Below are 111,656 nucleotides of genomic sequence, written 5' to 3' on the forward strand. Positions count from 1 at the left end.
GCACCCCCACCCGGCCACCCATTCCAGGATACTGACGTGGGTGGCCGGGTGGGGGTGCGGGCCGGTGCCGGACCCGGAATGCGCCGCAAGGCGCATTCCCGCGCATGCGCTCAGCGGAGCGCCACGCCCTCGTAGCCGCGTTCGGCGATGCCGTTCGCCCAGCCGCGATAGGTCGGCGCGCTGCCGGTGTAGCGCGCCACGCGCCGCACCTGCCGCCCGGCGACGTTGATGTTCACGCCGGTCATCCAGGAATCGACCTCCATAGAGAGCAGGCCCTGCGCCACCTCCATGACGTGCTCCATCCAGGTCTCGACCGCTTCGGGCGTCGCCTCGGCCCGCTTCAGGCCGTGGGCCTGCATGTGGCGCAGCAGCGCGGTGACCCAGTCGACGTTGAACTCGATGGATCGTGGGATGTTGCCCAGCGCCGTGTGCGGCCCGAGCAGCATGAACATGTTGGGGAAGCCGTCCTGCAGCATACCGACCAGCGAGGTCGCGCCGTCCTTCCACAGCTCCTTCAGCGTGACGCCGTCCTTGCCGCGGAAGTCGATGCGGTCGAAGGCGCCGCGCAGGGCGTCGAAGCCGGTGGCGTAGATGATGATGTCGAAGGCGTACTCCGCATCGGAGGTCCTGATGCCCGTCGGCGTGATGCGCTCGATCGGCGTCGCCTTGCTGTCGACCAACAGCACGTTGGGCTGGTTGTAGACCTCGTAGTAGCGCGTCTCGAGCGGGACGCGGCGGGTGCCGAAGCCGTGGTTCTTCGGGATCAGCAGCTCGGCGACCTTCGGGTCCTTCACCCGCTGGCGGATCTTGTTGGCGACGAAGTCCGAGATGACGCGGTTCGCCTGCCGGTTCGTCAGCATGTCCTTGAAGTTGCCGACCCAGATGCCGAAGCCGCGCTCGCCGTAGAGCTTCTCGAGGAAGGCGTTGCGCTCCTCCTCGGTCACCTCGAAGGTGCCGCGCGGGTCGGGGGTGTGCAGGAAGCAGGAGAAGGTCTCGTTGCAGCGGGCGAAGATCTCGTCGTAGCGGGCGCGGATCGCCGCCATTTCCTCCGGCGTGATCTTCCCGTTGTGCAGCGGCGCGCACCAGTTCGGCGTGCGCTGGAAGACCGTGAGCTGCGCCGCGGTCTTCGCGACCTCCTGGATGGTCTGCACGCCCGAGGCGCCGGTCCCGATCACCGCGACGCGCTTGCCGGTGAAGTCGACCGGTTCCTTCGGCCACAGCCCGGTGTGGAAGGACTGGCCCTTGAAATCCTCGATCCCCGGGAAGGTCGGCATGGTCGGCGCAGAGAGCGCGCCGATCGCGGTGATGAGGAAGCGGGTGCGGTAGCGGTTGCCGTCCTCGGTGCCGACGGTCCAGGTCAGGCTCGCTTCGTCCCAATGGGCGAAGGTGACGCGCGCGCGGAAGCGGATGTCGCGGCGCAGGTCGTACTTGTCCGCGACGCGATTGAGATAGCGCTCGGTCTCGGGCTGGGGGGCGAAATGCTCGCTCCAGCTCCATTCCTGCAGCAGGTCCTTGTCGAAGGAGAAGCCGTAGGAATAGCTCTCGGAATCGAAGCGGCAGCCGGGATAGCGATTCCAGTACCAGGTGCCGCCGACGCCGGTGCCGGCTTCGAGCACCCGGGCGTTCAGGCCCAGTTCGCGCAGGCGGATGAGCTGGTAGAGGCCGGACATGCCGGCGCCGATCACGAGCGCGTCATAGGTCTGCGTCGGCGCGGACGCCTCGGTGGCGGTGGCAGACATGGCGTTCGACTGTTCCTCCGTGGACGGCGCCCCGGCAGCGTCCCTGATAGGCTGGCAGCGGCCCATGACGCTTGACCACGATCAAGCCGCCCAGAGAAGCAGGACGATGCCGCGCGTCGCGCGATACGTCCAGCGCCGCGGGGCAACGTGCCAGGGCGCTCGCGCATTGCTTCCGGCCGCCCGACGTTGACCATGTGTCACGGCCGCCCATACCCTGCCCGTCAATGCCGGCAGACGACCCCGACCAAGGGGGCGGACAGGTCGGCGCAAGGGAAGGGAACCAAGACGATGACGCTGCGCCTGACCCGCCGTGGTGCGCTGGCCTCGGGCCTCGCGGCCGCCGGCGGCACCCTCGCCGCACCGGCCTACGCGCAGACGCGCGAACGTGTCGCGCGCATCTGGGGCGAACCCGGCCCCTATATCGGCGTCTTCACCAACGGGATGAACGAGTGGGCGCAGCGCAACGCGCCGGGCCTGCGCTTCGAATCCGAGCAGATCGCCTGGGATGCGGTGTACACCAAGCTCGCGACGGACCTCGCGGCGCGGCGGCCGCCGGCGCTGATCAGCGTGGAAAGCCCGATCGCCTATCAGCTCGCGGCCGAAGGGCTGCTGGAGCCGATGCAGGATGTGAACACGGCGATCCGCGCGCGCGAACGCCTGGTCGACGGCTTCACCGTCGACGATTTCGGTACCTGGAAGGGCACGCAGTATGCGGTGCCGCTGCATCACCAGGGATGCCTCTTCGTCGTTCAGGACGATGTGCGTCAGGAAGCGGGGCTGTCCGACCCGACCAACTGGACCTGGAACGACCTGCTGAACGGCGCCAAGGCCATCCAGGCCAAGCGCCAGGGCAGCGCCGGCTTCACCATGGCGCTGGGGCGCAACCTTTGCGGCGACTACCACATCCAGCAGCTGATCTGGCAGGCGGGCGGGATGACCTGGGACCCGGGCCGCAGCTTCGAGACGACCTTCAACAGCCCCGCGACCATCGAGGCCTATGAGTTCATCAAGGAGCTCTACGGCACCATGCCGCGCTCCGCGGTGGAATTCAGCTTCCTGCAGGTGGTGGACCAGCACGTCACCGGCCGCACCGGCAGCAGCTTCTACTGGGGCCGCACCATGGGCCGCGCCTTCGACGAGGCGAAGCCGATCTACGAGAAGATGGAATACTACCTGAATCCGGCCCACCCGCGCACCGGGCAGCGCTGGTCCTGGACCGACATCAACGGCTTCATCATGCCGCGCCAGAACAACCCCTTCATCCGCGAAGCGAAGGAGGCGATGGCCCATGTGATGAACAGCACCGACTGGATGGTGCGCTACGCCAACAGCCTCTTCCCCAATGTCGGGCCGGTGTTCAAGGACCAGGCGACGGCGCCTGCGCTGGTGAACAACCCGATGTACCAGCAGAAGAAGCGCAGCGTGGACGTGATCTTCACCGGCTTCGTCCCCTATGCCTGCAACTCGGGCCACGAGATCAAGAAGGGCATCAACCCCCTGGCCGGCATCGGTCACGGGCGCAACGTCTGGTCGCAGGTCGCGCAGCGCATCCTGGTGAACAACGAGAATCCGCGCGCCGCGGTGGAATGGGGCCATCGCCAGTTCGAGGACATCCGCCGCGAGAACCGGCGCCTGCTGGGATGAGGTTTCGCCTCAGCGATCGCCAGGTAGGGGTGCTGTTCATGCTCCCCCTCATCCTGGCGGTCGGCATCTTCCTCGTCTGGCCCATCGCCGAGGCGGTGCGGCTGTCCTTCGTCCGCTACAACCCGTTGCGGCCGGACGACCAGCCCTTCGTCGGGCTGGACAACTACCTGTTCGTGCTGGAGGACCCGCTCTTCTGGGAAAGCTTCTGGCAGGCCATCGTCTGGACCGGCTGGTCGACCGTGCTGCAGGCGGTGATCGGCGTCGGGCTCGCGCTGCTGCTGCACCAGCCGCTGAAGGGGATGAACGCCTTCCGCGGCCTGCTGCTGTTCCCCTACATCGTGCCCACGGTGGTGATCGCGCTGAACTGGCGCTGGCTGTTCAATTCCGAGATCGGCATCGTCAATCACCTGTTGCTGTCGGTCGGCCTCATCGACGAGAAGATCGCCTGGCTGTCGACGCCGTCCATGGCGATGGCGAGCGCGATCATGCTGAACGTGTGGAAATACACGCCCTTCGTCGTGATCGTGGTGCTCGCGCGACTGCAGACCATCCCCACCGAATTGTATGACGCGGCGAAGGTGGACGGCGCCGGGGTGCTGCGGCGCTTCCGCGACATCACCCTGCCGCAACTGGCGGAAGTGCTGGCGGTTGTCATCGTCTTCCGCACCATCTGGACCTTCAACAAGTTCGAGGAGATCTACCTGCTGACGCGCGGCGGGCCCGGGACCTCCACCTACAATCTCGCGCTCTATGCCTTCGACCAGTCCATCGCGAACCTTCGCATGGGCGTCGGCGCCGCGGCGGGGGTGATCATGCTCGTGCTGCTGCTGGCGGGATCGATGCTCTACATCCGGGTCTCCGGCTTCGGGCGGGAGGACAAGGCCGCATGAGACCCTGGATCGCCGCCATTCTCTATGCCGTGCTCGGCGCCATCACCTTCGTGGTGTGCTTCCCGCTGCTCTGGGCGATCTCCACCAGCCTCAAGCCGAAGGACGAGATCTTCCGCTGGCCGCCGACGATCTGGCCGGAGAACGTCACCTTCGATGCGTACCGCGAATTGCTGTTCGGCGGATCGGTCGCCAGCGCGCCGGGGGCGGGGGTGCCGCCCTCGGCCTACTTCCTCACCTGGTTCGGCAACTCGATCATCGTCTCGATCGGGTCCACCATCATCTCGATCACGGTGGCGACGCTCGCGGCGTATTCGCTCACGCGGTTCCGCTTCTGGGGCCAGCGTTCGGTGCCCTATATCGCGATCCTCGGCTACATGGTGCCGAGCGTGATCTTCGTCTTCCCGATGTTCCTGACCATGGTGTCGCTGGAACTGACGGACACGCTGTTCTCGCTCATCCTCGGCTATGTCTGCATCACGCTGCCCTTCTGCCTGTGGCTGATGTGGGCCTTCTTCCGCGGCGTGCCGATCGAGATCGAGGAAGCGGCGCTGGTCGATGGCGCCACGCGCCTGCAGGTCTTCCGCCAGATCGTGCTGCCGGTGGCGCTGCCGGGGATCATCGCGGCGAGCATCTTCTCGCTCATCGTGTCCTGGAACGACTACCTGTTCGGGCGGGTCTTCATGAACTCGATGGAGAACCTGCCGCTGACCGTCGGCGTGATGCACTTCTTCGACGGCACGCATGTGGATTGGGCCCTGATGATGGCGTCGTCCGTGCTGATGACGCTGCCCATGGCGATCCTGTTCGGCTTCATGCAGCGCCACCTGGTGGCGGGCTTCGGCGCGGGGGCGGTGAAGGGATGACGGACCTCGTTGTTCAGGGGCTCTCGAAGTCCTTCGGATCGAACCAGGTGCTCAAGGCGCTCGACCTGACCGTGCCGTCGCGGCAGTTCGTCACGTTGCTGGGCCCCTCGGGCTGCGGCAAGACGACGCTGCTGCGGATGATCGCGGGGCTGGAGAAGGCCACCGCGGGGGAAATCCGCTTCGGCGACCGCCGCGTGGACATGCTGCCGCCGGGCGAGCGCAACATCGCCATGGTGTTCCAGTCCTACGCGCTCTACCCGACCATGGATGTCGCGCGGAACATCGGCTACGGGCTCGAGGTCCGCGGCACGCCGAAGCCCGAGCGGACCGAGAAGATCGGCGCTGTCGCCAAGGTGCTCGAGATCGCGCACCTGCTGCTCCGCAAGCCGAAGCAGCTGTCGGGCGGGCAACGGCAGCGTGTCGCGCTCGGGCGCGCCATGGCGCGGCGGCCGGACATCTTCCTGATGGACGAGCCGCTGTCGAACCTGGACGCCAAGCTGCGGGCGACGATGCGCGGCGAGCTGCGCCGCTTCCACCTCGATCTCGGCACCACCACCGTCTATGTCACGCACGACCAGCTCGAGGCCATGACCATGTCCGACCTGGTCGTGGTGATGAACGAGGGCGTGGTCCAGCAGATCGGCACGCCGGAGGAGGTCTACGGCAAGCCCGCCAACCTCTTCGTCGCGGGTTTCATCGGCACGCCGCCGATGAACCTGATTCCGGCCAAGGTGGTCGACGGCGTGGTGACCGTGGCTGGCGCGCCGCTGCCCGTGCCCCTGCCGCCCGGCGCGCCGGCGGAACTGATCCTGGGCGTGCGGCCCCAGGACGTCACCATGGCCGCCCCGGGCGACGCCGGCGCCGTTCCGGGCAAGGTCTGGATGGTCGAGCTCATCGGCAGCGAACGGCTGATCGAGGTCGAGATCGCCCCGAAGCTGCGCGTCACGGCCGAGGTGCGGGCGAGCCACCGCGCGGCGATGGACGACCTCGTCGCGATCCGTCCTGACCCCGCCCACATCCATCTGTTCGATCCGGCGACGGGGCTGGCGATCCGGGCCTGAGGGGCGCTCCGGATTGCCGGGGTGCCCTTGCCGTCGCTACGGTCACCGCGCCGCCCTCAGGGACACCGACGCCGATGAACGCTCCGCCTCGCCTGAAGCCCCATTCCTCGCATTGGGGGGTGTTCCGCGCCGGCTGGCAGGGCGACCGCCTGGTGGTCGAGCCGCATCCGAACGACCCGGACCCCAACGGCATCCTGCAGAACTTCCCCGAGGCGCTGCGCCATCGGGCCCGCGTCGCCCAGCCGATGGTCCGGCGCGGCTGGCTCGAGAAGGGCCCTGGCCCGAGCGACCGGCGGGGGCGCGACACATTCGTGCCGGTGTCCTGGGACAAGGCGCTCGACCTTCTCGCCGGCGAATTGGCCCGCGTGCGCGACGCGCATGGCCCCGGCGCGATCTTCGGCGGGTCCTATGGCTGGTCCAGCGCGGGGCGGTTCCACCATGCGCAGAGCCAGGTGCACCGCTTCCTGAACACCGCGCTCGGCGGCTACGTGAAGTCGGTGAATTCCTACAGCGCGGGTGCCTCGGCGGTGATCCTGCCGCATTTCCTCGGGCCCTTCGAGGCGGTGTCGCGGCGCAACGTTACCTGGGACCAGGTGGTGGCGCACAGCGAGATCGTCGTCGCCTTCGGCGGCATGGCGCTGAAGAATTCCATGGTCGCCTCGGGCGGCATCAGCGCGCATGTCGAGCGGCGGTCGATGGCCGCCGCGGCGGCGCGCGGCTGCGCCTTCGTCAATGTCTCCCCGGTACGGGACGACCTGCCGGAGGAGGCGCATGCCGAATGGCTCGCGCCGGTGCCGAACACCGACACGGCGATGATGCTCGGCATGGCGCATACGCTGCTGGCCGAGGGGCTGCACGACCGTGCCTTCATCGAACGCTACTGCTCCGGCTGGGCCGAATTCGAGGCCTACCTGACCGGCGCGTCCGACGGCGTAGCGAAGACGGCCGAATGGGCGGCGGCGATCTGCGGGCTGCCGGCAGAGACCATCGCGGGCCTCGCGCGGCGCATGGCGGGCAGGCGGTCGCTGATCGTCATGGCCCATTCGCTGCAGCGCGCGGAGCATGGCGAACAGCCGGTCTGGATGGCGGGCGTCCTGGCCGCGATGCTGGGCCAGATCGGCCTGCCGGGCGGCGGCTACAACTACGCGCTCGGCGCCATCGCGCACTACGGCAAGCGCCACAACGCCGTGCCGGCGGCGGCACTGCCGCAGGGGAGGAACGGCGTCGGCGCCTTCATCCCGGTCGCGCGCATCTCCGACATGCTGCTGAATCCAGGCGCGGCCTTCGACTATGACGGGCAGAAGCTCACCTATCCCGACATCCGCCTCGTCTACTGGGCGGGCGGCAATCCCTTCCATCACCACCAGGATCTCAACCGGATGCGCCGCGCCTTCGCGACGGTCGACACGCTGGTGGTGCACGAGATCGCCTGGACCGCCACCGCACGTCACGCCGACATCGTGCTGCCGACGACGATGACGCTGGAGCGCGAGGATATCGGCGCCGCGCCGACCGACCCGCTGATGGTCGCGATGCACCGTATCGCCGAGCCCTTCGGCCAGGCGCGCGACGACTACGCGATCTTCACGGACCTCGCCGAACGCCTGGGCAAGCGCGAGGCCTTCACCGAGGGTCGCGACGTGCAGGGCTGGCTGCGCCACCTCTATGAACCGACGCGCAAGGCATTGGCGGAGAAGGGTCTGCCCGCGCCCTCCTTCGAGGAATTCTGGGAGGCCGGGGAGATCACCCTGCCGCAGGATCCCGACGATGGCGGCATCCTGCGCGCCTTCCGCGAGGACCCCGAGGGCGCGCCGCTGCCGACGCGCACGGGGAAGATCCAGCTTTCGTCTCCGACGATCGCGTCCTTCGGCTACGACGACTGCCCTGGCCATCCGGCCTGGCTCGCGCCCTCGGACGCGCCGGCGGAGGGTCGTCCGCTCTGGCTGGTGGCGAACCAGCCGGCGACGCGGCTGCACAGCCAGTTCGACTTCGGCGGGCACAGCAGCGCCATGAAGCGGCGCGGCCGCGAGGTGATGCGCATCCATCCGCAGGACGCGGCGGTGCGTGGGATCGCCGAGGGCGACATCGTGCGATTGTTCAACGCGCGCGGTGCCTGCCTCGCCACCGCCGCGGTGACCGAGGAGGTGCGCGCCGGCGTCGTGCAGCTGCCGACGGGTGCGTGGTACGACCCGGAGGATCCGGAGGACGACATGGCGCTCTGCGTCCACGGCAACCCGAACGTGCTGACCCGCGACGTGGGAACGTCGCGCCTGGCGCAGGGCTGCACGGGGCAGCTGACGAGCGTCGAAGTCGAGCGCTTCACGGGCAACCTGCCGCCGGTGCGCGCCTTCGATCCACCGGCCTAGGCGCACGCCGTCACGGTCGTCAGCGCCTGTCCAGGGTCCAGAAGACCTGCAAGGGCGAGACGATCATCCCTTTGAGACAGGCCAACGGCTGTTCGACAGGCCCGACACCCAGCCCACGGCGGGGCCGGCGTGTTCGGCACCGACAGCAGCCAGCGCGATGGCGTCGCCGGGCAGAAGATCTGCGACGCGCGGGCCCTGGCCTGGGTCATCCGGCGCGTCCGACGCCGCCGGCGGTCAACCCGCGGCGCCAAGGCTGCGCACCAGGGTGTAGGCGGCGACCACCAGAATCAGCCCCGCGAAGACCTTGGTGAGCAGCCCGCGCCTCCGGGCCAGCGCCTGTCCGGCACGGGCACCGAGCAGGCTTCCGGCGACGCCGCCCGCCACGAAGGCGGCGGCGAGCCACCACTCCACGAGTCCGGCCAGGGCATAGCTGCCGGCGGTCGTCAGCCCGAATGCGGTCACGGCGACCAGCGAGGTGCCGATCGCCTGCAGCATCGGCATCCCTGTCGCGAGGATCAGCCCCGGGACGATCAGGAAGCCGCCGCCGATCCCGAAGAAACCGGACAGCCCGCCGACGGCGAGGCCCGCCGTCACCAGCGCCGGCGCGTTGGCGCGCGACAGCCGCACCTGCCGGTCCTCGCCCGGTTCGCGTCGGCGCAGCATCAGCACCGCGACGACGACCATCATCACGGCGAACGCCGCCAACAGCGCCTGCCCGTCCATCATCTTGCCGAGCTGCGAGCCCAGCAGCGCGCCCACGACGCCGCTGCCGGCGAAGACGCCGGCGCACGGCCAACGCACATGGCCGGCGCGTGCATGGTTCAGAAGGCTGGCCGCGGCGTTGGCGGCCACCGCGACGGCGCTGGTGCCGATCGCGACATGCGGCAGGGGAACTCCCACCAGGTAGACCAGCAGGGGCACGGCGAGGATGGAGCCGCCTCCGCCGACGAGACCGAGGGTGAAGCCGACGAGCACGCCGGATCCGCTGCCGAGCAGCATCTGCAGCGCGGAGAGGGACATCATGGCACAGCACCTACCGGCCGCCGCGGCGTGCGGCCGCGGCGGTGCGTTCTTCCTGTGAGGCTGGGTCGCCCGCCGCGCAGGGCGGGCGGCGGTTCAGGCGGCGATCGGCGTATGCGCCGCGGTCGGGCGGTTCCACGGCATCAGCCGCAACACGCGCGCCAAGCCGCAGGTGCCCGTCACGCCGGCGAAGACGAGCCCGGCGCCGACGAAGCCCGACAGCCCGTAGAACCAGGGCGAGACCGTCGCGCCGAGCAGCACGCCCAGCACCACCAACGATCCCGCGGCAATCTGCACCTGGCGCATCAGTTCGAGTGGCTGACGCCGGTCCTCGGCCACCGGCAGCCCCGCGCGCTTCCAGGCATCGAGGCCGCCATCGACGACATAGGCCTCGCACAGCCCCGCCTTGGCGGCGAGCCGATCGGCATTCCCCTGGGTGCGCGCACCGGAGCGGCAATGGAACAGCACCGGCCGGCCGGCCTGCACGGCGAGCTCCGCCTCCTCGAGGCGCGAGAGCGGCAGGTTCCGCGCGCCGGGGATGCGTTCGCGCGCATGCTCGTCGGCTTCGCGCACGTCGACGAGCGTCGCGCCTTCCTCGCGGAGCAGGCGGGCGGCTTCGGTGGCGGTAATGGTCTTCAGCATGGTCGGGGTCCTTCGTCGTTCCTGATCAGCGTTCGGGCGGGCAGTAGAGGTCGCGGAGCACTTCCAGCAGGCGCGCCGCCTTCGGGTCGGCGAGGCGGTAGAAGACCGCCTGCGCCGCCTTGCGGGTGGCGACGAGCCCGTCCTCGCGGAGCATCGCCAGGTGCTGCGACAGCGCCGGCTGGGACAGGCCGACGGCCTCCGCCAGCGCGCCGACCGTCATCTCGCCTTCCGCCACCAGGTGGCAGAGCAGGAGCAGCCGGTTGGTATTGGCGAGCAGGCGCAGGAGGCGCGCGGCCTCCGTCGCCTTGTCGTGCAGCAGCCCCAGGTCGCCGGGGGCGTCGATGGTGGTCGAGCTCATCCTCGTGCCGATTCAATAAGGTTGTTCTTATTAAGTAGTTTCTTATATGAATTGCAAGCACCACCCGCGATGTGAGGACAGCACCATGCAGGGCGCAGAAATCCGAGCCTTCTTCGACGAGCCGACCAACACCGTCAGCTACCTGGTCTGGGACCCGGCGACGCAGGACGGCGCCGTCATCGACCCCGTGCTGGACTGGGACAACCGCACCGGCACCGCCGACACCGCCTTTGCCGACCGCATCCTGGCCGCCGCCGCCACGGAGGGGGTGACGATCCGCCGGGTGCTCGAGACCCATGCCCATGCCGACCACCTGACGGCGGCGCCCTACATCAAGGCCAGGACCGGCGCGCCCATCGGCATCGGCGAGCATATCAAAGAGGTGCAGCGCATCTTCCGCCCGGTCTTCGATGCCCGGGACCTGAAGCCGGACGGCGGCGACTTCGACCACCTGTTCCGGGATGGCGAGCACTTCGCGATCGGCGGGCTCGACGTCGAGGTGATGCACCTGCCCGGCCACACGCCGGCGGACATCGCCTACCGCGTCGGCCAGGACGTCTTCGTGGGCGATACCATCTTCATGCCCGACTACGGCACGGCGCGGGCGGACTTCCCGGGCGGGGATGCGCGCCGGCTCTTCCGGTCGATCCGCCGGCTTCTGTCGCTGCCGCCGGACACGCGGCTGTGGATGTGCCACGACTACAAGGCGCCGGGCCGCGACACCTATGCCTGGCAAACCACCGTCGCGGAGCAGCGGGCGCGCAACCCGCATGTGAAGGACGGTGTCGGCGAGGACGACTTCGTCGCCTTCCGCACCGCGCGCGATAAGACGCTCGCGGCACCGCTGCTGCTGCTGCCCTCCATCCAGGTCAACATCCGCGCCGGCCGCTTCCCGGACGCGGAGGAGAACGGCGTCCGGTACCTCCGGATCCCGGTGCGGCGCAAAGCCGCGTGACGCGGCCTGCCCCCGGCGTTGCGGCCGGGGGCGACGGTCCTAGGCCATCGTGCCCACCGTGGAGCGGAACCGCGCCAGCGCGTAGCCGAACAGCACGGCGCCGATCCCGGCCAGCCACACGAATTGCGGCCAGACGCCCCACAGGTCGGCGCCGCGGTACAGGATGCCCTGGGCCAGCATGACGAAATGCGTGGTGGGCGCGGCCATCATCACCCATTGCACGGCCTCGGGCATGCTCTCCCGGGGCGTCGTGCCGCCCGAGAGCATCTGCAGCGGCAGCAGGATCAGGATCACCAGCAACCCGAATTGCGGCATCGATCGCGCCACGGTGCCGATGAAGATACCCATCGAGGTGGTCGCGAACACGTGCAGGGCCGCACCGGCAAGGAACAGCGCCAGCGACCCGTGGATCGGCACCCTCAGCACGCCCTGGACGACGAGCAGCATGGACATCGCCGTCGCCGCCAGCACCACCACGCCCATCGCCCAGACCTTGGCCGACATGATCTCGAACGGCGTCACGGGCATGACGAGGAGGTGTTCGATGGTGCCGTGCTCGCGCTCGCGGATGAGAGCCGCCCCGGCCAGCACGATCGACAGCAGGGTGACGTTGTTGATCACCTCCATGATGGCGCCGAACCAGGCCGGCTCGAACTGCGGGTTGAAGCGTGCGCGCAGCACCAGGTCGACGGGTGGGGTGTCGATCGCGCGGTAGCGCCGCGCGAAGTCCGTCACCTCGCCGCCCACGATGGACTGGATGTAGCCGGCGCCGGTGAAGGCCTGGCTCATGCGCGTCGCATCGACGTTGAGCTGGATGGTCGGTCCGCGGCCGGCGAGAAGGTCGCGCTGGAAGTTGGGCGGGATGTCGATGGCGAAGGTGTCGCGGCCCGCATCCATGCGCGCATCCATCTCGCCCTGGGTGATCGCGACCGGGGGCAGGAAGAAGGGCGGGTAGAAGGCGCCCGCGATGCGGTTCGCGACCGGGGACCGGTCCTCGTCCACGATGGCGATGGCCGCGCGGCTGAGCGTTTCGGGCATCGCGGTCGCGGCCGCATGGATCGCGACGGTGAAGGAATAGACGATCAGCAGCAGCAGGACCGGGTCGCGCAGCAGGCTCCGCAGTTCCTTGACGCCCAGATTGCCGATGTTCGCGACGCGCATGGTTCAGCGCTCCTGCTTGCGGAGGAACGCTGCGCTCAGCCCGATCAGGACGGGCCCGGCGAGCGCCAGCGACAGCATCTCCGGCCGCAGGTCAGGGAAGTGCAGCGCCTTGGAGAAGACGCCACGCGCGATCGTCACGTAGGGGGCGGTCGGATAGATGTGCCCGATCACGGCGCCGATGCCCTCCATCGAGGCCACGGGATCGATCACGCCCGAGAACTGCACGGCCGGCAGGATGGTCAGGATCGCCGTCGCGAAGATCGCCGCGATCTGGCTGCGCAGGAAGGTCGAGCACAGCAGGCCAAGCGCCGTCGCGGCGCCGAGATACAGCAGCGTCGCCAGCGTCAGCGCCGGCAAGCTGCCTTTCAGGGGCACCCCGAACAAGGTCAGCGCCAGGATCAGCAGCAGGACGAAGTTCAGCATCCCCAGCACCATGTAGGGCAGCTGCTTGCCGAGCAGGAACTCGAAGCGCGTCACCGGCGTGACATAGAAATTGACGATCGAGCCGAGCTCCTTCTCCCGCACCACGCTCAGCGCCGTGAGCATGGCGGGGATCAGCATCAGCAGGATGGGGATGACCGCGGGGACCATGGCCACCAGGCTGCGGACGTCCGGATTGTAGCGGTAGCGCGTCTCGATGGTGAACAGCGGCGTGCCGCGGCCCTGGACGGACTGCGCCGCGCGCTGCGCCAGCCATTGCGCATGCATGCCCTGCACATAGCCGCGAATGGTCTGCCCGCGGGACGGCATGGCCCCGTCGATCCAGGCCGCGACCTCGGCGGGGCGGCCGCGGGCGATGTCGCGGGCGAAGCCGGGCGGGATCTCGATGGCCAGCGTCACCTCGCCCGACTGCATGCGACGGTCGAGTTCCTCGTAATCGCTGATCGGCGGCCTTTCCGTGAAGTAGCGCGACCCCGCGATGTTCAGCGTGTAGTCCCGGCTGGTCGTGGTCTGGTCGCGGTCGAGCACCGCGAAGGTGAGGTCCTCGACATCCAGCGTGATGCCGTAGCCCATGATGACCATCAGGATCACGGTGCCGAGCAGCGCCAGCGTCGCACGGATCGGATCGCGGCGCAGCTCGAGCGCTTCCCGCCGCGCATAGCTGCCCATGCGCCGCGCGTCGAAGCGGCGGCGCGGCGGCGGCGGTGCGGTCGAGGTGGCGAGCGGGGGCGCCGCAGCGGCCTCCGTCGCGCCGGTCGCTTCGCGGAGGCAGGCGACGAAGGCATCCTCGAGCGTCGCCACGCCCCGCTTCGCCTTGAGGGCTGCCGGCGTGTCGCTGACCAGCACCTTGCCCGCATGCATGAAGGAGATGCGGTCGCAGCGCTCGGCTTCGTTCATGAAGTGCGTGGAGATGAAGATCGTCACGCCGTCGCGCCGCGACAGCTCGACCAGCATGCGCCAGAAATCGTCCCGCGCGACCGGATCGACGCCCGAGGTCGGCTCGTCGAGGATGAGCATCTCCGGCCCATGGATCATCGCCACGGCCAGGGAGAGCCGCTGGCGCTGGCCCAGCGGCAGCGCGTCGGGCAGCGCGTCCATGATGCCGCCGAGGCCGAAGCGACCGGCCATCTCCTCGATCCGCGCCGGGATCGCGTCGCGCGGCATGCCAAAGAGACGCGCATGGAGGTCGAGGTTCTGCCGCACCGTCAGCTCGCTGTAGAGCGAGAAGCCCTGCGACATGTAGCCGACGCGCCGGCGCGTCCCGAGGTCGCGCGCATCCACCTGCCGGCCGAACAGCCAGGCCTCGCCCTCCGTGGCGGGAAGCAGGCCGGTCAGCATCTTCATCGTGGTCGTCTTGCCGCAGCCGTTGGACCCGAGGAAGCCGAAGATCTCGCCGCGCCCGATCCGGAAGCTGACCCGGTCCACCGCGGTGAAGTCGCCGAATCGCATGGTGAGGCCGCGCGCCTCGATCGCGACCTCACCATCCAGCGTCGCGGGGCGCGGCGGGATGTCGATGCGGCTGTGCCCGGCCCGCCGGTCCTCGGGGAGCAGCGCGACGAAGGCGGCCTCGAGCGTCTCGGTGCCGCTGCGCGCCAGCAGGTCGCCTGGCGTGCCGGTGGCGAGCACCCGCCCACCATCCATCGCCGCCAGCCAGTCGAAGCGGGCCGCTTCCTCCATGTAGGCCGTCGCGACCAGCACGCTCATGCCCGGCCGCCCGGCGCGGATGCGGTCGATCAGGTCCCAGAACTGGCGGCGGGAGAGCGGGTCGACGCCCGTCGTCGGTTCGTCGAGGATCAGCAGGTCCGGATCGTGGATCAGCGAGCAGCAGAGGCTGAGCTTCTGCTTCATCCCGCCCGACAGCTTGCCCGCCGGCCGGTCCAGGAAGGGTGCGAGGCCCGTCGCCTCGGTCAGCGTGGCGATGCGGCGCTGGCGTTCGGCGCGGTCATGGCCGAAGAGGCGGCCGAAGAAGTCGATGTTCTCGGCCACCGACAGCGTCGGATAGAGGTTCCGGCCAAGGCCCTGCGGCATATAGGCGATGCGCGGGCCGACCTCCCCGCGGTGGCGGGCCGAGCGCATGTCGCCGCCGAGAACCTCGATCCGGCCGGACTGGATCGCCCGCGCCCCGGCCACCAGCGCGAGGAGACTCGACTTGCCGACGCCGTCCGGCCCGATCAGGCCGGCCATGCAGCCCGCCGGGATGTCGAGTCCGATGCCGTCGAGCGCGATGGTGCGGCCGTAGCGCAATCCGACCTCGCGCAGGCTCGCGACCGGCGCGGTCATGACGGGGGCAGCCGCACCTGCAGCCGCGCGGGCCATTCCACGCGCGGGTCGACGCGGACATAGGCGACGCCGGGCAGGCCGGTCTTGACCTGGCTGGCGTGCTCCCGGAGCAGGTCCGGGCTGATGCGCGCGCGGACGCGGAACATCAGCTTCAGCCGTTCCTCGGCGGTCTCGACCGTGCGCGGCGTGAACTGCGCGACGTCCGAGACGAGCGACACCTGCGCCGGGATCACGAACTGCGGCACGGCGTCGAGCACGAGGCGCACCTCGGTGCCGAGCGCGACACGCCCGGCATCGGTCGTGGGCAGGAAGAAGGTCATGTAGACGTCGGCCAGGTCGACCAGGTTCACCACGCGCCCACCGGCGGCGATGACCTCCCCGGCCTCGGCCACGCGGTACTGCACGCGTCCAGCGCGCGGGGCGCGCAGCGCGCTGTCGTCGATGTCGACCTGGATGCGCTGGATCGTGGCGCGGGCGGCCTCCGCCTCGGCGTCCGCGCCGACCACCAGGGCGCGGGCGGAACTGATCGCGGCCTCCGCCGCCGCGACCTGGGCGCGCGCCGCCCCCTGGGCCGCCCGCGCGCCTTCGAATGTGGCGCGGTCATCGTCCAGGGTCTGCTGCGGGGCATTGCCGCGGGCGGCGAGTTCCTCGGTGCGGGACAGCCGCCGCCGCGCGGCGTCGAGCAGCGCATCGCGCTGCGCGACCACGGCCTGGGCGGCGCCCCGTTCCGCCTCGCGCTGCACGACCATGGCATTAGCGGTCTCGATGCCGATCAGGGCGCGCTGCAGGCGTGCCTGCGCCTCGCGCAACTGTGCTTCGAGCGCGGCGGTGTCCATCCGGGCGACGACCTGGCCCGCGGCAACGAAGTCACCCTCATTGACCAGGACGGCGGCGATGCGGCCGGCGATCTTGGCGGCGACGTCGATCTCCACCGCCTCCAGCCTGCCATTGCCGCTGGCGATGCCCGGCGGCAGCGGGGCCGGGCGAAGCGTCTGCCAGCCGACATAGGCCGCAGCGGCCGCCGCCGCGACCAGGGCGATGATCGCAATCGTCTTCAGGAAGGGTCGTGGCTTCACGGCAAGCGTCCGGCGCATCTGGGTTTGGGGCCGCACATAGGCCCGGCGTGACAGGCCGGCCTTGCGTGACCGCAAGGACGGCGACGGATCAGCCAGCCCGGTCGGTCAACGCACCGCGCAGGAAGATCTCCACCGCTTCGCCGGCGAGGCGCTCGATCTCGGCTTCGGATGGTGGGCCGTTCAGGCCGAGCAGCAGGAACATGTGCGCCGCGCCGATCGCCGCGCCGAACAGCATCCGCGCCGCCTGGTGGGCATCCGCCAGGCGCAGCTGGCCGGAGTCGATCTCGGCGGCGAGGCGCCGCTCGATGGAGCTCGCGCCGCGACCGGGCCCCGCGCGATGGAAGGCGTCGGCCAGTTCCGGGGCGCGGCGCACCTCGGCGATGATCAGGCGAAAGATCGCGACCTGCTGCGGTTCGAACAGGTGCCGCGCGAGGGAGACGAGCATGGCCCGAAGCGCGGTGGCGAGGTCGGGTTCGGCCTCCGCCGCCGGGTCGATGCCGAGGGGGCAGAGGCTGTCCTGCATCACCGCCTCGAACAGCAGGGCCTTCGAAGCATAGTGCTGGTAGAGCGTCCGCTTGGACATGCCGGCGGCGTGGGCGACGTCATCCATCCGTGCGGCGGTGTAGCCGTCGCGCAGGAAGATGCCGTGCGCCGCCGCGCGCAGCAGGCGATCGCGATCCGCCTCGGACAGGCGGCGCCGCGGGGCGGCCTCCGCCACGTCGCTCATGATGCCCCGGATCCCGCCCGCGCCATGGTTCCGCTCCGCTCCTGCCAGCCCCCGCCGAGGGCACGATACAGCGAAACCCGGTTCTGCTGCCGCTGCAATTCGAGGGCGATGAGCTCCTGTTGCGCCTGGAAGAGTTGCCGCTGGGAGTCGAGCGAGGCCTGGTAGTTGTCGAGCCCGGTCCGGAAGCGCAGCAGGGAAAGCCGGTAGGCCTCCTGGTAGGCGCCGACCAGGGCGCGTTGCGCAGCGATCTGCCGGTCATAGGTGCCGCGGGCGGCGAGCGCGTCCGAGACCTCCTGGAACGCGGCCTGGACGGAGCGTTCATAGGTCGCGACCTGGATGTCGGTGCGGATGCGCGCGGCATCGAGGCTGCCCTGCAACTGCCCGGCTTTGAAGATCGGCAGGTTGATCTGCGGCGCGAAGGTCCAGGACCCGCTGCCGGCGCCGAACAGCTGGTTCAGCCCTGCGCTCGCCGTGCCGGCATTGGCCGTCAGGGTGATGCTGGGGAAGAAGGCCGCGCGGGCGGCGCCGATCTCGGCGTTCGCGGCGGTGAGGTTGCGCTCGGCCGCCAGCACGTCCGGTCGGCGCAGCAGCACGGCGGAGGAGACGCCGGCCGGCACCTCGGCCACCGCGCGGCCGACCGAGGAGAGCGAGGCGGGCAGGATCTCCTGCGGGACCGGCGTGCCGAGCAGCAGCGCGAGCGCGTTCACGTCCTGCGCCTTCAGCCGGGTGTAGCGCTCGAGCCCCGCGCGGGCGGTCTCGACCGAGGTCTGGGCCTGGCGCAGCGCGACCTCGGTCGCCGTGCCGCCCTGGAAGGCCGCGCGGGTGATGGCGAAGGCTTCCTCCTGGTTCGCCAGGGTGCGGCGGGTCAGGTCCAGCGCCTCCTCGTCCGCCGCGATGGCGAGCCAGGCATTGGCCACCTGCGCGACGAGGCTGATCTGCGCGGCGCGGCGTGTCTCGCCGTAGCTCAGGTAGCGTTCGAAGGCCGCGGCGCTCAGGCTGCGGACGCGGCCGAACAGATCGATCTCATAGGCGCTGAAGCCGATGCCGGCGCCGTAGATGCGTCGGGTGATGCCGGCGGCGGCGTCGATCGGCACCGAGGAGGAGGCGACGGGCAGCGGCGTGCGGCTGGCGTCGAAGGACCCCGTGGCGCCGAGATGGGGAAACAGGTCGGCGCGCTGGACGCGGTACTGCGCCTCGGCCAGTGCGACGTTCTGCACGGCGATGCGCAGGTCGCGGTTGTTGGCGATCGCCGTCTCGATCGCGCGCTGCAGGCGCGGGTCGGCGAAGGCGTCGCGCCAGCCGATGGCGTCGGCCTCGCGGTCCGGGTCGACGGCCGCGACGGCCGCGGTGCTGCGATAGGCCGGGCCCTCGGGCCAGGCGGCAGGCACGCCGGCGTTGGTGGCGGGGGTGTCCGGGATCAGGCTGCAGCCGGTGGTCAGCAGCAGCGCGAGGGACAGGACGGGCAGTCGGGTCATGGTCACTCTCCGGCCTGCAGCACCGGGGCCGGCGGGGATGCTTCGGGGGTGTGGCGCCGCCGCGTGCGGAACAGCCGCAGCACCACGAGGAAGAAGACCGGCACGAAGGCGATGGCGAGCAGCGTCCCCGCCGCGACACCGCCCAGCACGCCGATGCCGATGGCGTTCTGCCCGCCCGCGCCGGCGCCGGTCGCGATGGCGAGCGGCACCACGCCGAGCCCGAAGGCGAGCGACGTCATGATGATCGGCCGCAGGCGCTGCCGCGCGGCATCGACCGCCGCTTCCACCAGCCCCATGCCCTTGTCGAAGTTCTCCTTGGCGAATTCGACGATGAGGATGGCGTTCTTGGCCGACAGGCCGATCGTCGTCAGCAGGCCGACCTGGAAGTAGATGTCGTTGGACAGCCCGCGCGCGAGGGAGGCTGCGACCGCCCCCAGCACGCCGAGCGGCACGACCATCATCACCGCCGCCGGGATCGACCAGCTCTCGTACAGCGCCGCGAGGCAGAGGAAGACCACGAGCAGCGAGATGGCATAGAGCGCCGGCGCCTGGCCCGAGGATTGCCGTTCCTCATAGGACAGGCCCGACCAGGCATGGCCGAAGCCGGGTGGGAGCTGCTGCATCAGGCGCTGCATCTCGGCCATCGCCTCGCCGGTGGTGCGGCCCGGGGCGGGAGCGCCGGCGATCTCGCGCGAGGCGATGCCGTTGAAGCGCTCGAGCCGCGGCGAGCCATAGGCCCATTCGGTCCGGCCGAAGGCGGAGAACGGCACCATCTGCCCCGCCGCGTTGCGTACGAACCAGCGGTCGAGGTCGCCGGGCAGCATGCGCGCGCCGGCCTCGCCCTGCAGGTAGACGCGCTTCACGCGGCCGCGATCCATGAAGTCGTTGACGTAGGTGGCACCCCAGGCCGTCGCGAGGGTGGTGTTGATGTCGTTCACCGTCAGGCCGAGCGCGCTGGCGCGTTCCCAGTCGATGAGGAGGTGGAACTGTGCCTCGTCGTTCAGCCCGTTGGGACGCACGGCCATGAGCACGGGGCTTTGCGCAGCGAGGCCGAGCAGCTGGTTGCGCGCATCCATCAGCGCCGCGTGGCCGAGGCCCGACTGGTCGAGCAGCTGGAAGGTGAAGCCGGTCGCATTGCCGAGTTCGGTGATGGCGGGCGGGGCGAAGGCGAAGATCATCGCGTCGCGGTGGCCGCCGAAGCGGGCCATGATGCGCCCGTTCAGCGCCTGCACCCGCTGGGCCGCGCCGGGACGGTCCCCCCAGTCGCGCAGCCGCACGAAGGCCATGCCGGCATTCTGGCCGCGGCCGCTGAAGTTGAAGCCGTTCAGGGAGAAGACCGAGGCGACCGTGTCGCGTTCCTCCTCGAGCAGGTAGCGGGTGACCTGGTCGAGCGCGGCCTGGGTGCGGCCCGCCGTGGCGCCCGGCGGGGTGATCACCTGGACGAAGCTGATGCCCTGGTCCTCGTCCGGCAGGAAGCCGCCGGGCAGGCGCAGGAAGCCGAAGCCGAGCGCGCCGAGCAGCGCGCCGTAGATCACCAGCATCCGCAGCGGGCGGCGCAGGCTGGCGCCGACGAAGCGCGCGTAGCCGCCGGTGAGGCGTTCGAAGCCGCGATTGAACCGGCCAGCGAAGCCCTTCTGCGACCGGCCCGGCTTGTGCGGCTTCAGCAGCGTGGCGCAGAGCGCCGGGGTGAAGAAGATGGCGGTGAAGACCGACAGCGCCATCGCCGTCGCGATGGTGATGGAGAACTGGCGGTAGATCACGCCGGTCGATCCGCCGAAGAAGGCCATGGGCAGGAAGACGGCGGCGAGCACCAGGCCGATGCCGATCAGCGCGCCGGTGATCTGGTCCATCGACCTGCGCGTGGCCTCGAGGGGCGACAGATGCTCCTCGGCCATCACGCGCTCGACATTCTCGACCACCACGATGGCGTCGTCGACCAGCAGGCCGATGGCCAAGACCATGCCGAACATGGTCAGTGTGTTGATGGTGAAGCCCGCGGCCTGCAATACCGCGAAGGTGCCCAGCAGCACGACCGGGACGGCGATGGTCGGGATCAGCGTCGCGCGGATGTTCTGCAGGAACAGCAGCATCACCAGGAAGACGAGCACCACCGCCTCGAACAGCGTGTGGATCACGCTTTCGATCGACAGCTTCACGAAGGGGGTGGTGTCGTAGGGGTAGATGACCTCGAGCCCCTGGGGCAGCAGCGGCCGCAGGCTGTCGATCGTCGCGCGCACCGCCGCCGCGGTGTCGAGCGCATTGGCGCCGGAGGCGAGCTTGATGCCGATCCCCGCCGCGGGGCGGCCGTCATACAGGGCGCTGACGGCGTAGTTCTCGGCGCCGACCTCGACGCGCGCGACGTCGCGCAGGCGGACCTGGGCGCCGTCCGTCCGCACGCGCAGCAGGATGGAGCCGAAGGCCTCGGGCGAGGTGAGATAGGACGGACCGATGACGGTGGCGTTGAGCTGCTGGCCCTCGACCGCAGGCAGGGCGCCCATCTCGCCGCTCGCGACCTGGACGTTCTGCGCCCGGATGGCGGTCGCCACGTCGCCCGGCGTCAGCCCGTAGTTCACCAGCTTCGCGGGGTCGAGCCAGATGCGCATCGCATACTGCGCGCCGAAGACCTGGTAGTCGCCGACCCCCGGCGTGCGGCTGATCGGGTCCTGGATGCTGGTGACGACGAAATCGGAGATGTCGGAGTTGCTCATCCGCCCGTCGGCGGAGACGAAGCCCACGACCATCAGGAAGTTGCTGGTCGCCTTGGCGACGCGGATGCCCTGCTGCTGCACGGTCAGCGGCAGGCGCGGCACGGCGAGCTGCACCTTGTTCTGCACCTGCACCTGCGCGGTGTCGGGGTTGGTCCCCTGCGCGAAGGTGAGAGTGATCGTCGCACTGCCGTCCTTCGCCGCATTCGAGGCGAAGTAGAGCAGGTTGTCGATGCCGCTCAGCTGCTGCTCGATCACCTGCACGACGGTGGATTGCACCGTTTCGGCCGAGGCGCCGGGATAGCTGACCTGGATCGAGATCGCCGGCGGCGCGATGGACGGGTACTGCGCGACCGGCAGGGTGCGCAGGGACAGCAGGCCGGCGAGCATGATCGCGATCGCGATCACCCAGGCGAAGACCGGGCGGTCGATGAAGAAGCGGGCCATGGGGATGCCTCGGTCAGCCGCCGGCGCGGACGGGGGTGGCCTCGGCGGTGGCCGTGGCCTCGGTGGCGTTCACGCGGGCGCCCGGGCGGATGCGCAGCACGCCTTCCGTCACCACGCGGTCGCCTGGGTTGAGGCCGGCCGACACCAGCCAGTTCGTGCCGACGGCACGGCTCGCCTGCAGGATGCGCTGCTCGACCACGCCCTCGGCGTTCACGACATAGGCCATGGGCTCGCCGCGCGGGGTGCGCTGCACGGCCTGCTGCGGCACCAGCAGCGCTTGGTCGACGACGCCTTCCTCGACGCGGGCGCGCACGAACATCCCCGGCATCAGCAGGCCGTCCGGATTGGCGAAGACCGCACGCAGCGTGACCGAGCCGGTGCCCTGGTCGACGATCACCTCGGAGAACTGGATCTCGCCGCGATGGGCGTATTCCGTCCCGTCCTCGAGGATCAGCGCCGCGGAGGCGCGGTCGGCGGAATCGCGCCGCAGAACGCCCTCGGCGACGTCACGACGCTGGCGCAGCAGCGCGGCACTCGACTGGGTCAGGTCGACATGGATCGGGTCGAGCTGGGTGACGGTGACGAGGGCATTGGCCTGGCTCGCCGTCACCAGCGCGCCGACCGTCACCGAGGACCGACCGGTGCGCCCGGCGATCGGCGAGTTCACCACCGTGTAGCCGAGGTTGATCCGCGCGGTGTCCACCGCCGCCTGGGCCGAGGCGACATCCGCCTGCGCCTGGCGCAGCGCGGCCTCGGCGGTGTCGAAATCCTGCTGGCTGACGGCGCGCGCGCCGACCAGCGGGCGGTACCGGTTGACCGTGGTCTGCGCCTGGTCGGCGGAGGCCCTGGCGCGGGCGAGCGCGGCCTCCGCAGTCTCGAGCGCCGCCTGGAAGGGGGCGGGGTCGATGCGGAAGAGCGGCTGGCCGGCGGTGACCTCCTGCCCCTCGGTGAACAGGCGCTCGCGCAGCACGCCGCCGACCTGCGGGCGGACCTCGGCCACGCGGAAGGCGGTGGTGCGGCCCGGCAGGACGGTGGTCATCGGCGCCGCCTGGCGCTGCAGCGTCACCACCGTGACCGAGGGCGGCGGCGGCGGCGTGGGCGCCGCATTGGCAGCGCCGGCGCCGGGCCCTTCGTCACAGGCGGCGACGAGGAGCAGGCCGGCGAGCAGGGCGCCGCGACGGGCGGAATAGGTCCGGTGGGGCATGGGGCCTCGATGGAAACTCGTCGGTTTTCATTTTGGAAACTGGCGAGTTTCTTGTCGGCCGTCAATCCGGATTGCTGCGTTGCAACAAAACGATACCGATCGTCAGCCCTGGGCCCGCCGCACGATCTCGGCCCCGACCTCGGCCAGGCTGCCCGGCGAGAGCACATGGCGCGCGAGGGGCAGGATGTCGGATTCCTCGAAGGCGAGCAGGCGCCGCAGCGCCTCGGCGAAGCGCAGCACCGCGGCGCCGAAGCCTGCCGGCGGTGGATGGTGCGCGACGACGAGGCGCAGCCCGGCGAGCACCCCCTCCCGGTCGTCGCGGACCGCTTGCAGGAGGCGGTCGAGCCGGGCAAGCGCGCCGGTCCGGTCGGCCGGGACCAGGCGGGGATGGAGGCATTGCGCCTCGGCCGCGAGGTGGCGGGGCAGGTCCCCGGAGAGCCAGCCCGCCAGCGCCCGCGCCAGGGCAACGGTCCCCGCAGCCCCGGGCGCCCGCGCCACCCGTTCGAGGTGACGCAGCAGCGCCCGCTGGCGAGCGTGCTCCGCGCTCAGGAAGGCGAGCGGATCGGCGAGGAGCCTGGCATCCAGTGGCCCGAACTCCGCGCCGCGCCGGCGCATGGCCGCCCTACTGTACGAGCGCCCCGTCGGCCGCCGCGAAGTCGAAGCCTTCGATCCGCGCGCGGCCGGCGAGCACCGCGATGTACTGCCGCACGGCGGCGCGCCAGGCCTGGGCGCGCAGGTCGGCGGCGACGCGCTCGGCCACCGCCTCGTAGGGCATGCGCGTGGCCGGGGCGTGGGCGTGCAGTTGCACGACGTGCATCCCGTAGCGGGACGTCACCACGACGGGACTGACCTGGCCGGGCGAGAGGCTCGCGAGGCACGTCTCGAACTCCGGCACGGTGCTGCCGCGCGCGACCTGGCCGAGATGGCCGCCCTGGTCGCGCGAGGGGCAGGCGGAATGCAGCCGCGCCAGGGCGGGCAGGCTGTCAGGGTCGGCCTGGATCTGGGCGAGGATCTCTTCGGCCCGCGCGAGGGCCGTGGCGCGCTCGGCCTCGTCCTCGGGGTCGGCCGCGATGAGGATGTGGCTCGCCTCCCACAGGTCCGGGGCGCCGAAGCGTTCCGGATGGGCGGCGTGCCAGCGGCGCGCGGCGGCCTCGTCGAGCGCGGGGACGGTGATCTCGGCCGCGAGCAGCACGTCGAGCGCGGCATCGTCCTCGGGGTCGAGGCCGCGCGCGACGGCCGCGTCCTGCAGCAGGCGGCGGATGACCAGCGCCTGCGCCGCGGCGTTCCAGGCGGCCTCGGCGGTGTCGGCGGGGTGGTGCTGCATCTCGGCGGCGACCTCGCGCGCCGTGATGGGGGTGCCGTCGACCAGGATGTCCTGTTCGGGCAGGTCCGGGCCCTGCCGCGCGGGTTCGGCGGGGCGTTCGGGCGGGGCGTGGAAATGGACGGCCATGGCGCCTACTCCGCCGGGCCTGCTTGCGGCGCGGCGACGGGGCCGGGCCGCGCGGTGGCGCCGCCGCGGCGGCGGACGATCTGCCAGTTGCGCCCGAGGTACCAGACGGGTGCGGAGAAGATGTGCACCAGGCGCGAGAACGGCGTGAGCAGGAACAGCGTCATGCCCAAGACCATGTGCAACTGGAACACCCAATCCGCCCCACGCACATACTCGGCGGCACCGCCGCGGAAGGTGACGATGTGCTGCGCCCAGGCCGAGAGCTGCAGCATCATCCCGCCGTCGCGATGCCCGATCGAGAAGGGCAGCGTGATGAGGCCGAGGCAGAGCTGCACCCACAGCATCGCCAGGATGACGATGTCGATGGTGGTCGAGGTGCGGCGGATCCGCTCGTCGAACAGGCGCCGGTGCAGCAGCAGCGTCAGGCCGATGAAGCAGAAGAAGCCTGCGATGCCGCCCGCGGTGATGGCGAGCGCCTGCTTCTGCTGCACCGTGATGAAGTGCTCATAGACCGAATGCGGCGTCAGCAGGCCGACCAGATGGCCGAAGAAGATGAACAGGATGCCGAGGTGAAACAGGTTCGACCCGATGCGGAACTGCCGCGCGCGCAGCAACTGCGATGATCCCGAGCGCCAGGTGTACTGGTCGCGGTCGAAGCGGATCAGGCTGCCGATGAAGAAGACGCCGGCGCAGATGTAGGGGTAGATCCCGAAGAGGAAGGTGTGCAGGTAGTCGGTGAAGCCGTTCCAGAGGGCGGACATCGCGGCTCTCCTTCAATGCCTGGCGGCGGCCTGGCGCACGGAGCGCAGGCGCTGGATCATGGCGGCGACCTTGGCGCGGGCGCCTTGCTGGTCGGGGTCGGATTCGGGGCCGAAGACCACGGGTTGGTCCTCATAGGCGGCATCGATGGCGGCGAGGTCGTCCTCGTCCGCCTGGTCCTGCGCGTCGGTCGGCAGGGTGGTGGGGGCGAGCCGCACCTCCGACAGCACGGCGGCGAGCACCGCGGCATAGCCGCGGGACGACGGCAGCCCGCGCGAGAGCAGCTTCGCGTGGATCTGCTGCAGCAGCGGCCCGGCCTGGGAGAGCAGGTTCGCCGCCGTTTCCGCCGGCGCGACCGCGCAGAACTCGAGCACGAGCGGCAGGTAGTCCGGCAGCTCATGCCCCGTCATGGCGAAGCCGTTCGCGTCGTAGATCGCGACCAGTTCCACCATGGCCGGGCCGCGGTTCCGCGTGTCGCCGTGGACATGCTCGAAGAGATGCAGGCTCGTCGCGCGGCCCCGGTCGAAGAGCCGCACGAAATCCTCCTGCCGGTCGAGCGGGTCGCCGGCCGCGAGCCGGCGCGCGAGCCGTTCCAGCGCGCGGCGGTCGCGGTCGGCGAAGCCCGCCGTGGCGATCGAGGACAGCACGTCCGGCAGGTCGGCGCGCAGCACCTCGTCCGGATAGCGCAGCAGGGTCGAGAGGATGGCGAGGCGCGTGTTCACGATTGGCCCTCCTTCTGCGCCTCGGCGGCCTCGCGGATGCGCGGCGGCGCCATGCGCCCGGCGGAGGGGCCGGAGGCGCTGAACAGGTTGCCCACCGTGCGGCCGTCGTAGCAGCCCTGGCCGAAGGAGAAGCCGCAGGACGACTTCAGGTCGAAGGCGTTCTCGGCGTATTCGCGGTGGGTGGTCGGGATGACGTAGCGGTCCTCGTAATTCGCGATCGCCAGCGTCTGGTACATGTCGTTCACCTGGTCCTTGGTCAGGCCGACCTTCGCCAGGATCTCCATGTCGTCGCGGTTCTCGACGGTGCGGGCGCGCATGTGCATGCGCATCGCCATCATGCGCTGCAGCGCGAGCACGACCGGGGTTTCCGCGCCCGCCGTCAGCAGGTTGGCGAGGTACTTCACCGGGATGCGGAGCGAGGAGATGTCCGGCAGCCCATCCTGCCAGCCGACATGGCCGGCCTCGACCGCGGACTGCACGGGCGAGAGCGGCGGTACGTACCAGACCATCGGCAGGGTGCGGTATTCGGGGTGCAGCGGGAAGGCGATCTGCCAGTCGATGCACATCTTGTGCGCCGGGCTCTTGCGCGCCGCCTCCAGCCAGGCTTCCGGCACGCCGTCCTTGCGCGCCTGCTCGATCACCTTGGGATCATGTGGGTCGCAGAAGATGTCGAGCTGGCTGCGATAGAGCTGCTGGTCATTCTCGACCGACGCCGCTTCCTCGATGCGGTCGGCATCATAGAGCAGCACGCCGAGGTAGCGGATGCGGCCGACGCAGGTCTCGGAGCACACGGTCGGCTCGCCCGCCTCGATGCGCGGGTAGCAGAAGATGCACTTCTCGGCCTTACCGGACTGCCAGTTGTAGTAGATCTTCTTGTACGGGCAGGCGCTGACGCACATGCGCCAGCCGCGGCACTTCTCCTGGTCGATGAGGACGATGCCGTCCTCCTCGCGCTTGTAGATCGAGCCCGACGGGCAGGAGGCGACGCAGGCCGGGTTGAGGCAGTGCTCGCACAGGCGCGGCAGGTAGAACATGAAGGTGTTCTCGAACTGCCCGTAGATCTGCTTCTGGATGCCTTCGAAGTTGCGGTCGGCGGAGCGCTTGCGGAACTCCGTGCCCAGGATCTCCTCCCAGTTCGGGCCCCACTTGATCTCCATCCGCTCGCCGGTGATCAGCGAGACGGGCCGCGCGACCGGCATCGCTTCCGATTCAGGTGCCGTCTGCAGGTGCGTGTAGTCGAAGGTGAAGGGCTCGTAATAGTCGTCGATCTCGGGGAGGTTCGGGTTGGCGAAGATGTTCGCCAGGATCCGCCACTTGCCGCCGATCTTCGGCTGGATCTTGCCGTTGCGCTTGCGCGTCCAGCCGCCCTTCCACTTGTCCTGGTTCTCCCAGTCCTTCGGATAGCCGATGCCCGGCTTGGTCTCGACGTTGTTGAACCAGGCGTATTCGACGCCCTCGCGGCTCGTCCACACCTGCTTGCAGGTGACGGAGCAGGTGTGGCAGCCGATGCACTTGTCCAGGTTCAGGACCATCGCGATCTGAGCGCGGATCTTCATGGCCGTTACTCCGCCGCCTTGAGGTCAGCCGCCTGGGGTGTCACCCGCGGCCCGTCCAGCCATTCGACATTCGCCATCTTCCGCACGAGCACGAACTCGTCACGGTTGGTGCCGATGGTGCCGTAGTAGTTGAAGCCGTAGGCGAGCTGCGCGTAGCCGCCGATCATATGCGTCGGCTTGATCGTGCAGCGCGTGACGGAGTTGTGGATGCCGCCGCGGGCATGCGTGATCTCGCTGCCCGGAACGTTCACGATCTTCTCCTGCGCGTGGTACATCATGACCATCCCCTTGGGGACGCGCTGGGAGACGACCGCGCGGGCGCAGAGCGCGCCGTTGGTGTTGAAGGCCTCGATCCAGTCGTTGTCCTCGATGCCGGCGTCCGCCGCATCCACCTCGGACAGCCAGACGATCGGCCCGCCGCGCGAGAGGGTGAGCATCAGCAGGTTGTCCGTGTAGACGCTGTGGATGCCCCACTTCTGGTGCGGGGTGATGAAGTTGAGCGCGATCTCCTTGTTGCCGTTCGGCTTCACGCCGTGCATCGGCCCCGTGGCCCGCAGGTCGACCGGCGGGCGGTAGAGGCAGAGCGCCTCCCCGAATGCGAGCATCCAGGGATGGTCCTGGTAGAGCTGCTGTCGGCCCGTCAGGGTCCGCCAGGGGATCAGTTCATGCACGTTGGTGTAGCCAGCGTTGTAGCAGACCTCCTCGCTCTCCAGCCCCGACCAGATGGGCGAGGAGATGATCTTGCGCGGCTGCGCCTGCACGTCGCGGAAGCGGATCGCCTCGTGCTCCTTCGGCAGCGCGAGGTGCGTGTGGTCGCGCCCGGTGAACGTGCCGAGCGCCTCCCATGCCTTGACCGCAACGTGACCGTTGGTCTCCGGGGCGAGGTGCATCAGCGTCTCGCAGGCGTCGATGTCGGATTCCATCTTCGCCAGCTTGCCCTCGACACCGGGCACTTCGACCTCGCCGTTGAGGTGGCGGAGGAACTCGACCTCATGCCCGGTCTTCCAGGCCATGCCCTTGCCGTTGTTGCCGAGCTTGTCCATGAGCGGACCGAGCGAGGTGAAGCGGGCATGGGTGTTCGGGTAGTCGCGCTCGACCACCGTCACCGCCGGCATGGTCTTGCCGGGGATCGGCTCGACCTCGCCCTTCTTCCACTCGCGCACGTGGTGCGTCTGGCCGAGCTCGGCCGGACTGTCATGCATCAGCGGGGTGAGGACGGTGTCCTTCTCCTTGCCGAGATGGCCGTTGCAGAGCGCGGAGAAGCGCTTCGCGATGCCACGGAAGATCGCCCAGTCGGTGCGGCTCTCCCAAGCCGGATCCACCGCCGCCGAGAGCGGATGGATGAAGGGATGCATGTCCGAGGTATTGAGGTCGTGCTTCTCGTACCAGGTGGCCGTCGGCAGCACGATGTCGGAGTACATGCAGGTGGTGCTCATGCGGAAGTCGAGCGTCACCAGCAGGTCGAGCTTTCCCTTCGGTGCCTCGTCATGCCACGCGGCCTCCTCCGGCTTCGCTGCACCCTGTTCGCCGAGATCCTTGCCCTGCACGCCGTGCTGCGTGCCGAGCAGATGCTTGAGGAAGTACTCGTGCCCCTTGCCCGAAGAGCCGAGCAGGTTCGACCGCCACACGAACAGGTTGCGCGGCCAGTTGGTCGGATGGTCGGGATCCTCGCACGACATCTCCAGCGTGCCGGCCTTGAGCGACTGCGCGACGTATTGCGGCACGGGCACGCCGGCGGCCTCGGCTTCCGCCGCGATGGTCAGCGGATTGCGCGCGAGCTGCGGCGCGGAGGGCAGCCAGCCCATGCGCTCGGCGCGGATGTTGAAGTCGATCAGCGTGCCCGTGAGCTGTTTCGGCGCGGTGGGAGACAGGATGTCCTTCACCTGCACCGTCTCGTAGCGCCACTGGTCGGTGTGCGCGTACCAGAACGACGTCGAGTTCTGCTGCCGCGGCGGGCGGGCCCAGTCGGTCGCGAAGGCGACAGGGATCCAGCCGGATTGCGGGCGCAGCTTCTCCTGGCCCACGTAATGCGCCCAGCCGCCGCCCGACTGGCCGATGCAGCCGCACATCACCAGCAGGTTGATGATGCCGCGGTAGTTCATGTCCGAATGGTACCAGTGGTTCAGCGCCGCCCCGAGGATGACCATGGACTTGCCCTTGGTCTTCTCGGCGTTGTCGGCGAATTCCCGCGCCACGGTGACGATCTGCTGGCGCGGCACGCCGCAGACGGCCTCGGCCCAGGCGGGGGTGTAGGGCGCCATGGCGTCGTAGTTGGTACCGCCGTCGCGCGCCACGCCGTAGTTCGCGAGGAACAGGTCGTAGACGGTCGCGACCTTCGCGCTGCTGCCATCGGCCAGCCTGACCCACTGCACCGGCACGTCATGCGTGACGGTGTCGCCAAGCTGCGTCGGGTTGAAGAAGGCCGTCGCGCCGTCGCCGAAATAGGGAAAGGTCACCGCCGCCGTCTGGCCGCCCTGCAGCGACAGTCGCGGCGTCACCGCTTCCAGCGTCTTGGCGTCGCGGCCCTCGAGGTTCCACTTGCCCTGCTCGCCCCAGCGGAAGCCGATCGAGCCGGTCGGGACGTAGGGATTGCCGGTGGCATCGTCGATCGCAATGGTCTTCCAATCCGGGTTGTTCGCCTCGCCCGCGTTGCCGACTAGGTCGGAGGCGCGCAGCTGCCGGTCAGGCACCAGGCGCCCATCCTTCTCGGTCAGCATGACCAGCATCGGCATGTCGGAATACCGGCGACAGTAGTCGAGGAAATAGTCGCCGCGTCCCTTCGCGTGCCACTCGGACAGGATCACATGGCCCATCGCCAGCGCGAGCGCGGCGTCGGTGCCCTGCTTCGGGTGCAGCCAGAGATCGGCGAACTTCGACGCCTCGGAGTAGTCGGGCGTGACCGTCACCACCTTGGTGCCGCGATAACGGGCTTCCGCCATGAAATGCGCGTCCGGCGTGCGCGTCTGCGGCACGTTGGACCCCCACATCATGATGAAGCCGGCATTGTACCAATCTGCGGATTCAGGAACGTCCGTCTGCTCGCCCCAGGTCTGCGGGGAGGACGGGGGCAGGTCGCAATACCAGTCGTAGAAGGACATGCAGACGCCGCCGATCAGCGAGAGATACCGGCTGCCCGCGGCGTAGGAGACCATCGACATCGCCGGGATCGGCGAGAAGCCGATGATACGGTCCGGCCCGTGCTGCTTCGCGGTGTGCACGTTGGCGGCGGCGACGAGCTCCTCCGCTTCCTCCCAGGTCACGCGCACGAAGCCGCCGAGGCCGCGCGCCGACTGGTATTCCCTGCGCTTGTCCGGATCGTCCTGGATCGACTTCCACGCCGCAACGGGGTCGACGTACTGCGCCTTGGCTGCACGCCACAGCTTCACCAGGCGCTTGCGCATCATCGGGTACTTGATGCGGTTCGCGCTGTAGAGATACCAGGAGTAGGACGCGCCGCGGGAGCAGCCGCGCGGCTCATGGTTCGGCAGGCCGGGCCGCGTGCGTGGATAGTCCGTCTGCTGCGTCTCCCACGTCACGATCCCGCCCTTGACGTAGATCTTCCAGGAGCACGAGCCGGTGCAGTTCGCGCCGTGGGTAGACCGCACGATCTTGTCGTGCGCCCATCGCGATCGATAGGCGTCTTCCCAGGCGCGGCTTTCGGTCGTCACCTCGCCGTAGCCGTTCGAGAACGTGCCGGCGTACTTCTTGAAGTAGGTCAGACGATCCAGGAAATGGCTCATCGTCTCTGTTCCTTCCCGGTCAGGCGTTCACGGCGGGGCCGGGGGTCCGGCCGCGCTCGATGTCGTGCAGCAGGCCGCCGCGGCGCGTGTAGACGCCCCAGGTCACGGCGATGCACAGCAGGTAGAAGATGAAGAAGGCCCACAGCGCCGCGAGCGGGCTGCCGGTCATCGCGATCGAGGTGCCGTAGCTCTTCGGGATGAAGAAGGCGCCATAGGCGGCGATGGCGGAGGTGAAGCCGATGATGGCCGCACTTTCCTTCTCGGCCTGGGCGCGGCGCGCGGCCGCGTCGACCCCGGGCATCAGCCGTCCCATCTCCTTGCCCATGATCGCGGGGATCATCTGGAAGGTGGAGGCGTTGCCCACCCCGCTCGCGAAGAAGAGCAACATGAAGCAGCCGAAGAAGCCCCAGAACGCGCCGGGTTCGCCCTTGATGCCGAGGAAGTGGATGACCCCGTAGACACCGATCGCCATCAGCACGAACACCCAGAAGGTCACGCGCCCGCCGCCCCACTTGTCCGACACCCAGCCGGTCAGCGAGCGCGACAGCGCACCGACCAGCGGCCCCAGGAAGGCGTATTGCAGCGCGTCCACCTCGGGGAACTGGGTGCGGGCCAGCAGCGGGAAGCCCGCGGAGTAGCCGATGAAGGACCCGAAGGTGCCGGTGTAGAGGAAGCACATGATCCAGTTGTGCTTGCGCTGGAAGATCACCGCCTGGTCGGCGAAGGACGCCTTCATCGAGGCGAGGTCGTCCATCTTGAACCAGGCTGCGAAGGCCGCGGCCGCGATGAACGGCACCCAGATGAAGCCGGCATTCTGCAGCCACAGGCTGCCGCCGGTGCCCACGGCCTGCGGGTCGCCGCCGAGCCAGCCGAAGACGCCGGCGGTGATCGCCATCGGCACCACGAACTGCACCACGCTGACGCCGAGGTTGCCGAGGCCGGCATTGAGCGCGAGCGCGTTGCCTTTCTCCCGCTTCGGGAAGAAGAAGGAGATGTTGGCCATGGAGGAGGCGAAGTTGCCGCCGCCGAAGCCGCAGAGCAGCGCGAGGAGCAGGAACACCCAGTAGGGCGTGTTCGGGTTCTGCACCGCGAAGCCGATGCCGAGCGCGGGCAGGATCAGCGACCAGGTCGCGAGCGTGGTCCACAGCCGCCCGCCGAAGATGGGCGGCATGAAGGAATAGAAGATGCGCAGCGTCGCGCCCGACAGGCCGGGAAGTGCGGCAAGCCAGAACAGCTCGTCCGTGGTGAAGCGGAAGCCGACCTGCGGCAGCTTCGCCACCACCACCGACCAGACCATCCACACCGCGAAGGCGAGCAGCAGGCAGGGGATCGACACCCAGAGGTTCCGCCTGGCGATGGCGCGGCCCTTCTCCTCCCAGAAGGCGGGATCCTCGGGCCGCCAGTCCTGGATGGCGCCGCCGCGCAGCGCGCCTTCCTGCGCCGGGCCGTGGATGGGCTGCATCTCGGGCAGCGCCGGCAGCTTCTCGAGCACCGGGGCGGCCGCCTCGCGTTCCATCCGCAGGATGGCGAAGTGCATCCACACCAGCGCGACGGCGCTGATCGCGAACAGCAGCATGAAGCAGGACTGCCGGATGCCGGTCAGGTCGTTCAGCAGGCCGAAGGCCATTGGCAGCACGAAGCCACCGAGGCCGCCGATCAGGCCGACGATGCCGCCGACCGCGCCGACGCGGTTCGGGTAGTAGACCGGGATGTGCTTGTAGACCGCCGCCTTGCCCAGGCTCATGAAGAAGCCGAGGACGAAGACCAGCACGATGAAGGCGGTCACCCCGGTCTCGAGGTGGAAGCGCATCGGACCGCCGATGCCCTGCACGAGGTAATCGGTCGGCGGGTAGGACAGGATGAAGGTGACCACGACCGAGACGCCGAGCGTCCAGTACATCACCCGCCGCGCGCCGTAGCGGTCGGAGAGGTGCCCGCCATAGGCCCGGAACAGGCTCGCCGGGACCGAGTAGGCGGCGCCGATCATGCCCGCGGTCTTGATGTCGAAGCCGTAGGTTTCGATGATGTAGCGCGGCAGCCAGAGCGCCAGCGCCACGAAGGCACCGAAGACGAAGAAGTAGTAGAGGCTGAAGCGCCAGACCTGGACGTTCTTCAGCGGTTCCATCATCGCCGCGAAGGATTCCGGCTTGGTGCCGGAGGCCTTGCGCGCCGCGAGGTCGGGATCGTCCTTCGTGAACAGGAAGAAGACCACCGCCATGACCACCAGCGCGGCGGCCCAGATCAGCGCCACCGCCTTCCAGCCCATCGCCACCATGACGAAGGGGGCGAGGAACTTGGTCACCGCCGCGCCGACATTGCCGGCGCCGAAGATGCCGAGCGCGGTGCCCTGCTTCTCCTTCGGGAACCACTTCGAGACATAGGCGATGCCGACGGCGAAGGAGCCGCCGGCGATGCCCACGCCGAGCGCCGCGATCAGGAAGGTGGTGTAGTCGTAGGCGAGGCTGAGCAGCGCGGTGGCCGCCGCCGCCGAGAGCATCACCGCCGTGTACACGATCCGCCCGCCATACTGGTCGGTCCAGACGCCGAGGACGAGGCGGATCAGGCTGCCCGTCAGGATCGGCGTGCCGATCAGCAGGCCGAACTGGAACTCGGTCAGGCCGAGGTCCCGTTTGATCTGGATGCCGATGATGGAGAAGATCGTCCAGGCGGCGAAGCAGATCGTGAAGGCGATGGTCGACAACCAGAGGGCGCGCGATTGCGCTCCGGGGTCGGGTGGCGGGGCTGACTGGGACATGCCGTCCTCCGTGCTCATGCGGCGGCGCGGGCACAGGTGACGGGAGGGGGGCGGCGGACGCTTGAGCAGGATCAAGTCGAAACGCGCAAAGCCAGGAGAATCCGCGCGAATGCCAAATGCGACAATCCGGACCGTGACGTAGTCCGGAATCACGGTTGATCTGCATCAACGCACGGACCGGGCGTCCTCTTTCTCATATGCAAAGCCGGGGGGAACCGTCATGCCGCAGCCATCGCGCGCCACGGCGCTGATCGAACGATCGGTCTTCTTTCAGGCCGCCGGGCCGGCGGCGATGGCCGACCTCCTGCGCCCCAGCTTCACGCAGATCCTGCCGCGCAGCGCCGTGCTGTTCGAGGAAGGGGACGAGCCGGACTTCCTGCATGTGGTGCTCGAAGGCCGCGTCGGCCTGCAGGCGTGCGTCGCGGGCCGCGGCAGGACCATGGTCGAGCTGTTCGGCCCGGGCGAACTCTGCCTTGCCGCCGCCGTGGTGCTGCGCTTGCCCTATCTCGCCACCGCCATGGCGCTGACTGAGATCCGCGTTCTGATGATCCCGGCCGAGGTGTTCCGCGAGACCATCGCCCGCTCGCGCGAGCTCTGCCACGCGACGACCGAGCTGCTGGCGCGACACTGGCGACTGATGGTGGACCAGGTGGTCGACCTCAAGCTGCGCAGCGCGGAGGACCGGCTTGCCCGCTTCATCGCACGCCGCGTCGACGAGGAGACGGGCGCCGGCGTCGTGGAGCTGCCGGAACCCCGCGCCGCGATCGCCGCGCGGCTGGGCATGACGCCTGAGACGCTGTCGCGCGCCTTCGCCGAGCTGGAGCGCAAGGGCAAGCTGCGCCGCGGGCCGGACGGGGCGACCACGGTGCCCGACCGGGCCGCGCTGATCCCTTGACCCGGCGGGGGTGACTGTCGCGGCGCGAGGCACCTATGCTGGCGCATGCGCCTCGCCGTCATCGCCGACATCCACGGCAATTGCCTCGCCCTCGACGCCGTGCTCGCCGACATCGCGCGGCGCGGCGTGCGGGACATCGTCAACCTGGGCGACGTCGCGTCCGGGCCGATGCGACCGCGCGAGACGGTGGAACGCGTCATCGCCGCCGGCATCCCGACCGTGCGCGGCAACCACGATCGCTGGGTGGCGGAAGGGACGACCGGTGGTTCCGACGCCTTCGCGCGGGACCGGCTCGATGCGGCGCAGCGGGCCTGGCTCGGCGCATTGCCAGTGACGCTCGCGCCGGCGCCGGGCCTGCTCGCCTTCCATGCGCGGCCGGACGACGACAATGCCTACCTTCTCGAGGAGGTGGCGGATGGCCGCATGCGACCGTCGCCGGCCGCGGTGGTGGCCGCGCGGCTGCCGCCGTTGCAGGCAACGCTGCTGCTCTGCGGCCATAGCCACCTGCCTGGGCTGCTCACCCTGCCGAACGGGACGATGGTGCTGAACCCGGGCAGCGTCGGCTGCCCCGGCTACCTCGACGACACCGACCCGGCGCATGTCTGCGAGGCCGGGTCGCCCTTCGCCCGCTACGCGATCGCCGAGATCGCGGATGGCCGGCTGACGGGCTGCGAGATGCTGGCCATCCCCTACGACCACGAGGCCGCGGCGGCGGAAGCCGAGGCGGCGGGGCGGCCGAGTTGGGCACATGCCCTGCGCACGGGCCGGATGCCCGGTTGATTCAGTCGAGGCTCATCAGGCTCGCATTGCCGCCCGCCGCGGCGGTGTTGGTGCTGACGGAGCGTTCGGAGAGCAGGAATTCCAGCGGCGCGGCATGCGCCGCGTCGACGCGGAAGACCGGCCGCAGCGGGCCGGGCAGGGCGGCGATGACGGGGCAGGCCTCGGGGAGCGCCGCGCCTTCCACCAGCGCCACGGACCATGGACCAGGGCCGATCGCCGGCGCCGCCGTTACCTGCGCGCGCTGGGCGGGCAGCAGGGCGTCGCGTAGCGCGGCGGGCGCGACCAGCCGCACACGGTTCCCGGCCGCGAGCGCCGCCTCGACCTGGGCGCGCAGCCCGGCCTCGGTGGTGGCGACGCAGAGCACCTCCCCGCGCGGTTCCAGCCGGTATTCGTTGCGCTCACCCACCGGGCCGGGCAGCAGGGCGACAGGCGGCAACGGCGGCATCGCAGGCGCGCGCGCGAGTAGCCGCCGCAGGTAGAGCGGCCCGCCCGCCTTCGGCCCGGTGCCCGACAGCCCATGCCCGCCGAAGGGCTGCACGCCGACCACGGCGCCGATCAGGTTCCGGTTGACGTAGACATTTCCGGCCGGCGCCGCCGCGACCAGGTGGTCGATCGTCTCGTCGATGCGGGAATGCACGCCGAAGGTCAGGCCGTAGCCGGTGGCGGCGATGGCGGCGACCAGCGCCTCGGTCTCCTCGCGCCGGTAGCGCAGGACGTGCAGCACGGGGCCGAAGACCTCGCGCTCCAGTTCGGCGATGGCGCCGATCTCGACAAGGGTCGGCGCGACGAAGGTGCCATGCGCGCAGGCCTCGGGCAGCGGGAGGGCGTGGACCGCGTGGCCCTTGGCACGCATCGCCTCGACGTGGCGCAGGATGGTGTCGCGCGCCTCGGTCGTGATGACCGGGCCGACATCGACCGGGAGCCGGTCCGGCACGCCGATCATGAGTTCCGCCATCGCGCCCTTCAGCATCGCGACTACCCGACCCGCGATCTCCTCCTGCAGGCACAGGACACGCAGCGCCGAGCAGCGCTGCCCCGCGCTGTCGAAGGCGGAGGCGAGCACGTCGGCGACCACCTGCTCGGGCAGGGCGGAACTGTCGACCACCAACGCATTCTGCCCGCCGGTCTCGGCAATAAGCGGCACGGGGCTGCCGTCGCCGCGCAGCCTCCGTGCGAGCTCGGCGTTGATCAGCCGCGCCACTTCGGTCGACCCGGTGAACATCACGCCCTGGATGCGCGGATCGGCCACCAGCCGCGCCCCCACCGCGCTGTCGCCCGGCAGCAGCTGCACGACGGCGGGCGGCACGCCGGCCTCCCGCAGCAGCCCGACGGCGAGGCTGCCGATGATGGGCACTTCCTCGGCGGGCTTGGCGAGCACCGGATTGCCGGCCGCCAGCGCCGCCGCAACCTGGCCGGTGAAGATCGCGAGGGGGAAGTTCCAGGGCGAGATGCAGGCGATGGGGCCGAGCGGTTCCGCGCCGTCCAGCCCACGCGCGCCGGCGGCGTAGTAGCGCAGGAAGTCCACCGCCTCCCGCACCTCGGCGATGGCGTTGGGCAGGGACTTGCCGGCCTCGCGCACGATGGGTCCGATCAGCAGGTCCATGCGTGCTTCCATCAGCGCGGCGGCGCGGTCCAGCAGCGCGGCGCGCGCGACGGGCGGCGTCGCGGCCCAGCCGGGCGCGGCGGCCTCGGCCTGCGCGATGGCGCGGTCGACCGTCGCGGCATCGGCTTCGACCACATGGCCGACCAGGTCGCGATGGTCGGCGGGGTTGCGGAGCTCGCGCGCCGCGCCCGCCGCGGCGCCGTCGCCGAGCAGCGGCACCGCCCGCAGCGGCGTCGCCACGCCCGCCGCGAGTGTCGCCGCCAGCGCTGCCAGCCGGTCCTCGTTCGCCAGGTCGAGCCCCGCCGAATTGCGCCGTTCCGCCCCGAACAGCGCCGGCGGCGCGGCGATGCGGTCATGCGGACGGCCGACCGGGACCAGTGCCTCGGCCGCCGCGACGGGGTCTTCCAGCAGCGCGTCCACCGGCACGTCCGGATCATGGATGCGATGCACGAAGGAGGAATTCGCCCCGTTCTCCAGCAGCCGCCGCACGAGATAGGCGAGCAGCGTCTCATGCGTGCCGACGGGCGCGTAGATTCGGCAGGCGCGGTTCAGCTTCGCCGGGCCGACCACCTCCTCGTAGAGCGGTTCGCCCATGCCGTGCAGGCACTGGAACTCGTAGCGCGCATCTGGTCCCGCCATGGCGTGGATGGCGGCCAGCGTCTGCGCGTTGTGCGTCGCGAATTGCGGGAACACCGCATCCTGCGCCGCGAGCAGCCGCCGCGCGCAGGCGAGATACGACACATCCGTATGCACCTTGCGCGTGAAGACCGGGAAGTCGTCCAGCCCGTCCACCTGCGCGCGCTTGATCTCGCTGTCCCAATAGGCGCCCTTGACCAGGCGCACCATCATCCGACGCCCGGTGCGGCGGGCCATGTCGACCACCACGTCCACCACGAAGGGCGCGCGGCGCTGATAGGCCTGGATGACGAAGCCGACGCCGTCCCAGCCCGCCAGGGCCTCGTCGTGGCAAAGCGCTTCCAGAAGGTCGAGGGAGAGTTCGAGCCGCTCGCTCTCCTCCGCATCGATGTTGAGCCCGATGTCGTAGCGCTTCGCGAGCCGCGCGAGATGCGCGAGGCGCGGCAGCAATTCCCCCATCGCCCGCGCCCGCTGCGCGCGCGCATAGCGCGGATGCAGCGCCGAGAGCTTCACCGAGATGCCTGGCCCCTTCTCGATCCCGCGCCCGGCCGCGGCCGCGCCCATGGCGTGGACCGCCTGCTCATAGGCCGCGAGGTAGCGCGCGGCGTCCGCCGCCGTCATCGCCGCCTCGCCGAGCATGTCGTAGGAATAGCGGAAGCCCTTGGCCTCCATCGTGCGGGCGCGGGTGAGCGCCTCCTCGATCGTCTGGCCGGTGACGAACTGCTCGCCCATCATCCGCATGGCGAGGTCGACGCCGCGGCGGATCACGGGCTCGCCGGCGCGGGCGATCAGCCGGGTCAGCGCGGCGCCGAGGCCCGCCTCGTTGCCCGTCGCCGTCAGCCGCCCGGTGATGACCAGCCCCCAGGTCGCCGCGTTCACGAACATCGACGGCGAATGCCCCAGATGCGCCGCCCAATCCCCGCCGCCGATCTTGTCGCGGATCAGCGCGTCCCGCGTCGCCGTGTCGGGGATGCGCAGCAGCGCCTCGGCCAGGCACATGAGCGCGACGCCCTCCTGGCTCGAGAGGGAGAATTCCTGCACCAGCGCCTCGACCCCGCCCTTGCGCGGATGGGCGCGCAGCGCAGTGACCAGGCGGCGGGCGAGGACCGTGGCCTGGGCCTGCTCGGGTTCCGACAGCCGCGCTGCCGCGATCAGCGGCGGCAGGCAGTCGGGCTCGGGCCGGCGATGCGCAGCGGTGACGGCACGGCGCAGTGCGTCGCGCGGGACGTGATCGCGGACCAGGTCGGCAAACGGCGCAGGCGGGGCGGTCACGGCAGGCGGTCCTTCCTCGGGTGGCGGAACCAGCCTATGGCGCAGGACGCCGAATGGGCACGCGCCGTTTTGCCTGCAGTGCCGTACAATTGAAGCCAAATCGCCGCAGGTGCCGAAGGATCATCGCCCATGGACAAGACCGACCTGCGCATCCTGGACATCCTCCAGCGGGACGGCCGCATCACGAACCTGGACCTCGCCGAGCGCATCGGCCTGTCCCCCGCCGCCACCAGCGACCGCTTCCGCCGTCTGCTGAAGGACGGCTACGTCACCGGCTTCGGCGCGCGGCTGGATCACCGGACGCTGGGCTTCGGCCTGCTCGCCTTCGTCGAGGTGCTGCTCGACAAGACCACCCCCGACGTCTTCGCCCGCTTCGCCGAGGCAGCGAACCGCGCGCCGGAGGTCCTCGAATGCCACATGGTCGCCGGCGGCTTCGACTACCTGGTCAAGGCGCGGCTCAAGGACATGGGCGCCTATCGCCGCTTCCTGGGCGAGGTGCTGCTCAGCCTGCCCGGCGTGAAGGAAACCCGGACCTATGCGGTGATGGAGGAGGTCAAGAACGACGGTCCCCTGCCGCTGCTGTGATGACGGGCCGCCAGCCCAGCAGCCGCAGCGCGTTCAGCGTCACCAGCACCGTCGCGCCGGTGTCGGCCAGGATCGCCGGCCACAGCCCCGTGATGCCCGCCATGGTGGTGACGAGGAACAGCCCCTTCAGCCCCACCGCCACGGCGACGTTCTGCTTCACATTCGCCATGGTCGCACGCGACAGCGCGACGAGCTCGGCGACTCCCGTCACGCGGTCCTTGAGCACCGCGGCGTCCGCGGTCTCGAGCGCGACGTCGGTCCCGCCGCCCATCGCCACGCCGACATCGGCGGCGGCGAGCGCCGGCGCGTCGTTGATGCCGTCGCCGACCATGACGACGGGCCCGGCCTCCCGCAGCGTCGCGATCTCGCGCAGCTTGTCGGCGGGCAGCAGCTCCGCGCGGGCCTCCAGCCCCAGGGCGGCGGCGATCGCCGCCCCGGTGCGACGGTTGTCGCCGGTCAGCATCACGGGGGTCAGGCCGAGCGCGGTGAGCGCGGCGATGCCCTGGGCCGCATCGCCGCGTGGTTCGTCGCGCAGGGCGATGAGGCCCGCCGCCATCCCATCCACGACGACCGCCGCGACCGTGTTGCCGGCCTGCTCGAGCCGTGTGGCCTCCTGTTCCAGCGACCCGAAGCCGACCCCTTCCTCCCGCGCATGGCGCGGGCTGCCGACGCTGACGCGCCGCCCCGCGACCGTGCCCGTCGCCGCGCGTCCCGGGATCGCCGCCTGTGCCTCGGCGGCGGGCACGGGTACGCCACGCGCCTCGGCTTCCGTCAGGATCGCGCGCGCGAGGGGGTGGGAGGAGCCCTGTTCCACCGCCGCCGCGAGGGACAGCACCGCGGCCGCGTCGCCGCCCTCCGCTGCCAGCACCTCGGTCACCCGGGGTCGGCCCTCGGTGAGCGTGCCGGTCTTGTCGAAGGCGACGGTCCGCGCCGCGCCCATCGCCTCGAGCGCCGCGCCGCCCTTCACCAGCAGCCCGCGCCGCGCCCCCGCGGACAGCCCCGAGGCCATCGCCGCCGGCACCGAGATCACCAGCGCGCAGGGGCAGGCGATCAGCAGCACCGCCAGGCCGCGATAGAGGCTGGTCCACCAGTCCCAGTCCAGCAGGACGGGCGGCAGCAGGATTGCGAGCAGCGAGACCGCCATCGCCCCCGGCGTCCACCAGGCAGCGAAGCGCTCGATGAAGCGCTGCGTCGGCGCACGGGATGCGGTGGCGTCCTCCACCATGCGAATGATGCGCGCGATGGTGTTGTCGGCCGCGGCGCGCGTCACGCGGATGCGGATGGCGCCGTCCGCGTTGATGCTGCCGGCGACGACGGCATCGCCGGGCCCACGCGCCACCGGCACGCTCTCGCCCGTCACCGGGCTTTCATCCAGGGCGGACTGGCCCTCCGCGATCACGCCGTCGCACGGCACGCGGTCCCCGGGGCGGACCAGGACCAGGTCGCCGACGACGAGCGCCTCGGGCTTCACATCCTCGATCGTGCCGTCGGCGCGCAGGCGCAGCGCGGTGCGCGGCATCAGGTCGGCCAGGGCCCGGATCCCGTCCCGCGCGCGGCCGGCGGCGACGGTCTCGAGCAGCTCGCCCACGGCGAAGAGCAGGACCACGACCGCCGCTTCCTCGGCCGCGCCGATCACTGCGGCGCCGATCGCCGCGGTGCACATCAGCGTCTCGATGCTGAAGGGGCTGCCGGCGCGCGCCAGCGCGATGGCCCGGCGCCCGAAGGGCACCAGGGCGACCAGCGTCGCGACCAGGAAAATGGCGTCGGTCAGCCGCTGCGGTAGCGCGAGGGACAGCGCATAGGCGCCGAGCACCAGCGCCCCCAGCACCCAGACGAGCCGCGCCTTGCCGGTGCGCCACCAGGGCAGGCCGGCCTCGGCGGGGTCGTCATGGTCATGGCCGTGCCCGACAGGGCCGTGGTCATGATCATGATCATGGTCGTGGTCGTGGTCATGGTCGTGACAACGGTCGCCGCCACCGACCCTTTCGGCCTGGCGTGGACCGCGTCCCGCCTCGATCGGTGCGACGCTGTAACCGAGCGCGGTGACCTGCTGTTCCACCGCCTCCCGCGACGTCGTGCCCGGGGCGAGGGTGAGCGACAGCCGCTCGGCCATCAGATTCACCTCGACGGCCGACACACCGGGCAGGCGCCCGACCGCCTTGGTCACCTTCGCGACGCAGGCGGCACAATCCATGCCGCCCACCCGCCATTGCAGTCTCGGTTCCGTCGGCATGCCCGCCGCTCCTTCGCGCCGGAGATGCATATGGGATCTCCAGTCGCTGGAGGTTCAAGCCCCGAAACCGCGCCGGCGGGTCATACGATCTCGATCTCGCCGGTCATGCCGTGCTGGGCATGGCTGCGCCCATCGGCGCCGACAATGCCGCAGCGCAGGTCGGTGATGCGCCCCGTGGCGACCGGCACGAACCACCATTCGGCGGCATGGCCCGGATAGACCTCGATCTCGCGGATCGCGCCCTTGAACTCCGCCAGGGTGACGCGCCGCCCATCCGGCCCGGCCTGCGTGACCTGGACCTTGCGCGTGAAGACGCGCGCGGCGAACTCGTCCGAGGTGAAGTAGTGCGGGTCCCGGCTCACATTGCGCAGGACCAGCCGGTAGAGCCGCCCGGTCTCGAAACGCAGCCGGTTCGGATGGAAGGCGTGCGCCCCGTCCGGGCGACCGAGTTCGACGACCGTTTCCGTCGGCTCCTGCCGCGTCATGTCGCCGGCCGCGCGCGCCGCCCGCGGCAGCGCCGCGGCCGCCGCCACAGCCAGGACCAGGGAGCGCCGCGTCGCCGGTGCCCGGCATTCCTTCGCCACCATCGTTTCCTTCCTTGTCCCGGATCAGTCGCCGAGCAGTGCGTCGCCCAGCACCTTGAGGTTCAGCGCCACGATCAGCGCCGCCGAGGCCCAGCCGAGCACCAGCTGCCAGCGCGGCGCCGCCAGGGCGCCGAGCCGCCCCTTGTCCGAGGCGAACATCATCAGCGGGATCACCGCGAAGGGCAGCTGCATCGACAGGATGACCTGCGAGAGGATCAGCAACTGCGCGGTACCCGAGGCGCCGTAGTACCAGGTGACGATGACCGCCGGCACGATCGCGATCAGTCGCGTCACCAGCCGCCGCAACACCGGCGAGAGGCGGAAGCGCAGGAAGCCTTCCATCACCACCTGGCCGGACAGCGTCGCCGTCACCGTCGCGTTCACGCCGCACAGCAGCAGCGCGACGGCGAACAGCGTCGCCGCGAGCGTGCCGCCCAGCAGCGGCGTCATCAGCTGGTAGGCGTCCTGGATCTCCGCGACCTCGGTGTTGCCGGTGGTGTGGAAGATGGCCGCGGCGGTGATCAGGATCGCCGAGTTCACCAGCAGCGCCAGCGCCAGGGCCAGGGTGCTGTCGATGGTGGCGAAGCGGATCGCCTCCTTCTTCCCGGCCTCGTCGTCCTGCCAGGCGCGGGACTGCACCACCGCGGTATGCAGGTAGAGATTGTGGGGCATCACCGTCGCGCCGAGGATGCCCATGGCGATGTAGAGCTGCGTCTGGTCCGTCACGATCGAGGAGGACGGGACGTAGCCGCGCAGCACGTCGCCCCACACCGGGTCGGACAGCACGATCTGGACCGCGAAGCACCCGAAGATCAGCATGATGAAGCCGAAGATCAGGGCTTCCAGCCAGCGCACGCCCTTGTTCTGCAGCCACAGGATCAGGAAGGCGTCGAGCGCGGTCAGCAGCACGCCGAAGATCAGCGGGATGCCGAACAGCAGCTCGAGCGCGATGGCGGTGCCGATCAGCTCCGCCAGGTCGGTGGCGCAGATCGCGATCTCGGCCAGGAACCACAGCGGATAGGCGATCGGTTTCGGAAACCGCTCGCGACACAGCTGCGCGAGATCCCGGCCCGTCGCGATGCCGATGCGTGCGCAGAGTGCCTGCAGCAGGATCGCCATCAAGGAGGAGAGCAGCGCGACGGAGAGCAGCGTGTAGCCGAAGGCCGACCCGCCCGCGAGCGCGGTCGCCCAGTTGCCCGGGTCCATGTAGCCGACCGCGACCAGGTAGCCCGGCCCCATGAAGGCGAACAGCTTGCGCAGGAATCCCGCCGAATTCGGTACGGCGACGCTGCGATGCACCTCCGGCAGGCTGGGGGGGCTGGCGGCGACGGCCTCCGATGGCGGGTTCATGCAGGACCTCCGAAAGTTAGCCTAGGCTAAGAAGTGTGCAGGCGGCTATCAAGGGGTTCACGTCGGGACTCCTTCATTCCATGCGCAGAACCCTGGCCCCGCGCCCCCTGCCCCCCGCCGAGGACCAGGCGGCCCGCTTCGCCCGCCAGCGCGAGGCCGACCGGACCGCCACGGCCGAGGACTATGTCGAGCTCATCGCCGACCTGCTGCGGGCGGACGGGGAGGCGCGGGCGGTCGACATCGCGCGCCGCATGGGCGTGTCCCAGGCGACCGTCACCGCCACCATCGGCCGGCTGCAGCGCGACGGGCTGGTCGAGACCAAGCCGTATCGCGGCCTGTTCCTGACCGATGCCGGCCGCGACATGGCCGCCGCCGCGAAGGCGCGGCACGAGCTGGTGGTGCAGTTCCTGATCGCCGTCGGACTCGATGCCGAAACGGCCGAGCAGGACGCCGAAGGGATCGAGCACCATGCCAGCGAGGCCGCCCTGCAGGCCTTCGAGCGCTTCCTCGCAGCCCGGAAGGCCGCCGGATGAGTGCCGCCTATTCCATCGGCGACCTGGCGCGCGCGACCGGGGTGAAGCCCACCACCATCCGCTGGTACGAGCAGGAAGGCTGGCTGCCGCCGGCGGCGCGGACCGCCGGCGGGCACCGGGCCTATGGGCCGGCGCATCTGCGGCGCCTCGGCTTCATCCGCCACGCGCGGGAACTCGGCTTCGAGAGCGAGGCGATCCGCGCGCTGCTCGACCTCGCGGATCATCCGGAGGCCGATTGCGGCGACGCGCACCGGCTGGCGACGGACCAGATCCGGGAGATCGACGCGCGGATGCGGCGCCTCGCGGCGCTGCGGGCGGAACTGGCGCGGATGGCCGAGGAATGTGCGGGCGGGACGATCGGCCGTTGCCGGATCATCGAGACGCTCGCGGATTTCGCTCACGGGCACTGCGCCGATCCCGGGCACGGCCGCGACTGAGCCGGCGCGGAACGCCGCCGTCTCGCTGGAGCCCGTGACGGTTTCCAAAGGCCCTTCGGCCTTTGGTGGGGAGAGCCCGAGAGGGGCAAAGCCCCTCTCGGCCCTTGCCCCCGGCTTCGCGGGTGCCCATTCCAGAACGGACCGCCCTGCCGTGCCGGGGCTCCCCCCGACACGACCGGATGCTTCATGCCCCGCTGGCTCCCCTTGCTCCTTGGCTTCCTGACCGCCGTCGGGCCCCTGTCCACCGACATGTACCTGCCGGCCTTCCCGGCCATCGAGGCCGAGCTCGGCACCGCGCGGGGCAGTGTCGAGATCACGCTGGCGGCCTGGTTCGTCGGGCTCGCGGTGGGGCAGCTGGTGCAGGGCACGTTGGCGGATCGGCTCGGCCGCCGCGGACCGCTGATCGTGGGCACGACGATCTACACCCTCGCCTCGGTGGGCTGCGCCATGGCCGGCGACATGGCGACGCTCGCCGCCTGGCGCTGCGTCGCGGCCTTCGGCGGCGCGGCGAGCGCCGTGATCCCCCGGGCCATGGTGCGCGACCTGGCCGAGGGGCTCGAGGCCGCGCGACTGATGTCGAAGCTGATGCTGGTGATGGGCGCGGCGCCGATCCTGGCACCCACGCTGGGCGGGCTGCTGCTCGGCGCCGGCGGGTGGCGGATGATCTTCTGGGCCTGCGTCGCCTATGGCGCGCTGTCCTGCCTGCTCGCCGCGCTGCTGCTGCCCGAGACGCTGCCGCCGGACCGCCGCGCGCGGCGGTCAGCCATCACGCTGCTGGCCGATTTCATCGAGATCGGGCGCGAACGCGGCTTCATCAGTCATGCGCTGATGGGCGCGATGGCGATGTTCGCGGTCTTCGCCTTCATCGGCGGCGCGCCGGACGTCTACATCGCGCATTTCGGCATCCCCGCGAGCCGCTTCGGCCTGCTCTTCGCCGTCAGCGCGACGGGCTTCATCGCGGCGTCGCAGTTCAACCCGACCCTGCTGCGCCGCTTCGGGCCGCGCCGCGTGCCCTCGATGGCGTTGCGCGTCAGCGCCATCGCGGCGGGGGGCGTGCTGGTGGCGGCCTTCACCGGCTGGGGCGGCATCTGGGGCGTCTTCGTCCCGGCGGCGATCGCGCTGGCGGCGACCGGGCTGATCTTCCCCAACGCGGCGGTCGGCGCGCTGGCGCGGCATCCGGCGCGGGCGGGCAGCGCCTCGGCCCTGCTGGGCACGCTGCAATTCACCTGCGCGGCGCTGGGCAGCGCGTTGGTCGGCGCGCTCGCCGACGGCACGCCGCGGCCGATGGCGCTGCTGATGCTGGTCGGCGCGCTCGCCGCGCTCGCCGCCGGGTCGCTGCGTCCGGCCGTGCGTCCATCGGCGTGAGGGCCGCTCAGCGCGGGTGAGGAGAACTCGGTTCCCCGCCCGCGCCCTGCGCGGGACCATCGCCCGGCATGACGGCGGTCCCGGCCTTTTCGCGCAGATCCTCGCGGCCCCTGAGCCGCCGCGCGACGGTCAGCACCCGCCGTCCTGAGACCCTGCGACGAGGCCTGCATCGGTCCGCCTTCGCCGACGCGCGTCTTCCTCCCGATCAGGGTCTGCATTCCATGTCCGTCGTTTCCGTCTGCGTCGCCTGGCTGCGGCGTCTGTTCCGCGTCGCGCCGCCCACGCCCCAGGCCGAGGCGCTCGACCCGCAGGGCCGGCGCGATGTCGGCCTGCCGCCCGCCCCGCGCAGCGCCGAGACCGAGCAGGCGCGCCTGCTGCAATACGGCCCCTTCTGGTGATCCCATGACCGCCGGCCCGTCGCTCCGCACGGTGGTGATCGTCGCCGCCCTGGTCATGTCCGTCTCGATGGGGCTGCGGCAGTGCTTCGGCCTGTTCCTCGGCCCGGTAGGGGAGGATCTTGGCGTCGCGGCGGCGTCCTTCGGCTTCGCGGTGGCGTTGCACAACCTGGTCTGGGGCCTGGCGCAGCCCTTCGTCGGCGCGCTCGGCGACCGCTTCGGGCCACGGCCGGTGCTGCTCGGATGCGGGGTGCTCTACGCGGCGGGGCTGCTGCTGATGGCGACGTCGCACACGCCCTGGATCGGGCTCGATCTCGGGATGGGCGTGCTGACGGGGCTCGGCATCGCGGGGACGGGGTTCGGCGTGCTGCTCGGCGCGGTGTCGCGCGCCGCGCCGCCGGAACGGCGCAGCGTGCTGCTGGGGCTCGTCTCGGGCGCGGGGTCAATGGGGATCCTGGTGCTCGCACCCGCGGGCGATGCGATGATCGCAGCCTTCGGCTGGCGCGGCGCGGTGTTGGGCTATGCCGCGGCCTGCGGGGCGATGGTGGCCGTGTCGGTCCTCATCGGCGGCGCGCCGCGCGGTCCCGCGGTGCGCGCGCCGGCGCTGCCGCTCGGGGCGACGCTGCGGGCGGCGCTGGCGCATCGCGGCTTCGTCGTGATGTCCGTCGCCTTCTTCGCCTGCGGCTTCCAGCTGATGTTCATCACCACGCATCTGCCGCGGTTCCTCGGCCTGTGCGGCCTGGCCCCGGCGGTGGGGGCGCAGGCGCTGGCGGTGATCGGGGTGTGCAACGCCTTCGGATCCTACGGCTTCGGACTGCTCGGGCAGCGCTTCAGCCCGAAGCGGCTGCTCGCGGGTATCTATGCCATCCGCACCATCGCGATCGTGGCGTATCTGTCGGTGCCGGTCTCGGCGGCGAGCACGCTGGTCTTCGCCGCGGTGATGGGGGCGACCTGGCTCGGGGTGGTGCCGCTGGTCTCGGCGCTGATCGGGCGCCTGTTCGGCCTGGCGCGGTTCAACATGCTGTTCGGCGTGGTGTTCCTCGGGCACCAGCTGGGCGGCTTCGCGGGGGCCTGGATGGGCGGCCTCGTGCTCGATGCGACGGGCGGCTACGCTGCGGCCTGGTGGGCGCTGGTGGCAGTGGGCGCGACGGCGGCCCTGCTGCAATGGCCGATGGACGACCGTCCGCGCCCGATGCCCGGAGTTGCCCCCGCATGAGCCTGTTGATCCACGTCGCCCCCGGAACCTGCGCCCTCGCGACGCTGATCGCGCTCGAGGAAGCCGGGGCGGACTACACGGCGCGGCGCGTCGACTTCGCCGCGGGCGAGCAGCGCTCGCCGGGCTTCCTCGCGGTGAACCCCAAGGGCCGCGTGCCGGCACTGGTGATCGAAGACGGCGTGCTGACCGAGACGCCGGCGCTGCTCACCTACGTCGCGCAGCGCTTCCCCGCCGCCGGCCTCGCGCCCTTCGAGGATTCCTTCGCCTTCGCGCGGATGCAGGAGTTCAACGCCTATCTCTGTTCGACCGTCCATATCGCGCATGCCCACCGCATGCGCGGGCATCGCTGGGTGGACGACCCGGACGCGATGGCCGCCATGCAGCGCAAGGTGCCGGAGAACATGGCCGCCTGCTTCGACCTGATCGAGACGACGATGCTGCGTGGCCCCTGGGTGCTCGGCGATCGCTACAGCCTGGCGGATGGCTACCTGCACACCATCGCGCGCTGGCTGCCGGCGGACGGCGTCGATCCCGCGCGCTTCCCGCGCGTCGCGGACCACGGCGCGCGCATGGCCGCACGCCCTGCGGTGCAGCGCGCCCTGGCGCGGGAGAGCGGCGGATGAGCCGCCCCGCGCTGCGCCGTACCGACAAGGCGATGACGCCGCACGACATCGCCGCGCTGCTCGCCACCGCGCGTGTCGTGAACCTCGCCACCGCCGGCGCGGATGGCGTGCCCTATGTCGTGCCCAACCTCTTCATCTGGGAGGGGGGCACGATGCGCGTGCACACCACCTCGGCGCAGGGGCATTTCGCGCGCAACCTCGCCGCCAACCCCCGCGTCTGCTTCGCGGTGCACGAGGCCGGGGAGGTGTTTCCCTATGGCGAATTCGACTGCGACACCTCGATGGCCTTCCGCAGCGTGATCGGCTGGGGCACCGTGACGATCGAGGATGCCGAGGCCGACAAGGCCCGCTTCTTCGACGCGCTGATGGCGAAGTATGGCGACCCGTCCTGGCAGCGCCCGCCCGGCTTCTATCCGCGGCTGGGCGAGGTCACGGTCTTCCGCATCGCGGTCGAGGAGCTCACCGGCAAGTCCGGCCCGCTGCCCGGCCCGGCGGAGCGCTGGCCGGCGGTCAACGCGACCCGGTCCCCCGGCGCCGTGCCCCCGCGGCGCTGACCGATGGATGCCGCCTTCCCGCCCGGGCTCGGCGCGATGCTCCTCGCCGCGGCGGCGCTGATGGGCAGCCCGGGCCCGTCCACCATCAGCGTCACCGCGGTCGGCGCCGCCTTCGGGCTGCGACGGGCGATGCCCTACGTCGCGGGCCTGATCCTGGGCACCACCGCCGTGTTGCTCGCGGTGGCGACGGGACTCTTCGCCGCGCTCGCGGCGGTGCCGCAGGCCGGGCCGGTGCTGACGGCCGCCGCGGCGCTCTACATCCTGTGGCTCGCGGTGCGGATCGCCCGCGCACCGCCGCTCGCGCGCGACGATCCCTCGGTGCCCGCGCCTTCGGTGCTGGGCGGGCTGCTGCTCGCCACCGCCAATCCCAAGGCGTGGATCGTGTTCAGTGCGCTGTTCGCGGCGTCGCGGCTGGAAGGCCTGCCGCCGGTGGCCGAGGCCGTCGCGAAGACGCTCGCCCTGATGGCGATGATCGTGCTGATGCACCTCGCCTGGCTGCTGGTCGGCACATCGTTGGCGCGGCTGCTGTCGCAGCCCGCCGCGTCGCGCGCCGTGAACCTTGTGCTGGCCGCGGCGCTGGTGCTGGCCACCGCCTGGGCCTTGCTGCCGCGATGACCGGAGACGCCCGATGACCGCCCCGATCGCCTTCTGGTTCGACTTCGCCTCGCCCTTCGCCTGGATCGCGTCGACGCAGATCGAGGATCTCGCGCGCCGCAACGGCCGCAGCGTCGATTGGCGCGCCATCCTGCTCGGCGTGGTGTTCCGCACGACGGGGATGGCGCCGATCCTCGACCAGCCGCTGCGGCGGGACTACGTGCCGCACGACCTCGCGCGCGTGGCGCGGCGGCAGGGGCTGACACTGGCGCGGCCGCTGGCACCGCCGGGCACCTCGCTCGCCTGCGCGCGGGTGTTCCATGCCATCGCGCTCGAGGATCCCGCGCTGGCCGGCCGCTTCGCCCGCGCCGCAATGACGGCGATCTTCGGGCAGGGGGCGGACCTCGACACCGCCCCGGCCGCCCAGGCCTTCGCCGCGACGCTGGGGCCCGAGGCGGCGCGCCTCGCCGTGCAATCCGAGGCCCCGCCCGCGCGCGACGCGCTGCGTGCCGCAACGCAGGAGGCGATCGCCCAGGGCGTCTTCGGCGCCCCCTTCATCGTCGTGGACGGCGAGCCCTTCTGGGGCCAGGACCGCCTGCCCATGGTCGAGGCCTGGCTGCGCGAAGGCCCCTGGTAGCCCGCGCAGCCCCGCCCTGCGCTGTGCGCGAGGCGCTTTCCGCGCCGCCGGTGCTACGGTCGCGCGCGATGGAGAGAGTCCCGCACAGGCTGCCGCCGCTCGCCGCGCTCCGGTTGTTCGAGGCCGCAGGCCGCCATGCCAGCTTCGCGGGCGCCGCGGGCGAGCTGGGCGTGACGCCGAGCGCCGTCAGCCATGCGGTGCGCACGCTCGAGGACCGGCTCGGCCTGCCGCTGTTCCGCCGCGATGCGCGCACCCTGGCGCTGACGCCGGCCGGCGAGGAACTGCTCGCGGAAGCGACCCGCGCCTTCGAGGGCCTGACCCGGGTGATGGATCGCCTCGATGGCGCGCGGCACCAGGCGGGGTTGCGCGTCAGCGCCGCGCCGACCTTCGCCGCCCGCTGGTTGGTGCCCCGCCTGCCGCGCCTGCGCCGCGACCATCCCGGCCTGACGGTCGCGATCAGCAGCGAGCAGGGCTGGGTGGAACTCGGCGACGGGCGCTACGACTTCGCCATCCGCATGGCGCGCGAACCCTCCGGTGCGGGGGAATGGCAGCACCTGTCCGACATCCGCCTGGTGCCGGTCGCCGCGCCGCGCTTCGCGGGGCAGGCGCTGGCCGCGGTGCTGGCGCGGCTGCCGACACTGCATGTCACCTCGACGCAGGAGGATTGGGACGCCTGGGCCGCCGCGCGCGGCGCGCCGCCGCCGGACCGCGCGCGGGGCCTGCGCTTCGACACGGTGCACATGGCGGTGGACGCGGCGGCGCAGGGGCTCGGCGTCGCGCTCGCCCGCCTGCCGGTCTGCGCGGAGGACCTCGCCGCCGGCCGCGTCGTGGCGCTGGATGAACCGGTGCAGGCGGGCGTCGCCTATTGGCTGGTGGCGCGCCCCGGCGCGTTGCGCCAGGCAGAGGGGCGCACCTTCGTCGCCTGGCTGCGGCGGGAACTCGCGGGCGAGCCTGTCCCGGCCTAAATGATGGCGGCCTCGGCCAGCATCCCGGTGCCGAAGTGTTCCAGCTCGACGCCGGACAGCGATGTGCCCGTGACGCGGCATTCGCGCACCACCGGCTGGCCGCGATGCAGCACCAGCAGCAGGCGGTCCCCGTCCCGCAATCCGGTCACGCCGCCGATCACCGCGCGCGTGGTGGACAGCATCCGCAGCACCGCCTCCCGTCGCTGCCAACCGAGCAGCACGGTGCAAGGCTCGTCGAAGGCGTAGAGCGTCGCGACGTATGTCGGGCCGGGAGGGTCCGGGCGCAGCGCATCGCGCGCCGCCATGGTCGTCATCTGGGGCCTCCTGCCGCCGCGTGCGCCAGCAGGGGCGCCGCCGGCAGCATGCGCGGGGAGGCCTTAACGAAGCGTCGCCGGCGCAACTATCCGCCGGCGGGAACGCCCTTCGACGTCGAGTATTCGAAATGCAGCGCCTCACCGGGGAAGACGCGCGGATGGATGGCGTGCGCGGCCATCGCCGCCTCGCTGAAGCCCTGCAGGATCAGCTTCAGCTTGCCCGGATAGGTCGCGATGTCGCCGATGGCGAAGACGCCATCGACGTTCGTCGCGCAGGTCGCGGGTTCCACCCGGATGTGGTTGTGGTCGAGCCCCAGCCCCCAGGACGCGATCGGGCCGAGTTCCATCGACAGGCCGAAGAAGGCCAGCAGGTGGTCGGCGGGGATGTCGCGTTCCTCGCCCTTCAACGTGGCGAGCGTCACCGCCTCCAGCCGCGACCCGTCGCCCTTCAGCCCGTGCAGCTGGTAGGGGATCGCCATCTCGATCTCGCCGCGTTCGGCGGCGGCTTCGAGCTGGGCGGAGGTCTCCGGCGCGGCGCGGAACTTCGGGCGGCGATGCACCACCGTCACCTTCGCCGCCACGTCCTTCAGCGACAGCGCCCAGTCCACCGCGCTGTCGCCGCCGCCGGCGATCACCACGCGCCTGCCGCGGAATTCCTCCCGCCGCGCGACCAGGTAGCGCACGGCGCCCGAGGCTTCGTAGCCCGGCAGCCCATCCAGCGGCGGGCGGTTCGGGCCGAAGGCGCCGGCGCCGGCGGCGATCACCACCGCCTTGCAGCGCACCGTGTCGCCCGCGCTGGTGCCGAGCACGATCGTCCCGTCCTCCCGCGCCAGCGTCTCGACGCGGCGGCCGAGCAGGAAGGTCGGCGCGAAGGGCTCGATCTGCTTCTCGAGGTGGCCGATCAGGTCCGCCGCCGCGATCGCGGGATGCGCGGGGATGTCGTAGATCGGCTTTTCCGGATAGAGCGCGGTGCATTGCCCGCCCACGGCGTCCAGCGCATCGATCACCACCGATTTCATGCGCAGCATGCCGCATTCGAAGACGGCAAAGAGGCCCACAGGCCCCGCGCCGATGATCGCGACATCCGTTTCGATGACGGCCGCCATGGCCACTCCCCCGAATCCTGGGCCGCGTGATAGACGGAAGCGCCCAAGGATCATAGCGGGCCGCACCCCCCTTTCATGCCCCGGACCGTCGCCCTGGACCTGCCCGACCTTTCCGCCACCCATGCCCTGGCCGCGCGGCTTGCCCGGCTGCTGCGCGCGGGGGATGCGGTGCTGCTGGAAGGGCCGCTCGGGGCCGGGAAGTCGGAGCTGGCCCGCGCCGTGCTGCGCGCCGCCGCCGGGGACCCGGCCCTGGAAGTGCCGAGCCCGACCTTCACCCTGGTCCAGTCCTACGACCTTCCCGCGGGCCCGGCGCATCACTTCGACCTCTACCGCCTCGACGGGCCCGAGGGCCTCGCCGAACTGGGCTGGGAGGAAGCGCGGGAGGGCATCGTGCTGGTGGAATGGCCCGAACGGCTCGGCAACGAACGGCCGGAGGGCGCGCTCACCGTGACCCTCAAACCGCTCGCGGCGGAGGAGGCGCGGCACGTCACCCTGTCCGGCTGGGACGAACGGCTCGGGGCGCTGGCGGCATGAGGGACGCGACCGACTTCCTGCGGGCCGCCGGCTTCGGCGCGGCGCGGATCGATCCGCTGCCGGCCGATGCCTCCTTCCGGACATACGCCCGGCTGACCGGCGGCCCGGCCCCCGCGCTGCTGATGGACGCCCCGCCGCCCGAGGACGTCCGCCCCTTCCTCGCGGTCCAGCGCCACATCGCGGGCATCGGCCTCTCGGCGCCGTCGATCCTTGCGGCCGACGAGGCGAACGGCTTCCTGCTGCTCGAGGATTTCGGCAACGCCACCCACGCCGCGCTGCTCGATGCCGGCGAGGATGCGCTGCCGCTCTACCTCGAGGCCGCCGAGACGCTCGCCGCGCTGCACGCCGCCCCGCCGCCCGCGCACCTGCCCGCCTGGGGCGCGGCGCGCATGGCCGAGACGACGGCGGCGACCTTCCTCGACTGGTGGTGGCCCGCGACCTTCGGCACGCCGGCCGATGCCGCGACGCACGCTGAGCTCGCCGCGGCCATCACGACGATGGTCACGCCCTTCACCACCGCCGGCTGCTTCGTCCATCGCGACTATTTCCCGGCCAACCTGATGCGCCTGGCCGCGCGCCCCAGCCCGCGCCGCACCGGGCTGATCGACTTCCAGGACGCCGCGCACGGCTCCCCCGCCTACGACCTCGTCTCGCTGGTCGAGGATGCGCGGCGGGACGTCGCACCCGGAATCCGCGCCGCTGCCATCACGCGCTACCTCGACGCGCGCGGCGACCTCGACCGCGAGGACTTCGCCGCCGCCATGGCCGCTTGTGCCGCGCAGCGGCACCTGCGCGTTGCGGCGCTCTGGGTGCGGCTCGACCGGCGCGATTCCAAGCCGCACTACCTGGTGCACGGGCCGCGCTGCTGGCGCCTCCTCGCCGCCGCGCTGGAGCACCCGGCGACACGCCCGCTGCGCGACTTCCTCGACGCGCGCGTCCCGCCCGCGCTGCGCCGCAACCCCGTGGCCGTGACGGAGCCCGCATGATCACCCTCACCCACGGCATGGTCCTGGCCGCCGGCCTCGGCACGCGCATGCGGCCGCTCACCGACGATCGCCCCAAGCCGCTGCTCGAACTCCACGGACGGTCCCTGCTCGACCACGCGCTCGACCGGTTGCAGGCCGCCGGGGTGCAGCAGGCCGTGGTCAACGCCCATTGGCATGCCGACCAGATCGCGGTCGCGATGTCCCTCCGCGCCGATCCCTGCATCACCCTGCAGAAGGAAGACACGCTGCTCGAGACCGGCGGCGGCGTGACCCTCGCCCTGCCGAACCTCGGCACCGGACCCTTCGCCGTGGTGAACGGCGACGCCTTCTGGCTCGACGGCCCGACCCCCGCGCTGACCCGGCTCGCCGCCGCCTTCGACCCCGAGCAGATGGACGCGCTGCTGCTGATGGTCCGCACCACCCAGGTGGACGGCACGGTCGGTCACGGCGACTTCCTGCTCGATCCCCTCGGCCGCATGCGCCGGCCGAAGGAACGCGAGATCGCGCCCTATCTCTACGCCGGCGTGCAGATCCTCTCGCCGGCCCTCTTCGCCGACGCGCCTGCCGGCGCCTTCAGCCTCAACCGCCTCTATAACCAGGCGATGGAGAACGGCCGCCTCTTCGGCCTGGTCCACGACGGTGCCTGGTTCCACCTCTCCACGCCCGAAGACCTGCACCACGCGGAAGAAACGCTGCGGGCAGGACTGGCGCGGGCGCTGTTCTGAATGGGGGACGCGGCGCGGCGGGGGAGGGCGCTGCCCTCCCCCGGACCCCCACCCGCCAGAGGCCGAAAGGCCTCTGGACACCAGGACTTGATCGCGGATTTCGGGGAGGGGCATGGCATGCGCGTCGCGCTGGGCGCACCGGTGATGCCCCTCCCCGAAATCCCCGATGAATCTATCAGTTTCCAAAGGCCTTTCGGCCTTTGGTGGGGTGAGGTCCGGAGAGGGGCAAAGCCCCTCTCCGCCAGCGCCGGGTGCCCCCGTTCATGACGCTCCACGCCATCCCCCCGCAGGTTCCCTTCCTCGGGGCGCTGGCCCTCGGCGTGCTGGACCGGGTGCCCGGCGGCGCCGAGGCCTTGGCGCGGGTGACGGTGTTGTTGCCGACGCGGCGTGCGGCGCGTGGGTTGCGGGAGGCGTTCCTGCGCGCGGCGGGCGGGCGGGCGTTGTTGTTGCCGCGGATGCGGGCGCTGGCGGGCCTGTCGACCGAGGAGGCGGAGGAGCTGGCGCTGCCGGACCTGCTCGACCTGCCGCCCGCGGTGGCGCCGCTGGCGCGGCAGTCGGTGCTGGCGGCGATGGCGCAGCGGATTCCGACGCGGGCGGGCGGGCCGGCGACGCCGGAACAGGCCTGGCTGCTGGCCGGCGAGCTGGCGCGGCTGTTCGACGAGATCGCGCTCGAGGAAGCGGACGTCGCGATGCTGGAGCGCGAGCCGCCGGAACGGTTCGCCGAGGTGTGGCTGGCGCGGCTGGATGGCCTGGTGCCGGAGAAGCACGCGACGCATTGGCAGATCACGACGACGGTGCTGCGCGCGGTCGCGACCGACTGGAACGACTGGCTGACGGATCGCGGGCTGCTCGATATCGGCGTGCGGCGCGTGAAGGCGCTGGCGGCGCAGGCGGCGGCCTGGCAGCGGTATCCGCCGGCAGAGATGACGGTCGCGGCGGGCATCGGCGCGGGCGGCACGATCCCGGCGGCGGCGGAACTGCTGCGCGTGCTGGCGGCGGCGCCGCAGGGGCATGTGGTGCTGCAGGGATTGCCGGAGCCGGTGGATGACGCGCTGTGGGAGGCGATCCGCGCGGCGCCGACTCATCCGCTGGCGGGACAGGCGCGGTTGCTGAAGGCGCTGGATGCGACGCCGGCCGATCTGACGCCGTGGCATGACGACGTGCCCGCGACGGCGCCGCGCGATCGCGCGGTGCTGCTCGGTCGCGCACTGCATCCGGCGGAGGGGCTGTCGAGCTGGACGGAGCGCGACCCGTCGCGCTGGCGCGATGCCGCGCGCGGCGTGACGCGGCTGCATGCGGCGGAGGCGCAGCAGGAAGCCGCCGCCATCGCGCTGCTGCTGCGCGAGGCGATGGAAACGCCCGAGGCGCGCGCCGCGCTGATCACGCCGGATCGCGATCTGGCGCGGCGGGTGTCGGCGGAACTCGCGCGGCACGGCATCACGGCGGACGATTCCGCGGGCGAGCCTTTGGCCGAGACGCCTGCGGCCGCCTTCCTGCGCCTGATCGCGCGGATGGTGGCGGAGGATTTCGCGCCGGTGCCGCTGCTCGCGGTGCTGAAGCATCCGCTCTGCACGGGCGGGATGGAGCGCGCGGACTGGCTGGCGGCGGCGCGGGCGCTGGAACGCGCGGCGCTGCGCGGGCCGCGGCCGGCGCCGGGGCTGTCGGGATTGCGCGCGAGCCTGACGGCGACGCGCGGTGCCGCGACGGGGTCGGTGACGGCGCTGCTCGATGCGCTGGAGGCCGCGCTCGCGGGCTTCGACGTGCTGCCGCAATCGCCGGCGCGGCCGCCGGCGGATCTCCTGGCGGCACATATGGCGGCGGCCGAGACGCTGGCGGCGACGCCGGACCTGCCGGGCGGGCTGCGGCTTTATGCCGGGGAGGAAGGCGAACCGCTCGCCCGCCACCTGCACGACCTGTCCGAGGCGCTGCCGCACCTGCCGCCCATGGCGCCGGCGGATTGGCCCGATCTGTTCGAGGCGTCGCTCGCCGGGCCGGTCGCGCCGTCGCTGCGCGCGGTGCGCAACCGCGGCGACGCGCCGCATCCGCGCATCGCGATCCTCGGCCTGCTGGAAGCGCGGCTGCAATCCTTCGACCGGGTGATCCTTGGCGCGCTCGAGGAATCCGTCTGGCCGCAGGCGACCGAGCCGGGTCCGTGGATGAGCCGCCCGATGCGCGGGGAATTCGGCCTGCCGGAACCCGAGGCGCGGATCGGCCGCGTCGCGGCGGATTTCCTCTATGCCGCGGCGGCGGCGCCGGAGGTGGTGCTGTCCTCGGCCGCACGGCGCGGCGGGGCGCCGACGGTGCAGGCGCGCTGGCTGACGCGGCTGGACACCTTCCTGGCCGGGCAGGGCGGGCTGGCGCTGGAGGCCTCGCCGGCGGCGGGATGGGCGGCGGCGCTGGATGCCCCCGCGACCGTGACGCCGGTGCCGCGCCCGATGCCCGCGCCGCCGGCGGAGCTGCGCCCGCGCCGCCTGACGGTGTCCGACGCGCAGCAACTGATCGCCGATCCCTACGCCTTCTATGCGCGCCGGATGCTGCGTCTGAATGCGCTGAAAGACCTCGACCTCGATGTCGGGGCGATCGAGTACGGCACGCTGGTGCATGACGCGATGGCGGGCTTCCTGCGCGCGCTCGGCACCGCCTGGCCCGGGCATGACGCCGCGCGTGCCGCCTGGGACCGCGCGGCGGCGGCGGCGCTCGACAAGCACGCCGACCGGCCGGGGATCCTCGCCTTCTGGGGGCCGCGCCTGTCCAACATCGGCGGCTTCGTCATCGAGGAGGAGGCCCGGCTGCGCGCCGGCGGCGGCCTGCTCGCCTGCCTGGTGGAGACCAAGGGCGTCGCCAGGCTCCGCATGGCCGAGGGCGAGGTGGAGATCGAGGCGCGCGCCGACCGGCTGGACCATCTCAGCCGCGGCGGCTGGCGCGTGGTGGACTACAAGACCGGCACGGTGCCGCGGGAGAAGGACCTGCTGGAAGGTGCGGCCCCGCAATTGCCGATCGAGGCCTGGCTGCTCGCCGAGGGGGCCTTCGCCGGCGCACAGGGCGAGGCCGCCGAACTGCTCTACTGGAGCCTGACGGGCGGCGAGCAGGCCGGGGAAGTGAAGCATATGAAGGCCGACGAGGACTATGCGGCGCTGGCGCGGGAGAGGCTGATGGCCCTCGCGGCGCGCTGGCTGCTGGGGGAAGCGCCCTTCGCGTCACGGCCCCACCCGGCGCGCAGCGCGGCGGGCGGGGATTACGATCACCTGGCGCGGATCGAGGAATGGTCGGCAGGGACCGGGGACGGGTGATTGCGGAATTGGAGGGGCGCTGCCCCTCCAAGCCTCCCCGCCAAAGGCCGAAAGGCCTTTGGAAACCATGACCTTGTGTGGCAGGCCGCCGGGGCGAGGCCGCGAGGGGCGGCGCCCCTCTCGGCCCGTCATCCCTCGGCGCGATCCGCCTCGGACTCGTCCTCGCGATCCTCGTCGCGCATCGCTGCGGGGCGCTCGGGGCCATAGATCCCGCTATGCGCCTCCGCCCCAGCAACCGGTGCGCGGTCCGCCGTCACGGCGCCCAGCGGCGCCAGCCACAGCGCGAACAGCCCGGTGACGGCAGCGCGGCGAATGGGTCGCATGTGAGGCACTCCCCTGTTCCTCGCGACCAGCCTCGACAGGCCGCGCGACGTTCAGGGGGCGGAAGAAGGGCAGAAACAAGGCGCCCTGTAACGCTTCAGTACAGCAGGTTACAGCCTGCGCTTCGTGCTGGCGCACAGGGCGAGCCCGTGCCAGCCGTCAGGCGCGCTCGGTGACGCCCTCGGCGAAGCCCGCCACCAGTTCGCGGATGCGCGCGGGGTCGGATTGCTCCATGACGCGCCGCGCGAAACGCGCGCAGTCCCCGATGTCGAGCGCCCGCACCGCCTGCTTCACGCGCGGCAGGGCGGAGGCATTCATCGAGAAGGTCCGCACGCCGAGGCCGAGCAGCAACCCCGTCAACTGGGGATTGCCCGCCATCTCGCCGCAGATCGACACCGGCATGCGCAGGCGCAGCGCCGCTTCGGTGGCGAACTGCACCAGGCGCAACACCGCCGGGTGCAGCGGGTCGTACAGGTGGGACACCTCCGCCTCCGCCCGGTCCACCGCGAGGGTGTACATGGCGAGGTCGTTGGTCCCGATGGCGAAGAAATCGGCTTCCAGCGCGATCGCGTCGGCGGCCAGGGCCGCGCCGGGCGTCTCGATCATCGCGCCGAGCAGGGGCAGCTTCTCGGGCAGCTTGTCGCCGCGGCGGCGAAGGCGACGGGCGACGCGGTCGTAGATCTCGCGCGCCTGCTTCACCTCCTCGGGGATGGTGACCATCGGCAGCAGCAGCCGGACGTCGCCGTCGCCGGCCGCGGCGGCGACGCGCAGCACGGCGGCGAACTGGACTTCGAGCAATTCGGGCCGCTTGAGCAGCATGCGCAGCCCGCGCAGGCCGAGCGCGGGGTTCGATCCGGCATGGACGGGCGCGACGCCCTCGGCGAGTGCCTCCATGTCCTTCTCGCCGCCCCAGTCGAGTACGCGGATGGTGACCGGCTGGCCTTCCATCGCGCCGACGATCTGGGTGTAGGCCTCGACCTGCGCATCCTCGTCGGGCAGGTCCTCGCGGTTCATGAACAGGAACTCGGTGCGCAGCAGGCCGATGCCCTGCGCGCCGGCCTGCGCGATGAGCGGCAGCTCCTGCGGGATCTCGAGATTCGCCTGCAGCTCGACCAGCTCGCCATCGGTGGTCTCGGCCGGCAGGCGCCGAAGCTTGGACAGCTTCGTCCGTTCCTTGGCGAAGGCGGCGAGCCGGTCCTTCGCCGCGCCGAGCGTGGGCGCGGAGGGATGCACCGTGACGACGCCCCCGGTGCCGTCGAGGACGACCTGGTCGCCGCGTTGGACCGTCTCGGTCAGCCCATGGGCGCCGAGCACCGCCGGGATGCCGAGGGCGCGCAGCATGATCGCGGTGTGCCCGTCGGTGCCGCCCTCCTCGGTCGCCACGCCCGCGATGCGCGCGGGGTCGAGCAGCGCGGCGTCGGCCGGGGTCAGTTCCTCGGCGACCAGGATGCAGCCCTCGGGCAGGTCCTTGAGGGTGCGGAAGGGCGTGGCGGTGAGGTTGCGGATCAGGCGGCGGGCGATGTCGCGCACCTCGTTGGCGCGCCGCGCCAGGCCCGCCTTGTCGTCGTCCTTGGCCGCGAGGATCGCCGCGCGGATGTCCTCGGATTCGTCGAGCACCGCGGTCTCGGCGGACAGCAGCTCGGCCTCGATGCGCTTGCGCGCGCCGCGGATCAGCCGCGAATTGCCGAGCATCATCAGATGCGCGTCGAGCAGCGGCGCGATCTCCTCCTGCGCCTCCTCGGGCAGGACGCCGATGCGCGTCTTCAGCTTGCCGATCTGCTTGCGGGAAAAGGCGACCGCGTTGGCGAGGTTCTGGCGCTCGTCCTCGACCGCTTCCGCGCCGATGGTCCGGCGCGGCGCCTCGGCCGGCGGGTCGGAGGTGTCGTAGACGGCGCCGATGGCGACGCCGGGCGACACCGCGATGCCCTGGACCGCGACCTCGCGCGGCTTCGCCTTCGCCTTGGTCTTCGGGGTCTCAGTCTTCATGGAAGCCGGCCTCGACCAGGCCGGCGACCGCCTCGAGCGCTTCCTTGGCGTCCCAGCCCTCGGCCTCGATCAGGATCTCGGCGCCCTGGCCGGCGCCGAGCATCATCAGGCCCATGATGGAGCAGGCCGGCACGCTCTCCCCGCCGCGCAGCACGTTGACGCAGGCGGAAAAGCGCTCGGCCGTGGTGACAAGCTTGGCGGCAGCGCGGGCATGCAGGCCGCGGCTGTTGCGGATGACGACGGTCCGCCGCAGCACCAGCCCGGAATCCCCGGGATCGCAGCCGCAGGGGTCGGCAGGCGGGGCCGGTTCGCCCGCCACCTTCGCCCCCGGCTCGTCGGGCCATTCGTTCACGCGCCGCTCCTCCCGTTGGGCAGGGCTGGGGCCGCCTGGGCGCCCGCCAGCACATCCCGTCCGCACGCGATGTACTTTCGCCCGGCGGCGACCGCGTGGTCCACTGCCTGGGAGAGGGGTTCGGTCCCGCGCACCTTCGCGAACTTCACCAGCAGGGGCAGGTTGACCCCGGCCAGCACCTCGACCGGGCGCTCGCCGCCGGCCATCTGCATCGCGAGATTCGACGGCGTGCCGCCGAACATGTCCGTCAGGACGACGACGCCGTCGCCCTGGTCCACGGCCTCGATGGACTGCCGGATGTCGGTGCGCGTGTGATCCATGTCGTCGTCGGGGCCGATGCAGACCGTCGCCACCGCCTGCTGCGGTCCGACCACGTGTTCCATGGCGTGGCGCATCTCCTCGGCCAAGCGGCCGTGCGTGACGATAACCATGCCGATCATGATGACTGCGTCAGGGCCTCCCGCCCCGGTGCACGGCTGGCGCGCGATCCCGCTGCGCCAGCCGCGAGCTCACGGTGGACCAGTTCCACGCGCCAGCCTTGCGCCTTTAGATGGTGTGTCAGACGTTCCGCCGCCAGGACCGAGCGATGCTTGCCGCCCGTACATCCCAGCGCGATCGTCAGGTACTTCTTCCCCTCCTGTGCGTAGCGGGGCAAGAGCGGCCCGAGCATTTCGGTCATGCAGCGCCAGAAGGGGCCGAAATCGGGGTCCGCCTCGATATAGGCGGCCACGGCCGGGTCCTGGCCGGTCTCGGGGCGCAGCGCGTCCACGTAATGGGGGTTACGCAGGAAACGCATGTCGAAGACCAGGTCCGCTTCCCGCGGCAGCCCCTTCGCGTAGGAAAAGGAGACGACCGACACGCCCATGCCCCCGCCGGCCTCGGCGCCGAAGCGGCGTTCCACCATCCGGCGCAGGTCGGGCAGCGGCAGGTCCGAGGTGTCGACCAGCAGGTCGGCGGTCACGCGCAGCGGCTCCATCAGCGCCGCCTCCCGCCCGATGCCGTCGGCGACCGAGGCCCCGAGCGGCCCGCCCGGCGCCAGCGGGTGGCGCCGCCGCGTCTCGGTGTAGCGACGGAGCAGCACATCGGCCTCGGCCGTCGCGAAGACCAGGGTGACCGCGATATCCGGCCGCAGGCGCAGCCGTTCGAGCAGCCGCAGCGCGGCCGCCGCGTCGAAATCCCGCGTCCGGCTGTCCACCCCCGCCGCGAGCGGCTGGTCGCCGTCGCCCACCAGCGCCTCGAGCACCGAGAGGGGGGGGTTGTCGACCGTTTCGTAGCCGAGATCCTCGAGCACCTTGAGGATGGAGGCCTTGCCGGCCCCGGACAGGCCGGTCACCAGCACCACCTGCCGCCGCTGTGGGGGGACGCCGTCCATCACGTCCGGAAGGCTCCGGCGCGCTGCTGCGCACGCCCCAGGGCTGCGGCCAGCGCGAGTTCCACCTTGTCGCAGGCCGAAGCGTCGAATCCGTGCAGCGCGACGCGCGGCACCCCGGCCGGCATCCAGGACGCCGGCTGCGGCAGCCGGTCCACTGCCGCCCGTTCCACCAGCTCGACGACGAGGGCCAGACGCGCGCCCTCAGCCACTTTCAGCCCCTCGAAAATCCCGAGTCCCCTTACTTCCAGCAAGCCCTTCAGCGCGGCCGGCGCTCCCACGGCGCGGTCCGCGACCACCACCTGGTCGTCCGCCACCAGATCCCAGCCCCGGCCGATCAGCCTGAGCAGGAGATCCGACTTGCCGGCGCCCGGCGCTCCCAACACCAGAACCGCCGCCCCGTCGCGCGAGGCGCAACTCCCATGGACCAGCATTCCCAGCCCGGCCATCCCGTCCGAGCGGCGGACCATGGCAGAAATGGGGCACCAGTCAAAGCGCCGCCTCGTCGCCCCCTGAAACGGCCCATGGACACCCCTCCGGGTGCCGGGCACCTTCCTGGCGCCATGGTCACCCAAGACGACATCCGCGCCGCCGCGGCGCGCATCGCCCCCCATATCCGCCGCACGCCGGTGATCCGCCTCTCGGCCGAGGACACCGGCCTCGGCTTCCCGCTCACCCTGAAGCTGGAACAACTGCAGGTCACCGGGTCCTTCAAGCCGCGCGGGGCCTTCAACCGGATGCTGTCGGCCTCCGTGCCCCCCGCCGGCGTCATTGCCGCCTCGGGCGGCAACCACGGCATCGCGGTGGCCCATGCGGCCAGGATCCTGGGGGTGAAGGCGGAGATCTTCGTCCCCGAGATCACCTCCGAGGCCAAGCGGGCACGCATCGCCGAGACCGGCGCGACGCTGATGGTGGGCGGGGCGGCCTACGACCAGGCGCGCCGCGCCAGCGAGGCCCGCGCGGCCGAGACCGGGGCGCTGATCGTCCATGCCTATGACCAGGCCGAGGTCCTCGCCGGCCAGGGCACCGTGGGGCTGGAGTTCGAGGAGGACGCGCCGGACCTCACTCATCTCGTCGTCGCGGCGGGCGGCGGGGGGCTCTATGGCGGCATCGCCTCCTGGTACCAGGAGCGCGTCGACATGATCGTCGCCGAGCCCGACGAATGCCCGACCCTGCTCGCGGCGGGGCTGGCGGGGCAGCCGGTCGACGTGCCCTCGGGTGGCATCGCGGCCGACAGTCTCGGCGCCCGGCGGGTCGGGGCCCTGCCCTTCGAGGTGCTGTCGAGCGTCGGCGGCCGGCTGGTGGTGGTGAAGGACGACATGATCCGCACCGCGCAGCGCTGGCTGTGGGACCGGCTGCGCGTGGTGGCCGAACCCGGCGGCGCCACGGCCTTCGCCGTGGTGCTGGGCGGCGGCTGGACGCCGCCCGAAGCGGCCGAGGTCGGCGTGCTGGTCTGCGGGGCCAATTGCGACCCCGCCAGCATCCTGGGCTGACGCCGCTCAGCCCGCTTCCTGCGCCACGGTGACGGCCCCGCGCCGCACCGCGGCCTTGAGCGCGGCATGGTCGCGCTCGGCCTGGTCGGCATAGGCGATCGCGAAATCGCCCATCGCCTCGTCGAACTGGTCGCTCGACCCGAGGTAGCCGGCGATCTCCGCCACCTCGGACGCCTTGGCATGGGCGCGGGCGAGCGCCCAGCCGCAGATCTTGGCGTAGAGCAGCAGCAACTCCTCGTCGAAGCTTTCGACCAGCGGCTTGATCTTCGCGTCGCGGAGCTGGCGCACGTAGAATTCCCGCCCGCCCGGCCCCGTCACCCAGCCCAGGAAGACGTCGGAGGCCGGCTGCATCAGCCGCTGCCCCTCGACCACGCGCCGGCCATGGTGGGCGTAGGCGCTGGCTCCGGCATGGGGTTCGAGCACGGAGGCCACCGCCTCCTTGAATTGCAGGAACAGCGGGGCGTTGCCCGCCGACATCAGCAGCGCGATCCAGCAGCGCCGCCCGACGCTGCCGACGCCCACGACCTTGATCGCCGCATCCACCACCCGGTAGCGGTCGAGCAGCACGCGCCGGTCATCCGGCAGCGTTTCGCGATAGGCCGCGAAGACCTGGTCGAGTACGGCGCCGAATTCGGGGGCGCGCGCTTCCTCGGGGTGGAAGATCAGCGGCGGTGCGTCGCGAATGGCCGTCCGCCCGCCGACCACCCCGGCCAACTTCGGGAAGTCGAGCTCGGAGCCGGTCCCTGCCTGCGCCTTGGTGAGCCGCGCCGCGAGCAGGTCGCGCCGGGCCGCCGGCAGCGTGTCGAGCACGGCCTCCGCCGTGACCTGCGCGTACCAGACGTCGAGGGGGTGCATCTCGGCGAATTCGCGCAGGCGCTTGCGATAGCTGCGCGCGGCCGCGGCCGCCGCGTCGCGCCCGACGCTGTCCTTCATGTTCAGCGATCGCGCCGCCAGCACGAAGGAGGCCGAGAGCCGCTTCACATCCCATTCCCAGGGTGCCGGCAGCGTCTCGTCGAAATCGTTGATGTCGAAGAGGATGTTGCGCTCTGGTGTGGCGAAGCCGCCGAAATTCATCAGGTGGCAGTCGCCGCAGGCCTGCACGCGCAACTCGCTGGCCGGCGTGCCGGCGAGGTCCGCGGCCATGATCGCCGCCGATCCCCGGTAGAAGGCGAAGGGCGAGGCGAGCATGCGCCCATAGCGGATCGGCACCAGCTCGGGCAGGCGCTCGGGGTCGGATTGCTGCATCAAGGCGACCGGATCGAACCGGTTGGCCGGGCGCTTCCAGGCGGCGTGGGCATCGCGCGCCACCCGCTCGCGCAGCGCCTTGCCCGCCGCCAGGCGCTCGTCGAGCGCGTGGGGATGGGCCTCGGTCGCGCGGGGACCCGGCGATGCCGGGGACGGCGTCGTCGCGGGCTTCGAGCCGTTGCGGGACTTGGACGACTTCTTCATGGCGCTGCCTCCCGTCCCGATGTGCGGACGCGTGGCGGGTTCACGGTGGCGTCTACCTACGCCCGGCCTGCGGGCCTCACCTTGCGCCGGATCAAGTCCGCACGCACGGATTTCAGACCCGAGCGCCCGTCGCGGGGGGTCTTCCGCCCTGCCGAGAGACCGGCGCGGCGCCGGGCCGCAGGCGGCAGGACCGCCCTAGCGGGTCAGGCCCAGGCCTTGCGGATCCTCCCGCCGGGCCGCGTCGCGGTCTTCCTCGTCGAAGGCGGACCGGGCGATGGTCGCGTCCATGTGGCGCATGTAGCGACGCACCTCCGCCGCCCTCGGGTCGGTGCCGAGCACCTCCTCGAGGCCCGCCAGCGCGGCGCGCATCCGCCGCAGCACCTGGACGGAGGTCGCGCCGAAGACGCGGATCTCGTCGAAGGCGAGGGCCAGGTAGTCGCTCCAGCTCGGCACGGGGAAGCGCAGGCGGGGCACGCCCTCCCCGTCCGTCGCGATGCCCGCCGCCAGCGGGTGCCGGGCCAGGCGCCGCAGCAGGTCCTCGATCTGGTCGAGCGCCTGCACGGCCGTGGTCGGGTCGTTGATCGCCGGGGACAGCGCCTTGATCGCGACGTCGACCAGCAGCCGCAGCGGGTATTTCGGATCCTGTTCGAAGGTGCGATCGGCGCCGAGCCGCACGGCGCGGCGCAGTTCCGCCTCGGGCAGCGAAGCGCCCGAACCGCGCACCTGCAGCATCAGCGTGCCGTCGAGCACCATGTCGCCGACGGCGCAGTCCATCTCGATGGCCCCGCCGGCGCGGCGGGCCAGCGCGACGAGCGCGGGGACGTCGTAGCGCTCGACGTAGCGCGGCGGGCCGTCATGGCGCAGCACCTGCGTCACCGGCGCGTCGGTGCCGTGACCGGCGGCCGCCTGGGTTCCCGCGGCGCTTGCGGCGAGGCTCGCGCGGATCACCTCCCGCCCGCGGTCGCCGATGTAGCGCAGTGTCTCCGTCACCTGCAGGTCTCCCAGGCGCCGCATCAGCAGGGCGAAGACGATCATGCTGACGAAAAGCAGCCCGACTGCGAGGAGGGCCGAGAGAGCCAGCACTTTCGCCGACCCGTCCCGGTCGGTCCACGCCGTCGCCGCCAGGGCGTAGGTGAAGGTGGCGAAGAAGATGCCGAGCGCGTGGTAGAGGATCGGGTCGCGCGCGAAGCGCGCGGCGAAGCGCGGCGAGTAGCTGATCGCGCTGAACTGCAGCATGACGAAGGCGACCGAGAAGACGATGCCGGTCAGCGCCATCATCCCCGAGGAGATCCCCGACAGGATCGCGAGCGCCGCACTTGGCGAGACGCCGAGGTCGAGCCCCGGCATCAGCGCGTGCTCGAGCCGCGGCAGGAGGACGGCGCCGAGGAGGCTCGTCACGGAGTAGATCATCGGGATCAGCCAGACGGGCATGCGGGCTCTCCGGCGCGAGGGTGGCCGCGCGGGACCAGCATGGCATCCCGGCCCGGCGCTGGCACGGGGGCCGGCCTGCGCCCGACGCGCCTCGGCCCCCCTTGCAGGCCCGTCCGCCCCCTGCGATGCACCGTCATCGCCGAAGGAGAACCGTCCATGGCCCTGACCGCTGCCCAGAAGACCGCCCTTGAGGGCGTCACCACCGCGACGCTGACGACCGTCCTGCTCAAGAAGGGCGTGCGCTTCTGCTACATTGCGGGGTCCCGCCCGATCGTGCCGGGCAACACCAAGCGCATCGTCGGCCCCGCCTTCACCCTGCGCTTCACCCCGACGCGCGAGGACCTCGCCACCGTCGATTCCTGGTCCTCCCCCCGGTCGACCCGCGCGGCGATCGAGGCGATGCCGGAAGGCTGCGTCGCCGTCGCCGATGCGATGGGCAGCACCGCGGCCGGCATCTTCGGCGACATCCTCTGCGCGCGCATGGCGAAGAAGGGCGTGGCCGGCCTGGTGACGGACGGCGTGCTGCGGGACGGCGCGGGCGTGATCGGCACCGGCCTGCCGGTCTTCTGCCAGGGCTACGTCGCCCCCGCCTCGGTCGCCGCGCTGAACTTCGTGGGCTGGGAGGAGACGATCGGCTGCGGCGGCGTCACCGTGATCCCCGGCGACATCGTCGTGGCCGACGCCGACGGCGCGGTGGTGATCCCGCAGGCGATGCTCGACGCGGTGGTCGAGGCCGCGGTGGAGCAGGAGCGCCTCGAGGCCTGGATCATGACCGAGGTCGAGAAGGGCGTGCCGCTGCCGGGGCTCTATCCGCCGAACGCGGAGACGAAGGCACGGTACGAAGCGTCGAAGAAGTGAGTTCGAGCGCCGGCATCCGCCGGCTTGGCTTGCGCGCCGTGGACGGGACCGCCTGACGCGGCGGGCGGTCCGGGCGCGGTCGCGCCGCGCTCCCGGCCCGAGGCGCGGCCGCGGGCCGCGTCGTCACGAGGATCGCTATTCGAGGACGACGCGGGACGGCGTGACCACCACGCCGTTCGACCGGCCATTGGCCGCGAAGGTCTCGATGCGCGTCGCATAGCCTTGCGCGGAGACCATCCCCGTCGCGACGTCGATCGCCACCCGGGCGAAGATCGCGACGCGCGCATCGGACTCGCCACCCCGCAGCCGGCCGGCCAGCTCCACGGCGCAGCGGGCCACCAGTACCGGCCGCCCGCCGATCATCCCCGTGCTGTCGGGACGGCAGATGCCGCCGCGCGGCGATCCTTCGACCGGCAGGGGGAACTGATCGTTCGGCGCGATGCGTCGGCCCTCGAGGCTCAGCGTCGCGAACTGCTCCCGCCAGGCCGACAGCAGCGCGGCACGGCGCGCATCCTCGGGCGGCGCGGTGCCGTCGGCGCGCACCGCCTCGAAGGTGCCGATCCGCCCATCGACGCCGCGCTGCGCCGCGATCAGCAGGCCGGTCGGCTCGTGCCGGAGGGTCAGCCGCACGCCGTCGCCCTCGGGCCGCGCCTCCGTCACCGCCAGGCAATCGCGCTGCGGCGGTCGCCCGGGCCGCAGCGTCTGCTCGCGGCAGACGCGCCGCCACGGGCCCCAGGCCTCGCCACCGATGGTCACGGGCTGGCGCACCATGCGCGTCGGCCCGTCGAGCGGCAGCAGAGGCGCCGCCGTGCGCCAATCCGTCGTGCCCGGTTGTTGCGCCGCCGCCGGCTGGGCCGCGAGCAGCAACAGCGCGAGGAGACGCCGCGTCATTCCAGCCGCAGCCGCGAGACGCCGCGCAACGCCACCCGGGGCGTGCGGCCGGCGGCATCCGCCTCGACCACCAGGTCGGAAGCATAGCCATGGCGGAGCACCATGCCGGTCTCCACATCGATCGCGAAATGCCCGGCGAGGGTCATCGCGATGCGCTGGCCCGGCCCCCCGATCTGTCCCGTGCAATCGGCCAGCAGCGCCCGGCGCCCGACGATCTGCGCTTCCCCGGTCGCGCGGCAGTCGAGGCCTCCGCCGTCGACGGCAAAGTCGCGGCCGACATCGCCGAGCGGCAACGGCATGACGAAATGCCCGCTCGCCGGCACCACGGTCTGTTCGATGCCGTTGGCGCGGAGCGCCGTGCGGAACACCAGGCCCATCTGCTGGCGTTGCTCGGGGCTGGGCGGCGCGACACCCGCCGGCGGGATCACGGCCACCGCGCCCACCCGCCCCCCGGCATCGCGGGTCGTCGTGAAGACGATGGGCGGCGCCGTGCCGCGGGCTTCGGTCAGCAGGGTGAGGTGCCAGGTCCCCGCTTCCTCGCGCGCCGCGGCGACGTCGAAACAGGTGGGGGATCCGATTTCCGCCTCCCTGCCATCCTCGCGCAGGGCCCCATGCGCGACGCAGAGCCGCCGGAACGACCCCCATCCGGTGCCGCCGACCGTGACCGGACCGGCGAAGGGCGTGACCGGCCCGTCCGTGACCACCCACGGCGCCCGCGCCATCAGGGCGGCGGTGTCCTCGGCTCGCGCGGGCGCGGCTGCCAGCAGCAGCAGCGCGACGATCAGGTCAGGCCGCCGCATGGACATCCGCCTGCAGATGGGCCCCCTGCCGGCGCAGCGCCGCGCGGATGGCACGTGGGGCGACCGCACGGGGTTCGATCCCCGCATCGGCCGCCAGCGCCGCGGCGACGCCCGCCGCCTGCCCGGTCAGCCAGCATTGGGGGATCTCCCGCAGGAAGGAATGGGACGTCGCGTCGCAGGCGAGGTGCCGCCCGGGTGCGAGCAGCCCGTCGAGACGTTCGGGCACCAGCGCGCCATAGGGCACCGAGACATTGGCGAATTTCGGCGCGAGGGAGGGCGAGACGCCGATCTCGTCCGCATGCACCCGCCCGTCCCACATCTCGCGCGTCACGCTGGTCGCGCCGCGCAGACGTCGTGCATGCCGCACCCCGATCTGCGGCGCGGAGAGCATGAGCGACGCGGTCTCGAATCCCGGCGCGTCGCGACGATAGATCCGCAGGTGTTCGAGCATCAGCCGGTGGCTGCGGATCTCGATCTCGCTGAGGTCGTCCACCTGCGTCGCATCGTAGCCCGCCAGGCGCGGGCCCATGAACAGCGCGACGTCGTCGCGCCAGGACACGAAGGCCTTGTCGAACAGTCCGATCTCCGCCTTGCCGCGCGCGAGGAAGGCCGAGAACTCCGACGGCTTCTCCGCCCGCCAGGCGAGGAAGCGCGGCATGTCCACATGCGCGAACATCCAGGAGGTGTTGATGCAGTGGTGGATGTCGCGCTCATCCGTGTCGCTGTCGGAGGCCGCGCCGGCGCGGGCGTAGAGATCGCCGTCGCCGGTCGCGTCCACCACCACCTTCGCGAGCACCGCGCGGCGGCCCTGCTTGCTCTCGAACACCGCGCCGCGCACGGCGCCGTCGATCAGCACCGGCTCGGCGCCCCAGGCGTGGAACAGCACGTCCGCGCCCGCTTCCAGCACCATCGCGAGCGCCGTCGCCTTCATCCATTCCGGATCGCAGGTCGGCGAATGGGTCACGATGCCGTGGAAGGCCGCCGTCCGCGCCGCCCACCAGGCCGCCGTCGCCGCGTCCCGTGCGCCCCACAACGCCGGCGGCGGACCCGCCACCGCGTCCTTCGGCAGCCGGTCGAGGTATTCCTCGGCGAAGCCGCGAATGACGCGGTTCCCGTTCCAGTCCGTCATCCGGTCGATCCAGATGACGAGGCCGCCGGTCGACAGGCCGCCCAGGTGGTTGTGCCGTTCCAGCAGCAGCGTCCGCGCGCCGAGCCGCCCCGCGGCCACGGCCGCCGCCGTGCCGGCCGGACCGCCGCCCACCACCAGCACGTCGCATTCGGCATGCACCGGCACCTCGCGCGCCGCTTCCCGCACCACCTTGCCGGTGGGCGGGCGGCGCGGGCCGCGTTCGGTGCGGAACACCTCCGACTGGAAGATCAGCCGGCCGCCATCCTTGGTTTCCATGGTCGCGAGACTATCCCGTCGCCCTGCCGCGCGGCTAGAACGGTCGGCATGACGCGGACGGCACGACGTTGCGACCTGCGGCCCGCGCGGCCGAGCGCCCGCCTGGGCGGCCGGGCGCAGCCAAGCCGGCGCCTGATGTGAGCGGATCCGCCCTCGACGCCCTGCGCGACGGGCTGGCCCGCGGCATGGCGCGCTTCCTGGCCCCGGCGCGCCTTCCGGATGGCTTTGCCCCCGCCTTCGCCCATGCCCCCCGCGGCACCCGCTTCGAGGTCGGGGCCAATGCGGCCGCGGCCGAGGCGCTGGCCCATCCGCTGCTCGGCGGCGCGGAGGGGGCGGTCGAGCTCCTGCTCTCGCTTGTCGCTGCCGGCCGGGTGCCGCGCAGCCTCGGTCCTGCACGGATCGCGGTGGAGGACGAGACCCCGCGATCCTTCCGCATCGCGACGCCGCACCACCGCTTCGAGGGCAACCTGCTGCGCGGGGAGATCCGTCAGTTCCTCCCCGGCGAGGACGGCCCCCGCGCGCTGCTGCATTCGGGGAACCTGGTCGAGTTCACCTGGCGCGGCCGCAAGCATTGCCTCGATGTCGAGGATGCCATCGCGCGGGCGGCGATCGAGCCGACCGATCACGGCGTGCGCCTGGTGCATGAAGGCATGGTCGCGGGGCAGGGGCGCTTTTCGCGCGGCGCTGCCACCGAGCTGGCGACGCTGCGCTACGCCTATGAGATCCGCGCCGACAGTCCCGCCGTGACGCTGACCGTGACGTTGACGCCGGTCGCCGGCGTGACGCTGGACCGCGTGCGCGTCACCACCGCCTGCGACGGCATGAGCGCCGGCGATGGCGCGGATTTCGGGACGTTGGTGTTCGGGGAAGGCGAGGCCGCGCGCCGCGTGCCGAGCCCGAACGGCGAGAATGTCACGCTGCACGAAGGGCCCGTCGCGGCCTTTGGCGCGCGGCAGGACCGCGCTGCGGCGCGCGCCCTGTCGCTGACCATCCGCCCCTGCGGCCCGGCGCCGCTGTTGAGCGTCAAGGCGAGTGGCCCCGCCGAGGGCCGCCTGCACTGGCTGCTGACGCGCTACGCCGCCGAACGGCTTACTGCAGGTGCGGCACTGGAGGCGCGCGAGGAGCGCGTGCTGCTGCGCGGCCTCGCTGCCCCGCTCGCGGTGCCGCGGGGCGCGGAGGCGAGCATGGCCGCGCCCATCGCCGCGGTTGCGCTGGCGCTCGCGACCCACGCGCTGCTCGCGCCCGGGGAACGCGGGGCGGCGCTGCGCGACGGCGCCGCCCGCGCGCTGATCGCCTTCGATGCCGAAGGCGCCGCCCCGGCGGACATCGCCCAGGCGTTGATGGCGGCCGAGGCGCTGCACCGCCTTACCGGCGAGGCGACGCTCGCACCGCGCATGGAGGCGCTGGCCGCCGCACTGATCGCCGCGCAGCGCGACGCCGGCGTGTTCCGCGACGTCGGCGCCGCGCGCGGGACCGTGGCCGACCATGCCACGGCACTCCTGGCCCTGGCCCGCCGCCAGATGCTGGCGCCGTCCGAGGCGCAGGGCGAGGCGATCCGCCGCGGCGTCGCGGCGATCGGGCTGGCGACGGTGGATGGGCCCCTCGACGTGCTCGCGCTGCGGAGGGAAGGCGATGTGCCCGCCATCGCGACCGAGGACCTCGCACGCCTGCTGCGCGCGCTGCGCGCCGTGCAGGCCGCGCGCGCCGCGCGGCGGCTCGCCATGCCGGAGGAGGAGGCCCGCCGCCTCGCCTTCCTCGCCGAGACCGCCACGACGCTGCTGCAGGCCCGCATCCGGCCCGAGGGCGACGCGCTGATCGTGGCCGCCGGCGCGCCCGGCTCCGCGTCCTCGCTCGCCGCCCAGGCGGCGACGCTCGCCGCCCTGCTGCCGCCCGAGAGCGCGGCGGTCCGGGTGGCGGCCTGATCCCCGCCCGGCTAGGCTCCGCCCCCATGCGTATCCTGCTGATCGTCTCGGGCTCGGTCGCCGCCTACAAGGCGCTGGAACTGACGCGCCTGCTCCGCCGCGACGGCGACGAGGTCATGGCCGTGCTGACCGCCGGCGGCGCGCGCTTCGTTACGAAGGAGGCGCTGGCCGCCATCACCGGCCAGCGCGTGCATGACGATCTCTGGGCCGCGGAGGCCGAGATCGGCCATATCCGCCTGGCACGCTGGCCCGATCTCATCGCCGTGGTGCCGGCCTCGGCCGACCTGCTGGCCAAGATGGCGCATGGGCTGACGGACGACCTCGCGACCTGCGTGCTGCTCGCCACGCGCGCGAAGGTGCTGGTCGCGCCCGCGATGAACCCCGCCATGTGGGCGCATCCGGCGACACAGGCGAACATGGCGGCACTTCGTGCGCGCGGCGTGATCGTGGCGGGGCCCGATGACGGGCCGATGGCCGAACCCGAAAGCGGGCCCGGCCGCCTCATGGAACCGCCCGCGCTGCGCGATGCGATCCGCGCCGTGCTGGCGGATGGCCCGCTCGCCGGGAAGCACGTGGTCGTCACCAGCGGGCCGACGCATGAACCGATCGACCCCGTGCGCTACATCGCCAACCGGTCCTCGGGGAAGCAGGGGCATGCCATCGCCGGCGCGCTCGCCGCGCTGGGCGCGAAGGTGACGCTGGTCAGCGGCCCGGTCGCGCAGCCCGACCCGCCCGGCGTGCGCGTGGTGCGGATCGAATCCGCGCGCGACATGCTCGCCGCCTGCGAGGCCGCGCTGCCCGCCGATGCCGCCGTCTGTGCCGCCGCGGTGGCCGACTGGCGCACTGCACGCGCCGCCGACCAGAAGCTGAAGAAGGTGCCGGGCGAGGCGCCGCCGCCGCTCGACCTGGCGCTGAACCCGGACATCCTCGCGACGCTCTCGGCGGCGGGACCGTCGCGCCCGCGCCTCGTCGTCGGCTTCGCGGCGGAGACCGAGAACGTCGTCGCCAATGCCGTGACGAAGCGCGCCAAGAAGCGCTGCGACTGGATCGTCGCCAACGATGTCTCGGGGGACGTCATGGGTGGCGCGGAAAACGCTGTCCATCTGGTGACGGACGCCGGCGTCGAGGACTGGCCGCGCATGGCGAAGGAAGAGGTCGCGCGCCGCCTCGCCGCGCGCATCGCGGAGGCATTGCAGTGACCATCCCCGTCATCGACGTCGTCCGCCTGCCCCACGCGCAGGACCTGCCGCTGCCCTCCTACGCCACCGAGGGCGCGGCGGGGATGGACCTGCTGGCCGCGGTGATGTCCGCGGTCGTCATCCCGCCGGGCGGGCGGATGCTGGTGCCGACCGGCCTGCGCATCGCCATTCCCGCCGGCTACGAGTTGCAGGTGCGCCCGCGATCGGGCCTCGCGCTCAAGAACGGCATCGTGCTGCCGAACAGCCCCGGGACGATCGACGAGGATTACCGCGGCGAGCTCGGCGTCATCGTCATGAACGCGGGCGACGCGCCCTTCACGGTAGAACGCGGGATGCGCATCGCGCAGGCGGTCCTTGCCCCCGTGGTGCGCGCTGCCTGGCGGGAGGTCGCGGAGCTGCCGGACACCGCGCGCGGCGCCGGCGGATTCGGATCGACCGGGACCGGCTGACCGCCGCGCGGCGCGCGGCAGGGTGGGAGGAAAACGCATGCCGACCGATGCCCAGGGCCAGGCCCTGACCGCAGCCTCGGACGCCGCCGCGGCGGCCTACGACCATGTCGTGCAGGGCTACCTGAAGTATCGCGCCGATGCCGGGCTGCGGCTGAAGGCGGCACTCGCCCTCGACCCGGAGATGGCGATGGGCCAGGTGCTGCAGGGCGCCTTCGCCATGCTCGCCTACAACACGCAGCACGTGCCGCGCGCGCGGGAGGCTGCGACCGCGGCTGCGCGCTTCGCCGGCAACGACCGGGAGCGCGCGCATGCCGCGGCGCTGATGCGCTGGGCGGACGGCGACGTGGACGGCGCGCTCGGGGCGTGGGAGGCGATCCTCGCGCAGCATCCGCGCGACATCCTCGCCTTCCGGCTGCACCATTTCTGCGCCTTCTGGCTCGGCCGTGCGGGGCAGATGCTGCGTTCGGTCGACGCGGTCGGGCCGCATTGGTCCGAGGCCGTGCCGGGCTTCGGCAGCATCCTCGCCTGCCGCTGCTTCGCCAATGAGGAATGCGGCCATTACACCGAGGCCGAGGAAGCCGGCCGCGCCGCCGTCACGCTCGATCCCGGCGATCTCTGGGCGACGCACGGCGTGGCGCATGTGCTCGAGATGCAGGGCCGTCGCGGCGAGGGCATCGCCTGGCTCAAGGCGCTCGAGCAGCATTGGGACGGCGGGTCGAACCTGCTGCATCACCTCTGGTGGCACCGCGCGATGTATCACCTCGAGCGTGGGGAGCATGACGAGGTGCTCGACCTGTATGACCGCGGCTTCCGCAACCTCGGCAGTGCGCTGACCCAGGCGATGCCGGACCTCTACATCGACGTGCAGAACGCGGCGTCGATGCTGTTCCGGCTCCGGCGCCAGGGCGTCGATGTCGGCAACCGGTGGGAGGAACTCGCCGACAAGGCCGAGGCGCGGATCGGGGACTGCCTGTCCGCCTTCACCCTGCCGCACTGGATGATGGCGCTGACGGCGACCGGGCGCTTCCAGGCCGCGGCGCGGATGCTGGACGGGATGCGGGAGGCGGCGTCGAAGCCCGGCACCATCGCGCCGATCCTGCGCGACGCCGCGATCCCGGTGTCGGAGGCGGTGCTCGCCCATGCCCAGGGCGACCATGCGCGGGCGGTGGAGGTGATGCGACCCGCCCTGTCCGTGATGCACCGCATGGGCGGCAGCCACGCGCAGCAGGACGTGCTGGAGCAGTTGTTCCTCGACGCGGCGATGAAGGCCGGCGCGACGGAGGATGCGCGGATGCTGCTCGAACGCGTGGCGGGGCGGCATCCGGTCGCGCCGGAACGGCGGGCGGGGTACGCGGAGGCGGCAAAGGCCGTGCGGCACTAGGCGTGCTGCCGAGAGGGGCGCCGCCCCTCTCGGGCTCTCCCCGCCAAAGGCCGAAAGGCCTTTGGGAACCATCACTTGGTTCCAGCGCGGCGACTGCCCGGCTTGGCGCCGGGTATCGGTTTCCAAAGGCCCTTCGGCCTTTGGCGGGGAGGTTTGGACGGGCAGTGCCCCTCCATCACCCGCCCTATTTCAACCGCCAGATCTCCACCGGCCCCCGTTCCTCCGGCACCGCGGCGACGAGGTCGTAGTTCTCCTGGAGCGCCTCATCGACCATCGCGGCGATGCGCGGGCGGACGTTCGGCCACCAGCCGCGGTCCACCACGATCACCTGCGGGTTGGTCGACAGGATGCGCTCGACCTCCTCGTTCGGGTCGATGCCGGTGACGCTCCAGTAGCGGCCGACGAGCTGGTCGGGAAAGGCGAAGCGCGTCGCGAGGCCCGCCTTGGCAAGCACGTAGACGGCCGGATGGTAGTTCACCACCCAGATCGGTTCGCCGGGCTCGATCTCCTGCCGCACCGCGCGGGCGACGGCGCGCACCGGGTCGGGCGACCCGAGCCCGATCGCGCTGTAGAGACGCGGGATGGTGGAGGATCGCCAGGCATCGGTCGCGACGCCGCCGACGATGACCGCGAAGGCCAGCACCACGAGGCTTGGCCGCGCCACGCGCGCCAGCCGGCGCGCGCCGAGCGCCGCGAGCAGCGACAGCGGCGGGATCCAGATCAGGTAGTAGTGCTGGAAGTACATGCCCGGCATCACGACGGCGGCCGTCGCCGCGGCGAACCAGACGATCGCGAGGCGCCGCAGCAGCGCGACGGGGCCCTGCTTCACCCGCGGCCGCGCCACCGCCGGGATCACCAGCATGAAGGCCCAGAACAGGATCATCGCCGCGATCAGCGTGTAGCGCCCGGCATCGAGCAGCCCGACGCGCGCGCCCGCGTACCGCATGGGAGCGAGGAAGGCGCCGACCACGAAGTCGTCGAGATGCCCGCGCACCCAGTAGGCAAGGCCGAAGAGCAGCGTCGGCGAGGCGCAGAGCACGGTATAGGCGACGGCGTAGAGCAGCACGCGCGACGTCGGCAGCAGGCCGCGCCACCAGGCGGGTCCGACCAGCAGCAGCCAGGCGAGGCAGCCCTCGAACACCGCGACCGGCTTGATCGCGAGCGCGAAGCCGATCATCACGCCCATCGCGAGGATCTTGCGGAAGGGCGGCGCCTCGTTGTTCTCGAGCGCGCGGCGTGCCGCGCGCAGGCCGAGCGCCATCGACCACGCCGTCAGCGGCGCGAAGAGCACTTCCGTGTTGGTCGCAAGCCCGCCGAGCAGCGTGGTGTGCGCGAGGTACAGCAGCCCGGCCGCGAGCCCGATCGCCGGCGGCGCGGTGGCGAAGCGCACCATGGCGTAGAGCGCCCAGGCGGTGAGCCAGGTGCCGAGCAGCCCGAGCAGCCGCGGCACCCAGATCTGTTCGCCGAGCAGCCCCATGATGGCGGCGAAGAGGGCCGGCGCGCCCACGGGGTGCATGTCCCACACCGCGTCGAGCGGCCAGTTCCCGCGCAGCCATTCGCGGGCCTGCAGCATGTACAGGCCTTCGTCGGAATCGATCACCGCCGCGGCAAAGGAGAAGGCGCGCAGCAGGGCGGCCGCGACCAGCAGGATGAGCGGCACCGACGCGCCGCGCAGGGCCCGCCGCATGCGCGAGCCCGCCGCGACGCGGCGCGACACCGTGGGCGTGGACGCTGCGAGGGTCTCGGGGGAGGTGCCGTCGGGGCTCATGGGGTGCCGCCCGGTGCGCCTCACGGCGCCGGGCGCATCTCCTTCCAGGGCGCCGCGCGCTCGTATCCGTAGGCGGCGCGGTAGACCGTCGCCTCGTCGAAGCAGCGGCCGACGAGCTGCAGCGACAGCGGCAGCCCCTCGGCCTGCGACAGGCCACACATCAGCGTCAGCGCCGGATGGCCGGTGACGTTGAAGGGCGTGCGCGCCTGGCGCGGATAGGTGATCTCCACGGCCTCGGGATCGTCGATGCGGCAGGCCGGATCCATGGAGGAGGCGGTGAGCAGCAGGTCGCACGCCCGAAGCGCATCCTCGACCGCGGCGAACAATTCCCGCCGGCGGCGCTGTGCCTGCACGTAGTCCTCCGCGCGCACAAACAGGCCCGGGGCGAGGCGCTTGCGCGTCAGGTTCGAATAGCCCTCCGGCGCCTCGCGCAGCCAGCTTCCGTGGATGGCCGCGGCCTCGGAGAGCAGGATGGCGCGGTTCACGCCGGCGAATTCGGTGAGCGGCGGCAGGGTGATGGTCCTCACCTTCGCCCCTTCTTTCGCCATGACGCGCGCGGCGGTTTCGAGGGCGGCGGCGACCTCGGCCGTGGCGGGCTGGTCGGTCTCGTGGAAGTGGCGGACGAAGCCGATGGTCAGACCCTTCAGCCCCTTCCGCAGATGACGGGCTTGGCTGGCCGACCGGCGCGCGACGCTGCCGGGATCCTCCGGATCGTGCCCAGCGATGGCGTTCAGCAGCATCGCGTTGGAGGCGACGTCCTTGGTCATCGGCCCGACATGGTCGAGCGTATAGGCGAGCGGGAAGACGCCGCGGCGGGACACGAGGCCGTAGGTCGGCTTCATGCCGACGATGCCGCAATGGCTCGCCGGATGCCGCACCGACCCGCCGGTGTCGGTGCCGAGCGCGGCGGGCAGGATGTTCGCCCCCACGATCGACCCCGAACCGGAGGAGGACCCGCCCGGGTGATGCGCCGTGTTCCACGGATTGCGCGCCGGCGGGAAGGGCAGGTCGAAGGCGGGCCCGCCGATGGCGAATTCATGCGTGGCGAGTTTCACGGGGAACACCGCGCCCGCCGCACGCAGCCGCCCGACGGCGTCCGCGTCCGCGCTCTTCATGTTGTCGAGCAGATGCCGCGAATGGCAGGTGGTCGGGTGGCCGGCCAGGTCGATGATGTCCTTCAGCCCGACCGGCAGCCCGTCGAGCGGCGACCGCGGCCCCGAGCGCGCGATGCGGCGCGCGGCCTTCTTCGCGTCCTCCCGCGCCGCGTCCCACAGCGGCAGGATGGTGGTGTTGAGCCGGGGTTCCAGCGCCTCGAAGCGGGCGCGCAGGGCATCGAGGTATTCGACCGGCGAGACGCGGCGCCGCGCGATCGCGGCCGAGGCCTCGGCCAGCGTCAGTTCGTGCAGCGGCTTCATCGCGGAGCCTGCCGCGGCGTCACCGCGAAGGCGGGCATCGGCTCGGCACGTTCGTCGGCGGGTCGCGGGAAGGCGGTGGCGAGACGCTTCGCATGCGCGACCGCCTCGGCGATTTCCGCGCCGCGGTCGCGCCACGCATCTCCCAGGCCCGCGGCGCGGGCCAGTGCTTCGTCGTCTGTCATGGTCTCCCGACCCCCGGATCTTCCAGGCACGGCAAGGTGCCGCAAAAGGGCCGGGGACGAAAGTTGCGCCGTCCCGGTGGCGACGGCGTGGCGAAGGTCAGGCGGCGGCGCGGCGCATCACGCCCGAGAGCAGCGAATAGGCAGCCGTCCAGGCCTCCGAGGCGTCCTTGGTCCAGGCCTCGCCGAGGCCCTTTTCCAGCGTCCAGAGCAGCGCGGCGCCGACGCTGTCGTATTGTTCCGCGGTCACGCCGTAGTTGACGTGGCGGCGGGCGAGCGCCTCCGCCGCCGGAACGATGTCGGCCGGGCGGGACAGGCCCGCGACGACCGAGTTCAGCATGAGCATGAGCTTGCGCTTCTGCTCCGGCAGCGTGTCCGACTTGAAGAGCGGCCGTGACGTCGGGTCGATCGCGAAGAGCCGATCGTAGAAGAGGTCCGCGGCGGTATCCGCGATGGGCAGCACCTGCTTCCAGGTATCCTGCACGATGCGAGTCTGGTCCGGGGTCATGCCTGCCTCCATCCAACCCGCGCCGAGCCTAGTCTTGTGCGATGCGGCCACGCAGCAAGGATCGTCACAGAAACGAACAGGCGGTCCCCGCTCGGCCCAGCCGGCCGGGTCGTGATCCACGGGTTGATGAGGCGGCAGAATCACTTCCTATAGGTTGATGCGGACATGGATTTTCCGCCCACCCCGTTCCGGCGTATGGATCGCGGCATGACGCAGGCACCGAACCTCCCGCTCGCCGGGCTCAAGATCGTCGAGCTCGGCCACTACATCGCCGCGCCCTTCGCGACGCGGCTGCTGGCCGACCTCGGTGCCGAGGTGGTGAAGGTCGAGCCGCCCGGCGGCGATCCGGTGCGCGGCTGGGGCTCGAGCATCGAGGGCAACGCCGTCTGGTTCAGCGTGCATGGCCGCAACAAGCTGTCGGTCACGCTCGACCTCAAGAAGGCGGAGGACCGCGATAAGCTCGCCGCGCTGCTGAAGCGCGCCGATGCGCTGATCGAGAACTTCCGCGCCGGCTACCTCGAGCGCATCGGCCTCGGCCCCGATGTGCTGCACCAGGCGAATCCGCGCCTCGTGATCGGGCGGATCTCCGGCTACGGGCAGGAAGGCCCCTATCGCGACAAGCCGGCCTTCGGCGCGATCGGGGAGGCGATGGGCGGCCTGCGCCACCTCACGGCCAATCCGGGGCAGACCGAATACCCCCCGCCGCGCTGCGGCGTGTCGATCAGCGACGACCTCGCGGGGATGTACTGCGCCATGGCGGTCACCGCGGCCTGCTGGCAGGTGAAGGGCGACCCGGCGGCGAAGGGGCGCGTGGTCGATGTCGACCTGGTGTCCAGCGTCTTCTCGCTGATGGAAGGCATGCTGCCGGAATACGGCCTGTTCGGCTGGGTGCGGCAGCCGCAGGGGGCGGCGATCAAGACCGCGGCGCCGACCAACACCTATCCCTGCGCCGACGGGAAGTGGCTGTGCATCGCCGGCAATTCCGACCTGATCTTCAAGCGGCTGATGGCCGCCATCGGGCGGCCCGCCATGGCCGAGGACCCGCGCTTCGCCAACAATGCCGGGCGCTGCGAGAACGTCGCCGAGCTCGACGCCGCCATCGCCGCCTGGACGAAGACGAAGCCCGCCACGGAAGCCGAGGCGATCCTCGAGGCCGCCGAGGTGCCCTGTTCGCGCCTGTTCGACATGGCGGATTGCGCCAACGACCCGCATTTCCGCGACCGCGGCTGGGTGATGGAGGTGCAGGACCCGCTGCTTGGGCAGGTGCTGCATCCCGCCGCCCCCTTCCGCTTCGACGGCGTCAGCCCGCAGCAGATGGTGCGCTGGCCGGGGCCGCCGGCCGGGGCCCACAACGACAAGGTCTTCGCCGCCGTCGCGCGTGGCGAGACCCGGCCGATCTCTCCCTGAACCAACCAAGGACAAGAACGATGACGAAGATCACAGCCGCGCTGCGCGGCATGCCGGCGCTGCGCTTCGGCGCGATGGCGCTGCTCGGCTCCGCGGTGCTCGCGGCGTCCGCGCAGATCAGCCTGCCGATGTGGCCGGTGCCGGCGACGCTGCAGTCGCTGGCGGTGCTGCTGCTGGGCGCGCTCGGCGGGTCACGCCTGGGCGCGGCGAGCGTCGGGCTCTACCTCGCCGAAGGCGCGATGGGCCTGCCCGTCTTCGCCCATGGCACGGCCGGGATCGCGGTGCTGGCAGGCCCGACGGCCGGTTACCTGCTCGGCTTCCTGCCCGCGGCCTGGGTCGCGGGCCTGGCCGGTTCGTCCTGGCCGCGCCAGGCGCTGGTGCTGACGGCCGCGCATCTTCTGCTGTTCGTGCCGGGTGTCGCCTGGCTCGCCGGCTTCGTCGGCTGGGAGCGCGCGGTGATGGCCGGCTTCGTGCTGTTCCTGCCGGGCACGGTCGTGAAGACGGCGCTCGCGGTCGCGGTGCTGCGGGTGACTCGCCGAGGCTAAGGCCCGATCCGGAGAGGCGCCTGCCCTCTCCGGATCCCCGCCATGGCCGAAAGGCCGCTGCAAGCGGAGTATTGGTGCACGGCGCCGTGGAACTCGTCCCGGTGTCGTTGCGTCACGCCCGATCTTCGGAAGACTCGCGGCGCCTGACGGAGTGCGGGGACGAGAGGGACGGCGCGCTGTCCTGTACCCGCCATTGCCCTCGACGGCGATGGATGCGTATCTGGGCGGGCTCTCACTCGAAAACAATCACGTCGACTGCCCACGAATACGCCAGGGAACCCGCACATATGCTTGACGGCCACCTCCTCGGCGGGGCGCTGTCGCGCCTCGACGAAGCTGCTCGCCATATCCAGATCGACCCGGACGTCATCGAACGCCTGAAATACGCGCGCGAGATGACCAAGGTCCGGCTGATGATCCGCATGGATGACGGGTCCCGCAAATCCTTCATCGCCTGGCGCTGCCGCTACGACGACACGCGCGGTCCGACCAAGGGCGGCATCCGCTTCCACCCCGACGCCTCGGCCGAGGAGGTCGAGACCCTCGCCTTCTGGATGACCATGAAGTGCGCGGTGATGGATCTGCCGTATGGCGGGGGGAAGGGCGCGGTGCGGCTCGATCCGCGCAGCCTGTCCCGGGCGGAGCTCGAACGGCTCTCCCGTGCCTACGTGCAGGCCTTCTCCAAGGTGATCGGGCCGGATCGCGACATTCCGGCCCCGGATGTCTACACCAACGCCATGATCATGGGCTGGATGGCGGACGAATACGCCTCCATCCGCGGCGAGCCCGTGCCGGCCGTGATCACGGGCAAGCCGATCGCGCTCGGTGGCTCGCTCGGCCGCAACGACGCGACGGCGCGTGGCGGCTACTACCTCGTGAACCGGCTGGCGGCGGATCTCGGTCTCGGGGCCGGGATGCGCGTCGCGGTGCAAGGCTTCGGCAATGCCGGGCAATTCATCGCGGAACTCCTCGCCGCCGATGGGCACCGCATCGTGGCGGTCTCGGACTCCCGTGGCGCGGTGGCCTGCGAGGCGGGCCTCGACGTCGCTGCGCTGATCGCGCTGAAGGCCGAAGGCCAGCCGGTGACCGCGCTGACCGGGCCCGGCGTCGCCGCGGTCACGGATGCGGAGGTGATCGGCGCGGCATGCGACCTTCTGGTCCCGGCCGCGCTCGAGGACATGATCCATGGCGGCAACGCGGGGTCGGTGCGGGCGAAGGTGGTTCTCGAGCTCGCCAACGGTCCGGTGACGCCGGAGGCCGACCGCATCCTCGAGGCGCGGGGCACCGTGGTGCTGCCCGACATCCTCGCGAATGCCGGCGGCGTCACGGTCTCCTACTTCGAGTGGGTGCAGAACCGGCAGGGCTACTACTGGACGCTCGAGGAGATCCAGGAGCGGCTGCGGTCGGTGATGGAGCGGGAGGGCGCGCGCATCTGGGCGATCGCGCGGGAGAAGCACGTCTCGGTGCGCACCGCCGCCTATATCCACGCCCTGAAGCGCCTGGCCGCCGCCATCGAGGCGCACGGCACGCAACAGTTCTTCGCGGGCTGACGCCGGGACGAGGGAAGCTCCCTCCCCGGCGCTGGCGTGCATCGGATGCGAAGGGGTCGGGCAGGGTTTCCTGCCCCGACCGCCCCGCGTCAGGCGACCTTCGGCTGCGCTTCCATCCAGCGCCAGTACATCTCGCGCGCCTGCGTCGCGAAACGGCCGATCTGCATGTCGCGGCCATTGTAGCGGGTGCAGGGCTGCACCTTGGCGTAGTTGCCGGTCGAGAAGATCTCGTCCGCCGTGTCGAGTTCCGCCGGCTTCACCGTGCGTTCCTCGACCGTCACGCCGGCGTCCTTGAACAGGCCGATGATGCGCTGGCGGGTGATGCCGTTGAGGAAGGTGTGGTTCACCGCCGGCGTGACGACCTTGCCGTCCTTGGCGAACCAGAGATTCGCGCTGGCGAATTCGGCGACATGGCCGAAGGCGTCGCACATCACCGCATTGTCCGCGCCCCGGGTCGCCGCATAGGCCGAGGCCCGCGCACCATTCGGATAGAGGCAGGCGGCCTTGGCGTCGGTCGGCGCCATTTCCGGCGTCGGGCGGCGGAAGGGCGCCATCACGGCCGAGAAGCCGGCCCATTTCGGGATCGGGCTGTCGTAGATCGCGAGGATGAAGTCGGTGCTGTCCGGATCGGGGCGCGCGGCGCCGAGGCCCTTGCGGATGAAGAACATGGGGCGGACGTAGAGTTCCGCCTCGGGGCCCATGCGGCGGATGCCCTCGCGGCACAGCGCCTCGATCTCGGCGGGCGTCTTGGTCGGCTTCATCAGCATCGCCTTGGCCGAGGCCACGGCGCGGGCGCAGTGGCGGTCGAGGTCCGGCGCCCAGCCCTTGATGGCCCGCCCCCCGTCGAAGATGACCGAACCCAGCCAGAAGGCGTGGTCCATCGGGCCGAGCACCTTCGGCTCCTCGGTCGACCAGGTTCCATCGTACCAGTAGACGCCGGCCATGGTGGCTTTCTCCCCTGTCAGCCCAGTGTCTGTGCCACGTCAGGCGAGGGTGTTGAAGTATTCATGCTCCCGCGTGTCCGCATGGGAGATGCGCATTTCCACCGGCCGGTCCCCGATCGCGAGCGCGATGCGCTGGATCCGCAGCACCGGTGCGCCTGGCGCCAGGCCGAAGGCGGCGGCGACCTCGGCCGGCGCCGCCACGGCCCGGAGCCGTTCGTCGGTGCGGATCACCGAATGCCCGAAGCCCTTCTGGTACAGACCGTAGACCGTGCCCTCACGCCCCGCGAAGGCGGCGCGGTCGAGGCCGGGGAACAGGACCTTCGGCAGCCACAATTCGTCGAGCACCACCGGCCGCTTGCCGATGCGCTGGAGGTTGCGCGCGACGATCATCGGCGCGCGCGGCGCGAGGCCGAGATGCGGCGCGATCCAGGCCGGGCAGGGGACCGAGGCGCGGAAGTCGAGCAGTTCCGTCTCGGGCAGCAGGCGCGCCCCGCCCTCGGCGCGGATATGGAAGAAGTAGAAGGCGGTGCGGTCGGGGCCGTCGCGCAGCGGGCGCGCCATCGCGTCGATGTCGGGCACGAAGGTGCCCTTGCCCTGCCGGCGCACCAGGGCGCGGGCGGCCACCAGCTCGTCCACCGCGCGGCGTACCGTGCCGATGGCGCAGCCGAAGCGCGCGGCGAGCTTCGCCTCGGACGGCAGGGGCGTGCCGGCCGGGTACTCGCCGGCGGCCAGCGCCGCTTCGAGCGAATCCCGGATCAGGCGCCAGAGGGGCGGTTCCGCGTTCACGGCAGTCATATAACTCATCTAGTTGACCGAGGGTCAAGCGCGGCCTAGCCTCCCGCCACCCAATGGATAGGGAGAGAACGATGACGATCCATTTCGTCGTCCACGACGAAGGCGATTCCGTCGGCGTGGTGGTGGTCGAGGGCCTGAAGGCGGGCACGAAGCTCACCGGCTGGATCATGGACCAGGACAAGCTGATCGAGTTCGACGCGAAGAACGACATCCCGATCGGCCACAAGCTGGCGATCAAGGGGATCGGCAACGGCGACACCATCATCAAGTATGGCGTCGACATCGGGCGCGCGGTGAAGGACATCGGCGCGGGCGAGCACCTGCACGTGCACAACGTCAAGACGAAGCGCTGGTAAGGGAGCCGCGACGATGGGCATCGACCTCAAGAACGCCTCCTTCGAAGGCTGGCGCCGCGACAACGGCCGCATGGGCGTGCGCAACCACGTCCTGATCCTGCCGGTGGACGACATCTCCAACGCCGCGGCCGAGGGCGTGGCGCGCAACATCCAGGGCTGCATCGCCATCCCGCACGCCTACGGGCGCCTGCAGTTCGGCGCCGACCTCGACCTGCACTTCCGCACCATCATCGGCACCGGCTGCAACCCGAACGTCGCCGCGGTCGTGGTGATCGGCATCGAGCTCGGCTGGGCCGGCAAGGTCGCCGAGGGGATCGCCAAGACCGGCAAGCCGGTCGAATACTTCGCCATCGAGCAGAACGGCGACATCGCGACCATCGCCAACGCCTCCCGCGCCGCCTACCGCATGGTGAAGTACGCCACCGCGCTCAAGAAGACGCGCGCACCGCTGCAGGACCTCTGGGTCTCGACCAAGTGCGGCGAGTCCGACACCACCTCGGGCCTCGCGTCCTGCCCGACCGTCGGCAATTCCTTCGACAAGCTCTGGGAGAACGGCAACACGCTGGTCTTCGGCGAGACGACGGAACTCACCGGCGGCGAGCACCTGGTCGCGGCGCGCTGCAAGACGCCCGAGATCCGCGACCAGTTCATGCGGATGTTCGACCGCTACCAGGCGGTGGTCGAGGCCAACAAGACCTCCGACCTGTCCGAGAGCCAGCCGACCAAGGGCAACATCGAGGGTGGCCTGACCACCATCGAGGAGAAGGCGCTCGGCAACATCCAGAAGATCGGCAAGAAGTGCACGGTCGACGGCGTGCTCGACAAGGCCGAGGAGCCGACGCATCCGGGCCTGTGGTTCATGGATTCGTCGTCCGCCGCGGCGGAGATGGTGACGCTCTGCGCCGCCTCGGGCTTCGCGGTGCACACCTTCCCGACCGGCCAGGGCAACGTGATCGGCAACCCGATCCTGCCGGTCATCAAGCTGACCGCGAACCCGCGCACGATGCGGACCATGTCCGAGCACATCGACGTCGACGTGACCGGCATCCTGCAGCGGAAGATGAACATGGATGACGCGGGCGAGGCGCTGCTCGACTGCATCATCCGCACCGCGGACGGGCAGCACACGGCGGCCGAGATCCTCGGCCACCGCGAATACAGCCTCACGCGCCTGTACGAAAGCGCCTGACCCGTGCCGGGGAGGGGCGTCGCCCCTCTCCGGACCTCCCCCGCAAAGGCCGAAAGGCCTTTGGAAACCGGGTATGTTCGAAGGAGGCAAGGCCCCCTTCGATCCGTCTCAGCCGACGCGTGCCAGCTTCTGCTCCACCAGCGTCGCCAGCATCCCCGCGCCATAGGGGATCGCCGCGTCGTTGAAGTCGTAATGCGGGTTGTGCACGTCGCAGCCGCCCGCATCGCCCGTGCCGTTGCCGACATGGATGTAGGCGCCGGGCTTCTCGAGCAGCATGTAGGCGAAGTCCTCGCTACCCATGACCGGGGAGCGGTTGCGCTCGACATGCGGCTCGCCGACCAGCGCGGCCGCGGCGTCGGCCATCGCGGTCGCTTCCTCGGGCGTGTTGATGGTCGGCGCGGCGATCTCGCGCCAGGTCACCTCGGCGGTCGCGCCGAAGCCGGCGGCGACGGATTGCGCGACGGCGCGCATCCGTTCCTCGAGCACGCGCATCGTCTCGACGCGGAAGGCGCGCACCGTGCCCTTCAGCGCGACACGGTCGGGGATGACGTTGTAGGCCTCGCCCGCCGTGAAGCCGGTCACGCTGATCACCGCGGAATCGAGCGCGCCGACGTTGCGCGACACGATGGTCTGCAGCGCCGAGACGATCTGCGCGCCGGCGATCACCGGATCCACCGTCGCTTCCGGCCGTGCGCCGTGCCCGCCGCGGCCCTGCACCACGATGTCGAAGAACACAGCGCCGGCCATCACCGGCCCCGGGCGGATCGCGAACTGCCCGACCGGCAGGCCCGGGCGGTTGTGCAGGCCATAGACGGCGTCGCAGGGGAAGCGCTCGAACAGCCCGTCGGCCAGCATCGCCTGGGCGCCGCCGCGGCCTTCCTCGGCCGGCTGGAAGATGAAGTGGACGGTGCCGTCGAAATTCTTCGTCTCCGCGAGGTAGCGCGCCGCGGCGAGCAGGATGGTGGTGTGCCCGTCATGGCCGCAGCCATGCATCTTGCCCTCGATGGTGGAACGGTGGGCGAAGGTGTTCGCCTCGGGCATCGGCAGCGCGTCCATGTCCGCGCGCAGGCCGATGCGGCCCTGGCCGTTGCCGTTGCGCAGCACGCCGACGACGCCGGTCCTGCCGACGCTGCGATGCACCTCGATGCCCCAGGAGGCCAGGCGCTCGGCGACGAGGGCGCTGGTACGCACCTCCTCGAAGCCGAGTTCGGGATGGGCATGGAAGTCGCGCCGCCAGGCGGTGAATTCGTCCAGCCAGTCGCGGATCCGGTCCACTGCGGTCACGCGTTTCTCCATTCTGTCATGGTGAAAGCGTCCCTATAGGGCGCGGCAAGGGTCCTGGGCTACGGTTCCTGCCAACAAGATCAACAGGAGGAACACGAATATGGTCCAACGTCGTACGATCCTGGCCGGCATTCCCGCGGCGGCGCTGTTCGCGCCTGCGGTCGCGCGCGCCCAGGCAGGCTTTCCCGACCGCACCGTCCGCTACATCGTGCCCTTTCCGCCCGGGGGGCTCACCGACATCATGGCGCGCCTGGTCGGGCAGAAGCTGTCCGAGATCTGGGGCAAGCCGGTGGTCATCGAGAACCGCGCCGGCGGCAATGCCCTGATCGGTGCCGATGCGGTGGCGAAAAGCGCGCCCGATGGCCACACCCTGCTCGCCATCACCATGACGCACACGGTGAACGCGACGCTGTTCCCGCACGCGCCCTTCGACTTCCGCCGCGACCTCACGACGGTCTCGGTGCTCGGCTCGCTGCCGCTCGTCGTGGTGGTGAATGCGGAGAAGAGCCCGGCGCGCAGCCTCGCGGACCTGATCGCGCTTGCGCGCACGCAGCGGCTGAACGCGGGATCCTCGGGCAACGGGTCGCCGCCGCATCTGGGGCTCGAACTCGTGCGTGGCGTCGCGCAGGCGGGCGACAACATCACGCACGTCCCCTATCGCGGCGGGGCACCTTCCGTGACCGACCTCGCGGCGGGCAATCTCGACTTCATGGTCTCGAACCTGCCGGAATGCATCGCGCAGATCCAGGGCGGGCGGCTGCGCCCCCTTGCCATCACCTCCGCCACCCGGCATCCCCTGGTGCCGGACGTTCCGACGGTGAAGGAGGCGGGCCAGCCCGCGCTCGAGATGACGAACTGGACCGCCATGATGCTGCCTGCCGCCGTGCCGGCCCCGCTGCTGGGGAAGATCGAGACGGATACGCTCGCCGCGATCCGCGACCCCGAGGTCTCCCGCAAGGCGCGCGAGGGCGGCTTCACGGTCGAGGCCTGGGACCGGGCGCGCTCCGTCGCCTATGTGGCGGAGGAGACCGCGCGCTGGGCGCGGCTGATCCAGGACGCGGGGCTGCGCGCGGACTGATGCGACTGTCACTCACCGAAGCGGAATCCCTCGCCCGCGCCGCACTGGCTGGCGCGGGGGCTTCGCCCGAGATGGCGGCGGCGACGGCGCGTGCGCTCGCCGCCGCCGAGGCCGCGGGCCAGGCGGGCCACGGCCTGTCCCGCGTGCCGCAGTACGCGGCCTTCCTGAAGAACGGCCGCGCCGACGGCGCCGCGATGCCGCGCATCGTCAATGAGCGCGGCGGTGCGGTGCTGGTCGATGCGCGGCACGGCCTTGCCTATCCGGCGCTTGCGCTGGCGGAGCGCGAGGCCGCATGGCGCGCGCGGGCGCATGGCGTCGCCTTCGCCGGCGTCACGAATTCCCACCATTCGGGGGCGATGGGCCTGCCGGTGGCGCGGCTGGCGGACCAGGGCCTGGTCGCGCTCGCCTTCACCAATTCGCCCGCGGCGATGCCGGTGCCGGGCGGGCGGCGTCCGCTGATGGGCACCAACCCGGTGGCCGCGGCCTTCCCGCGTCGCGGCGCACCGCCGATCGTGATCGACATGGCGCTGTCCGAGGTCGCGCGCGGCAAGATCATGGTCGCCGCCAAGGAAGGTCGTCCGATCCCCGAGGGCTGGGCGCTCGACGCCGAGGGCCGCCCGACCACCGACGCCAAGGCCGCGCTGTCGGGCGCGATGCTGGCGATGGGCGGCACCAAAGGGGCGCTGCTCGCGATGGTGGTGGAACTGCTCTGCGTCGCGATGACGGGCGCAGCCTTCGGCTTCGAGGCGGATTCCTTCTTCGAGGACGAAGGCAACCGCCCGCGTCTCGGCCAGGCGCTGCTGGTGGTCGATCCCGGCGCGCTCGCCGGCGCCGACGTCTTCGCGCAGCGCATGGAGGCCTTCCTCGGCGCCATGACCGCCGAGGAAGGCGTGCGCCTGCCGGGCAGCCGGCGCGATGCGCTGTCGGCCCGTGCGGCCACGGAGGGCATCGAGATCCCCGACGCGCTGCACCAGCGCCTGAAGGCTCTCGCCGCCGCGTGACCCGGGCCGCCGACCTCGACCGTCATTGCGGCCCCGCCGCGGTCGCCGCCGTCTTCGCGCGGCGGCCGCAGGACGTGATGCGCTTCTTCTACGTGGCCGAGCGGCGACGCGAGGCGGGGCCGCATTGCGCCGTCCTCGCCCGGCTGCGCCGGCCCTATCGGGAAGTGCAGCCGGCGGATCTCGCGCGCATCGCCGGCACGCAGCATCACGGTGGGATCGTCGCGCTGGCCCTGCCGCGGGCGGTGCCCGCGCTGGATCCCCGCAACCCGCCCGAGGCGCTGCGCGCCGCGCGCGTGACGCCGGTCCTCGATGGCATCGGCAATCCCCATAACCTCGGTGCCATCGCCCGATCGGCCGCCTTCTTCGGCTGCCGGGCCCTGGTGCTGTCGGGCGATCCGCGCCAGGCGGGGCTGTCGGATGCGGCCTTCCGCACCTCGGAAGGCGGGCTCGAGGCGCTGGACCTGTTCGTTGCCGCCGACCTGCCCTTGGCCCTGCGGGCGTTGGCTCCGGCCGTCCTGACCGTCGCGGCGGTGCCGCGCGGGGGCGTGCCCCCGGCCGCCCTGCCCCGCGGCGCCCCGGTGGCGCTCGTCCTGGGCAATGAGGAGGACGGCCTGTCCCCCGCCGCGGTGGCCGCCTGCGCCCTGCGCGTGACGCTGCCCGCCGCCGGTCCGGTCGAGAGCCTGAACGTTTCGGTCGCCGCGGCGGTCCTGATCCATGCGCTTGCGGGCTGAAATTCACTTGCCGTGACAGGCCCGACCGGTCCAATCGACGGCATGGATGGCATGGCCGCAGGCGCGGACGCACGGATCGAGGCGCAGGACGGCGGAGCGGTGCTGGCCGTTTCCGGCCGGCTGGATACGGCGACGGCCGCGCTCTTGTGGCCGCGCGCGCCCGATCCCGCGGTGACCGCCTTCGACATCGCCGGTGTCGAAAGCGTCGATTCCGCCGGGGCCGTGCTGCTGCTGGCCATCGCGCCCGAGGCCGAGCTGCGCGGCGGGTCCGAGCCGGTGCGCGCGGTGATCGAGCGCACCCGCAAGGCGCTCGCGGCCGCGCCCCCGCCCGGGCCGCCGCCGCCCTACCACCCCATCAGTTCCATCGGCCGGGCCACGGTCAATCGGCTCCGGGATGCGCGCGCGGGTATCGACTTCCTGGGGGAAGCGATCATCACCACCCTGCGCGTGCTGGCCAGGCCGCGGTTGCTGCGCTGGTCGGACGTGCTGCGGCACCTCGACGAGGTCGGCACGCGCGCCTTCCCGCTGACGCTGCTCCTGGGCTTCCTGATCGGCGTCATCCTGGCCTACCAGTCCTCGATCCCGCTGCGCCGCTTCGGCGCGGAGGTCTTCGTGCCCAACCTGGTCGGCATCTCCCTGCTGCGCGAACTCGGCCCGCTGCTCGCCGGCGTCGTCCTGGCCGGGCGCACCGGATCGGCCTTCGCGGCGGAACTCGGCACCATGACGGTGAACGAGGAGGTGGACGCGCTGAAGATCATGGGCATCGACGCGACCGCCATGCTGGTGCTGCCGCGGCTGGTCGCCGCGACGATCTCGATGCCCGTGCTGGCGCTGCTGATGAACCTCGCGGGCCTCGCGGGCATGACGCTGATCATGAGCACGCTCGGCTACCCCTGGGCGGCGGTGGAATCCCAGCTGCAGCAATGGCTGACGCTGAAGGACCTGGTCGGCGGCCTGTTCAAGGCGGCCTGCTTCGGCCTGGTGATCGCGGGCATCGGCTGCCGCGCCGGGCTGTCCGCGGGCCGCGGGCCGCGGGCGGTCGGCGATGCGGCGACTGCGGCGGTGGTGGGCGGCATCGTCGCCATCGTCGCCATGGACGGCGTCTTCGCCGTGCTGTTCTTCCGGCTGGGAATCTGAGCGTGGCCGAGGAACCGGTCATCCGCGCCGAGGGCCTCTCGGTCCGCTTCGGCGCCCGCACCGTCTTCAAGGACGTGACCTTCGACGTGCGCCGGGGCGAGATCTTCGTCATCCTCGGCGGATCCGGCTGCGGCAAGTCGACGCTGCTCAAGACGTTGATCGGCCTGGTGCCGCTCGCGGCCGGCCGCGCCTGGCTGCTGGGCGAGGAGATCGCCGCCGCGGGTGACGAGGCGCGGCGCGCGCTGTTGCGGCGCATCGGCGTGATGTGGCAGTCCGGCGCCCTGTTCGGGAGCATGACCCTGACCGAGAACGTGGAACTGCCGATCGAGGAGCATACAGGCCTGCCACGCCCGGCGCGGTCGATGCTCGCGCGGGCCAAGCTCGGTCTGGTCGGCCTCGGCGATGCCGCGGGGCGACTCCCCGCCGAGATCTCGGGCGGCATGGCGAAGCGCGCGGGCATCGCGCGGGCCATGGCGCTCGACCCGCCGCTGCTCTTCCTCGACGAACCGTCGGCAGGGCTCGATCCCATCACCTCGGCCGGTCTCGACAAGTTGATCGTCGAGATCGCGCGCGAGACCGGCACCACCTTCGTCGTGGTGACGCACGAACTCCAGTCCATCCTGGCGATCGGCGACCGCTGCATCATGCTCGACAAGGAGGCGCAGGGCATGATCGCCGAAGGCGACCCGAAACGTCTGCGCGAGGACAGCACCCACCCCACGGTGCGCGCCTTCTTCCGGCGAGAGGCCGCCTGACATGCCGCAATCCGGGCGTTCGCTCTATTTCCGCGTCGGGGCGCTGGTGCTGGTCGGCATCGGCCTGGCGGTCGGCTTCGTGCTGTTCCTCACCTCCGGGGCGCTGCGCGGCCAGCAGATGACCTTCGAGACCTACATCCGCGAATCCATCGCCGGCCTCGATGTCGGCGCGCCCGTGCGCTTCCGCGGCGTGCCGGTGGGGCGCGTGACGGAACTCGGCCTCGTCTCGGTGGTCTACAGCGCCTCGATGCGCGGGGCGGACGACCCGGCCTCGCGGCTGGTGCTGGTGCGTTTCGCGGTCGACCCCCAGCGCTACGGGGATGCGTCGGTCGAAAGCGCGGTCCGCGCCGGCCTGCGTGTGCGCGTCGCTTCCTCCGGCGTGACAGGCCTGGCCTATCTCGAGGTGGATTTCGTGCGCGACCCCGCAGCGGCCCCGCCGATCGAGGTGCCCTGGACCCCGCGCTATCCGGTGATCCCGTCCGTGCCCTCGACGATCACGCAGGTGACGAGCGCTGCGGAGCGGCTGATGACGCAGCTCGCCGACCTCGACCTGCGCGCGCTGATCGATTCCGCGACCGCCCTGATCAACGACTTCCGCGACCAGGTGGGCGGGCAGGGCGACCTCGCCACCACCCTGCGCGAGGCCGCGGCGACGATGACGGTCCTGCGGGAAGCCATCCAGGGCGCAGCCCTGTCCGAGACCATCGCCGACATCCGCCGCGCCGCCGATCGCGTTGCCGCGGCGGGGGATTCGGCCCAGACCCTGATCGGCGGGCCGGAGATGGCCCGCACGGTCGAGAGCATCGGCCAGGCCGCGGCCGACCTGCGGACGTCGATCGCGCGGCTGCCGGCGGTGATCCAGACGCTCGAACTGGCGCTGCGCAGCGTCCGCGGCACGACCACCGACGCGCAGGCCGACCTTGGCCCGCTGCTGCGCGACCTCCGCGCGACGGTCGCGAGCCTGCGCGACACCGCCGAGGCGCTGCGCCGCAGCCCCTCGCAGTCGCTCTTCGGCGCACCGCCGCCACCTCCGCCCCGGGATCGCCGCTGACATGGCCCTTCGCCGCACCCTCCTGGTCGCGCCGCTGCTCGCGGCCTGTTCGGTCCTGCCGGACCGGCCCTATATCGACACGTTGCGCTTCCCGCTGGAGCCCCGCCGGCCCGGCCTGCCGCGCACCGGCCGCGCGCGCCGGACGCTGTTGGTGCGCACCATCCGCGCCGGCGCGGGGCTCGAGACGCGCAACCTGCGCACGATCCGCCCCGATGGGACGGAGAGCCTCGACTTCTATGCCGAATGGGCGGCGCCGCCGGCCGAGGCCGCGGAGCAGTCGCTGCGCCGCTGGCTGATCGATTCCCGGCTGTTCGCCGGCATTCTCGCGCCAGGATCGCGCGTCGCGCCGGACTTCACGCTGGAAGGCGAACTGACCGCGCTGGCCGCGATGCAGGGCGAAGGCGTCGCGCGCGCCGAGCTGACCCTGCTGCTGGTCGACGACCGCGCCGGCGGCAACCTCGTCGGTCAGCTCGTCAGCAGCGGCACGGCGCCGTTGGCCTCCGGCACCAGCCCGCCGACGCCGGAACAGGCGGCCTCGGCGATGAGCGCGGCGCTGGGCAACGCCCTCGCCTCGCTCGAACAGGCGCTGGCGCGCTTCGCCTGAAGCGCTACTCGGCCGCCTTGGCGGGTGCCGGGGCGGCCTTCCAGGAATAGGCGTAGTCGCCCCATTCGACGGCGCTCGCGGCCTCCCCGATCTCGAGCGCGTCGCGCGTGTCGAGCATCACCGCATATTCGTCCGTCGCCGGCTTCTTCGGCGTGAAGGCATTGCCCAGCGCCTTGGGATGCGGGCCATGGGTGAAGCCGCAGGGGTGCAGCGTCATCATCCCGGCATGGATGTTGTCGCGACTGAAGAAGTCCCCCGCGTGGTAGAACAGCACCTCGTCGTAATCGTCGTTGTTGTGGAAGAAGGGCACCTTCAGCGCGCCGGGATCGGTCTCGAAGGGCCGCGGGCAGAAGGTGCAGATCACGAAGCGGTTGGCGACGAAGGTCGTGTGGGCGCTCGGGGGCAGGTGGTAGCGGTGGGACATCAGCGGGCGGATGTCAGCGACGTTCAGCTTCACCGGCGAGAGGTCCCCGTGCCAGCCCACCGCGTCGAGCGGATTGAACGGATAGGTCACGGTCGAGAGCGCATTGCGCCGCTTGATCCGCACCGCCCATTCCTGCCCGTTCGCCTGGTCGCGGAAGGCCTCGTCGAGCTTCGGCGTTTCCAGCACCGCGGGGTCGAAGACGGCGTGCTTGCCGACCATGCCGCGGTCCGGCAGCTGGTAGGTCGATCCCGTCGCCTCGATCAGCAGGGCGGTGACCGGCGCGCTGCATTCCATGCGCCACATGGTCGATCGCGGCAGCACGATGTAGTCGCCGGCGCGGAAGGGCAGGCGGCCGTAGTCGCAGAACAGGTCGCCCGCGCCCTGGTGGATGAACAGCAATTCGTCGCCGTCCCCGTTGCGCGCCAAGTGATCCATCTTCGCCGGCGCGCGCCAGAAGCGCAGCCGGACATGGGCGTTGAACAGGATCTCGGCGGCGTCCCAGGGGCTCGGCTGCGCGGCGTTGATCTTCACCAGGTCGAAGGCACGCGGGCGCAGCGGGCCCTGCCAGGACGTCCAGCCGGTCGGCGGATGCCGGTGATACATGTGCGTCGCCGGGCCGAAGAAACCTTCCTTGCCCATCTCGCGCTCGAAGGTGCTGTCGGGCAGGTCCGCATGCGCCTGCTTCGAGGAAAGGCCCTCGCTCCGCGGGAAGGGAATGTACTGGCGCGTCATCGCGGCGATTCCTCCGGGGCTGGACTTCGCGCGGAAGATGGTTTCAAGTGAAACCAATGTCAACCGCCTTCGATCTCGACGCGTTCCTCCCCTACCGGCTTTCGGTCACGTCGAACCTCGTCTCGCGGCTGTTCGCGCGGCGCTATGCGGAAGAATTCGGCCTGACCATCGCGGAATGGCGGGTGATCGCCGTGCTCGGGGCGGATGGCACGGCGACGGCCTCGGCGGTGCGTGCGCGGACAGGCATGGACAAGGCGAAGGTCAGCCGCGCGGTGGCGGGGCTCGAGGCGCGGGGCCTGATCCGCCATGTCGCGCATCGCGGCGACCGGCGGCTCGATCCGTTGGCGTTGAGTGCCGCGGGGCGGCGTATCCTCGATGCCATCGTCCCGCGCGCCCGCGCGCTGGAAGCCGAGCTCTTCGCCACGCTGCCGCCCGGCACGCGGGAGGCGCTGGAGGATGCCCTGCACGCGATCGCCCGTCGCGCAACCGTGATGGGCGCCGGCCCGGGCGACGGACCGGACTGAAGCGCTTCGCATCGGGATCACAGCCCGCACGGCCGCAACGTTGGCGAGGTACGCATGCCTCGGCTAGCCTGCGGGCGACCCGACGGGCGCTCCGCCCGCCATCTAGAAGGGGGAGAGCCCGATGTTCATGCGACGCTTCCTGACCGCCGCGACGGCGGCCGTCCTGGCCTGGGGCGGTCTGTCCGCCGCGGCGCAGGCGCAGACCGGCGACCCGTCCTTCAACCTGGTGAACCGCAGCAACCGCACGATCTACGAGGCCTATGCCTCCCCGGCGTCGGACAGCAACTGGGGCCAGGACCGGCTGGGGCAGAACGTGATTCCGGCCGGCCGGTCCTTCGTCGTGCGCCTGCCGCAGGGCGACTGCATCTACGACGTGCGCGTGGTCTACGAACGCGCCGGGGGCCCGGCCGAGGAACGCCGCAACATCAACCTGTGCAACCTGACCGAGCTTGCCTTCGACGGCAGCCGAGCGCAGGCGCAGCAGCAGGGCGGCCAGCGTCCGCAGCAGCAACAGCAGCGCCCGCAGCAGGCCGGCCCGACCGGCAATCCGTCCTTCAACCTGGTGAACCAGGGCCGCGCGACGGTGATGGAGGTCTATGCCTCGCCGACGACCGACCAGAACTGGGGCCCGGACCGTCTCGGCGCGGACACCGTGGCGCCGGGCGCGGTCTATCCGGTGCGGCTGCCGGAAGGCCCGTGCATGTATGACATCCGCTTCGTCTACGACAGCGGCCAGCCGCAGGAGCGGCGCAACGTGAACCTGTGCGAGATCACCAACGTCACGGTCCCGCTGCAGTAGCGGGGGCGGCGGGGGGACGCGTTGCGGCCCCCCGCGCGAGCTTCAGATCTTCTCCACCGGGCCACCGGCGTCGACCCAGCCCTTGAACCCGCCGAGGTTGCGGACGTTCTCGTAGCCCATGTCGTGCAGCGTCTTGAGCACGAGCGCCGAGCGCCCGCCCGAGGCGCAATAGGCCACCACGGTCTTCGCCCGGTCGAAATTCGCGTCATGCAGGGCGGAGTTCGGATCGGCGCGGAATTCCACCAGGCCGCGCGGGATGGTCAGCGCGCCCGGCACCTTGCCCGAGGCAGCGACCTCGTTCGGTTCCCGCACGTCGAGGAACACGACGTCCGGACGGCCGACCAGGCCCTTGGCCTCCTCGGCGGAGATGCGGGGCACGACCGCCTCCGCGGCAGCGAGCATCTGCTGGACGGTGAGCGTCATGGCGTTCCTTCCTTGGTGATGGAGGAAGTCTAGACCCAACCGCGCAGGCCGGCGAACAGGGCGCCCAGCGCCGCGACGATGATGGCCGAGAAGGTCCCGGCCATGCCGGCGACGCGGAAGCGGACATCCTCGGGGTCGCGGGCGATGCCGGCACCATGCGCGATCCGCCCGGCCAGGAGCAGACCGCCGGCGAGGTGGACCGCGGCGACCGGCGCGCCGCCCGCTTCCCCCAGCGCCATCAGCAGCAGCGCGAAGGGGACGTATTCGGCAAAGTTCGCCTGGGCCCGGATCGCGCGTTCGAGCATCCCGTCCCCGCCGCTGCCGAGGGCCACCCGTTTGCGGCGCCGCAGGCCGATCACCCGCAGCGACAGCCACAGGCAGACCGGCGCGAGCAACGCACCCCACAACGCCGTCGCGGGCATCAGGCCGCTTCCTTCACCTCCGCGACCGTCGCACCCGTCATGCGCACCAGCTCCGCCGCCGAGGTCCGGAAGACATGTTGGGGTGAACCGGCGGCCGCCCAGACCTCCCCCAGCGCCATCAGGTCGGCGTCCAGCAGCAGGATGGGTGGGGCGAGGTGCCCGACCGGGGAGACGCCGCCGATCGCGAAGCCCGTGGTGTCGCGCACCCAGCTTCCCTCGGCGCGCTTGATGGGCTGGCCGATGGCCGCGGCGACCTTGGACGTGTCGACGCGGTTGGCGCCGGACGCGATCACCAGCACCGCCCGCGGCCCGGCGCGGAAGACGATGGATTTCGCGATCTGCGCCACGTCGCAGCCGACCGCCGCGGCGGCGTCGGCCGCGCTGCGCGTGCCTTCGGGGAAGGCCTGGATGGTGTCCGGATGGCCGGCGGCCAGCAGCGCCGCCCGCACCCGATCGACAGAGGATCCGCTCATGATCCCGCCGCTACCACAGCCTGGTCCCGCCGCCGAGGGCGAGCAGCGTGACGGCGGCGAGCGCGGCCAGCGTCAGGATCATCCCGCCGGCGCGCAGCGGCACGATGTCCGGGTCCCGCGACATGCCGATGCCGTGCATGACGCGCCCGGCCAGCATCGCGCTCCCCGCCGCGTGCAGCGCCCAGGTCGGAGCGCCGCAGAGCTCCGCCGCGACCAGCGCCGCGAGGAAGACCGGCACGTATTCGGCGCAGTTCGCATGGACCCGCACCGAACGTTCGAGCCCCCGGTCCCCGCCGGTTCCCGCCACCACCTGCGCCCGGTAGCGCTGCGCCAGGACGCGCACGGTCAGCGCCAGGAAGACCGTCAGCAGCAGGGCGGCGTAGAGGGCGGCGAAGCGCGGCATGGGACCTCCGGTTCGACAGGGCGGGCCCGGCGCGCCATATGCCCGCCGTGACCGAGCCCCTCGCCCTCTACATCCACTGGCCCTTCTGTCTGGCCAAGTGCCCGTATTGCGACTTCAACTCCCATGTCCGCGACCGGGTGGACGAGGCACGCTTCGGCGCCGCCCTGCGCCGCGAACTGGCGCACGAAGCCGCACGCGTGGGCCGCCGGCCGCTCGCCAGCATCTTCTTCGGCGGCGGCACGCCCTCCCTGATGTCCCCGGACACCGCCGCGGCGCTGATCGAGGATGCGCGGCGCCTGTTCGATCCGGCACCGGACATGGAGGTGACGCTCGAGGCCAATCCCACCAGCGTCGAGACCAGCCGCCTCGCCGCCTTCCGCGACGCCGGGGTGAACCGCGCGAGCCTCGGCGTGCAGTCGCTCGACGAGGCCGCGCTGCGCTTCCTGGGGCGCCGGCACGACGTGGGCCAGGCGATCGCGGCGCTCGAGGCCGCGCGCGCGATCTTCCCGCGCCTGTCCTTCGACCTGATCTACGCCCGCCCCGGCCAGGCCGAGGCCGCCTGGCGGGCGGAGCTGCGCCAGGCGCTGGCGCTCGCCGCCGATCACCTCTCGCTCTACCAGCTCACCATCGAGCCCGGGACGCAGTTCGCGACGCTGCATGGCCGCGGCGACTTCGCCCTGCCCGAGGGCGACGACGCCGCGCGGCTGTACTTCGCCACCGCCGAGGAAGCCGCCCGCTTCGGCCTGCGGTCCTATGAGGTCAGCAACTACGCGAAGCCTGGCGCGGAGAGCCGCCACAACCTCGCCTATTGGCGCTACGGGGATTACCTCGGCATCGGCGCCGGCGCGCATCAGCGCGTGCTGCTGGAGGGCCGCATGATCGCGACGCGTCGCCATCGCGCGCCCGAGGAATGGGCCGCCCGCGTCGAACGCGGCGGCCATGCCGCGGTGGAGGAGGAGGCGCTCGCCCCCGCCGACCGCGCGCGGGAGGCGCTGCTGATGGGCCTGCGCCTCGCTGAAGGCATCGACCCCGCGCGCATCGAGGCGCGGTCGGGTGTGCCCTTCGCCGAGGCCGTGGACCCCGCGATGCTCGCCGCCCTGCTGGACGAGGACTACCTGGCCTGGACCGAGGCCGGACGACTGCGCGCGACCGAGGAGGGGATCCTCCGCCTCGACGCCCTGCTGCCCGTCCTGCTGCGCTGACGCGACTCGGGCGCGACTCGGGGCGGGGTCGCGGACGGAACGCGAACGCCCTGGTGGCCAAGCCGGGTGACCCACCACAAGTGCTTGATTTCAGGCTGTTCCGCGACTCGGGCGCGGGGAGTCAGCGATTCGTTCGCGCGACTCGGACCAAGTGCTTGATTCGGAATGGGCCCGAAAATGCGAATCGGGCGAGGGAATCACGTTCTGTTCCAGACGGGTGCTTCGTGGAGGGGCGCCGCCCCTCCACACCACCCCGCCAGGGGGCTGCGGCCCCCTGGACCGCGGGAACCTGGTATCGGTTCCCAAAGGCCCTTCGGCCTTTGGCGGGGAGAGCCCGAGAGGGGCAGCGCCCCTCTCGGAGAGCTCACGCCGGCCGCTGCGCCAGCAGCAGCGCCAGCCCCAGCAGCAGCACCGCCGCAATGCCCAGCGACACGCCGAGCCCCACCGTCGCCGCCCCCAGCCCGAACAGCACCGGACCGAGCGACTGACCGCTGAAGAAGGAGAAGGCGTGCAGCGACACCGCGCTGCCGCGGAACTGCGGGGAGAGTTCCGTCGCCCGCACCTGGATCGCGTTGTGGATCATGTAGAACGCCATCCCGAGCAGGAAGCCGGACCCCACGGCCACCCACAGCGCCGGCGCCAGCGCGAATCCGGACAGCGCGACGAACCCCAGCACGCCGCCGAGCCGCACGACATTGGCCGGCCCGAGCCGCCCCAGCAGCGGCCGCGCCACAGCCGCGTATCCCAGGCCACCGACGCCGAAGGCCCCGATGGCGAGCCCCGCCTCCGTGGTGCCGCCGATGCCGCGCGCGATCAGCAGCGGCGCGAGGAAGGGGAAGGACCCGAAGACCAGCCCGCCTTCTGTCGCGACGGTCGCGTAGAGCGGGATCGCCGAGGGGTTCTGCAGGATGCTGCGGTAACGCTTCGCCGCCACCACCGGGTCGTAATGGGTGCGCGGTTCGGGTGTGGCGCCGCGGCTCGCCAGGATCAGCGCCACCGCCCCGCCCAGCGCAGCGAGGGTGCAGAGCACCAGCATCCCCCGCCATCCCGCCACCGCCGCGACCGGCCCCGCAATCGCCCCGCCGGCGATCTGCCCGCTGATGCCGAAGATCAGCATCCGCGACAGCGCCACCTGGCGGTCCCTCAGCGGCACCGCATCGGCCATGATGGCGAGCGTCAGCGGCATCATCCCGCCGGCCGCGGCGCCTGAGAAGGCGCGGGCCACCATCAGCCAGCCGAGCGTCCCCGCCACCGCCGAGGCCGCGAGCATCAGCGTCAGCAGGCAGACGCACACGGTCACGACCCGTCGCTTCCCCACCGCATCCGCGACCGGGCCGAGGATGGGCTGCACGAAGGCGAAGGGCAGCGTGTAGGCGGTCCCGAGCAGCGCGGCATGGGCCGCGGTCGTTCCGAAGTCGTGCGCGATCTCCGCCACCACCGGGTCGGTGGCGCGGGTCGCCAGCGCGCCGGCGAAGACCGCGGGACCGTACATGGCGAGCACGCGGCGCATGCCGGCATGGCTCGCCGCCGCGTCGTGGTCCGGGGGCGGGGGTGTCATGCCGACAATGCTGCGCCGCAGCGAAGCGGGCGGCAAGTCGCGCGGACGCAGGGCTTTGCCGCGCCGCACGCGGGTCGATAGGCTCGCCCCCGAACCTGGGGAACGGACCATGGCCGAGACCTTGACCCATCCGGCGCGGGACGCGACGGGCACCGAGCATGTCGAGGTGCTGATCGTCGGCGCCGGCATCTCCGGCATCGGTGGCGCCTACCACCTGCAGGAGCAATGCCCGGGCCGCTCCTTCCTGGTGCTCGAGGCGCAGGACGGCTTCGGGGGCACCTGGCGGACGCATCGCTACCCGGGCATCCGATCCGACAGCGACCTTTATACCTTCGGCTACCGGTTCAAGCCCTGGGTCGGACCGCCCATCGCGACGGCCGAGGAGATCAGGAAATACATGGGCGAGGTGATCGAGGAGAACGGCCTCGACCGCTTCATCCGCTACGGCCACCGCATCCGTACCGCGCGCTGGGACAGCGCGACGAACCTCTGGACCATCGAGGCGGAGCGCAAGGACGGCACGACGGCCCGCTTCACCGCGAACTTCCTATGGATGTGCCAGGGCTATTACCGCCACGAGGAAGGCTACACGCCGCAATGGCCCGGCATGGACCGCTTCCGCGGCGTGATCGCGCATCCGCAGACCTGGCCGGAGGACCTCGACTACCGCGGCAAGCGCGTGGTGGTGATCGGATCCGGTGCCACGGCCGCGACCGTCGTGCCGGCCATGGCCGGGACCGCCGCGCATGTGACGATGCTGCAGCGCTCGCCGACCTATTTCCGCACCGGGCGCAACGGCATCGACATCGCCGACGAGCTGCGGATGCTCGGCATCAACGAGGAATGGATCCACGAGATCGTCCGGCGGAAGATCCTGTTCGAGCAGGCGCGCTTCATCGACCGTACGCACAGCGAGCCGGAGAAGGTGAAGGAGGACCTGCTCGCCGATGTCCGCCGCCATCTCGGCGAGGACTACGACGTCGCGACGCATTTCACCCCGCGCTACCGCCCCTGGCAGCAGCGCCTGGCCTTCATCCCCGACGCGGACCTGTTTCGTGCCGTCGCACGGGGCCAGGCCTCGGTGGTGACGGACGAGATCGAGACCTTCACCGAGACCGGCCTGCTGCTGACGTCGGGCCGGACGCTCGAGGCGGACATCATCGTCACGGCCACGGGCTTCCACCTCAACGTGCTCGGCGACATCGACTTCGCGATCGACGGCAAGCCGCTCGTGTTCGGGGACACGGTCACCTATCGCGGGCTGATGTTCACCGGCGTGCCGAACCTCGCCTGGGTGTTCGGCTACATCCGCGCGGCCTGGACGCTGCGGGCGGACATGGTGGCGGATTTCGTCTGCCGGCTGCTGAACCACATGGAGGCGCGCCAGGCACGGCGCGTGGAAGTGGCGCTGCGGCCCGAGGATGCGGACATGAAGCTCGGCCCGTGGCTCGACCCCGAGGAATTCTCCTCGGGCTACGTCGCCCGCGGCAACCACCTGCTGCCGCGCAGCGGCGACAAGCCGGAATGGCGGCACATGCACGACTACTGGGCGGAAAAGGACGCGATCCCGGCGATCGACCTCGAGGACGCGGCCTTCGTCTATCGCTGACGGATCAGAAGGCCAGCGCGACCAGGGCGAAGGCGCAGTCGCGCGGCAGCGCGTCGACGAAGCGGCGCAGCGCGGAGATGGTCTCGGCCTCCTCCGCGCCATAGACCTCGTCGATCAGACCGGCGATTTCGCAGGGTGAGACCAGCGCGCACCAGCAGGCCGTCGCCGTCTGCCGGCCGCACAGCGCGCCGCCGCGGATGCGGTCCACGACGACGTTGAAGACGTCGCAGCCGCAAGCGGGGAAGAAGGGGCTGATGCGGTAGGGCGCCCCATCCACCGGAGGCGTGGCGCCGCGCAGGACGGGGGCCACCAGGTCGGGCCCCGCGATGTAGACGTCCCTGTATCGCGCGGCGCTCATGCTCCTCAGCCGACTTTGTTGTCGATCAGTTCCTGCACCACGCCCGGGTCGGCGAGGGTGGAGGTGTCCCCCAGCCCTTCCGTCTCGTTCGCGGCGATCTTGCGCAGGATGCGGCGCATGATCTTGCCCGAGCGCGTCTTGGGCAGGCCGGGCGCCCACTGGATGGCGTCCGGGGTCGCGATCGGGCCGATCTCCTTGCGGACCCAGGCGACGAGCTCCTTGCGAAGCACTTCGGTCGCCTCGACGCCCGCCTTGAGCGTGACGTAGGCGTAGATGCCCTGGCCCTTGATCTCGTGCGGCATGCCCACGACCGCGGCTTCCGCCACGGCGGGGTGCGCGACGAGGGCGGATTCGACCTCGGCCGTGCCCATGCGGTGGCCGGCGACGTTGATCACGTCATCCACGCGCCCGGTGATCCAGTAGTAGCCATCGGCGTCGCGCCGCGCGCCGTCGCCGGTGAAGTACATGCCCTTGAAGGTCGAGAAGTAGGTCTGACCGAACCGGGCATGGTCGCCATAGATGGTGCGCATCTGGCCGGGCCAGCTGTCGAGCAGCACCAGGTTCCCCTCGGTCGCGCCGTCCAGCAGGTTGCCCTCGTTGTCGACCAGCGCCGGCTTCACGCCCGGCAGCGGCAGCGTGGCCGAGCCCGGCTTCTGCGCTACCGCGCCCGGCAGCGGGGAGATCAGGATGCCGCCCGTCTCGGTCTGCCACCAGGTGTCCACGATCGGGCAGCGCTCGTCGCCGACGACGCGATAGTACCAGAGCCAGGCTTCCGGATTGATCGGCTCGCCGACGGACCCGAGGATGCGCAGCGTGCTGCGGTCATGCTTCTTCACCGGCCCCTCGCCGTCGCGCATCAGGGCGCGGATGGCGGTCGGCGCGGTGTAGAAGATGTTGACCTTGTGCTTGGCGCAGACCTGCCAGAAGCGACCGTTGTCGGGCCAGGACGGCACGCCTTCGAACATCAGCGTGGTCGCGCCGTTCGCGAGCGGCCCGTAGACGATGTAGGTGTGCCCGGTGACCCAGCCGACATCGGCCGTGCACCAGTAGATCTCGCCGTCCCGGTAGTCGAAGACGTTCTGGTGCGTATAGGACGCCCAGACCATGTAGCCGCCGGTCGTGTGCAGTACGCCCTTCGGCTTTCCGGTCGACCCCGAGGTGTAGAGGATGAAGAGCGGATCCTCCGCGCCCATCGGCTCCGGCTCGCAGACCGCGGCCTCGCCTTCGGTCAGCGCGTCCCACCAATGGTCGCGCCCTTCCATCATGTCGACCTTGCCGCCGGTGTTCTTCGCGACGACGACGTGGCGGATCGACGGGCAGGTCAGCAGCGCTTCGTCGGCATTGGCCTTGAGCGGCACCTTGCGCCCGCCGCGCCGGCCTTCATCGGCGGTGATGAGCAGCGTGCACTCGGAATCCTGGATGCGGGAGGAGAGGCTGTCGGGGGAAAAGCCGCCGAAGACGATCGAATGGATCGCGCCGACGCGCGCGCAGGCCAGCATCGCGACCGCGGCCTCGACGATCATCGGCAGGTAGATGCAGACGCGGTCGCCCTTCTTCACGCCGAGCCGGCGCATCGCGTTCGCCAGCTTGCAGACGCGCGCGTGCAATTCGCGATAGGTGACCTTCGCGTCGCTGTTCGGGTCGTCGCCTTCCCAGATGATCGCGACCTGGTCGCCGCGCGTGGCGAGGTGCCGGTCGAGGCAGGAGACCGAGGCGTTCAGCACGCCATCCTCGAACCACTTGATCGAGACGTCGCCGTTGAAGTCGACGGCCTTGATCTTCGTCGGTTCCTTCATCCAGGCGATGCGCGTCATCTCGCCGCGCCAGAAGGCATCGGGGTCCTTCGCCTCGGCCGCGACCATCGCCGCGCGCTTGGCGGCGTCGATGCGCGCCTTCGCGGCGATCTCGGGTTTCACGGCGATGATGTCGTCTGCCATGGCGGCCTCCCTGCCTGAGTCTTCTCTGCGCGGGGATTTGGCGCAGTGGTTTGATTCAGGTCAACTTTCGTTGCGGCGCGCGTTTCAATCACGCAATGCAGCATCGCAACGGAACCGCCCGCCCGGCGAGAGGCCGGACGGGCGGGGCAGGCTCAGGATGGGATGGGCAGGCTGGTCAGTTGGTGCGCGTCGTCGCGGGCGCGGTCGGCGTCGTCTGGCTGCGCTGGTCGGTGCGCGGCGCGGTGGTCTGGCCGGCCTGCGGCGCGGCCGGCGTCGCCGGGCGATGGACCGAGCCGGCGCTGGCGCCGCCGGGGTTGGCCGGGGTGGCCGGGCGGGCCGCCTGGGCCGGGGTGGCGGGCGTCGCCGGGGTCGCCGGGCGCGTGGCGTGGGTCGCGGGGCTGGCCGGTGTGGCGGGCGTGGCGGGCTGGGCCTGGACCGCGGTGCTGCCGCCGGTCGCGTGCTGCTGCGTCCCGCCCTGCGCGAAGGCCGCGCCGGTGACGAGCATCAGGCCGGTGGCGAGAAGGGTGGTCCGGGAGATCTGGCGCATCTGGTCCTCCTTGTTGGTCCGAGCGCAAGGAGGAGTTGACCGCCCGGTCGCGACCGCGCCGGGGCACCGGCAAGGTGCTTTGAAGGCGATCGCGGCGAAGCCGCGGCAGGCGTGGCGAAGCGATGGCGGCGAGAGGATTGCGCGCCTTGGGCGCAGGCGGCACCGGCCCGCTCCCCCACCCGGCCACCCAACGACAGTATCCTGGATGGGTGGTCGGGTGGGGGAGCGGGCCGGTGCCGCGCAAACCATCAGAGCCCCGCATCCTCCGGCACCAGCACCCGACCTTCCGCATCGACGCGGTGGGGCACCGGCTCGAGCGATTCCCCGTAGCAGGGACCGCTCGTGCAGAAGCCGTCCTCGATGCGGAAGCGCGCGCCATGCGTCGAACAGACGATGTTCTGCTTCTTCGTATCGAGGAACCGGTCGGGCACCGGGTCGAGCGGCACGCCGATATGCGGGCAGGAATTCACGTAGACCCAGACGCGTTGCCCCCGCCGCACGGCGAACAGCCCGGTGAAGGCGCCAGGCGCGGCCGGGAAGCCCTTGGACTGGCCGTCGGGAATATCCTCGAGCGCGCAGAGCACGCGCTCGGCCACCTGCTGCTTCACTTGCCCTTCCATCCGCCCATCTTGGCCAGCAGCTTCCAGTGCTCGGGCGAGATCGGCATCACCGACAGGCGCGACATGCGCACCAACGCGATGCCCTCGAGCTTCGGCTCCTGCTTGATCTCCGCGAGCGTCACCGGCTTCGGCATCGGCCCGACCGCCTTCATGTCGACGCAGACCCAAGGACTGCCGGGGTCGGCGCTGGGGTCGGGGTAGGCTTCCCGCACCACCTCGACGACGCCGACGATCTCCTTGCCGATGTTCGAATGGTAGAAGAAGGCGCGGTCGCCCTTCTTCATCGCGGCCAGGTTGGCCTTGGCCATGTGGTTGCGCACGCCCGTCCACGGCTCGACGCCGTTCGCCACCTGCTGGTCCCAGGAAAAGGCGTCGGGCTCGGACTTCACCAGCCAGTAGTTGGTCATTCTGCTTGTCCCTCAGACGGCGGGCGGCGGCCATCCGGCCGCCTTGCCTTCGCGCCCTGTGATGTCGTGCCGGCGACCATGGCCGGTCTGGGCGCGGTCGCGCTGTGCGCTCCCGGCCTGCCTTCGGCGGGCCGCCCGTGGGTGGCGGTGGCGGCGCTCACTCCGCCTTCGCCCCGTCCTTGAAGACGATCCGGTAGGGGTTGATCGACACGCGCCCGAAGCAGCCAGCCTTGGCGAAGGGGTCGCCCTCGGTCAGGGCCTCGACCGCGGCGCGGTCCGGCGCCTCGATCACCCGGACCGAGCCGATCGAGTTTCCCGCCCCATCCATGATGGGCCCCGCGAGGACCAGCATCTCCCGGTGCTTCTCGAGCCATTCGATATGCGCCGCCCGCACGGCGCGCCGCGTCGCGCCCATGCCGGGCTTGTCCTCGATGGTCACGGCGAACAGCATTCCCACCCCCTGCGGCCCCGGTCCGGGGGCGTCGCGATCCCCTGCCGACGTAACGCCGCCCGCGCACCGCTTCAATAACCCGCGCCTTTCCCCTAATTGGGGGATCGTGGATGGACGCCTGAACGCCGGCACCGGAGCCACCGCCGCCCGGCCGAACCCCGGGGGGCGGAGCCTCCATCGTTTCGCCAATCCCGGCCGCTTCCTGCGGGCGACCGGGCGGCTCATGCCCATCCTCTGGGCCGCCGCCCTGCTCGTCCTCGGTGTGGGGCTGGTGTGGGGCCTCGTGCTCTCCCCCGCCGACTGGCAACAGGGCGAGACGGTCCGCATCATGTACGTCCACGTCCCGATGGCCTGGCTGGCCATGGGCGGATACACCGGCCTCGCGGTCCTGTCGGTCATGTCGCTGATCTGGCGGCATCCGCTGGCGGACCTGACCGCGCGCGAACTCTCCCCCGTCGGGGCCGCGGTCACCGCGCTGTGCCTGGCCACCGGCAGCCTCTGGGGCAAGCCGATGTGGGGGACCTGGTGGGTATGGGATGCGCGCCTCACCTCGGTCCTGGTGCTGTTCTTCCTCTGGCTCGGCCACGCCTCGCTCGTGCGGTCCTTCGACGATCCCGAGCGCGGCGCCCGCGCCGGCGCCATCCTCGCCTTGGTCGGCTTCGTGAACGTGCCGATCGTGAAGTTCTCGGTCGACTGGTGGAACACGTTGCACCAGCCGGCCTCCGTCACGCGGCTCAACGCGCCGGGGATGCATGTCGACATCCTCTACCCCCTGCTGGTCTGCGCACTCGGCTTCACGCTGCTCTTCGCCGCCGTCGTGCTCGCGCGCACCCGCGCGGCGGTGATGGAACGCCGCGTCCGCGCCCTGCAGCTCGCCCGCGCGCGGCGCGAGGAAGGGGCCGCGGCATGACCCTGCACTGGTGGCACGTCGCGATCTCCTACGCGCTCACCCTCGCGGTCTTCGGCGGGCTCGCGATCGGCGCCGCGGCCCGCCACCGCGCGGCGAAGCGCCTGCTCGCGGAACTCGATCCGCGCGGGGACCGCCCATGACTTGCGCTGCGTCAACGCGGGACACCCAGGCCCTTGATATCGCCCGGGCCCCGGCCCCCGAGGCATAAGACCCCATGACCCGCAAGAAGCGCCGGCTGATGATCCTGCTCCTGGCAGGCCTCGGCCTCGGCACCGCCACCGCGCTGACGCTGACGGCGTTCCAGGACAACCTGGTCTTCTTCCTCTCGCCCTCCGACGTGCTGGCCCAGCGCCCGCCCGGCGAGCGCGCCTTCCGCCTGGGCGGCCTGGTCGAGGCCGGCAGCGTCGAACGCCACACCGGCGCGGACGGCCGCCCCAGCGCGACCTTCCGCGTCACCGACGGCCCCAGCGCCATCACCGTGACCTATTCCGGCGTCCTTCCCGACCTGTTCCGCGAAGGCCAGGGCGTCGTCACCCTCGGCAAACTCCAGCCCGACGGCTCCTTCCGCGCGAGCGAAGTCCTCGCCCGCCACGACGAGACCTATATGCCCCCGGAAGTCGCCGACGCCCTGCGCCGCGCCGGCCACTGGAACCCCGCCCAAGGCGCCGCGCCACCCGCGGCATCCTGGAACACCGCCCCACGCCAGCCCGAAGGCCGGAGCGGGGGATGATGCGGGTGGCGCCGTTGGCCGCGGGTGAGCGGGGGGCCAGCCCCCCGAACCCCCCGCCGGGAGGCGAAGGCCTCCCGGACCCTCGCTTCCGATGGGCCTGGGGGCGGGAGGGGCATGACGCGCCCTTCGCGTCGACTGCGCCCTTGAGCCCCTCCCGCCCCCAGGCCCATTCATGGAGGGGCCCGGGGAGCCTGTCGGCTCCCCGGCGGGGGTCCAGGGGGCGGAGCCCCCGGTCTCACCGCAGTCTCCGGAGCACCCCCGCATGATCCCCGAGCTCGGTCATTTCGCGCTGGCGCTGGCCTGTGTGCTGGCGGTGGTGCAGTCGGTCTTGCCGGTGGTGGGAGCCGAGCGGCGTGATGCGCGGCTGATGGGGACGGCGGGGCCGTTGGCCTTCGGGCAGCTGGTGGCGATCGGGACGGCCTTCGGCTGCCTGGCCTGGGCGTATCTGGTGAACGACACGACGGTGTCGAATGTCGTCGCCAACAGCCATTCGGCGAAGCCGCTGATCTACAAGTTGTCCGGCACCTGGGGGAACCACGAGGGGTCCATGGTGCTGTGGGTGCTGATCCTGTCGGTCTGCGGCGCGGCGGTGGCGGCCTTCGGACGCGGGTTGCCGACGGCGCTGAAGGCGCGGGTGATCGGCGTGCTGGGCTGGGTGGCGGTCGGCTTCCTGCTGTTCATCCTGTTCACCTCGAATCCCTTCACGCGCATCTGGCCGCCGCCGATGGACGGCCGCGGGCTCAATCCGGTGCTGCAGGATCCGGGTCTCGCGATGCATCCGCCGACGCTCTACTTCGGCTATGTCGGCTATGCGGTGACCTTCGCGTTTGCGCTGGCGGCGCTGCTGGAAGGGCGCGTGGACGCGGCCTGGGGGCGCTGGGTACGGCCCTGGGCGCTGGGTGCGTGGTGCTTCCTGACGGTCGGCATCACCATGGGCTCCTGGTGGGCGTATTACGAGCTCGGCTGGGGCGGCTACTGGTTCTGGGACCCGGTGGAGAACGCCTCGCTGCTGCCCTGGCTCGCGGGCACGGCGCTGCTGCATTCGGCGATCGTGGTGGAGAAGCGCGACACGCTGAAGGTGTGGTCCGTGCTGCTCGCGATCCTCGCCTTCGCGATGAGCCTGCTCGGCACCTTCCTGGTGCGCTCGGGCGTGCTGAATTCCGTGCATGCCTTCGCGAACGACCCGTCGCGCGGCATCTTCATCCTCGCGCTGCTGATGGTCTACGTCGCCGGCGCCTTCGCGCTGTTCGCCTGGCGCGCGCCGCGGCTGTCGCCCACGGGCATCTTCGCGCCGATCTCGCGCGAGGGCGCGCTGGTGCTGAACAACCTGCTGCTCTGCTCGATCGCTGCGGTGGTGCTGGCCGGCACGCTGTGGCCGATGTTCGCGGACATCCTGACCGGGGCGAAGATCTCGGTCGGCCCGCCCTTCTTCAACACGGCGACGGCGCCACTCGCGATCCCGCTGGTGATCGCGATGCCGATCGGCGCGATGCTGCCGTGGAAGCGCGCGGATCTCTGGGCGGCGCTGCAGCGGCTGTGGTGGGCGGCGGTCGCCGCGCTGGTGATCGGCTTCCTCGCGCTCGTCGTCGCGGGATATCCGGTGTGGCCGGTGCTGGGCATGACGCTCGCCGCCTGGCTCGTGGTCGGCGCGGCGGCGGACATCGCCGACCGTACCGGGCTCTTCCGCCGGCCTGCGCAGGCCTGGCGTCGCGCCATCGCCCTGCCGCGCGCCGCCTGGGGCGCGGCCATCGCCCATGGCGCGGTCGGCATCAGCATCGCCGGCGTCGCGGGCATGGGTGTGGCGACCGACACGCTGGTGCAACTCGAGCCCGGCCAGAGCACGCGCCTCGCCGGCTATGAATGGCGCATGGACGGGCTTTCCGACGTCACCGGCGCGAACTACCGTGCGCGGCGCGTCACCGTGACGGTGCTGCAGGACGGCAAGGTCATCGCCGTCCTGACGCCCGAACGCCGCACCTTCATCGTCGACAACCAGACCACCGCCGAGGCCGCCATCCACACCAACGCGCTGCGCGACCTCTACGCCGTGCTCGGCGAGGAGCGCGGCACCGCCGCGGTGCTCCGCCTGCACCACAACCCCTTCGCGCCCTGGATCTGGTTCGGTGGGCTCGCCATGGCCTTCGGGGGGATGCTCTCGCTCTCCGACCGGCGCATGCGCGTCGCGGCCCCCGCGCCCAAGGCCGCCACGGTCCCGGCATGAGCGAGACGCCCGCCACCCCGCCGCCCGCGCGCGGCCGTCGCTGGATGCTCTACGCGCCACTCGGCCTCGCCGCCGCGGCCGGCGCCGGCTTCTGGGTCATGCTGCGCGGCCTGCAGACGGGCGAGTACGACCCGCGCGGCGTGCCCTCCGCCCTGCTCGGCCGCCAGCCGCCGGACTTCACCCTGCCACCGCTCGGCACCCTGCCGCCCGTCACCGTGGCCGACCTGCGCCCGCCCCTCCCGGCCCCGATCCTGGTGAATTTCTGGGCGTCCTGGTGCGTGCCCTGCATCGTCGAACACCCGCAGCTGATGCGCCTGACGCGGGACGGCGTGACCATCCTCGGCATCAACTACAAGGACCGACCCGCCGACGCGCAGGCCTTCCTGCAACGCCACGGCAACCCGTTCCGCAAGCTCGGCACCGACGAACCCGGCCGCGTCGCCATCGACTGGGGCCTCTACGGCGTTCCCGAAACCTACCTGATCGACCGCCAGGGCCTGATCCGCTGGCGCTTCGCCGGCCCGATCACGCCCGAGGTCCTGGACAAGGACCTGCGGCCACTGCTGCGGAGATACGCGTGAGGATGGCGACGGATGCCGGAGAGGGGCTTTGCCCCCCTCCGGACCTCCCCCCACCAGAGGCCGAAAGGCCTCTGGACACCATGAGATGGGCTGTCGGAGGGAGGGGCATGGCGCGCGCGCTGGGCTCCTCGGCACCTCCGCGCCCCTCCCTCCGACAGCCCATGTATCGGTTTCCAAAGGCCCCTAGGCCTTTGGCCGGTGGGGTTCCGGGGAGGGCAGGGCCCTCCCCGCTCCGCCGCATCCTCGCCTGCCTCCCGCTGCTGGTGGCCCTGGCCGGTCCGGCCTTCGGCGCGGTGGGGCGGCCGGAGGATCGCCTGGCGGATCCGGGGCTGGAGTCCCGTGCCGAGCAGATCGGGCGCGAGTTGCGGTGCATGGTCTGTCAGAACCAGTCGATCGAGGACAGCGATGCGGATCTGGCGCGCGACCTGCGGCGCATCGTGCGGGAGCGGGTGCAGGCGGGGGACGACGATGCCG

105 protein-coding genes (1 of these 105 cut by a window edge) are annotated in these 111,656 nt (G+C 71.5%); 51 read left to right on the forward strand and 54 right to left on the reverse strand.

Going from position 1 to position 111,656, the window contains the following annotated elements:
• Positions 1–110 precede the first annotated feature (110 nt).
• Positions 111–1,739, reverse strand: a complete 1,629-nt coding sequence (locus GWK16_RS07550) for a flavin-containing monooxygenase (RefSeq protein WP_170053327.1) — start codon at positions 1,737–1,739, stop codon at positions 111–113.
• A gap of 288 nt (positions 1,740–2,027) precedes the next feature.
• Between GWK16_RS07550 and GWK16_RS07555 the strand changes: the two genes are divergently transcribed.
• The 5 genes from GWK16_RS07555 to GWK16_RS07575 all read left to right on the forward strand — a co-directional run bounded on the left by GWK16_RS07555 (position 2,028) and on the right by GWK16_RS07575 (position 8,563).
• Positions 2,028–3,383 (forward strand): ABC transporter substrate-binding protein, encoded by a 1,356-nt coding sequence (locus GWK16_RS07555; RefSeq protein WP_170053328.1) that lies wholly within the window; start codon positions 2,028–2,030, stop codon positions 3,381–3,383.
• A gap of 38 nt (positions 3,384–3,421) precedes the next feature.
• Positions 3,422–4,273 (forward strand): carbohydrate ABC transporter permease, encoded by an 852-nt coding sequence (locus GWK16_RS07560; protein WP_248291213.1) that lies wholly within the window; start codon positions 3,422–3,424, stop codon positions 4,271–4,273.
• Positions 4,270–5,136: a carbohydrate ABC transporter permease gene (locus GWK16_RS07565; protein ID WP_170053330.1), complete on the forward strand. Its 867-nt coding sequence runs from the start codon at positions 4,270–4,272 to the stop codon at positions 5,134–5,136. Before GWK16_RS07560 ends, GWK16_RS07565 begins: the two co-directional genes overlap by 4 nt.
• Positions 5,133–6,197 (forward strand): ABC transporter ATP-binding protein, encoded by a 1,065-nt coding sequence (locus GWK16_RS07570; RefSeq protein ID WP_170053331.1) that lies wholly within the window; start codon positions 5,133–5,135, stop codon positions 6,195–6,197. Before GWK16_RS07565 ends, GWK16_RS07570 begins: the two co-directional genes overlap by 4 nt.
• A 74-nt stretch (positions 6,198–6,271) precedes the next feature.
• Positions 6,272–8,563 (forward strand): molybdopterin guanine dinucleotide-containing S/N-oxide reductase, encoded by a 2,292-nt coding sequence (locus GWK16_RS07575; protein ID WP_170053332.1) that lies wholly within the window; start codon positions 6,272–6,274, stop codon positions 8,561–8,563.
• 234 nt (positions 8,564–8,797) lie between these two features.
• Here GWK16_RS07575 and GWK16_RS07580 read toward each other — a convergent pair whose 3' ends face one another.
• The 3 genes from GWK16_RS07580 to GWK16_RS07590 all read right to left on the reverse strand — a co-directional run bounded on the left by GWK16_RS07580 (position 8,798) and on the right by GWK16_RS07590 (position 10,583).
• Complete coding sequence (locus GWK16_RS07580) at positions 8,798–9,586, reverse strand: sulfite exporter TauE/SafE family protein (RefSeq protein WP_170053333.1); 789 nt, start codon at positions 9,584–9,586, stop codon at positions 8,798–8,800.
• Positions 9,587–9,679: 93 nt separating this feature from the next.
• Complete coding sequence (locus tag GWK16_RS07585) at positions 9,680–10,225, reverse strand: rhodanese family protein (RefSeq protein ID WP_170053334.1); 546 nt, start codon at positions 10,223–10,225, stop codon at positions 9,680–9,682.
• 25 nt (positions 10,226–10,250) lie between these two features.
• On the reverse strand, positions 10,251–10,583 hold the full coding sequence (locus tag GWK16_RS07590) for an ArsR/SmtB family transcription factor (RefSeq protein WP_211187185.1): 333 nt from the start codon (positions 10,581–10,583) through the stop codon (positions 10,251–10,253).
• An 85-nt stretch (positions 10,584–10,668) separates the two neighbouring features.
• Between GWK16_RS07590 and GWK16_RS07595 the strand changes: the two genes are divergently transcribed.
• Entirely contained in the window at positions 10,669–11,538 is an 870-nt protein-coding gene (locus tag GWK16_RS07595) for an MBL fold metallo-hydrolase (protein WP_170053335.1), read from the forward strand.
• A 39-nt stretch (positions 11,539–11,577) separates the two neighbouring features.
• Here the strand turns inward: GWK16_RS07595 and GWK16_RS07600 are convergent, their stop codons facing one another.
• The 14 genes from GWK16_RS07600 to GWK16_RS07665 form a co-directional block, all read right to left on the reverse strand.
• On the reverse strand, positions 11,578–12,699 hold the full coding sequence (locus tag GWK16_RS07600) for an ABC transporter permease (protein ID WP_170053336.1): 1,122 nt from the start codon (positions 12,697–12,699) through the stop codon (positions 11,578–11,580).
• Positions 12,700–12,702: 3 nt separating this feature from the next.
• Positions 12,703–15,420 (reverse strand): ribosome-associated ATPase/putative transporter RbbA, encoded by a 2,718-nt coding sequence (gene rbbA / locus GWK16_RS07605; protein ID WP_170053337.1) that lies wholly within the window; start codon positions 15,418–15,420, stop codon positions 12,703–12,705.
• The gene (locus GWK16_RS07610) at positions 15,417–16,496 is read right to left on the reverse strand and encodes an HlyD family secretion protein (protein WP_408903904.1); all 1,080 of its coding nucleotides are present in this window, start codon (positions 16,494–16,496) and stop codon (positions 15,417–15,419) included. The genes rbbA and GWK16_RS07610 overlap by 4 nt, the downstream gene beginning before the upstream one ends.
• 88 nt (positions 16,497–16,584) lie before the next feature.
• Complete coding sequence (locus GWK16_RS07615) at positions 16,585–17,223, reverse strand: TetR/AcrR family transcriptional regulator (RefSeq protein ID WP_170053339.1); 639 nt, start codon at positions 17,221–17,223, stop codon at positions 16,585–16,587.
• Entirely contained in the window at positions 17,220–18,698 is a 1,479-nt protein-coding gene (locus GWK16_RS07620) for an efflux transporter outer membrane subunit (protein WP_170053340.1), read from the reverse strand. The genes GWK16_RS07615 and GWK16_RS07620 overlap by 4 nt, the downstream gene beginning before the upstream one ends.
• A 2-nt stretch (positions 18,699–18,700) precedes the next feature.
• Positions 18,701–21,850: an efflux RND transporter permease subunit gene (locus tag GWK16_RS07625; RefSeq protein WP_170053341.1), complete on the reverse strand. Its 3,150-nt coding sequence runs from the start codon at positions 21,848–21,850 to the stop codon at positions 18,701–18,703.
• Between the two features lie 13 nt (positions 21,851–21,863).
• Positions 21,864–23,054, reverse strand: coding sequence for an efflux RND transporter periplasmic adaptor subunit (locus GWK16_RS07630; protein WP_170053342.1), 1,191 nt, complete (start codon positions 23,052–23,054; stop codon positions 21,864–21,866).
• 102 nt (positions 23,055–23,156) lie between these two features.
• On the reverse strand, positions 23,157–23,669 hold the full coding sequence (locus GWK16_RS07635) for a hemerythrin domain-containing protein (protein ID WP_170053343.1): 513 nt from the start codon (positions 23,667–23,669) through the stop codon (positions 23,157–23,159).
• Positions 23,670–23,676: 7 nt separating this feature from the next.
• On the reverse strand, positions 23,677–24,504 hold the full coding sequence (locus tag GWK16_RS07640) for a peptidylprolyl isomerase (RefSeq protein ID WP_170053344.1): 828 nt from the start codon (positions 24,502–24,504) through the stop codon (positions 23,677–23,679).
• A gap of 5 nt (positions 24,505–24,509) precedes the next feature.
• Positions 24,510–25,265, reverse strand: a complete 756-nt coding sequence (gene narI, locus GWK16_RS07645; protein WP_170053345.1) for a respiratory nitrate reductase subunit gamma — start codon at positions 25,263–25,265, stop codon at positions 24,510–24,512.
• Between the two features lie 12 nt (positions 25,266–25,277).
• Complete coding sequence (gene narJ, locus GWK16_RS07650) at positions 25,278–25,985, reverse strand: nitrate reductase molybdenum cofactor assembly chaperone (protein ID WP_170053346.1); 708 nt, start codon at positions 25,983–25,985, stop codon at positions 25,278–25,280.
• Positions 25,982–27,541 (reverse strand): nitrate reductase subunit beta, encoded by a 1,560-nt coding sequence (gene narH, locus GWK16_RS07655; protein ID WP_170053347.1) that lies wholly within the window; start codon positions 27,539–27,541, stop codon positions 25,982–25,984. The genes narJ and narH overlap by 4 nt, the downstream gene beginning before the upstream one ends.
• Before the next feature lie 5 nt (positions 27,542–27,546).
• Positions 27,547–31,281 (reverse strand): nitrate reductase subunit alpha, encoded by a 3,735-nt coding sequence (locus tag GWK16_RS07660; protein WP_170053348.1) that lies wholly within the window; start codon positions 31,279–31,281, stop codon positions 27,547–27,549.
• Between the two features lie 19 nt (positions 31,282–31,300).
• Positions 31,301–34,036: a nitrate/nitrite transporter gene (locus GWK16_RS07665; RefSeq protein ID WP_170053349.1), complete on the reverse strand. Its 2,736-nt coding sequence runs from the start codon at positions 34,034–34,036 to the stop codon at positions 31,301–31,303.
• 220 nt (positions 34,037–34,256) lie between these two features.
• Here GWK16_RS07665 and GWK16_RS07670 point away from each other — a divergent pair, with 220 nt between their 5' ends.
• Positions 34,257–34,931, forward strand: coding sequence for a cyclic nucleotide-binding domain-containing protein (locus GWK16_RS07670; RefSeq protein WP_170053350.1), 675 nt, complete (start codon positions 34,257–34,259; stop codon positions 34,929–34,931).
• Between the two features lie 45 nt (positions 34,932–34,976).
• Positions 34,977–35,711: a metallophosphoesterase family protein gene (locus GWK16_RS07675; RefSeq protein WP_170053351.1), complete on the forward strand. Its 735-nt coding sequence runs from the start codon at positions 34,977–34,979 to the stop codon at positions 35,709–35,711.
• Position 35,712: 1 nt separating this feature from the next.
• On the opposite strand, the gene putA is transcribed toward GWK16_RS07675, so the two are convergent.
• Positions 35,713–39,222, reverse strand: a complete 3,510-nt coding sequence (gene putA / locus GWK16_RS07680; protein ID WP_338144427.1) for a bifunctional proline dehydrogenase/L-glutamate gamma-semialdehyde dehydrogenase PutA — start codon at positions 39,220–39,222, stop codon at positions 35,713–35,715.
• 129 nt (positions 39,223–39,351) lie between these two features.
• Between putA and GWK16_RS07685 the strand changes: the two genes are divergently transcribed.
• Positions 39,352–39,807, forward strand: coding sequence for an Lrp/AsnC ligand binding domain-containing protein (locus GWK16_RS07685; protein ID WP_170053353.1), 456 nt, complete (start codon positions 39,352–39,354; stop codon positions 39,805–39,807).
• Here the strand turns inward: GWK16_RS07685 and GWK16_RS07690 are convergent.
• The 3 genes from GWK16_RS07690 to GWK16_RS07700 form a co-directional block, all read right to left on the reverse strand.
• On the reverse strand, positions 39,776–42,040 hold the full coding sequence (locus GWK16_RS07690) for a heavy metal translocating P-type ATPase (protein WP_170053354.1): 2,265 nt from the start codon (positions 42,038–42,040) through the stop codon (positions 39,776–39,778). The genes GWK16_RS07685 and GWK16_RS07690 overlap by 32 nt on opposite strands.
• Before the next feature lie 80 nt (positions 42,041–42,120).
• Positions 42,121–42,627 (reverse strand): cupredoxin domain-containing protein, encoded by a 507-nt coding sequence (locus tag GWK16_RS07695; RefSeq protein WP_211187187.1) that lies wholly within the window; start codon positions 42,625–42,627, stop codon positions 42,121–42,123.
• 21 nt (positions 42,628–42,648) lie between these two features.
• On the reverse strand, positions 42,649–43,974 hold the full coding sequence (locus GWK16_RS07700; RefSeq protein WP_170053355.1) for an Nramp family divalent metal transporter: 1,326 nt from the start codon (positions 43,972–43,974) through the stop codon (positions 42,649–42,651).
• An 80-nt stretch (positions 43,975–44,054) separates the two neighbouring features.
• Between GWK16_RS07700 and mntR the strand changes: the two genes are divergently transcribed.
• From mntR to GWK16_RS07750, 10 genes are all read left to right on the forward strand, one after another.
• Positions 44,055–44,507 (forward strand): manganese-binding transcriptional regulator MntR, encoded by a 453-nt coding sequence (gene mntR / locus GWK16_RS07705; protein ID WP_170053356.1) that lies wholly within the window; start codon positions 44,055–44,057, stop codon positions 44,505–44,507.
• The gene (locus GWK16_RS07710) at positions 44,504–44,944 is read left to right on the forward strand and encodes a MerR family transcriptional regulator (RefSeq protein WP_170053357.1); all 441 of its coding nucleotides are present in this window, start codon (positions 44,504–44,506) and stop codon (positions 44,942–44,944) included. Before mntR ends, GWK16_RS07710 begins: the two co-directional genes overlap by 4 nt.
• Before the next feature lie 186 nt (positions 44,945–45,130).
• Positions 45,131–46,309 (forward strand): multidrug effflux MFS transporter, encoded by a 1,179-nt coding sequence (locus GWK16_RS07715; RefSeq protein ID WP_170053358.1) that lies wholly within the window; start codon positions 45,131–45,133, stop codon positions 46,307–46,309.
• A 221-nt stretch (positions 46,310–46,530) separates the two neighbouring features.
• Positions 46,531–46,707 carry a hypothetical protein gene (locus GWK16_RS07720; RefSeq protein WP_170053359.1) on the forward strand — a complete coding sequence of 59 codons (177 nt, stop codon included), beginning with the start codon at positions 46,531–46,533 and terminating at the stop codon, positions 46,705–46,707.
• 4 nt (positions 46,708–46,711) lie between these two features.
• Positions 46,712–47,920 (forward strand): MFS transporter, encoded by a 1,209-nt coding sequence (locus tag GWK16_RS07725; RefSeq protein WP_170053360.1) that lies wholly within the window; start codon positions 46,712–46,714, stop codon positions 47,918–47,920.
• Positions 47,917–48,543, forward strand: a complete 627-nt coding sequence (locus GWK16_RS07730; RefSeq protein ID WP_170053361.1) for a glutathione S-transferase family protein — start codon at positions 47,917–47,919, stop codon at positions 48,541–48,543. Before GWK16_RS07725 ends, GWK16_RS07730 begins: the two co-directional genes overlap by 4 nt.
• Positions 48,540–49,097 carry a pyridoxamine 5'-phosphate oxidase family protein gene (locus tag GWK16_RS07735; RefSeq protein ID WP_170053362.1) on the forward strand — a complete coding sequence of 186 codons (558 nt, stop codon included), beginning with the start codon at positions 48,540–48,542 and terminating at the stop codon, positions 49,095–49,097. The genes GWK16_RS07730 and GWK16_RS07735 overlap by 4 nt, the downstream gene beginning before the upstream one ends.
• Positions 49,098–49,100: 3 nt before the next feature.
• Positions 49,101–49,712, forward strand: coding sequence for a LysE family translocator (locus GWK16_RS07740; protein WP_170053363.1), 612 nt, complete (start codon positions 49,101–49,103; stop codon positions 49,710–49,712).
• Positions 49,713–49,725: 13 nt separating this feature from the next.
• Positions 49,726–50,328 (forward strand): 2-hydroxychromene-2-carboxylate isomerase, encoded by a 603-nt coding sequence (locus tag GWK16_RS07745; RefSeq protein WP_170053364.1) that lies wholly within the window; start codon positions 49,726–49,728, stop codon positions 50,326–50,328.
• A 68-nt stretch (positions 50,329–50,396) separates the two neighbouring features.
• Positions 50,397–51,293 carry a LysR substrate-binding domain-containing protein gene (locus tag GWK16_RS07750; RefSeq protein ID WP_170053365.1) on the forward strand — a complete coding sequence of 299 codons (897 nt, stop codon included), beginning with the start codon at positions 50,397–50,399 and terminating at the stop codon, positions 51,291–51,293.
• Here GWK16_RS07750 and GWK16_RS07755 read toward each other — a convergent pair.
• Positions 51,290–51,607 (reverse strand): hypothetical protein, encoded by a 318-nt coding sequence (locus GWK16_RS07755; protein ID WP_170053366.1) that lies wholly within the window; start codon positions 51,605–51,607, stop codon positions 51,290–51,292. The genes GWK16_RS07750 and GWK16_RS07755 overlap by 4 nt on opposite strands.
• 86 nt (positions 51,608–51,693) lie before the next feature.
• Complete coding sequence (locus GWK16_RS07760; protein WP_170053367.1) at positions 51,694–52,713, reverse strand: NAD(P)/FAD-dependent oxidoreductase; 1,020 nt, start codon at positions 52,711–52,713, stop codon at positions 51,694–51,696.
• Positions 52,714–52,788: 75 nt separating this feature from the next.
• On the opposite strand from GWK16_RS07760, the gene tsaE reads away from it, so the two are divergent.
• The 4 genes from tsaE to addB all read left to right on the forward strand — a co-directional run bounded on the left by tsaE (position 52,789) and on the right by addB (position 58,248).
• Entirely contained in the window at positions 52,789–53,247 is a 459-nt protein-coding gene (tsaE, locus tag GWK16_RS07765; RefSeq protein ID WP_170053368.1) for a tRNA (adenosine(37)-N6)-threonylcarbamoyltransferase complex ATPase subunit type 1 TsaE, read from the forward strand.
• On the forward strand, positions 53,244–54,233 hold the full coding sequence (locus tag GWK16_RS07770) for an aminoglycoside phosphotransferase family protein (protein ID WP_170053369.1): 990 nt from the start codon (positions 53,244–53,246) through the stop codon (positions 54,231–54,233). Before tsaE ends, GWK16_RS07770 begins: the two co-directional genes overlap by 4 nt.
• Positions 54,230–54,958, forward strand: a complete 729-nt coding sequence (locus tag GWK16_RS07775; protein WP_170053370.1) for a nucleotidyltransferase family protein — start codon at positions 54,230–54,232, stop codon at positions 54,956–54,958. Before GWK16_RS07770 ends, GWK16_RS07775 begins: the two co-directional genes overlap by 4 nt.
• A 263-nt stretch (positions 54,959–55,221) precedes the next feature.
• On the forward strand, positions 55,222–58,248 hold the full coding sequence (gene addB / locus GWK16_RS07780) for a double-strand break repair protein AddB (protein ID WP_170053371.1): 3,027 nt from the start codon (positions 55,222–55,224) through the stop codon (positions 58,246–58,248).
• 128 nt (positions 58,249–58,376) lie between these two features.
• Here addB and GWK16_RS07785 read toward each other — a convergent pair whose 3' ends face one another.
• The 6 genes from GWK16_RS07785 to GWK16_RS07810 form a co-directional block, all read right to left on the reverse strand.
• Positions 58,377–58,571, reverse strand: a complete 195-nt coding sequence (locus GWK16_RS07785) for a hypothetical protein (RefSeq protein ID WP_170053372.1) — start codon at positions 58,569–58,571, stop codon at positions 58,377–58,379.
• A 157-nt stretch (positions 58,572–58,728) separates the two neighbouring features.
• The gene (gene ptsP / locus GWK16_RS07790) at positions 58,729–60,555 is read right to left on the reverse strand and encodes a phosphoenolpyruvate--protein phosphotransferase (protein WP_170053373.1); all 1,827 of its coding nucleotides are present in this window, start codon (positions 60,553–60,555) and stop codon (positions 58,729–58,731) included.
• Complete coding sequence (locus GWK16_RS07795) at positions 60,545–60,814, reverse strand: HPr family phosphocarrier protein (protein ID WP_211187280.1); 270 nt, start codon at positions 60,812–60,814, stop codon at positions 60,545–60,547. The genes ptsP and GWK16_RS07795 overlap by 11 nt, the downstream gene beginning before the upstream one ends.
• Before the next feature lie 89 nt (positions 60,815–60,903).
• Complete coding sequence (locus tag GWK16_RS07800) at positions 60,904–61,347, reverse strand: PTS sugar transporter subunit IIA (RefSeq protein WP_170053374.1); 444 nt, start codon at positions 61,345–61,347, stop codon at positions 60,904–60,906.
• Positions 61,344–62,279: an RNase adapter RapZ gene (rapZ, locus tag GWK16_RS07805; protein WP_170053794.1), complete on the reverse strand. Its 936-nt coding sequence runs from the start codon at positions 62,277–62,279 to the stop codon at positions 61,344–61,346. Before rapZ ends, GWK16_RS07800 begins: the two co-directional genes overlap by 4 nt.
• Entirely contained in the window at positions 62,279–62,746 is a 468-nt protein-coding gene (locus tag GWK16_RS07810) for an HPr kinase/phosphorylase (RefSeq protein ID WP_170053375.1), read from the reverse strand. Before GWK16_RS07810 ends, rapZ begins: the two co-directional genes overlap by 1 nt.
• Positions 62,747–62,800: 54 nt before the next feature.
• Here GWK16_RS07810 and GWK16_RS07815 point away from each other — a divergent pair, with 54 nt between their 5' ends.
• Entirely contained in the window at positions 62,801–63,769 is a 969-nt protein-coding gene (locus GWK16_RS07815; protein ID WP_248291214.1) for a threonine/serine dehydratase, read from the forward strand.
• Between the two features lie 6 nt (positions 63,770–63,775).
• Here the strand turns inward: GWK16_RS07815 and GWK16_RS07820 are convergent, their stop codons facing one another.
• Both GWK16_RS07820 and GWK16_RS07825 read right to left on the reverse strand, forming a co-directional pair.
• On the reverse strand, positions 63,776–65,218 hold the full coding sequence (locus GWK16_RS07820; RefSeq protein ID WP_170053376.1) for a DUF2252 domain-containing protein: 1,443 nt from the start codon (positions 65,216–65,218) through the stop codon (positions 63,776–63,778).
• Positions 65,219–65,413: 195 nt separating this feature from the next.
• Positions 65,414–66,649, reverse strand: a complete 1,236-nt coding sequence (locus tag GWK16_RS07825) for a DUF2254 domain-containing protein (RefSeq protein WP_170053377.1) — start codon at positions 66,647–66,649, stop codon at positions 65,414–65,416.
• Between the two features lie 156 nt (positions 66,650–66,805).
• Between GWK16_RS07825 and GWK16_RS07830 the strand changes: the two genes are divergently transcribed.
• The gene (locus GWK16_RS07830) at positions 66,806–67,507 is read left to right on the forward strand and encodes a ribonuclease activity regulator RraA (RefSeq protein ID WP_170053378.1); all 702 of its coding nucleotides are present in this window, start codon (positions 66,806–66,808) and stop codon (positions 67,505–67,507) included.
• 135 nt (positions 67,508–67,642) lie between these two features.
• On the opposite strand, the gene GWK16_RS07835 is transcribed toward GWK16_RS07830, so the two are convergent.
• Genes GWK16_RS07835 through GWK16_RS07845 form a run of 3 tightly spaced genes read right to left on the reverse strand, consistent with a single transcriptional unit; the run spans position 67,643 to position 70,603 of the window.
• Positions 67,643–68,398, reverse strand: a complete 756-nt coding sequence (locus GWK16_RS07835) for a hypothetical protein (protein ID WP_170053379.1) — start codon at positions 68,396–68,398, stop codon at positions 67,643–67,645.
• A complete protein-coding gene (locus GWK16_RS07840) occupies positions 68,395–69,198 on the reverse strand; it encodes a hypothetical protein (protein ID WP_170053380.1) in 804 nt (267 codons plus the stop codon). Before GWK16_RS07840 ends, GWK16_RS07835 begins: the two co-directional genes overlap by 4 nt.
• Positions 69,185–70,603 carry an FAD-dependent oxidoreductase gene (locus tag GWK16_RS07845; RefSeq protein WP_170053381.1) on the reverse strand — a complete coding sequence of 473 codons (1,419 nt, stop codon included), beginning with the start codon at positions 70,601–70,603 and terminating at the stop codon, positions 69,185–69,187. Before GWK16_RS07845 ends, GWK16_RS07840 begins: the two co-directional genes overlap by 14 nt.
• A gap of 137 nt (positions 70,604–70,740) precedes the next feature.
• On the opposite strand from GWK16_RS07845, the gene GWK16_RS07850 reads away from it, so the two are divergent.
• The 4 genes from GWK16_RS07850 to GWK16_RS07865 are packed head-to-tail and all read left to right on the forward strand — an operon-like array spanning position 70,741 to position 75,554.
• Positions 70,741–72,525 (forward strand): hypothetical protein, encoded by a 1,785-nt coding sequence (locus GWK16_RS07850; protein WP_170053382.1) that lies wholly within the window; start codon positions 70,741–70,743, stop codon positions 72,523–72,525.
• 26 nt (positions 72,526–72,551) lie between these two features.
• On the forward strand, positions 72,552–73,724 hold the full coding sequence (coaBC, locus tag GWK16_RS07855; protein ID WP_170053383.1) for a bifunctional phosphopantothenoylcysteine decarboxylase/phosphopantothenate--cysteine ligase CoaBC: 1,173 nt from the start codon (positions 72,552–72,554) through the stop codon (positions 73,722–73,724).
• A complete protein-coding gene (gene dut / locus GWK16_RS07860) occupies positions 73,721–74,173 on the forward strand; it encodes a dUTP diphosphatase (RefSeq protein WP_170053384.1) in 453 nt (150 codons plus the stop codon). The genes coaBC and dut overlap by 4 nt, the downstream gene beginning before the upstream one ends.
• Positions 74,174–74,210: 37 nt before the next feature.
• On the forward strand, positions 74,211–75,554 hold the full coding sequence (locus tag GWK16_RS07865; RefSeq protein ID WP_170053385.1) for a tetratricopeptide repeat protein: 1,344 nt from the start codon (positions 74,211–74,213) through the stop codon (positions 75,552–75,554).
• Between the two features lie 184 nt (positions 75,555–75,738).
• On the opposite strand, the gene GWK16_RS07870 is transcribed toward GWK16_RS07865, so the two are convergent.
• The 4 genes from GWK16_RS07870 to GWK16_RS07885 all read right to left on the reverse strand — a co-directional run bounded on the left by GWK16_RS07870 (position 75,739) and on the right by GWK16_RS07885 (position 79,424).
• The gene (locus GWK16_RS07870; protein ID WP_170053386.1) at positions 75,739–77,322 is read right to left on the reverse strand and encodes a glycosyltransferase family 39 protein; all 1,584 of its coding nucleotides are present in this window, start codon (positions 77,320–77,322) and stop codon (positions 75,739–75,741) included.
• Positions 77,323–77,342: 20 nt separating this feature from the next.
• The gene (locus GWK16_RS07875) at positions 77,343–78,737 is read right to left on the reverse strand and encodes an amidase (protein ID WP_170053387.1); all 1,395 of its coding nucleotides are present in this window, start codon (positions 78,735–78,737) and stop codon (positions 77,343–77,345) included.
• Positions 78,734–78,919: a hypothetical protein gene (locus GWK16_RS07880; RefSeq protein ID WP_170053388.1), complete on the reverse strand. Its 186-nt coding sequence runs from the start codon at positions 78,917–78,919 to the stop codon at positions 78,734–78,736. Before GWK16_RS07880 ends, GWK16_RS07875 begins: the two co-directional genes overlap by 4 nt.
• A 97-nt stretch (positions 78,920–79,016) precedes the next feature.
• Positions 79,017–79,424 (reverse strand): globin family protein, encoded by a 408-nt coding sequence (locus tag GWK16_RS07885; protein ID WP_170053389.1) that lies wholly within the window; start codon positions 79,422–79,424, stop codon positions 79,017–79,019.
• Between the two features lie 207 nt (positions 79,425–79,631).
• On the opposite strand from GWK16_RS07885, the gene GWK16_RS07890 reads away from it, so the two are divergent.
• The 3 genes from GWK16_RS07890 (at position 79,632) to GWK16_RS07900 (ending at position 82,926) form a co-directional block, all read left to right on the forward strand.
• A complete protein-coding gene (locus tag GWK16_RS07890; RefSeq protein ID WP_170053390.1) occupies positions 79,632–80,831 on the forward strand; it encodes a CaiB/BaiF CoA transferase family protein in 1,200 nt (399 codons plus the stop codon).
• Between the two features lie 20 nt (positions 80,832–80,851).
• Positions 80,852–81,376 (forward strand): biotin transporter BioY, encoded by a 525-nt coding sequence (locus GWK16_RS07895; RefSeq protein ID WP_170053391.1) that lies wholly within the window; start codon positions 80,852–80,854, stop codon positions 81,374–81,376.
• Between the two features lie 287 nt (positions 81,377–81,663).
• Positions 81,664–82,926 (forward strand): Glu/Leu/Phe/Val family dehydrogenase, encoded by a 1,263-nt coding sequence (locus GWK16_RS07900; protein ID WP_170053392.1) that lies wholly within the window; start codon positions 81,664–81,666, stop codon positions 82,924–82,926.
• A gap of 89 nt (positions 82,927–83,015) precedes the next feature.
• On the opposite strand, the gene GWK16_RS07905 is transcribed toward GWK16_RS07900, so the two are convergent.
• Both GWK16_RS07905 and GWK16_RS07910 read right to left on the reverse strand, forming a co-directional pair.
• The gene (locus GWK16_RS07905) at positions 83,016–83,870 is read right to left on the reverse strand and encodes a branched-chain amino acid aminotransferase (protein WP_170053393.1); all 855 of its coding nucleotides are present in this window, start codon (positions 83,868–83,870) and stop codon (positions 83,016–83,018) included.
• 39 nt (positions 83,871–83,909) lie between these two features.
• Positions 83,910–84,665, reverse strand: coding sequence for a GntR family transcriptional regulator (locus tag GWK16_RS07910; protein WP_170053394.1), 756 nt, complete (start codon positions 84,663–84,665; stop codon positions 83,910–83,912).
• 71 nt (positions 84,666–84,736) lie between these two features.
• Here GWK16_RS07910 and GWK16_RS07915 point away from each other — a divergent pair, with 71 nt between their 5' ends.
• Entirely contained in the window at positions 84,737–85,021 is a 285-nt protein-coding gene (locus GWK16_RS07915) for a UxaA family hydrolase (protein WP_168041912.1), read from the forward strand.
• 13 nt (positions 85,022–85,034) lie between these two features.
• Positions 85,035–86,210, forward strand: coding sequence for a UxaA family hydrolase (locus tag GWK16_RS07920; protein ID WP_170053395.1), 1,176 nt, complete (start codon positions 85,035–85,037; stop codon positions 86,208–86,210).
• 108 nt (positions 86,211–86,318) lie between these two features.
• On the opposite strand, the gene GWK16_RS07925 is transcribed toward GWK16_RS07920, so the two are convergent.
• The gene (locus tag GWK16_RS07925; protein WP_338144428.1) at positions 86,319–87,494 is read right to left on the reverse strand and encodes a M20 aminoacylase family protein; all 1,176 of its coding nucleotides are present in this window, start codon (positions 87,492–87,494) and stop codon (positions 86,319–86,321) included.
• A gap of 100 nt (positions 87,495–87,594) precedes the next feature.
• Between GWK16_RS07925 and GWK16_RS07930 the strand changes: the two genes are divergently transcribed.
• From GWK16_RS07930 to GWK16_RS07960, 7 genes are read left to right on the forward strand one after another with little or no spacing between them, the layout of a single operon-like run.
• The gene (locus GWK16_RS07930) at positions 87,595–88,572 is read left to right on the forward strand and encodes a Bug family tripartite tricarboxylate transporter substrate binding protein (RefSeq protein WP_170053397.1); all 978 of its coding nucleotides are present in this window, start codon (positions 87,595–87,597) and stop codon (positions 88,570–88,572) included.
• The gene (locus GWK16_RS07935) at positions 88,572–89,573 is read left to right on the forward strand and encodes an Ldh family oxidoreductase (protein WP_211187189.1); all 1,002 of its coding nucleotides are present in this window, start codon (positions 88,572–88,574) and stop codon (positions 89,571–89,573) included. Before GWK16_RS07930 ends, GWK16_RS07935 begins: the two co-directional genes overlap by 1 nt.
• Positions 89,570–90,304, forward strand: a complete 735-nt coding sequence (locus tag GWK16_RS25690; protein WP_170053398.1) for a TrmH family RNA methyltransferase — start codon at positions 89,570–89,572, stop codon at positions 90,302–90,304. Before GWK16_RS07935 ends, GWK16_RS25690 begins: the two co-directional genes overlap by 4 nt.
• A gap of 51 nt (positions 90,305–90,355) precedes the next feature.
• Complete coding sequence (locus tag GWK16_RS07945; RefSeq protein ID WP_170053399.1) at positions 90,356–91,441, forward strand: ABC transporter permease; 1,086 nt, start codon at positions 90,356–90,358, stop codon at positions 91,439–91,441.
• Between the two features lie 2 nt (positions 91,442–91,443).
• The gene (locus GWK16_RS07950) at positions 91,444–92,196 is read left to right on the forward strand and encodes an ATP-binding cassette domain-containing protein (RefSeq protein WP_170053400.1); all 753 of its coding nucleotides are present in this window, start codon (positions 91,444–91,446) and stop codon (positions 92,194–92,196) included.
• A 1-nt stretch (position 92,197) separates the two neighbouring features.
• On the forward strand, positions 92,198–93,247 hold the full coding sequence (locus tag GWK16_RS07955; RefSeq protein ID WP_170053401.1) for an MlaD family protein: 1,050 nt from the start codon (positions 92,198–92,200) through the stop codon (positions 93,245–93,247).
• A gap of 1 nt (position 93,248) precedes the next feature.
• Positions 93,249–93,851 (forward strand): ABC-type transport auxiliary lipoprotein family protein, encoded by a 603-nt coding sequence (locus GWK16_RS07960; protein WP_170053402.1) that lies wholly within the window; start codon positions 93,249–93,251, stop codon positions 93,849–93,851.
• A 4-nt stretch (positions 93,852–93,855) separates the two neighbouring features.
• Here the strand turns inward: GWK16_RS07960 and GWK16_RS07965 are convergent, their stop codons facing one another.
• Positions 93,856–95,007 (reverse strand): homogentisate 1,2-dioxygenase, encoded by a 1,152-nt coding sequence (locus GWK16_RS07965; protein ID WP_170053403.1) that lies wholly within the window; start codon positions 95,005–95,007, stop codon positions 93,856–93,858.
• A 56-nt stretch (positions 95,008–95,063) separates the two neighbouring features.
• Here GWK16_RS07965 and GWK16_RS07970 point away from each other — a divergent pair, with 56 nt between their 5' ends.
• Positions 95,064–95,531 carry a MarR family winged helix-turn-helix transcriptional regulator gene (locus GWK16_RS07970; RefSeq protein WP_170053404.1) on the forward strand — a complete coding sequence of 156 codons (468 nt, stop codon included), beginning with the start codon at positions 95,064–95,066 and terminating at the stop codon, positions 95,529–95,531.
• A 121-nt stretch (positions 95,532–95,652) separates the two neighbouring features.
• Positions 95,653–96,330 carry a hypothetical protein gene (locus tag GWK16_RS07975; protein WP_170053405.1) on the forward strand — a complete coding sequence of 226 codons (678 nt, stop codon included), beginning with the start codon at positions 95,653–95,655 and terminating at the stop codon, positions 96,328–96,330.
• A 42-nt stretch (positions 96,331–96,372) separates the two neighbouring features.
• Here the strand turns inward: GWK16_RS07975 and GWK16_RS07980 are convergent, their stop codons facing one another.
• From GWK16_RS07980 to GWK16_RS07995, 4 genes are read right to left on the reverse strand one after another with little or no spacing between them, the layout of a single operon-like run.
• Positions 96,373–96,753, reverse strand: a complete 381-nt coding sequence (locus GWK16_RS07980; RefSeq protein ID WP_170053406.1) for a rhodanese-like domain-containing protein — start codon at positions 96,751–96,753, stop codon at positions 96,373–96,375.
• Positions 96,754–96,782: 29 nt separating this feature from the next.
• Complete coding sequence (locus tag GWK16_RS07985) at positions 96,783–97,175, reverse strand: MAPEG family protein (RefSeq protein ID WP_170053407.1); 393 nt, start codon at positions 97,173–97,175, stop codon at positions 96,783–96,785.
• The gene (locus GWK16_RS07990; protein WP_170053408.1) at positions 97,175–97,648 is read right to left on the reverse strand and encodes a YbaK/EbsC family protein; all 474 of its coding nucleotides are present in this window, start codon (positions 97,646–97,648) and stop codon (positions 97,175–97,177) included. The genes GWK16_RS07985 and GWK16_RS07990 overlap by 1 nt, the downstream gene beginning before the upstream one ends.
• 10 nt (positions 97,649–97,658) lie before the next feature.
• Positions 97,659–98,051, reverse strand: coding sequence for an MAPEG family protein (locus tag GWK16_RS07995; RefSeq protein WP_170053409.1), 393 nt, complete (start codon positions 98,049–98,051; stop codon positions 97,659–97,661).
• A 38-nt stretch (positions 98,052–98,089) separates the two neighbouring features.
• Here GWK16_RS07995 and hemW point away from each other — a divergent pair, with 38 nt between their 5' ends.
• A complete protein-coding gene (gene hemW / locus GWK16_RS08000) occupies positions 98,090–99,253 on the forward strand; it encodes a radical SAM family heme chaperone HemW (protein WP_170053410.1) in 1,164 nt (387 codons plus the stop codon).
• A gap of 364 nt (positions 99,254–99,617) precedes the next feature.
• On the opposite strand, the gene GWK16_RS08005 is transcribed toward hemW, so the two are convergent.
• Positions 99,618–100,811: an MFS transporter gene (locus tag GWK16_RS08005; protein ID WP_170053411.1), complete on the reverse strand. Its 1,194-nt coding sequence runs from the start codon at positions 100,809–100,811 to the stop codon at positions 99,618–99,620.
• A 109-nt stretch (positions 100,812–100,920) separates the two neighbouring features.
• Here GWK16_RS08005 and GWK16_RS08010 point away from each other — a divergent pair, with 109 nt between their 5' ends.
• The gene (locus GWK16_RS08010; protein WP_170053412.1) at positions 100,921–102,420 is read left to right on the forward strand and encodes a flavin-containing monooxygenase; all 1,500 of its coding nucleotides are present in this window, start codon (positions 100,921–100,923) and stop codon (positions 102,418–102,420) included.
• A gap of 4 nt (positions 102,421–102,424) precedes the next feature.
• Here the strand turns inward: GWK16_RS08010 and GWK16_RS08015 are convergent, their stop codons facing one another.
• From GWK16_RS08015 to GWK16_RS08040, 6 genes are all read right to left on the reverse strand, one after another.
• Positions 102,425–102,778: a hypothetical protein gene (locus GWK16_RS08015; RefSeq protein WP_170053413.1), complete on the reverse strand. Its 354-nt coding sequence runs from the start codon at positions 102,776–102,778 to the stop codon at positions 102,425–102,427.
• 5 nt (positions 102,779–102,783) lie between these two features.
• The gene (acs, locus tag GWK16_RS08020; RefSeq protein WP_170053414.1) at positions 102,784–104,715 is read right to left on the reverse strand and encodes an acetate--CoA ligase; all 1,932 of its coding nucleotides are present in this window, start codon (positions 104,713–104,715) and stop codon (positions 102,784–102,786) included.
• A 175-nt stretch (positions 104,716–104,890) separates the two neighbouring features.
• Positions 104,891–105,262, reverse strand: coding sequence for a hypothetical protein (locus tag GWK16_RS08025; protein ID WP_170053415.1), 372 nt, complete (start codon positions 105,260–105,262; stop codon positions 104,891–104,893).
• Positions 105,263–105,510: 248 nt separating this feature from the next.
• The gene (locus GWK16_RS08030; protein ID WP_338144429.1) at positions 105,511–105,870 is read right to left on the reverse strand and encodes a Rieske (2Fe-2S) protein; all 360 of its coding nucleotides are present in this window, start codon (positions 105,868–105,870) and stop codon (positions 105,511–105,513) included.
• Positions 105,867–106,289 carry an EVE domain-containing protein gene (locus GWK16_RS08035; RefSeq protein WP_170053417.1) on the reverse strand — a complete coding sequence of 141 codons (423 nt, stop codon included), beginning with the start codon at positions 106,287–106,289 and terminating at the stop codon, positions 105,867–105,869. Before GWK16_RS08035 ends, GWK16_RS08030 begins: the two co-directional genes overlap by 4 nt.
• Before the next feature lie 157 nt (positions 106,290–106,446).
• Positions 106,447–106,740, reverse strand: coding sequence for a YciI family protein (locus GWK16_RS08040; RefSeq protein WP_170053418.1), 294 nt, complete (start codon positions 106,738–106,740; stop codon positions 106,447–106,449).
• A 106-nt stretch (positions 106,741–106,846) separates the two neighbouring features.
• Here GWK16_RS08040 and GWK16_RS08045 point away from each other — a divergent pair, with 106 nt between their 5' ends.
• From GWK16_RS08045 to GWK16_RS08070, 6 genes are all read left to right on the forward strand, one after another.
• On the forward strand, positions 106,847–107,650 hold the full coding sequence (locus GWK16_RS08045) for a heme ABC transporter permease (protein ID WP_408903905.1): 804 nt from the start codon (positions 106,847–106,849) through the stop codon (positions 107,648–107,650).
• The gene (ccmD, locus tag GWK16_RS08050; protein WP_168041936.1) at positions 107,647–107,790 is read left to right on the forward strand and encodes a heme exporter protein CcmD; all 144 of its coding nucleotides are present in this window, start codon (positions 107,647–107,649) and stop codon (positions 107,788–107,790) included. The genes GWK16_RS08045 and ccmD overlap by 4 nt, the downstream gene beginning before the upstream one ends.
• Before the next feature lie 74 nt (positions 107,791–107,864).
• Positions 107,865–108,380, forward strand: coding sequence for a cytochrome c maturation protein CcmE (gene ccmE, locus GWK16_RS08055; RefSeq protein ID WP_170053419.1), 516 nt, complete (start codon positions 107,865–107,867; stop codon positions 108,378–108,380).
• A 262-nt stretch (positions 108,381–108,642) separates the two neighbouring features.
• Positions 108,643–110,601 (forward strand): heme lyase CcmF/NrfE family subunit, encoded by a 1,959-nt coding sequence (locus GWK16_RS08060; RefSeq protein ID WP_170053420.1) that lies wholly within the window; start codon positions 108,643–108,645, stop codon positions 110,599–110,601.
• Entirely contained in the window at positions 110,598–111,182 is a 585-nt protein-coding gene (locus GWK16_RS08065; protein ID WP_170053421.1) for a DsbE family thiol:disulfide interchange protein, read from the forward strand. The genes GWK16_RS08060 and GWK16_RS08065 overlap by 4 nt, the downstream gene beginning before the upstream one ends.
• Positions 111,183–111,373: 191 nt before the next feature.
• A protein-coding gene (locus GWK16_RS08070) for a cytochrome c-type biogenesis protein (protein ID WP_248291215.1) crosses the window boundary here: on the forward strand, positions 111,374–111,656 show its 5' portion. It continues 221 nt past the right edge of the window; 283 of the gene's 504 nt are visible here — the first part of the coding sequence; it begins with the start codon at positions 111,374–111,376; the stop codon falls past the right edge of the window.

Origin of the sequence: Neoroseomonas marina (assembly GCF_012927745.1) — a bacterium.
GTDB classification, from domain to species: Bacteria; Pseudomonadota; Alphaproteobacteria; order Acetobacterales; family Acetobacteraceae; genus Neoroseomonas; species Neoroseomonas marina.

Coding starts and splice junctions, on each gene's coding strand:
- GWK16_RS07550 (WP_170053327.1), bottom strand. CDS start 1,739: ATGTCTGCCACCGCCACCGAGGCGTCCGCGCCGACGCAGACCTATGAC.
- GWK16_RS07555 (WP_170053328.1), top strand. CDS start 2,028: ATGACGCTGCGCCTGACCCGCCGTGGTGCGCTGGCCTCGGGCCTCGCG.
- GWK16_RS07560 (WP_248291213.1), top strand. CDS start 3,422: ATGCTCCCCCTCATCCTGGCGGTCGGCATCTTCCTCGTCTGGCCCATC.
- GWK16_RS07565 (WP_170053330.1), top strand. CDS start 4,270: ATGAGACCCTGGATCGCCGCCATTCTCTATGCCGTGCTCGGCGCCATC.
- GWK16_RS07570 (WP_170053331.1), top strand. CDS start 5,133: ATGACGGACCTCGTTGTTCAGGGGCTCTCGAAGTCCTTCGGATCGAAC.
- GWK16_RS07575 (WP_170053332.1), top strand. CDS start 6,272: ATGAACGCTCCGCCTCGCCTGAAGCCCCATTCCTCGCATTGGGGGGTG.
- GWK16_RS07580 (WP_170053333.1), bottom strand. CDS start 9,586: ATGATGTCCCTCTCCGCGCTGCAGATGCTGCTCGGCAGCGGATCCGGC.
- GWK16_RS07585 (WP_170053334.1), bottom strand. CDS start 10,225: ATGCTGAAGACCATTACCGCCACCGAAGCCGCCCGCCTGCTCCGCGAG.
- GWK16_RS07590 (WP_211187185.1), bottom strand. CDS start 10,583: ATGAGCTCGACCACCATCGACGCCCCCGGCGACCTGGGGCTGCTGCAC.
- GWK16_RS07595 (WP_170053335.1), top strand. CDS start 10,669: ATGCAGGGCGCAGAAATCCGAGCCTTCTTCGACGAGCCGACCAACACC.
- GWK16_RS07600 (WP_170053336.1), bottom strand. CDS start 12,699: ATGCGCGTCGCGAACATCGGCAATCTGGGCGTCAAGGAACTGCGGAGC.
- rbbA (WP_170053337.1), bottom strand. CDS start 15,420: ATGACCGCGCCGGTCGCGAGCCTGCGCGAGGTCGGATTGCGCTACGGC.
- GWK16_RS07615 (WP_170053339.1), bottom strand. CDS start 17,223: ATGAGCGACGTGGCGGAGGCCGCCCCGCGGCGCCGCCTGTCCGAGGCG.
- GWK16_RS07620 (WP_170053340.1), bottom strand. CDS start 18,698: ATGACCCGACTGCCCGTCCTGTCCCTCGCGCTGCTGCTGACCACCGGC.
- GWK16_RS07625 (WP_170053341.1), bottom strand. CDS start 21,850: ATGGCCCGCTTCTTCATCGACCGCCCGGTCTTCGCCTGGGTGATCGCG.
- GWK16_RS07630 (WP_170053342.1), bottom strand. CDS start 23,054: ATGCCCCACCGGACCTATTCCGCCCGTCGCGGCGCCCTGCTCGCCGGC.
- GWK16_RS07635 (WP_170053343.1), bottom strand. CDS start 23,669: ATGCGCCGGCGCGGCGCGGAGTTCGGGCCACTGGATGCCAGGCTCCTC.
- GWK16_RS07640 (WP_170053344.1), bottom strand. CDS start 24,504: ATGGCCGTCCATTTCCACGCCCCGCCCGAACGCCCCGCCGAACCCGCG.
- narI (WP_170053345.1), bottom strand. CDS start 25,265: ATGTCCGCCCTCTGGAACGGCTTCACCGACTACCTGCACACCTTCCTC.
- narH (WP_170053347.1), bottom strand. CDS start 27,541: ATGAAGATCCGCGCTCAGATCGCGATGGTCCTGAACCTGGACAAGTGC.
- GWK16_RS07660 (WP_170053348.1), bottom strand. CDS start 31,281: ATGAGCCATTTCCTGGATCGTCTGACCTACTTCAAGAAGTACGCCGGC.
- GWK16_RS07665 (WP_170053349.1), bottom strand. CDS start 34,036: ATGTCCCAGTCAGCCCCGCCACCCGACCCCGGAGCGCAATCGCGCGCC.
- GWK16_RS07670 (WP_170053350.1), top strand. CDS start 34,257: ATGCCGCAGCCATCGCGCGCCACGGCGCTGATCGAACGATCGGTCTTC.
- GWK16_RS07675 (WP_170053351.1), top strand. CDS start 34,977: ATGCGCCTCGCCGTCATCGCCGACATCCACGGCAATTGCCTCGCCCTC.
- GWK16_RS07685 (WP_170053353.1), top strand. CDS start 39,352: ATGGACAAGACCGACCTGCGCATCCTGGACATCCTCCAGCGGGACGGC.
- GWK16_RS07690 (WP_170053354.1), bottom strand. CDS start 42,040: ATGCCGACGGAACCGAGACTGCAATGGCGGGTGGGCGGCATGGATTGT.
- GWK16_RS07695 (WP_211187187.1), bottom strand. CDS start 42,627: ATGGTGGCGAAGGAATGCCGGGCACCGGCGACGCGGCGCTCCCTGGTC.
- GWK16_RS07700 (WP_170053355.1), bottom strand. CDS start 43,974: ATGAACCCGCCATCGGAGGCCGTCGCCGCCAGCCCCCCCAGCCTGCCG.
- mntR (WP_170053356.1), top strand. CDS start 44,055: ATGCGCAGAACCCTGGCCCCGCGCCCCCTGCCCCCCGCCGAGGACCAG.
- GWK16_RS07710 (WP_170053357.1), top strand. CDS start 44,504: ATGAGTGCCGCCTATTCCATCGGCGACCTGGCGCGCGCGACCGGGGTG.
- GWK16_RS07715 (WP_170053358.1), top strand. CDS start 45,131: ATGCCCCGCTGGCTCCCCTTGCTCCTTGGCTTCCTGACCGCCGTCGGG.
- GWK16_RS07720 (WP_170053359.1), top strand. CDS start 46,531: ATGTCCGTCGTTTCCGTCTGCGTCGCCTGGCTGCGGCGTCTGTTCCGC.
- GWK16_RS07725 (WP_170053360.1), top strand. CDS start 46,712: ATGACCGCCGGCCCGTCGCTCCGCACGGTGGTGATCGTCGCCGCCCTG.
- GWK16_RS07730 (WP_170053361.1), top strand. CDS start 47,917: ATGAGCCTGTTGATCCACGTCGCCCCCGGAACCTGCGCCCTCGCGACG.
- GWK16_RS07735 (WP_170053362.1), top strand. CDS start 48,540: ATGAGCCGCCCCGCGCTGCGCCGTACCGACAAGGCGATGACGCCGCAC.
- GWK16_RS07740 (WP_170053363.1), top strand. CDS start 49,101: ATGGATGCCGCCTTCCCGCCCGGGCTCGGCGCGATGCTCCTCGCCGCG.
- GWK16_RS07745 (WP_170053364.1), top strand. CDS start 49,726: ATGACCGCCCCGATCGCCTTCTGGTTCGACTTCGCCTCGCCCTTCGCC.
- GWK16_RS07750 (WP_170053365.1), top strand. CDS start 50,397: ATGGAGAGAGTCCCGCACAGGCTGCCGCCGCTCGCCGCGCTCCGGTTG.
- GWK16_RS07755 (WP_170053366.1), bottom strand. CDS start 51,607: ATGACGACCATGGCGGCGCGCGATGCGCTGCGCCCGGACCCTCCCGGC.
- GWK16_RS07760 (WP_170053367.1), bottom strand. CDS start 52,713: ATGGCGGCCGTCATCGAAACGGATGTCGCGATCATCGGCGCGGGGCCT.
- tsaE (WP_170053368.1), top strand. CDS start 52,789: ATGCCCCGGACCGTCGCCCTGGACCTGCCCGACCTTTCCGCCACCCAT.
- GWK16_RS07770 (WP_170053369.1), top strand. CDS start 53,244: ATGAGGGACGCGACCGACTTCCTGCGGGCCGCCGGCTTCGGCGCGGCG.
- GWK16_RS07775 (WP_170053370.1), top strand. CDS start 54,230: ATGATCACCCTCACCCACGGCATGGTCCTGGCCGCCGGCCTCGGCACG.
- addB (WP_170053371.1), top strand. CDS start 55,222: ATGACGCTCCACGCCATCCCCCCGCAGGTTCCCTTCCTCGGGGCGCTG.
- GWK16_RS07785 (WP_170053372.1), bottom strand. CDS start 58,571: ATGCGACCCATTCGCCGCGCTGCCGTCACCGGGCTGTTCGCGCTGTGG.
- ptsP (WP_170053373.1), bottom strand. CDS start 60,555: ATGAAGACTGAGACCCCGAAGACCAAGGCGAAGGCGAAGCCGCGCGAG.
- GWK16_RS07800 (WP_170053374.1), bottom strand. CDS start 61,347: ATGATCGGCATGGTTATCGTCACGCACGGCCGCTTGGCCGAGGAGATG.
- rapZ (WP_170053794.1), bottom strand. CDS start 62,279: ATGGACGGCGTCCCCCCACAGCGGCGGCAGGTGGTGCTGGTGACCGGC.
- GWK16_RS07810 (WP_170053375.1), bottom strand. CDS start 62,746: ATGGTCCGCCGCTCGGACGGGATGGCCGGGCTGGGAATGCTGGTCCAT.
- GWK16_RS07815 (WP_248291214.1), top strand. CDS start 62,801: ATGGACACCCCTCCGGGTGCCGGGCACCTTCCTGGCGCCATGGTCACC.
- GWK16_RS07820 (WP_170053376.1), bottom strand. CDS start 65,218: ATGAAGAAGTCGTCCAAGTCCCGCAACGGCTCGAAGCCCGCGACGACG.
- GWK16_RS07825 (WP_170053377.1), bottom strand. CDS start 66,649: ATGCCCGTCTGGCTGATCCCGATGATCTACTCCGTGACGAGCCTCCTC.
- GWK16_RS07830 (WP_170053378.1), top strand. CDS start 66,806: ATGGCCCTGACCGCTGCCCAGAAGACCGCCCTTGAGGGCGTCACCACC.
- GWK16_RS07835 (WP_170053379.1), bottom strand. CDS start 68,398: ATGACGCGGCGTCTCCTCGCGCTGTTGCTGCTCGCGGCCCAGCCGGCG.
- GWK16_RS07840 (WP_170053380.1), bottom strand. CDS start 69,198: ATGCGGCGGCCTGACCTGATCGTCGCGCTGCTGCTGCTGGCAGCCGCG.
- GWK16_RS07845 (WP_170053381.1), bottom strand. CDS start 70,603: ATGGAAACCAAGGATGGCGGCCGGCTGATCTTCCAGTCGGAGGTGTTC.
- coaBC (WP_170053383.1), top strand. CDS start 72,552: ATGCGTATCCTGCTGATCGTCTCGGGCTCGGTCGCCGCCTACAAGGCG.
- GWK16_RS07865 (WP_170053385.1), top strand. CDS start 74,211: ATGCCGACCGATGCCCAGGGCCAGGCCCTGACCGCAGCCTCGGACGCC.
- GWK16_RS07870 (WP_170053386.1), bottom strand. CDS start 77,322: ATGAGCCCCGACGGCACCTCCCCCGAGACCCTCGCAGCGTCCACGCCC.
- GWK16_RS07875 (WP_170053387.1), bottom strand. CDS start 78,737: ATGAAGCCGCTGCACGAACTGACGCTGGCCGAGGCCTCGGCCGCGATC.
- GWK16_RS07880 (WP_170053388.1), bottom strand. CDS start 78,919: ATGACAGACGACGAAGCACTGGCCCGCGCCGCGGGCCTGGGAGATGCG.
- GWK16_RS07885 (WP_170053389.1), bottom strand. CDS start 79,424: ATGACCCCGGACCAGACTCGCATCGTGCAGGATACCTGGAAGCAGGTG.
- GWK16_RS07890 (WP_170053390.1), top strand. CDS start 79,632: ATGACGCAGGCACCGAACCTCCCGCTCGCCGGGCTCAAGATCGTCGAG.
- GWK16_RS07895 (WP_170053391.1), top strand. CDS start 80,852: ATGACGAAGATCACAGCCGCGCTGCGCGGCATGCCGGCGCTGCGCTTC.
- GWK16_RS07900 (WP_170053392.1), top strand. CDS start 81,664: ATGCTTGACGGCCACCTCCTCGGCGGGGCGCTGTCGCGCCTCGACGAA.
- GWK16_RS07905 (WP_170053393.1), bottom strand. CDS start 83,870: ATGGCCGGCGTCTACTGGTACGATGGAACCTGGTCGACCGAGGAGCCG.
- GWK16_RS07910 (WP_170053394.1), bottom strand. CDS start 84,665: ATGACTGCCGTGAACGCGGAACCGCCCCTCTGGCGCCTGATCCGGGAT.
- GWK16_RS07915 (WP_168041912.1), top strand. CDS start 84,737: ATGACGATCCATTTCGTCGTCCACGACGAAGGCGATTCCGTCGGCGTG.
- GWK16_RS07920 (WP_170053395.1), top strand. CDS start 85,035: ATGGGCATCGACCTCAAGAACGCCTCCTTCGAAGGCTGGCGCCGCGAC.
- GWK16_RS07930 (WP_170053397.1), top strand. CDS start 87,595: ATGGTCCAACGTCGTACGATCCTGGCCGGCATTCCCGCGGCGGCGCTG.
- GWK16_RS07935 (WP_211187189.1), top strand. CDS start 88,572: ATGCGACTGTCACTCACCGAAGCGGAATCCCTCGCCCGCGCCGCACTG.
- GWK16_RS07945 (WP_170053399.1), top strand. CDS start 90,356: ATGGCCGCAGGCGCGGACGCACGGATCGAGGCGCAGGACGGCGGAGCG.
- GWK16_RS07955 (WP_170053401.1), top strand. CDS start 92,198: ATGCCGCAATCCGGGCGTTCGCTCTATTTCCGCGTCGGGGCGCTGGTG.
- GWK16_RS07960 (WP_170053402.1), top strand. CDS start 93,249: ATGGCCCTTCGCCGCACCCTCCTGGTCGCGCCGCTGCTCGCGGCCTGT.
- GWK16_RS07965 (WP_170053403.1), bottom strand. CDS start 95,007: ATGACGCGCCAGTACATTCCCTTCCCGCGGAGCGAGGGCCTTTCCTCG.
- GWK16_RS07970 (WP_170053404.1), top strand. CDS start 95,064: ATGTCAACCGCCTTCGATCTCGACGCGTTCCTCCCCTACCGGCTTTCG.
- GWK16_RS07975 (WP_170053405.1), top strand. CDS start 95,653: ATGTTCATGCGACGCTTCCTGACCGCCGCGACGGCGGCCGTCCTGGCC.
- GWK16_RS07980 (WP_170053406.1), bottom strand. CDS start 96,753: ATGACGCTCACCGTCCAGCAGATGCTCGCTGCCGCGGAGGCGGTCGTG.
- GWK16_RS07985 (WP_170053407.1), bottom strand. CDS start 97,175: ATGCCCGCGACGGCGTTGTGGGGTGCGTTGCTCGCGCCGGTCTGCCTG.
- GWK16_RS07990 (WP_170053408.1), bottom strand. CDS start 97,648: ATGAGCGGATCCTCTGTCGATCGGGTGCGGGCGGCGCTGCTGGCCGCC.
- GWK16_RS07995 (WP_170053409.1), bottom strand. CDS start 98,051: ATGCCGCGCTTCGCCGCCCTCTACGCCGCCCTGCTGCTGACGGTCTTC.
- hemW (WP_170053410.1), top strand. CDS start 98,090: ATGCCCGCCGTGACCGAGCCCCTCGCCCTCTACATCCACTGGCCCTTC.
- GWK16_RS08005 (WP_170053411.1), bottom strand. CDS start 100,811: ATGACACCCCCGCCCCCGGACCACGACGCGGCGGCGAGCCATGCCGGC.
- GWK16_RS08010 (WP_170053412.1), top strand. CDS start 100,921: ATGGCCGAGACCTTGACCCATCCGGCGCGGGACGCGACGGGCACCGAG.
- GWK16_RS08015 (WP_170053413.1), bottom strand. CDS start 102,778: ATGAGCGCCGCGCGATACAGGGACGTCTACATCGCGGGGCCCGACCTG.
- acs (WP_170053414.1), bottom strand. CDS start 104,715: ATGGCAGACGACATCATCGCCGTGAAACCCGAGATCGCCGCGAAGGCG.
- GWK16_RS08025 (WP_170053415.1), bottom strand. CDS start 105,262: ATGCGCCAGATCTCCCGGACCACCCTTCTCGCCACCGGCCTGATGCTC.
- GWK16_RS08035 (WP_170053417.1), bottom strand. CDS start 106,289: ATGACCAACTACTGGCTGGTGAAGTCCGAGCCCGACGCCTTTTCCTGG.
- GWK16_RS08040 (WP_170053418.1), bottom strand. CDS start 106,740: ATGCTGTTCGCCGTGACCATCGAGGACAAGCCCGGCATGGGCGCGACG.
- ccmD (WP_168041936.1), top strand. CDS start 107,647: ATGACCCTGCACTGGTGGCACGTCGCGATCTCCTACGCGCTCACCCTC.
- ccmE (WP_170053419.1), top strand. CDS start 107,865: ATGACCCGCAAGAAGCGCCGGCTGATGATCCTGCTCCTGGCAGGCCTC.
- GWK16_RS08060 (WP_170053420.1), top strand. CDS start 108,643: ATGATCCCCGAGCTCGGTCATTTCGCGCTGGCGCTGGCCTGTGTGCTG.
- GWK16_RS08065 (WP_170053421.1), top strand. CDS start 110,598: ATGAGCGAGACGCCCGCCACCCCGCCGCCCGCGCGCGGCCGTCGCTGG.